At 66.3% G+C, this 113,413-nt stretch carries 110 protein-coding genes, 1 tRNA gene and 1 pseudogene (2 of these 112 only partly in view); 53 read left to right on the plus strand and 59 right to left on the minus strand.

All coding sequences use genetic code 11. The annotated features are described in order from the left end of the window. The 22 genes and pseudogenes from AC5Y4C_RS00300 to nuoN form a co-directional block, all read left to right on the plus strand. On the plus strand, positions 1 to 608 hold the 3' portion of the coding sequence (locus tag AC5Y4C_RS00300) for a hydroxymethylglutaryl-CoA lyase (protein WP_499948089.1). The gene continues 304 nt to the left of window position 1, outside the view; the window shows 608 of its 912 coding nt (coding positions 305-912); its start codon lies off the left edge, out of view; the stop codon is at positions 606 to 608. A 2-nt stretch (positions 609 to 610) separates the two neighbouring features. Beyond that, positions 611 to 1,219, plus strand: a complete 609-nt coding sequence (locus tag AC5Y4C_RS00305; RefSeq protein WP_499948442.1) for a TetR/AcrR family transcriptional regulator — start codon at positions 611 to 613, stop codon at positions 1,217 to 1,219. 48 nt (positions 1,220 to 1,267) lie between these two features. Continuing rightward, positions 1,268 to 2,509 (plus strand): acyl-CoA dehydrogenase family protein, encoded by a 1,242-nt coding sequence (locus AC5Y4C_RS00310; RefSeq protein ID WP_499907832.1) that lies wholly within the window; start codon positions 1,268 to 1,270, stop codon positions 2,507 to 2,509. A gap of 46 nt (positions 2,510 to 2,555) precedes the next feature. After that, positions 2,556 to 3,500, plus strand: coding sequence for a phosphotransferase family protein (locus AC5Y4C_RS00315; RefSeq protein WP_499962301.1), 945 nt, complete (start codon positions 2,556 to 2,558; stop codon positions 3,498 to 3,500). Further along, positions 3,497 to 3,802 (plus strand): annotated as a pseudogene (locus AC5Y4C_RS00320) (DUF6285 domain-containing protein); the annotation flags it as partial. The gene AC5Y4C_RS00315 and the pseudogene AC5Y4C_RS00320, both read left to right, overlap by 4 nt. 12 nt (positions 3,803 to 3,814) lie before the next feature. Further along, positions 3,815 to 4,180, plus strand: coding sequence for a nuclear transport factor 2 family protein (locus AC5Y4C_RS00325; protein ID WP_499962373.1), 366 nt, complete (start codon positions 3,815 to 3,817; stop codon positions 4,178 to 4,180). A 9-nt stretch (positions 4,181 to 4,189) separates the two neighbouring features. Then, positions 4,190 to 4,726, plus strand: a complete 537-nt coding sequence (locus AC5Y4C_RS00330) for a YceI family protein (protein ID WP_499962300.1) — start codon at positions 4,190 to 4,192, stop codon at positions 4,724 to 4,726. A gap of 10 nt (positions 4,727 to 4,736) precedes the next feature. Continuing rightward, on the plus strand, positions 4,737 to 5,132 hold the full coding sequence (locus AC5Y4C_RS00335; RefSeq protein ID WP_499907829.1) for an Rv3143 family two-component system response regulator: 396 nt from the start codon (positions 4,737 to 4,739) through the stop codon (positions 5,130 to 5,132). A 113-nt stretch (positions 5,133 to 5,245) separates the two neighbouring features. Beyond that, positions 5,246 to 5,623 carry an NADH-quinone oxidoreductase subunit A gene (locus AC5Y4C_RS00340; RefSeq protein WP_499907828.1) on the plus strand — a complete coding sequence of 126 codons (378 nt, stop codon included), beginning with the start codon at positions 5,246 to 5,248 and terminating at the stop codon, positions 5,621 to 5,623. A 9-nt stretch (positions 5,624 to 5,632) separates the two neighbouring features. Continuing rightward, positions 5,633 to 6,199, plus strand: a complete 567-nt coding sequence (locus tag AC5Y4C_RS00345; protein WP_499907827.1) for a NuoB/complex I 20 kDa subunit family protein — start codon at positions 5,633 to 5,635, stop codon at positions 6,197 to 6,199. Continuing rightward, entirely contained in the window at positions 6,196 to 6,909 is a 714-nt protein-coding gene (locus AC5Y4C_RS00350; protein ID WP_499907826.1) for an NADH-quinone oxidoreductase subunit C, read from the plus strand. Before AC5Y4C_RS00345 ends, AC5Y4C_RS00350 begins: the two co-directional genes overlap by 4 nt. Continuing rightward, the gene (gene nuoD, locus AC5Y4C_RS00355; protein WP_499907825.1) at positions 6,909 to 8,201 is read left to right on the plus strand and encodes an NADH dehydrogenase (quinone) subunit D; all 1,293 of its coding nucleotides are present in this window, start codon (positions 6,909 to 6,911) and stop codon (positions 8,199 to 8,201) included. The genes AC5Y4C_RS00350 and nuoD overlap by 1 nt, the downstream gene beginning before the upstream one ends. Further along, on the plus strand, positions 8,198 to 8,917 hold the full coding sequence (gene nuoE, locus AC5Y4C_RS00360; protein WP_499907824.1) for an NADH-quinone oxidoreductase subunit NuoE: 720 nt from the start codon (positions 8,198 to 8,200) through the stop codon (positions 8,915 to 8,917). The genes nuoD and nuoE overlap by 4 nt, the downstream gene beginning before the upstream one ends. Position 8,918: 1 nt before the next feature. After that, positions 8,919 to 10,247 carry an NADH-quinone oxidoreductase subunit NuoF gene (gene nuoF / locus AC5Y4C_RS00365; RefSeq protein ID WP_499962297.1) on the plus strand — a complete coding sequence of 443 codons (1,329 nt, stop codon included), beginning with the start codon at positions 8,919 to 8,921 and terminating at the stop codon, positions 10,245 to 10,247. A gap of 88 nt (positions 10,248 to 10,335) precedes the next feature. Beyond that, the gene (locus tag AC5Y4C_RS00370) at positions 10,336 to 12,729 is read left to right on the plus strand and encodes an NADH-quinone oxidoreductase subunit G (RefSeq protein ID WP_499962295.1); all 2,394 of its coding nucleotides are present in this window, start codon (positions 10,336 to 10,338) and stop codon (positions 12,727 to 12,729) included. Beyond that, positions 12,726 to 13,937 carry an NADH-quinone oxidoreductase subunit NuoH gene (gene nuoH, locus AC5Y4C_RS00375; RefSeq protein WP_499907821.1) on the plus strand — a complete coding sequence of 404 codons (1,212 nt, stop codon included), beginning with the start codon at positions 12,726 to 12,728 and terminating at the stop codon, positions 13,935 to 13,937. The genes AC5Y4C_RS00370 and nuoH overlap by 4 nt, the downstream gene beginning before the upstream one ends. After that, on the plus strand, positions 13,930 to 14,457 hold the full coding sequence (gene nuoI / locus AC5Y4C_RS00380) for an NADH-quinone oxidoreductase subunit NuoI (protein WP_499907820.1): 528 nt from the start codon (positions 13,930 to 13,932) through the stop codon (positions 14,455 to 14,457). The genes nuoH and nuoI overlap by 8 nt, the downstream gene beginning before the upstream one ends. Next, positions 14,454 to 15,212, plus strand: a complete 759-nt coding sequence (locus AC5Y4C_RS00385) for an NADH-quinone oxidoreductase subunit J (RefSeq protein WP_499962293.1) — start codon at positions 14,454 to 14,456, stop codon at positions 15,210 to 15,212. Before nuoI ends, AC5Y4C_RS00385 begins: the two co-directional genes overlap by 4 nt. Then, entirely contained in the window at positions 15,209 to 15,508 is a 300-nt protein-coding gene (gene nuoK / locus AC5Y4C_RS00390) for an NADH-quinone oxidoreductase subunit NuoK (RefSeq protein ID WP_499907818.1), read from the plus strand. The genes AC5Y4C_RS00385 and nuoK overlap by 4 nt, the downstream gene beginning before the upstream one ends. Position 15,509: 1 nt before the next feature. After that, positions 15,510 to 17,393, plus strand: a complete 1,884-nt coding sequence (gene nuoL / locus AC5Y4C_RS00395) for an NADH-quinone oxidoreductase subunit L (RefSeq protein WP_499962291.1) — start codon at positions 15,510 to 15,512, stop codon at positions 17,391 to 17,393. Continuing rightward, entirely contained in the window at positions 17,390 to 18,949 is a 1,560-nt protein-coding gene (locus tag AC5Y4C_RS00400) for an NADH-quinone oxidoreductase subunit M (RefSeq protein ID WP_499962290.1), read from the plus strand. The genes nuoL and AC5Y4C_RS00400 overlap by 4 nt, the downstream gene beginning before the upstream one ends. Then, a complete protein-coding gene (gene nuoN / locus AC5Y4C_RS00405) occupies positions 18,946 to 20,529 on the plus strand; it encodes an NADH-quinone oxidoreductase subunit NuoN (RefSeq protein WP_499962288.1) in 1,584 nt (527 codons plus the stop codon). The genes AC5Y4C_RS00400 and nuoN overlap by 4 nt, the downstream gene beginning before the upstream one ends. A gap of 19 nt (positions 20,530 to 20,548) precedes the next feature. Here nuoN and AC5Y4C_RS00410 read toward each other — a convergent pair whose 3' ends face one another. Both AC5Y4C_RS00410 and AC5Y4C_RS00415 read right to left on the minus strand, forming a co-directional pair. Next, complete coding sequence (locus tag AC5Y4C_RS00410; RefSeq protein WP_499962286.1) at positions 20,549 to 21,211, minus strand: PIG-L deacetylase family protein; 663 nt, start codon at positions 21,209 to 21,211, stop codon at positions 20,549 to 20,551. Further along, entirely contained in the window at positions 21,208 to 21,804 is a 597-nt protein-coding gene (locus tag AC5Y4C_RS00415) for a TetR/AcrR family transcriptional regulator (RefSeq protein ID WP_499962284.1), read from the minus strand. Before AC5Y4C_RS00415 ends, AC5Y4C_RS00410 begins: the two co-directional genes overlap by 4 nt. 33 nt (positions 21,805 to 21,837) lie before the next feature. On the opposite strand from AC5Y4C_RS00415, the gene AC5Y4C_RS00420 reads away from it, so the two are divergent. Next, complete coding sequence (locus AC5Y4C_RS00420) at positions 21,838 to 22,965, plus strand: phosphotransferase family protein (protein WP_499962282.1); 1,128 nt, start codon at positions 21,838 to 21,840, stop codon at positions 22,963 to 22,965. After that, positions 22,965 to 24,080 (plus strand): Rv3169 family protein, encoded by a 1,116-nt coding sequence (locus AC5Y4C_RS00425; RefSeq protein ID WP_499962280.1) that lies wholly within the window; start codon positions 22,965 to 22,967, stop codon positions 24,078 to 24,080. Before AC5Y4C_RS00420 ends, AC5Y4C_RS00425 begins: the two co-directional genes overlap by 1 nt. On the opposite strand, the gene AC5Y4C_RS00430 is transcribed toward AC5Y4C_RS00425, so the two are convergent. After that, complete coding sequence (locus AC5Y4C_RS00430; RefSeq protein ID WP_499907810.1) at positions 24,077 to 25,552, minus strand: flavin-containing monooxygenase; 1,476 nt, start codon at positions 25,550 to 25,552, stop codon at positions 24,077 to 24,079. The two genes, AC5Y4C_RS00425 and AC5Y4C_RS00430, sit on opposite strands and share 4 nt — an antisense overlap. A gap of 47 nt (positions 25,553 to 25,599) precedes the next feature. Between AC5Y4C_RS00430 and AC5Y4C_RS00435 the strand changes: the two genes are divergently transcribed. Next, positions 25,600 to 26,949: a flavin monoamine oxidase family protein gene (locus tag AC5Y4C_RS00435; RefSeq protein ID WP_499962278.1), complete on the plus strand. Its 1,350-nt coding sequence runs from the start codon at positions 25,600 to 25,602 to the stop codon at positions 26,947 to 26,949. Here the strand turns inward: AC5Y4C_RS00435 and AC5Y4C_RS00440 are convergent. Beyond that, positions 26,946 to 27,914: an alpha/beta fold hydrolase gene (locus tag AC5Y4C_RS00440; RefSeq protein WP_499907808.1), complete on the minus strand. Its 969-nt coding sequence runs from the start codon at positions 27,912 to 27,914 to the stop codon at positions 26,946 to 26,948. The two genes, AC5Y4C_RS00435 and AC5Y4C_RS00440, sit on opposite strands and share 4 nt — an antisense overlap. Positions 27,915 to 28,158: 244 nt before the next feature. On the opposite strand from AC5Y4C_RS00440, the gene AC5Y4C_RS00445 reads away from it, so the two are divergent. Beyond that, positions 28,159 to 28,638 carry a hypothetical protein gene (locus AC5Y4C_RS00445; protein ID WP_499907807.1) on the plus strand — a complete coding sequence of 160 codons (480 nt, stop codon included), beginning with the start codon at positions 28,159 to 28,161 and terminating at the stop codon, positions 28,636 to 28,638. A gap of 43 nt (positions 28,639 to 28,681) precedes the next feature. On the opposite strand, the gene AC5Y4C_RS00450 is transcribed toward AC5Y4C_RS00445, so the two are convergent. The 10 genes from AC5Y4C_RS00450 to AC5Y4C_RS00495 all read right to left on the minus strand — a co-directional run bounded on the left by AC5Y4C_RS00450 (position 28,682) and on the right by AC5Y4C_RS00495 (position 41,737). Beyond that, positions 28,682 to 29,470: a cutinase family protein gene (locus AC5Y4C_RS00450; protein ID WP_499962276.1), complete on the minus strand. Its 789-nt coding sequence runs from the start codon at positions 29,468 to 29,470 to the stop codon at positions 28,682 to 28,684. A gap of 127 nt (positions 29,471 to 29,597) precedes the next feature. Then, the gene (locus AC5Y4C_RS00455) at positions 29,598 to 30,017 is read right to left on the minus strand and encodes a PIN domain nuclease (protein WP_499962274.1); all 420 of its coding nucleotides are present in this window, start codon (positions 30,015 to 30,017) and stop codon (positions 29,598 to 29,600) included. Further along, complete coding sequence (locus AC5Y4C_RS00460; protein ID WP_499962272.1) at positions 30,017 to 30,271, minus strand: hypothetical protein; 255 nt, start codon at positions 30,269 to 30,271, stop codon at positions 30,017 to 30,019. The genes AC5Y4C_RS00455 and AC5Y4C_RS00460 overlap by 1 nt, the downstream gene beginning before the upstream one ends. 402 nt (positions 30,272 to 30,673) lie before the next feature. Next, a complete protein-coding gene (locus AC5Y4C_RS00465) occupies positions 30,674 to 31,837 on the minus strand; it encodes a Wadjet anti-phage system protein JetD domain-containing protein (protein WP_499962270.1) in 1,164 nt (387 codons plus the stop codon). Further along, positions 31,834 to 35,232 (minus strand): ATP-binding protein, encoded by a 3,399-nt coding sequence (locus AC5Y4C_RS00470; protein WP_499962268.1) that lies wholly within the window; start codon positions 35,230 to 35,232, stop codon positions 31,834 to 31,836. Before AC5Y4C_RS00470 ends, AC5Y4C_RS00465 begins: the two co-directional genes overlap by 4 nt. Next, complete coding sequence (locus AC5Y4C_RS00475) at positions 35,225 to 35,800, minus strand: DUF4194 domain-containing protein (RefSeq protein ID WP_499962266.1); 576 nt, start codon at positions 35,798 to 35,800, stop codon at positions 35,225 to 35,227. The genes AC5Y4C_RS00470 and AC5Y4C_RS00475 overlap by 8 nt, the downstream gene beginning before the upstream one ends. Next, entirely contained in the window at positions 35,797 to 37,239 is a 1,443-nt protein-coding gene (locus tag AC5Y4C_RS00480) for a DUF3375 domain-containing protein (protein WP_499962264.1), read from the minus strand. Before AC5Y4C_RS00480 ends, AC5Y4C_RS00475 begins: the two co-directional genes overlap by 4 nt. Before the next feature lie 166 nt (positions 37,240 to 37,405). Then, a tRNA-Met gene (locus tag AC5Y4C_RS00485) sits at positions 37,406 to 37,482 on the minus strand. A gap of 133 nt (positions 37,483 to 37,615) precedes the next feature. Next, complete coding sequence (locus AC5Y4C_RS00490; RefSeq protein ID WP_499962263.1) at positions 37,616 to 40,615, minus strand: UPF0182 family protein; 3,000 nt, start codon at positions 40,613 to 40,615, stop codon at positions 37,616 to 37,618. 99 nt (positions 40,616 to 40,714) lie between these two features. Next, on the minus strand, positions 40,715 to 41,737 hold the full coding sequence (locus tag AC5Y4C_RS00495; RefSeq protein WP_499962261.1) for a YlbL family protein: 1,023 nt from the start codon (positions 41,735 to 41,737) through the stop codon (positions 40,715 to 40,717). 77 nt (positions 41,738 to 41,814) lie between these two features. On the opposite strand from AC5Y4C_RS00495, the gene AC5Y4C_RS00500 reads away from it, so the two are divergent. The 3 genes from AC5Y4C_RS00500 to AC5Y4C_RS00510 are packed head-to-tail and all read left to right on the plus strand — an operon-like array spanning position 41,815 to position 45,427. Next, on the plus strand, positions 41,815 to 43,164 hold the full coding sequence (locus tag AC5Y4C_RS00500; RefSeq protein WP_499907803.1) for a zinc-dependent metalloprotease: 1,350 nt from the start codon (positions 41,815 to 41,817) through the stop codon (positions 43,162 to 43,164). A 54-nt stretch (positions 43,165 to 43,218) separates the two neighbouring features. Further along, positions 43,219 to 44,049 (plus strand): cyclodehydratase, encoded by an 831-nt coding sequence (locus AC5Y4C_RS00505; RefSeq protein WP_499907802.1) that lies wholly within the window; start codon positions 43,219 to 43,221, stop codon positions 44,047 to 44,049. A gap of 16 nt (positions 44,050 to 44,065) precedes the next feature. Then, complete coding sequence (locus AC5Y4C_RS00510; protein ID WP_499908067.1) at positions 44,066 to 45,427, plus strand: macrolide-binding ATPase MABP-1; 1,362 nt, start codon at positions 44,066 to 44,068, stop codon at positions 45,425 to 45,427. 16 nt (positions 45,428 to 45,443) lie between these two features. Here AC5Y4C_RS00510 and AC5Y4C_RS00515 read toward each other — a convergent pair whose 3' ends face one another. From AC5Y4C_RS00515 to AC5Y4C_RS00525, 3 genes are all read right to left on the minus strand, one after another. Further along, positions 45,444 to 45,710, minus strand: a complete 267-nt coding sequence (locus AC5Y4C_RS00515) for a WhiB family transcriptional regulator (RefSeq protein WP_499907801.1) — start codon at positions 45,708 to 45,710, stop codon at positions 45,444 to 45,446. A 129-nt stretch (positions 45,711 to 45,839) separates the two neighbouring features. Further along, a complete protein-coding gene (locus AC5Y4C_RS00520) occupies positions 45,840 to 46,013 on the minus strand; it encodes a hypothetical protein (RefSeq protein WP_499907800.1) in 174 nt (57 codons plus the stop codon). 111 nt (positions 46,014 to 46,124) lie between these two features. Further along, a complete protein-coding gene (locus AC5Y4C_RS00525; protein WP_499962259.1) occupies positions 46,125 to 48,305 on the minus strand; it encodes an ATP-dependent DNA helicase UvrD2 in 2,181 nt (726 codons plus the stop codon). Positions 48,306 to 48,380: 75 nt separating this feature from the next. On the opposite strand from AC5Y4C_RS00525, the gene AC5Y4C_RS00530 reads away from it, so the two are divergent. Further along, complete coding sequence (locus tag AC5Y4C_RS00530) at positions 48,381 to 48,635, plus strand: mycoredoxin (RefSeq protein WP_499907798.1); 255 nt, start codon at positions 48,381 to 48,383, stop codon at positions 48,633 to 48,635. Here the strand turns inward: AC5Y4C_RS00530 and nudC are convergent. Both nudC and AC5Y4C_RS00540 read right to left on the minus strand, forming a co-directional pair. After that, positions 48,632 to 49,543: an NAD(+) diphosphatase gene (gene nudC / locus AC5Y4C_RS00535; RefSeq protein ID WP_499962257.1), complete on the minus strand. Its 912-nt coding sequence runs from the start codon at positions 49,541 to 49,543 to the stop codon at positions 48,632 to 48,634. The two genes, AC5Y4C_RS00530 and nudC, sit on opposite strands and share 4 nt — an antisense overlap. Before the next feature lie 2 nt (positions 49,544 to 49,545). After that, positions 49,546 to 50,607, minus strand: a complete 1,062-nt coding sequence (locus AC5Y4C_RS00540; RefSeq protein ID WP_499908066.1) for a potassium channel family protein — start codon at positions 50,605 to 50,607, stop codon at positions 49,546 to 49,548. 73 nt (positions 50,608 to 50,680) lie between these two features. On the opposite strand from AC5Y4C_RS00540, the gene AC5Y4C_RS00545 reads away from it, so the two are divergent. Beyond that, positions 50,681 to 51,067 (plus strand): DoxX family protein, encoded by a 387-nt coding sequence (locus AC5Y4C_RS00545; RefSeq protein WP_499962255.1) that lies wholly within the window; start codon positions 50,681 to 50,683, stop codon positions 51,065 to 51,067. Here AC5Y4C_RS00545 and AC5Y4C_RS00550 read toward each other — a convergent pair. Next, a complete protein-coding gene (locus AC5Y4C_RS00550) occupies positions 51,034 to 54,309 on the minus strand; it encodes an ATP-dependent helicase (protein WP_499962254.1) in 3,276 nt (1,091 codons plus the stop codon). The genes AC5Y4C_RS00545 and AC5Y4C_RS00550 overlap by 34 nt on opposite strands. Next, the gene (locus tag AC5Y4C_RS00555; RefSeq protein ID WP_499962252.1) at positions 54,306 to 57,392 is read right to left on the minus strand and encodes an ATP-dependent helicase; all 3,087 of its coding nucleotides are present in this window, start codon (positions 57,390 to 57,392) and stop codon (positions 54,306 to 54,308) included. Before AC5Y4C_RS00555 ends, AC5Y4C_RS00550 begins: the two co-directional genes overlap by 4 nt. Before the next feature lie 53 nt (positions 57,393 to 57,445). Here AC5Y4C_RS00555 and AC5Y4C_RS00560 point away from each other — a divergent pair, with 53 nt between their 5' ends. Continuing rightward, on the plus strand, positions 57,446 to 58,222 hold the full coding sequence (locus tag AC5Y4C_RS00560; protein ID WP_499962250.1) for an alpha/beta fold hydrolase: 777 nt from the start codon (positions 57,446 to 57,448) through the stop codon (positions 58,220 to 58,222). Beyond that, complete coding sequence (locus AC5Y4C_RS00565) at positions 58,219 to 58,515, plus strand: MGMT family protein (protein WP_499907792.1); 297 nt, start codon at positions 58,219 to 58,221, stop codon at positions 58,513 to 58,515. The genes AC5Y4C_RS00560 and AC5Y4C_RS00565 overlap by 4 nt, the downstream gene beginning before the upstream one ends. On the opposite strand, the gene AC5Y4C_RS00570 is transcribed toward AC5Y4C_RS00565, so the two are convergent. The 8 genes from AC5Y4C_RS00570 to AC5Y4C_RS00605 form a co-directional block, all read right to left on the minus strand. Beyond that, complete coding sequence (locus tag AC5Y4C_RS00570) at positions 58,489 to 59,217, minus strand: sirohydrochlorin chelatase (protein WP_499962248.1); 729 nt, start codon at positions 59,215 to 59,217, stop codon at positions 58,489 to 58,491. The genes AC5Y4C_RS00565 and AC5Y4C_RS00570 overlap by 27 nt on opposite strands. Next, complete coding sequence (locus tag AC5Y4C_RS00575) at positions 59,211 to 60,356, minus strand: uroporphyrinogen-III synthase (protein WP_499907790.1); 1,146 nt, start codon at positions 60,354 to 60,356, stop codon at positions 59,211 to 59,213. The genes AC5Y4C_RS00570 and AC5Y4C_RS00575 overlap by 7 nt, the downstream gene beginning before the upstream one ends. Next, positions 60,328 to 60,699, minus strand: a complete 372-nt coding sequence (gene nirD / locus AC5Y4C_RS00580) for a nitrite reductase small subunit NirD (protein WP_499907789.1) — start codon at positions 60,697 to 60,699, stop codon at positions 60,328 to 60,330. The genes AC5Y4C_RS00575 and nirD overlap by 29 nt, the downstream gene beginning before the upstream one ends. 63 nt (positions 60,700 to 60,762) lie before the next feature. After that, entirely contained in the window at positions 60,763 to 63,270 is a 2,508-nt protein-coding gene (nirB, locus tag AC5Y4C_RS00585; RefSeq protein WP_499962246.1) for a nitrite reductase large subunit NirB, read from the minus strand. Then, positions 63,267 to 64,742, minus strand: a complete 1,476-nt coding sequence (locus AC5Y4C_RS00590; RefSeq protein WP_499908065.1) for a nitrate/nitrite transporter — start codon at positions 64,740 to 64,742, stop codon at positions 63,267 to 63,269. Before AC5Y4C_RS00590 ends, nirB begins: the two co-directional genes overlap by 4 nt. A 48-nt stretch (positions 64,743 to 64,790) precedes the next feature. Beyond that, the gene (locus AC5Y4C_RS00595) at positions 64,791 to 65,645 is read right to left on the minus strand and encodes a TIGR02569 family protein (protein WP_499907787.1); all 855 of its coding nucleotides are present in this window, start codon (positions 65,643 to 65,645) and stop codon (positions 64,791 to 64,793) included. 142 nt (positions 65,646 to 65,787) lie between these two features. Beyond that, positions 65,788 to 66,966, minus strand: coding sequence for an adenylyltransferase/sulfurtransferase MoeZ (gene moeZ / locus AC5Y4C_RS00600; RefSeq protein WP_499962244.1), 1,179 nt, complete (start codon positions 66,964 to 66,966; stop codon positions 65,788 to 65,790). 194 nt (positions 66,967 to 67,160) lie between these two features. Beyond that, on the minus strand, positions 67,161 to 68,186 hold the full coding sequence (locus tag AC5Y4C_RS00605; RefSeq protein ID WP_499962242.1) for a DUF3152 domain-containing protein: 1,026 nt from the start codon (positions 68,184 to 68,186) through the stop codon (positions 67,161 to 67,163). A 102-nt stretch (positions 68,187 to 68,288) separates the two neighbouring features. Here AC5Y4C_RS00605 and fasR point away from each other — a divergent pair, with 102 nt between their 5' ends. Next, positions 68,289 to 68,975, plus strand: a complete 687-nt coding sequence (gene fasR, locus AC5Y4C_RS00610) for an HTH-type transcriptional activator FasR (protein WP_499962240.1) — start codon at positions 68,289 to 68,291, stop codon at positions 68,973 to 68,975. A gap of 31 nt (positions 68,976 to 69,006) precedes the next feature. Here the strand turns inward: fasR and AC5Y4C_RS00615 are convergent, their stop codons facing one another. After that, positions 69,007 to 69,234: a DUF3107 domain-containing protein gene (locus AC5Y4C_RS00615; RefSeq protein ID WP_499907783.1), complete on the minus strand. Its 228-nt coding sequence runs from the start codon at positions 69,232 to 69,234 to the stop codon at positions 69,007 to 69,009. A gap of 179 nt (positions 69,235 to 69,413) precedes the next feature. On the opposite strand from AC5Y4C_RS00615, the gene AC5Y4C_RS00620 reads away from it, so the two are divergent. After that, entirely contained in the window at positions 69,414 to 70,058 is a 645-nt protein-coding gene (locus AC5Y4C_RS00620) for an MmpS family transport accessory protein (RefSeq protein ID WP_499907782.1), read from the plus strand. 5 nt (positions 70,059 to 70,063) lie between these two features. Here AC5Y4C_RS00620 and AC5Y4C_RS00625 read toward each other — a convergent pair whose 3' ends face one another. After that, the gene (locus AC5Y4C_RS00625) at positions 70,064 to 70,768 is read right to left on the minus strand and encodes a ferritin-like fold-containing protein (RefSeq protein ID WP_499907781.1); all 705 of its coding nucleotides are present in this window, start codon (positions 70,766 to 70,768) and stop codon (positions 70,064 to 70,066) included. Positions 70,769 to 70,988: 220 nt separating this feature from the next. Between AC5Y4C_RS00625 and AC5Y4C_RS00630 the strand changes: the two genes are divergently transcribed. Both AC5Y4C_RS00630 and AC5Y4C_RS00635 read left to right on the plus strand, forming a co-directional pair. After that, positions 70,989 to 72,491 carry a DEAD/DEAH box helicase gene (locus AC5Y4C_RS00630; protein ID WP_499962238.1) on the plus strand — a complete coding sequence of 501 codons (1,503 nt, stop codon included), beginning with the start codon at positions 70,989 to 70,991 and terminating at the stop codon, positions 72,489 to 72,491. Positions 72,492 to 72,500: 9 nt separating this feature from the next. After that, a complete protein-coding gene (locus AC5Y4C_RS00635) occupies positions 72,501 to 73,715 on the plus strand; it encodes an Rv3212 family protein (protein WP_499962236.1) in 1,215 nt (404 codons plus the stop codon). On the opposite strand, the gene AC5Y4C_RS00640 is transcribed toward AC5Y4C_RS00635, so the two are convergent. Next, a complete protein-coding gene (locus AC5Y4C_RS00640; protein WP_499962234.1) occupies positions 73,712 to 74,509 on the minus strand; it encodes a ParA family protein in 798 nt (265 codons plus the stop codon). The genes AC5Y4C_RS00635 and AC5Y4C_RS00640 overlap by 4 nt on opposite strands. 57 nt (positions 74,510 to 74,566) lie before the next feature. On the opposite strand from AC5Y4C_RS00640, the gene AC5Y4C_RS00645 reads away from it, so the two are divergent. The 3 genes from AC5Y4C_RS00645 to AC5Y4C_RS00655 are packed head-to-tail and all read left to right on the plus strand — an operon-like array spanning position 74,567 to position 76,742. Next, on the plus strand, positions 74,567 to 75,175 hold the full coding sequence (locus AC5Y4C_RS00645) for an acid phosphatase (protein WP_499962232.1): 609 nt from the start codon (positions 74,567 to 74,569) through the stop codon (positions 75,173 to 75,175). Next, positions 75,172 to 76,263 (plus strand): isochorismate synthase, encoded by a 1,092-nt coding sequence (locus tag AC5Y4C_RS00650; protein WP_499962231.1) that lies wholly within the window; start codon positions 75,172 to 75,174, stop codon positions 76,261 to 76,263. The genes AC5Y4C_RS00645 and AC5Y4C_RS00650 overlap by 4 nt, the downstream gene beginning before the upstream one ends. Next, positions 76,260 to 76,742 carry a GNAT family N-acetyltransferase gene (locus AC5Y4C_RS00655; RefSeq protein WP_499962229.1) on the plus strand — a complete coding sequence of 161 codons (483 nt, stop codon included), beginning with the start codon at positions 76,260 to 76,262 and terminating at the stop codon, positions 76,740 to 76,742. Before AC5Y4C_RS00650 ends, AC5Y4C_RS00655 begins: the two co-directional genes overlap by 4 nt. Here AC5Y4C_RS00655 and AC5Y4C_RS00660 read toward each other — a convergent pair. Next, a complete protein-coding gene (locus AC5Y4C_RS00660; protein ID WP_499962227.1) occupies positions 76,694 to 77,143 on the minus strand; it encodes a hypothetical protein in 450 nt (149 codons plus the stop codon). The two genes, AC5Y4C_RS00655 and AC5Y4C_RS00660, sit on opposite strands and share 49 nt — an antisense overlap. A 5-nt stretch (positions 77,144 to 77,148) precedes the next feature. On the opposite strand from AC5Y4C_RS00660, the gene AC5Y4C_RS00665 reads away from it, so the two are divergent. Further along, positions 77,149 to 78,108, plus strand: a complete 960-nt coding sequence (locus AC5Y4C_RS00665; protein ID WP_499962225.1) for a diacylglycerol/lipid kinase family protein — start codon at positions 77,149 to 77,151, stop codon at positions 78,106 to 78,108. A 232-nt stretch (positions 78,109 to 78,340) separates the two neighbouring features. Continuing rightward, positions 78,341 to 78,595, plus strand: a complete 255-nt coding sequence (locus AC5Y4C_RS00670) for a WhiB family transcriptional regulator (protein WP_499907772.1) — start codon at positions 78,341 to 78,343, stop codon at positions 78,593 to 78,595. Between the two features lie 117 nt (positions 78,596 to 78,712). Here AC5Y4C_RS00670 and AC5Y4C_RS00675 read toward each other — a convergent pair whose 3' ends face one another. Beyond that, positions 78,713 to 80,179 carry a sensor histidine kinase gene (locus AC5Y4C_RS00675; RefSeq protein ID WP_499907771.1) on the minus strand — a complete coding sequence of 489 codons (1,467 nt, stop codon included), beginning with the start codon at positions 80,177 to 80,179 and terminating at the stop codon, positions 78,713 to 78,715. 9 nt (positions 80,180 to 80,188) lie between these two features. Beyond that, positions 80,189 to 80,404 (minus strand): biotin/lipoyl-binding carrier protein, encoded by a 216-nt coding sequence (locus tag AC5Y4C_RS00680; protein WP_499907770.1) that lies wholly within the window; start codon positions 80,402 to 80,404, stop codon positions 80,189 to 80,191. A 259-nt stretch (positions 80,405 to 80,663) separates the two neighbouring features. Between AC5Y4C_RS00680 and AC5Y4C_RS00685 the strand changes: the two genes are divergently transcribed. Then, complete coding sequence (locus AC5Y4C_RS00685) at positions 80,664 to 80,750, plus strand: 50S ribosomal protein bL37 (RefSeq protein WP_499908064.1); 87 nt, start codon at positions 80,664 to 80,666, stop codon at positions 80,748 to 80,750. Between the two features lie 14 nt (positions 80,751 to 80,764). Here AC5Y4C_RS00685 and rsrA read toward each other — a convergent pair whose 3' ends face one another. From rsrA to AC5Y4C_RS00700, 3 genes are all read right to left on the minus strand, one after another. Next, entirely contained in the window at positions 80,765 to 81,028 is a 264-nt protein-coding gene (gene rsrA, locus AC5Y4C_RS00690; protein WP_499908063.1) for a mycothiol system anti-sigma-R factor, read from the minus strand. A gap of 113 nt (positions 81,029 to 81,141) precedes the next feature. After that, on the minus strand, positions 81,142 to 81,807 hold the full coding sequence (locus AC5Y4C_RS00695) for a sigma-70 family RNA polymerase sigma factor (protein ID WP_499962223.1): 666 nt from the start codon (positions 81,805 to 81,807) through the stop codon (positions 81,142 to 81,144). A gap of 170 nt (positions 81,808 to 81,977) precedes the next feature. Further along, on the minus strand, positions 81,978 to 82,160 hold the full coding sequence (locus tag AC5Y4C_RS00700) for a hypothetical protein (protein WP_499907768.1): 183 nt from the start codon (positions 82,158 to 82,160) through the stop codon (positions 81,978 to 81,980). A gap of 245 nt (positions 82,161 to 82,405) precedes the next feature. On the opposite strand from AC5Y4C_RS00700, the gene AC5Y4C_RS00705 reads away from it, so the two are divergent. Continuing rightward, positions 82,406 to 83,251 (plus strand): SDR family oxidoreductase, encoded by an 846-nt coding sequence (locus AC5Y4C_RS00705; RefSeq protein ID WP_499962221.1) that lies wholly within the window; start codon positions 82,406 to 82,408, stop codon positions 83,249 to 83,251. Positions 83,252 to 83,258: 7 nt separating this feature from the next. Here the strand turns inward: AC5Y4C_RS00705 and AC5Y4C_RS00710 are convergent, their stop codons facing one another. The 4 genes from AC5Y4C_RS00710 to AC5Y4C_RS00725 all read right to left on the minus strand — a co-directional run bounded on the left by AC5Y4C_RS00710 (position 83,259) and on the right by AC5Y4C_RS00725 (position 85,506). Next, positions 83,259 to 83,507 carry a hypothetical protein gene (locus AC5Y4C_RS00710; protein ID WP_499907766.1) on the minus strand — a complete coding sequence of 83 codons (249 nt, stop codon included), beginning with the start codon at positions 83,505 to 83,507 and terminating at the stop codon, positions 83,259 to 83,261. After that, complete coding sequence (locus AC5Y4C_RS00715; RefSeq protein WP_499907765.1) at positions 83,504 to 84,376, minus strand: oxygenase MpaB family protein; 873 nt, start codon at positions 84,374 to 84,376, stop codon at positions 83,504 to 83,506. The genes AC5Y4C_RS00710 and AC5Y4C_RS00715 overlap by 4 nt, the downstream gene beginning before the upstream one ends. A gap of 29 nt (positions 84,377 to 84,405) precedes the next feature. Then, complete coding sequence (locus AC5Y4C_RS00720) at positions 84,406 to 84,657, minus strand: hypothetical protein (RefSeq protein ID WP_499962219.1); 252 nt, start codon at positions 84,655 to 84,657, stop codon at positions 84,406 to 84,408. A gap of 84 nt (positions 84,658 to 84,741) precedes the next feature. After that, the gene (locus AC5Y4C_RS00725; RefSeq protein WP_499962217.1) at positions 84,742 to 85,506 is read right to left on the minus strand and encodes an SOS response-associated peptidase; all 765 of its coding nucleotides are present in this window, start codon (positions 85,504 to 85,506) and stop codon (positions 84,742 to 84,744) included. 43 nt (positions 85,507 to 85,549) lie between these two features. On the opposite strand from AC5Y4C_RS00725, the gene aroA reads away from it, so the two are divergent. From aroA to AC5Y4C_RS00740, 3 genes are all read left to right on the plus strand, one after another. Then, positions 85,550 to 86,839 (plus strand): 3-phosphoshikimate 1-carboxyvinyltransferase, encoded by a 1,290-nt coding sequence (gene aroA, locus AC5Y4C_RS00730; RefSeq protein WP_499962215.1) that lies wholly within the window; start codon positions 85,550 to 85,552, stop codon positions 86,837 to 86,839. Then, entirely contained in the window at positions 86,836 to 87,816 is a 981-nt protein-coding gene (gene rsgA / locus AC5Y4C_RS00735; RefSeq protein ID WP_499962213.1) for a ribosome small subunit-dependent GTPase A, read from the plus strand. Before aroA ends, rsgA begins: the two co-directional genes overlap by 4 nt. Before the next feature lie 149 nt (positions 87,817 to 87,965). Then, complete coding sequence (locus tag AC5Y4C_RS00740) at positions 87,966 to 88,730, plus strand: fasciclin domain-containing protein (RefSeq protein WP_499962212.1); 765 nt, start codon at positions 87,966 to 87,968, stop codon at positions 88,728 to 88,730. A 2-nt stretch (positions 88,731 to 88,732) separates the two neighbouring features. On the opposite strand, the gene AC5Y4C_RS00745 is transcribed toward AC5Y4C_RS00740, so the two are convergent. The 5 genes from AC5Y4C_RS00745 to AC5Y4C_RS00765 form a co-directional block, all read right to left on the minus strand. Continuing rightward, positions 88,733 to 89,998 (minus strand): fatty acid desaturase family protein, encoded by a 1,266-nt coding sequence (locus tag AC5Y4C_RS00745; RefSeq protein ID WP_499907759.1) that lies wholly within the window; start codon positions 89,996 to 89,998, stop codon positions 88,733 to 88,735. 77 nt (positions 89,999 to 90,075) lie between these two features. Further along, complete coding sequence (locus tag AC5Y4C_RS00750) at positions 90,076 to 91,221, minus strand: ferredoxin reductase (protein WP_499962210.1); 1,146 nt, start codon at positions 91,219 to 91,221, stop codon at positions 90,076 to 90,078. A gap of 68 nt (positions 91,222 to 91,289) precedes the next feature. After that, positions 91,290 to 91,793, minus strand: coding sequence for a DUF6912 family protein (locus AC5Y4C_RS00755; protein ID WP_499907757.1), 504 nt, complete (start codon positions 91,791 to 91,793; stop codon positions 91,290 to 91,292). Further along, positions 91,790 to 92,659 carry a polyphosphate kinase 2 gene (gene ppk2 / locus AC5Y4C_RS00760; RefSeq protein ID WP_499907756.1) on the minus strand — a complete coding sequence of 290 codons (870 nt, stop codon included), beginning with the start codon at positions 92,657 to 92,659 and terminating at the stop codon, positions 91,790 to 91,792. Before ppk2 ends, AC5Y4C_RS00755 begins: the two co-directional genes overlap by 4 nt. A gap of 23 nt (positions 92,660 to 92,682) precedes the next feature. Then, positions 92,683 to 94,095, minus strand: coding sequence for a WS/DGAT/MGAT family O-acyltransferase (locus AC5Y4C_RS00765; RefSeq protein ID WP_499908062.1), 1,413 nt, complete (start codon positions 94,093 to 94,095; stop codon positions 92,683 to 92,685). 197 nt (positions 94,096 to 94,292) lie between these two features. Between AC5Y4C_RS00765 and AC5Y4C_RS00770 the strand changes: the two genes are divergently transcribed. Further along, complete coding sequence (locus AC5Y4C_RS00770; RefSeq protein ID WP_499907755.1) at positions 94,293 to 94,757, plus strand: Rv3235 family protein; 465 nt, start codon at positions 94,293 to 94,295, stop codon at positions 94,755 to 94,757. A 9-nt stretch (positions 94,758 to 94,766) separates the two neighbouring features. Further along, positions 94,767 to 95,231: an SRPBCC family protein gene (locus AC5Y4C_RS00775; protein ID WP_499907754.1), complete on the plus strand. Its 465-nt coding sequence runs from the start codon at positions 94,767 to 94,769 to the stop codon at positions 95,229 to 95,231. A 76-nt stretch (positions 95,232 to 95,307) separates the two neighbouring features. On the opposite strand, the gene AC5Y4C_RS00780 is transcribed toward AC5Y4C_RS00775, so the two are convergent. From AC5Y4C_RS00780 to AC5Y4C_RS00795, 4 genes are all read right to left on the minus strand, one after another. Then, a complete protein-coding gene (locus AC5Y4C_RS00780) occupies positions 95,308 to 95,649 on the minus strand; it encodes a hypothetical protein (protein ID WP_499907753.1) in 342 nt (113 codons plus the stop codon). Positions 95,650 to 95,720: 71 nt separating this feature from the next. Continuing rightward, the gene (secA, locus tag AC5Y4C_RS00785) at positions 95,721 to 98,531 is read right to left on the minus strand and encodes a preprotein translocase subunit SecA (RefSeq protein WP_499962208.1); all 2,811 of its coding nucleotides are present in this window, start codon (positions 98,529 to 98,531) and stop codon (positions 95,721 to 95,723) included. A 102-nt stretch (positions 98,532 to 98,633) separates the two neighbouring features. After that, a complete protein-coding gene (hpf, locus tag AC5Y4C_RS00790) occupies positions 98,634 to 99,326 on the minus strand; it encodes a ribosome hibernation-promoting factor, HPF/YfiA family (RefSeq protein ID WP_499962206.1) in 693 nt (230 codons plus the stop codon). A 256-nt stretch (positions 99,327 to 99,582) separates the two neighbouring features. Beyond that, complete coding sequence (locus AC5Y4C_RS00795; RefSeq protein ID WP_499962204.1) at positions 99,583 to 100,212, minus strand: ComF family protein; 630 nt, start codon at positions 100,210 to 100,212, stop codon at positions 99,583 to 99,585. 9 nt (positions 100,213 to 100,221) lie between these two features. On the opposite strand from AC5Y4C_RS00795, the gene AC5Y4C_RS00800 reads away from it, so the two are divergent. Then, positions 100,222 to 100,467: a hypothetical protein gene (locus tag AC5Y4C_RS00800; RefSeq protein WP_499940497.1), complete on the plus strand. Its 246-nt coding sequence runs from the start codon at positions 100,222 to 100,224 to the stop codon at positions 100,465 to 100,467. Between the two features lie 369 nt (positions 100,468 to 100,836). Here the strand turns inward: AC5Y4C_RS00800 and AC5Y4C_RS00805 are convergent, their stop codons facing one another. The 6 genes from AC5Y4C_RS00805 to AC5Y4C_RS00830 form a co-directional block, all read right to left on the minus strand. Next, entirely contained in the window at positions 100,837 to 101,445 is a 609-nt protein-coding gene (locus tag AC5Y4C_RS00805; protein WP_500007911.1) for a hypothetical protein, read from the minus strand. 180 nt (positions 101,446 to 101,625) lie between these two features. Then, positions 101,626 to 101,985 (minus strand): hypothetical protein, encoded by a 360-nt coding sequence (locus tag AC5Y4C_RS00810; RefSeq protein WP_499962200.1) that lies wholly within the window; start codon positions 101,983 to 101,985, stop codon positions 101,626 to 101,628. Positions 101,986 to 102,828: 843 nt separating this feature from the next. After that, entirely contained in the window at positions 102,829 to 103,341 is a 513-nt protein-coding gene (locus AC5Y4C_RS00815; protein ID WP_499907746.1) for an Imm61 family immunity protein, read from the minus strand. Further along, positions 103,331 to 105,895, minus strand: a complete 2,565-nt coding sequence (locus AC5Y4C_RS00820) for a glycohydrolase toxin TNT-related protein (RefSeq protein ID WP_499962198.1) — start codon at positions 105,893 to 105,895, stop codon at positions 103,331 to 103,333. The genes AC5Y4C_RS00815 and AC5Y4C_RS00820 overlap by 11 nt, the downstream gene beginning before the upstream one ends. A 9-nt stretch (positions 105,896 to 105,904) precedes the next feature. Next, on the minus strand, positions 105,905 to 106,195 hold the full coding sequence (locus AC5Y4C_RS00825; RefSeq protein WP_499907744.1) for a WXG100 family type VII secretion target: 291 nt from the start codon (positions 106,193 to 106,195) through the stop codon (positions 105,905 to 105,907). Further along, a complete protein-coding gene (locus AC5Y4C_RS00830) occupies positions 106,192 to 106,500 on the minus strand; it encodes a WXG100 family type VII secretion target (RefSeq protein WP_499962196.1) in 309 nt (102 codons plus the stop codon). Before AC5Y4C_RS00830 ends, AC5Y4C_RS00825 begins: the two co-directional genes overlap by 4 nt. Before the next feature lie 206 nt (positions 106,501 to 106,706). On the opposite strand from AC5Y4C_RS00830, the gene AC5Y4C_RS00835 reads away from it, so the two are divergent. The 3 genes from AC5Y4C_RS00835 to AC5Y4C_RS00845 are packed head-to-tail and all read left to right on the plus strand — an operon-like array spanning position 106,707 to position 110,442. Then, on the plus strand, positions 106,707 to 109,040 hold the full coding sequence (locus AC5Y4C_RS00835; protein ID WP_499962194.1) for a nitric-oxide reductase large subunit: 2,334 nt from the start codon (positions 106,707 to 106,709) through the stop codon (positions 109,038 to 109,040). Next, on the plus strand, positions 109,037 to 109,672 hold the full coding sequence (locus AC5Y4C_RS00840) for a hypothetical protein (RefSeq protein WP_499962192.1): 636 nt from the start codon (positions 109,037 to 109,039) through the stop codon (positions 109,670 to 109,672). The genes AC5Y4C_RS00835 and AC5Y4C_RS00840 overlap by 4 nt, the downstream gene beginning before the upstream one ends. After that, positions 109,669 to 110,442, plus strand: coding sequence for a slipin family protein (locus AC5Y4C_RS00845; protein ID WP_499962190.1), 774 nt, complete (start codon positions 109,669 to 109,671; stop codon positions 110,440 to 110,442). The genes AC5Y4C_RS00840 and AC5Y4C_RS00845 overlap by 4 nt, the downstream gene beginning before the upstream one ends. A 29-nt stretch (positions 110,443 to 110,471) precedes the next feature. On the opposite strand, the gene lpqB is transcribed toward AC5Y4C_RS00845, so the two are convergent. Then, positions 110,472 to 112,244, minus strand: coding sequence for an MtrAB system accessory lipoprotein LpqB (lpqB, locus tag AC5Y4C_RS00850; RefSeq protein WP_499962188.1), 1,773 nt, complete (start codon positions 112,242 to 112,244; stop codon positions 110,472 to 110,474). Next, positions 112,241 to 113,413 carry the 3' portion of an MtrAB system histidine kinase MtrB gene (gene mtrB / locus AC5Y4C_RS00855; RefSeq protein ID WP_499907738.1) on the minus strand. Its footprint extends 471 nt past the window's final position, so the window shows 1,173 of its 1,644 coding nt (coding positions 472-1,644); its start codon lies beyond the right edge, outside the window — the gene reads right to left on this strand; the stop codon is at positions 112,241 to 112,243. Before mtrB ends, lpqB begins: the two co-directional genes overlap by 4 nt.

Raw genomic sequence — 113,413 nt, forward strand, 5'->3', positions numbered from 1 at the left:
AGTACGTGGTGTCGGCGTCCGACGGGCACAGCCGTGCCAACGTCGGCCGGCTCAGCGCCGAAGCGACCGCCGCCATCTCCGACATCGTCTCCGTCGCGCACGACAGTGGGGCGTCGGTGGAAGTGATCGTCGCCTGCGCATGGGACTGCCCGTTCGACGGCCCCACTCCCCCGCGCCGCGTGCTCGACATCGTCGAGAAGGCATGCGACGACGGAGTCGACCGCCTGGCGCTGGCCGACACGATCGGCACCACCACGCCGCGCCGCACCGCCGACCTGTTCGCCGACGTACGTGCCGTCCTCGGCGACATTCCGCTCGGCGCGCACTTCCACAACACCCGCGGCGCGGGGCTCGCCAGCGCATACGCGGCGGTGCAAGCCGGTGTCACTCGTCTCGACGCCTCGGTCGGCGGGCTGGGCGGATGCCCGTTCGCGCCGGGCGCCAGCGGCAACATCGCCACCGAGGACCTTGTGTACTTGTTGCGCGACAGCGGAATTTCCGTGGACGTCGACCTCCTGGCCGCGATCGCCGCGGCGCGCGTCGCTTCACGTGTGGTCGGCCATGAGTTGCCGAGCGCGCTGTTGCGGGCCGGTGACCGGCTGCTGTGACGATGGCTGTCCAGACGCTGAGCTCGAAAGGGCGCCAGACGCGGGAGGCCCTGGCGCAGGCAGCGCGAAAGTTGTTCGCGGAGCGCGGCTTTCACGGGACTACGCTGGCTGACATCACGTCGGCGGCGGGGAAGTCGCCCGCGGTGTTCTACCGCTATTTCGACGACAAGGAAGACCTGCTGGCCGCTCTGGCGGAGTCTTTTCTACACGACGTGGTGCAGCCGTCGGGATTGTCCGTCTCGTTGCCGGAATCTCCGGACGACACCGAGTTCTTCACCACGGTCGTCACCGGCTACTGGAACATGTTCAAGCAGAACATCGGAATCATGATCGCGGTTGCCCAACTGGCCGCTACTCAGCAGCGGTTTGCCCACGTGCAGAACGAATTCCGCCGCTTCGGCATGGAGATCGTCGCCGCCTCCGTTCTGCGGGCGCAAGAACAGGGTTACGGTCGCGAGTTGAACGCGCAGTACGTCGCCGCAGCGATCGCGCTGCTGTTCGAGAACTTCACGACGGTGTTCGTCGCGTCGTCGGGTCTGGGGCAGATCAGCGACGCGGACGCGATCGCAACCCTGTCGACGATCTGGAAGAAGACGCTGTATGGCTTCTAGGCCGGCGGATCCGTCAACGACCGTAGTCTCGGCGCGAAAGGGGACATAGTGGATTTTGCTCTGCCCGAGCATCTTCCGGGGGTGCTCGACGAGATCGACGCGTTCATCGAGCGTGAAATCAAGCCGCTCGAGCGTGAGCACATGCAGTACTTCGACCAGCGCCGCGAATACGCCCGCACCGACTGGGAAAACGGCGGCATCCCGGCGCGGGCCTGGGAGGATCTGCTCGGCGAGATGCGACGGCGCGCCGATAAGGCCGGGTGGCTGCGCTACGGATTGCCGTCGTCGCTGGGTGGTCGTGACGGCAGCAACCTCGACATGGCGGTCATCCGAGAACATCTGGCGGCCAAGGGCCTTGGGCTGCACAACGACCTGCAGGACGAGTCGTCGATCGTCGGCAACTTCCCACAAGTGATCATGATGGAGCGGTTCGGCACCGACACGCAGCGCAAGCAGTGGTCGGAGGCGCTGATCACCGGCGAGCGCAGCTTCGCGTTCGGGCTCACCGAACCGGGACACGGCTCAGACGCCACCTGGCTGGAAACCCGGGCCGAACGCAGCGGCGACGGCTGGGTCATCAACGGCGCCAAGCGGTTCAACACCGGGGTGCACCGGGCGACACACGACCTGGTGTTCGCTCGCACATCGGGTGAACCAGGGCAGGCGGTGGGCATCACCGCGTTTCTCGTGCCGTGCGATGCGCCGGGCTTCGAGGTGCCGTACTACTGGTGGACGTTCAACATGCCGTCCGACCACGGCGAGGTCGAGCTGCATGACGTCCACGTCCCCGACGACGCGGTGCTCGGCGAGGTCGACCGCGGACTGGAGGTGGCGCAGACCTTCCTGCACGAGAACAGGATTCGCCAAGCCGCCAGCAGTCTGGGCGCTGCGCACTTCTGCATCGACCGGGCCGTCGAGTACGCCAAAGAACGCATGGTGTTCGGCAAGCCGCTGTCGGTGAACCAGGCGGTGCAGTGGCCCCTGGTCGAGTTGGCCACCGAGGCGCAGATGGTGCGGCTGCTGGTGTACTACGCGGCCTGGCACCTGGACCGCAATCACCATCTCGAGGTGTCGGACAAGGTGTCGATGGCCAACTACCGCGCGAACCGGCTGGTGTGCGAGGCCGCCGACCGGGCCATGCAGGTGTTCGGCGGTGTCGGCTACACCAGACACCAGCCGTTCGAGCACATCTATCGGCATCATCGCCGCTACCGCATCACCGAGGGATCCGAGGAAATCCAGATCCGCCGGGTGGCGCAGCGGCTGTTCAAGTTCGGCAAGCGCTCGTGACGCCGAGTGTGCGAATTCGTACCTGCAACTCGGCGGCGGGTCGCGTATGAAACCGCACACTCACGGGGTCGCTGACTGGTTGTCGGCCGTCCTCGAGCCAGTGCTCGGCGAGCCCGTCGTCGTCAGCAATCTGCGCGCGTTGACCGGCGGCGCCAGCCGGTCCACCTGGGCGTTCGAGGCCAACGGCCGGCGACTGATCCTGCGAACCGGTCCGCCGGACCATGTGCACGTCTCGATGGACACCGAAGCCCGGGTGCAACGGCTGGCCGCCGCGCAGGGCGCGCCGGTGCCGCACGTGCTGGTCGCCGACGCGACGTCGCTGGTCTGCGACTTCATCGACGGGGAGACGATCGCGCCGCGAATCCTGCGAAAGCTCGACGACGCCGCCCGATCACGGCTGCTGGAGCAATGCGCGCACGCGCTGGCCGCGATCCACCGCGTCGACCCGGCCAGCGTCGAGCTGCGCCGCGACGACCAGATGGCGCTGTGGCGGGCCCAGCTCGACGAGATGGGCGACACCACCGCCACTTTCGAGTGGACGCTGCGCTGGCTTTCCGCCAACCGCCCGCCGCCCTCGCCGCCGGTGATGGTGCACGGTGACTTCCGCATGGGCAACGTGATCGTCGACGACGACGGGCTGGCAGCGGTGCTCGACTGGGAGCTGGTCCACATCGGCGAAATCTATGAAGACCTCGCCTGGTTCTGCATTCGCGCCTGGCGGTTCGGAGCACCGCAGAGCCGCGCTGCCGGCGGCCTGGGCAGCGTGGAACGGTTCCTTTCCGCCTACGAGCGGGCGGGCGGGACTACCGTCGACCGCGTGGCGATGCGCTGGTGGCTGATCCGGGCCACGCTGTCGTGGGGCATCATCTGCCGATATCAGGCCGAGCGGCACCTGTCCGGGCAGACCCGGTCGGTCGAGCTGGCCGCGATCGGCCGGCGGGTCTGCGAAACCGAGTGGGATCTGCTCGACTTGTTGGAGGCCACGGCATGAGCAGTGGCGCGACCACCCCGTTCGGCCGACCGACCGCGCCCGAGCTTCTCGCCGCGGTCGCCGATTTTCTCGACACCGACGTACGACGCGCAACCGACGGACCGGTCAACTTCCACGCCCGCGTCGCGGCGAACGTGGTGCGGATCGTCGAACGTGAACTCGGCAACGAAATCACTGGTGTCGACGAGCAGCAGCTCATCGACGCGATTCGCGCCGGTGAGTTCGACGAGCGGCCCGACGAGGTCGTCGCCGCTCTGCGCACCCTGGTCTTCAACCGGCTCGAGGTAGCCCACCCCGGTTACCCGCTCGCTTCGGTGGCCGACCGGTTGTTCTCGGCGATCGAGGCCGGCGACGTCGACGCGGTCGCGGCGCTGTGGTCCGACGACGTGACCGTATGGCATGCCGGCGACACCAGCCGCAGCGACAAGAAGCGCGGCGTGCGGGTGATCGACTGGTTCGTGGCCGCCACCGCCGAGCGGCATTACGACGTGCTCGACCGCCAGTTCTTCCCGGGCGGTTTCGTGCAGCAGCACGTGCTGCACGGCACCACACGCGCCGGCGCGCCCTACTCGCTGCGCGTCGGCATCATCTTCCGGGTCGGCCGCGACGGGCTGATCACCCGCATCGACGAGTACTTCGACCCGGCGGACCTTGCGCCGCTGCTGAACGAATCCGGGTAGGGAGGCGAAATGTCAACTGTCACAGAGCTATTGACGAGCCCAAAGGCCGTCGGCAGCTGGGAGCTCGACCAGAGCAGGTCGTCGTTCTCGTTCACGAACAAGACCCTCTGGGGTCTGGCCAAGGTCAACGGCAGGTTCACCGACTTCAGCGGCGAAGGCCGCGTCGACGCCGACGGAAACGTCTCCGGCCGGGTCACGATCAAGGCCGCGTCCGTCGTCACCGGAATCAAACGACGCGACAACCACCTGCGCTCGGCCGACTTCTTCGACGCCGAGCACCACCCGGACATCACCGTCACCGTCAGCGGTGTCGACCCCGCCGGCGACGACCAATTCGACGTACACGCGGAGCTGTCGATTCGCGGCAACACCGTCGCGCTTCCGCTGCGGGTGCGAGCTGAGCGCCTCGACGACGGCGCCGTCCGGCTGAGGACCACCACCACGGTCGAGCGAACGCAGCTCGGTGTCAGCGGCAACATGCTCGGCATGATGCCCGATACCACCACGCTGTCGGCTGACGCGGTGTTCCGGAGCGCCGGAAGCTAGCATCCCCGTCGTGCCACTCGACTCGAATGCTCGCGTCCGCGTCTTGGTCTACAGCGACGACGCCAATGTGCGCGAACAGGTCAAGCTTGCGCTGGGCAAGCGCATCCACCCGGAGCTGCCGGAGTTGACCTACGTCGACGTGGCGACCGGTCCGATGGTCATCCGCCACATCGAAAACGGCGACATCGACCTGGCCATTCTCGACGGCGAAGCCACCCCGACTGGCGGAATGGGCATTGCCAAGCAGCTCAAAGACGAGGTCGACAATTGTCCGCCGATCGTTGTGCTGACCGGACGCCGCGACGACGCCTGGCTGGCCAAGTGGTCGCGCGCCGAGGCGGCGGTGCCACTGCCTATCGATCCCATTCAGCTGGCCGACGCGGTCGTGGGACTGCTCCGGGCCTGACGCTCTTACCCCTACTCGGCGGCCCCGCTGGCGCATGTTTAGGCTGTGGGGGAGGTCACTGACGGGCTCACAATCGGGCTACGTCACATGGCTGCGACGCATCAGGGAGCGAGTTGAACGTCTACGTCCCGATCTTGGTGTTGGGAGGGATCGCCGCCGCGTTCGCGGTGTTCTCGGTCTTCGTTGCGGTGCTGGCGGGGCCGCGCCGCTTCAACCGGGCCAAGTTGGCCGCTTACGAGTGCGGGATCGAGCCGACTCAGAAGTCGGTCAGCGGCCCGAATGCCGCGCCGGGTCAGCGGTTCCCGATCAAGTACTACCTGACCGCGATGCTGTTCATCATCTTCGACATCGAGATCGTGTTCTTGTACCCGTGGGCGGTGTCGTTCGACGCGCTGGGGGTGTTCGCGTTGGTGGAGATGGCGCTGTTCATGGCCACAGTGTTCGTGGCGTACGCCTACGTGTGGCGGCGCGGCGGGCTGACTTGGGAATAGGGGTCGTCGGTGGGTCTTGAAGAAAAGCTTCCCGGCGGAATTCTGCTGTCCACGGTGGAGAAGGTCGCCGGCTACGTGCGAGCCGGGTCGTTGTGGCCGGCGACGTTCGGGCTGGCGTGCTGCGCGATCGAGATGATGGCCACGGCCGGCCCGCGTTTCGACATCGCCAGATTCGGCATGGAGCGGTTCTCGGCCACACCGCGGCAGGCGGATCTGATGATCGTGGCCGGGCGGGTGAGCCAGAAGATGGCCCCGGTGCTGCGGCAGGTCTACGACCAGATGGCCGAGCCGAAATGGGTGCTGGCGATGGGGGTGTGCGCGTCGTCGGGCGGAATGTTCAACAACTACGCGATCGTCCAGGGCGTCGATCACGTGGTGCCGGTGGACATCTACCTCCCCGGCTGCCCGCCGCGCCCCGAGATGCTGTTGCACGCAATTCTCAAGCTGCACGCCAAGATCCAAGAGATGCCGCTGGGCGTACACCGCGAGGAAGCCATTCGCGAGGCAGAGGCCGCCGCACTGGCAGCAGCCAACCCGGCGCCCACCATGCTGCAGATCGGCGGGCTGCGCCGATGACCGACACCACGCCGACGCACACGTCCTCGGACGGTCCGCCGTTGACGTCGGGTGACCGTGAGGTCATCGAGGTGCGCCGGGGCATGTTCGGCATCAAAGGCACTGGCGACACGTCCGGGTATGGGCGGCTGGTGCGCGAGGTGGCGCTGCCGGGCAGCTCGCCGCGGCCCTACGGTGGCTACTTCGACGAGGTGGTCGACGCGCTGATCGAGGCGCTGGGCGACGAGACCTTCACCGCGGCCGTGGAGCGCGTTGTCGTGTATCGCAACGAGTTGACGCTGCACGTGCGCCGCGACCATCTGGTGGCGGTGGCGCAGACCCTGCGTGACGACCCCGCACTGCGCTTCGAGATGTGTCTGGGGGTATCCGGCGTGCACTATCCCGAGGAAGCCGGCCGTGAGTTGCATGCGGTGTATCCGCTGATGTCGATCACCCATGGCCGCAGGATCCGGGTGGAAGTGGCCGTGCCCGACGCGAATCCCCACGTGCCGTCGCTGTTTTCGGTGTATCCGACCACCGACTGGCACGAACGGGAGACCTACGACTTCTTCGGGATCATCTTCGACGGTCATCCGTCGCTGACCCGCATCGAGATGCCCGACGACTGGGAAGGGCATCCGCAGCGCAAGGACTATCCCCTGGGCGGGGTGCCCGTCGAATACCACGGCGCCGAGATACCCCCTCCCGACGAGAGGAGGGCCTACAACTGATGAGCGACACCGTGGTCATGGTCGGCGGTCAAGACTGGGACGAAGTCGTCGCTGCCGCAAAGGAATCCGCTGCCGGCGAGCGGATCGTGGTCAACATGGGACCGCAGCACCCCTCCACTCACGGGGTGTTGCGGCTGGTGCTCGAGATCGAGGGCGAGACGATCACCGAAGCCCGTTGCGGCATCGGCTATCTGCACACCGGCATCGAGAAGAACCTCGAGTACCGCAACTGGACCCAGGGCGTCACGTTCGTCACCCGGATGGACTATTTGTCGCCGTTCTTCAACGAGACGGCGTACTGCCTGGGTGTGGAGAAGCTGCTCGGCATCACGGACGAGATCCCGGAACGCGCCAGCGTGATTCGGGTGATGCTGATGGAACTCAACCGCATCTCGTCGCATCTGGTTGCGCTGGCCACGGGCGGTATGGAGCTGGGCGCGATGTCGGCGATGTTCTACGGGTTCCGCGAACGCGAAGAAATACTGAAGGTGTTCGAGCTGATCACCGGCCTGCGAATGAACCATGCATTCATCCGGCCCGGCGGCTTGGCCGCGGACCTTCCCGACGATGCGATGCCCGCGCTGCGCAACCTGGTCAAATTGCTGCCAAAACGGTTGCGCGACATGGAGAATCTGCTCAAGGAGAACTACATCTGGAAGGCCCGCTGCCAGGGCGTCGGCTACCTCGACCTGACCGGGTGCATCGCACTGGGGATCACCGGGCCGGTGTTGCGTTCCACCGGGCTGCCGCACGACCTGCGTCGTTCCGACCCCTACTGCGGTTACGAGAACTACGAATTCGACGTGATCACCGACGACGGGTGTGATGCGTACGGCCGGTTTTTGATCCGCGTCAAGGAGATGACCGAGTCGATCAAGATCGTCGAGCAGTGCCTGGACAAACTCAAGCCAGGGCCAGTGATGATCGGCGACAAGAAGCTCGCGTGGCCCGCGGACCTCGAGCTGGGCCCCGACGGTCTGGGCAACTCCCCCGAGCACATCGCCAAGATCATGGGTAGCTCGATGGAGGCGCTGATCCACCACTTCAAGATCGTCACCGAAGGCATCCGCGTGCCGGCCGGCCAGGTGTACGTCGCGGTCGAATCGCCGCGCGGCGAGTTGGGGGTGCACATGGTTTCCGACGGCGGCACCCGCCCCTATCGCGTGCACTACCGCGACCCGTCGTTCACGAATCTGCAAGCGGTCGCGGCGATGTGCGAGGGTGGCATGGTGGCCGACGCGATATCGGCGGTGGCGTCGATCGACCCGGTCATGGGCGGGGTGGATAGGTGACGGTGTTCGTATCGCTGGGCCCCAAACCTGAAGAGCCGAGCCATCTTCGCGGCCGCGAGAACTACCCCGACGACGTGCGCGAGAGGTTGGCCGCCGACGCGGCGCAGATCATCGCGCGTTATCCGGTGCCGCGCTCAGCGCTGTTGCCGCTGCTGCATCTGGTACAGGCGGAGGACGGCTGCCTCACCCCCGCGGGTGTCGAATTCTGCGCCGGGCAACTGGGTTTGACGGGCGCCGAGGTGACGGCCGTCGCCACGTTCTACTCGATGTACCGGCGCGACCCGACCGGCGACTACCTCGTCGGAGTCTGCACCAACACCCTGTGCGCGATCATGGGCGGTGACGCGATATTCGATGCCGTGCGTGAGCATTTGGACATCGGCAACGACCAGACAACCGGCGACGGCAAGATCACGCTGCAGCACATCGAATGCAACGCGGCCTGCGACTACGCCCCCGTCGTGATGGTCAACTGGGAATTCTTCGACAACCAGACGCCGGAGTCCGCGATCGAACTCGTCGACAAGCTGCGCGCCGGAGAGACCGTCACACCCAGTCGCGGTCTGCCACTGTGCACGTTCCGCGAAACGTCGCGTCTCCTTGCGGGTTTCAGCGACGACCGTCCCGACGACGGTCAGGGCGGCCCAGGCGCGGCGACGCTGGCCGGTCTGCGGGTCGCACACGAGATCGGCGCCGTCGATCGGGAGGACAGCTGAGATGGCCGGCGGCACACCGTTGACCCCTGTGCTGAGCCGATTCTGGGACCACCCCAAGTCCTGGACGCTGGAGACGTATCTCGACAACGACGGGTACAAGGCACTGGCCGCCGCGCTGAAGATGAGCCCGGAGGAAGTGTTGCAGACCGTCAAGGATTCCGGGCTGCGCGGCCGCGGGGGCGCCGGGTTCGGCACCGGCATGAAGTGGGGCTTCATCCCGCAGGATTCGACCGGCGCCGGCGCGAAGCCGCACTACCTGGTGATCAATGCCGACGAGTCGGAACCTGGGACGTGCAAGGACATCCCGCTGATGTTCACGACTCCGCACTTCCTGGTGGAGGGTGCTGTCATCGCCGCGTACGCCATCCGCGCGTCGCATGCGTTCATCTACGTTCGCGGCGAAGTCGTTCCAGCGCTGCGCCGGTTGCGCGCGGCCGTCGCAGAGGCATATCAGGCCGGCTATGTGGGCCGCGACATCCTGGGCTCGGGCTTCGATGTGGAAATCGTCGTGCACGCCGGGGCCGGCGCATACATCTGCGGTGAGGAGACCGCACTGCTCGACTCGCTGGAGGGCCGTCGCGGCCAGCCCCGGCTGCGTCCGCCATTCCCGGCCGTGTCGGGCTTGTACGCGTGCCCGACCGTGGTCAACAACGTCGAATCGATCGCCAGTGTGCCGCCGATCATCCTCAACGGCGTCGACTGGTTCCGCTCGATGGGCAGCGACAAATCGCCTGGCTTCACGCTGTATTCACTGTCCGGGCATGTGACGCGCCCAGGCCAGTACGAGGCGCCGCTGGGCATCACGCTGCGCGAGCTGCTCGACTATGCGGGTGGTGTGCGCGCCGGTCACGAGCTGAAGTTCTGGACGCCGGGCGGCTCGTCGACACCGATCCTCACCGCCGAGCATCTGGACGTGCCACTGGATTACGAGGGCGTGGGCGCCGCGGGCTCGATGCTGGGCACCAAGGCATTGCAGATCTTCGACGAGACCACCTGTGTGGTGCGCGCGGTGCGTCGCTGGACACAGTTCTACGAGCACGAGTCCTGCGGCAAGTGCACGCCGTGCCGCGAGGGCACCTACTGGCTGGCGCAGATCTACGAGCGGCTGGAAACCGGAGCAGGCACCGCGGCCGATATCGAGAAGCTGCTGGACATTTCGGACACCATCTTCGGAAAGTCGTTCTGCGCGTTGGGCGATGGTGCGGCCAGTCCGATCACCTCGTCGATCAAGTACTTCCGTGACGAGTACGTCGCGCACGTTCAGCAGCAGGGGTGTCCGTTCGATCCGCGCGACTCCATGCTCGTCGCGCCGGAAGGGGCAGCGGTATGACGGCCAGCGGGTCGAGAGTGCGTTTTCGCACGGGTCGCACGGCGAGTCGGGTACGAAACGGCACTGTCGCGGCACGAGGGGGATCTCGATGACGGCGACGGCTGACCATGGTGCAGCCACCGAAACCGAAATGGTGACGCTGACCATCGACGACGTCGAGTTGTCAGTTCCCAAGGGAACGTTGGTGATTCGGGCCGCCGAGCTGATCGGCGTGTCGATTCCCCGGTTCTGCGACCATCCCCTCCTCGACCCGGTCGGCGCCTGCCGGCAGTGTTTGGTGGAGGTCGAGGGCCAGCGCAAACCGATGGCGTCGTGTACCACCGTGGCCACCGACGGCATGGTGGTGCGCACCCAGTTCACCTCGGAGGCCGCCGATAAGGCGCAACGCGGGGTGATGGAGCTGTTGCTGATCAACCACCCTCTGGACTGCCCGGTGTGCGACAAGGGCGGCGAGTGCCCGCTGCAGAACCAGGCGATGTCCAACGGCCGCGCCGACTCCCGCTTCGAGGACGTCAAGCGAACGTTCCCCAAACCGATCAACATCAGCAGCCAGGTGCTGCTGGACCGTGAACGCTGCGTACTGTGCGCTCGCTGCACCCGGTTCTCCAACCAGATCGCCGGCGATCCGTTCATCGAGCTGCTCGAGCGCGGCGCACTGCAGCAGGTCGGCATCTACACGAAAGAGCCGTTCGATTCGTATTTCTCGGGTAACACCGTGCAGATCTGCCCGGTCGGCGCGCTGACCGGAACTGCCTACCGGTTCCGCGCCCGCCCGTTCGACCTGGTCTCCAGCCCGAGCGTCTGCGAGCACTGCACCTCGGGTTGCGCTCAGCGCACCGACCACCGCCGCGGTGTGGTGCTGCGCCGGCTGGCCGGTGACGACCCGCACGTCAACGAAGAGTGGAACTGCGACAAGGGCCGCTGGGCGTTCACCTACGCCACCCAGCCGGATCGGATCACCACGCCGCTGATCCGCGGCGAGGACGGCACATTAGCGACGGCGTCGTGGTCCGAAGCGCTGACTGTGGCCGCGAAAGGATTGTCGGCGGCCTACGGCAACGCCGGCGTGCTGGTGGGCGGCCGGGTGTCGCTGGAGGACGCCTACGCATACGGCAAGTTCGCGCGTCTTGTGTTGGGCAGCAACGACATCGACTTCCGGGCCCGGGCGCATTCGGCCGAGGAGGCCGACTTTCTCACCGCACGCGTCGCCGGGCAGCCGATGGCGGTGACGTACGCCGACCTCGAAGCGGCGCCGATTGTGCTGCTCGCCGGGTTCGAGCCGGAAGAGGAATCTCCGATCGTGTTCCTGCGGCTGCGTAAGGCGGCCCGCAAGAACCGCACCAAGGTGTACTCGCTGGCACCGTTCGCCACTCGCGGGCTCACCAAGATGAACGGCACGCTGTTGCCGGCCGCACCCGGTGGTGAGGCGACGGCGCTGGAGGCGCTGCGCACCGGAGAGCTCGGCGAAATCCTCGGCATGCCGGGCGCAGTGATCATGGCCGGCGAACGGCTGGCGGACTGCCCCGGCGCACTGTCCGCCGTCGTGCGCTTGGCCGACGCGACCGGTGCGCGACTGGCGTGGGTGCCGCGACGCGCCGGCGAGCGCGGCGCCGTGGAGGCGGGCGCACTGTTTTCGCTGCTGCCCGGCGGGCGCCCGGTTGCCGATCCCGACGCCCGGGCGGAAGTCAGCTCGGCGTGGAACGTGACGAGCCTGCCCACGGCAGCCGGTCGGGATACACACGGAATCCTCAGCGCCGCAGATTCTTTCGGCGCTCTGGTCATCGGCGGGGTGGAATTGGCCGACCTGCCCGATCCGGTCGCTGCGGCTGCGGCGCTGGACGCTGCGCCGTTCGTGGTCAGCCTGGAGGTGCGGCACAGCGCGGTCACCGAACGCGCTGACGTCGTGTTCCCGGTCGCCCCGGTGGTGGAGAAGGCGGGCACATTCGTCAACTGGGAAGGGCGCCGGCGTCCGTTCGAGCCGTCGCTGCGCCACACCGGCGTGGTCCCCGACGTGCGGGTGCTGCACATGATCGCCGACGAGATGGGGGTGGAATTCGGGCTGCCGCATCCGGCGGCGGCGTACGCCGAGCTGGCCCAGCTTGGGCTCTGGCAAGGCACTCGGCCGCAACCGCCGACCGTTTCCGCCGGCAACGCGCCGCAGCCCGGTGCGGGCGAGGCGGTGCTGGCGAGCTGGCGAATGCTGTTGGACGCCGGGCGGCTGCAGGACGGCGAGCCGTATCTGGCCGGCACCGCACGCCGCCCCGTGGTGCGCCTGTCGGCGGCAACTGCTGCAGAAATCGGGGCATCCGAAGGTGATTCGGTGAGGGTCAGCAACGAGAACGGGTCGATCACGCTGCCGCTGGTCGTCACTGAGATGCCCGACAGGGTGGTCTGGGTGCCGATGAACTCCGCCACCTCAGCGGTGCACCAGAAGTTGCGGACGACAGTGGGTGCGGTGGTGCGCGTCGAGGCGGTGTCATGACCGAGTTCGGGCACGATCCCTGGTGGTTGGTGGTCGGCAAGGCCGTCGCGATCTTCGGCTTCCTGGTGCTGACGGTGCTGGCGGCGATCCTGATCGAGCGGAAAGTGCTGGGCCGCATGCAAATGCGATTCGGGCCGAACCGCGTCGGCCCCTTCGGCTTGCTGCAGAGCCTGGTCGACGGGCTCAAACTCGGGCTCAAGGAAGGGATTATTCCGGCAGGCGTCGACAAGCCGGTCTACCTGCTGGCCCCGGTCATCTCGGTGATCCCGGCTTTCATGGCGTTCGCGGTGATCCCCTTCGGCCCGCAGGTGTCGGTGTTCGGGCACACCACGCCGCTGCAGTTGACCGACTTGCCGGTGGCGGTGCTCTACGTGCTCGCGGTGACCTCGGTGGGCGTGTACGGAATCGTGTTGGCGGGCTGGGCATCCGGCTCGACCTACCCGCTGCTGGGTGGGCTGCGTTCCAGCGCGCAGGTGATCTCCTACGAAATCGCGATGGCGCTGTCGTTTGCGGCCGTGTTCCTGTATTCGGGCACAATGTCGACCTCCGGCATCGTCGCCGCCCAGGACCGGCTGTGGTTCGTGTTCCTGCTGCTGCCATCGTTTCTCATCTACGTCACCAGCATGGTCGGCGAGACCAACCGCGCGCCGTTCGACCTGCCCGAGGCCGAGGGCGAGCTGGTCGGTGGCTTCCACACCGAATACTCGTCGCTGAAGTTCGCGATGTTCATGCTCGCCGAATACGTGAACATGACGACCGTGTCGGCGTTGGCCACCACGCTGTTCCTCGGCGGCTGGCATGCGCCGTGGCCGTTCAACATGATCGACGGCGCCAACAGCGGATGGTGGCCGCTGCTGTGGTTCGTCGGCAAGGTGTGGGGCTTCTTGTTCCTGTTCATCTGGCTGCGCGCCACTCTGCCCAGGCTGCGCTATGACCAGTTCATGGCATTGGGTTGGAAGATCTTGATTCCGATCTCGCTGGTGTGGGTGATGATCGTCGCCACGGTGCGCACGCTGCGCGCCGAGGGATACCACGGCTGGGCGGCGGCGCTGATCGTCGCGAGCGTGCTCGGCGCCGTCGCATTGCTTGCATCGTTCCGAATGGTGTGGCGCCAAAAGACACAACCGATGCCATCGGCCGCTGCGCCGTCGTCGTACAGCGACTTCCCGGTTCCTCCCCTCCCCGAGAAGAAAGCCGCAGATGCCTAAGTTCCTCGACGCGATCGCCGGATTCGGCGTGACGCTGTCCACGATGTTCAAAAAGCCGATCACCGAACAGTATCCGGAGAAACCCGGGCCGGTGGCACCGCGCTATCACGGGCGGCACCAACTCAACCGGTACCCGGACGGGCTGGAGAAGTGCATCGGATGTGAGCTCTGCGCGTGGGCCTGCCCGGCCGATGCCATCTACGTCGAAGGCGCGGACAACACCGAAGAGGAACGCTATTCGCCGGGCGAGCGCTACGGCCGGGTGTATCAGATCAACTATCTGCGCTGCATCGGGTGCGGGCTGTGCATCGAAGCGTGCCCCACCCGGGCGTTGACGATGACCAACGACTACGAGATGGCCGACGACAACCGTGCCGACATGATCTACGGCAAGGACCGACTGCTCGCGCCGCTGCAGCCCGGCATGGTCGCCCCGCCGCATCCGATGGCGCCGGGGGCTACCGACGAGGACTACTACCGCGGCAACATCAAGCCCGCGATCAGTGAGCCGGTGCAATGACCACCGTGCTGGCGGAGGCGCTGACGCACACGGGAACCGGTGAGGCCGTGCTGTTCTGGGTGCTGGGCACGGTCGCGGTGATCGGTGCCGTCGGGATGGTGACGGCGTCCAAGGCGGTGTACTCGGCGATCTTTCTGGCGATGACGATGATCGTGCTCGCGGTGTTCTACATCGCGCAGGACGCGTTGTTTCTGGGGGTGGTGCAGGTGGTGGTCTACACCGGCGCGGTGATGATGTTGTTCCTGTTCGTGCTGATGCTGATCGGCGTCGACACCGCGGAGTCCTTGGTGGAAACCATTCGGGGACAACGCATTGCCGCGATGCTTGCCGGGCTGGGCTTCGGCGTTCTGCTGATCGCGGGCCTGGGCGCCGGCACGACGTCGTTCACCGGGCTGGCACAGGCGAATTCGGCCGGCAACGTCCAGGGTTTGGCGGTGCTGATCTTCACGCGGTACCTGTGGGCGTTCGAGGTCACCAGCGCGCTGCTGATCACCGCCGCGATCGGCGCGATGGTGCTGGCGCACCGAGAACGCTTCGACCGCCGCAAGACTCAGCGCGAACTGTCCCAGGAGCGCTTCGCCCGCGGCGCACGCCCGACCCCGCTGCCCGGTCCAGGGGTGTACGCCCGCCACAACGCCGTCGACGTCCCGGCGAAGCTGCCCGACGGCTCCTACGCGGAGGTGTCGGTGCCGAAGGTTCTCACTCCGCGACCAGTCGACGTGCTCGACGGGGCTCCCGAGAGGAACGGCCAGTGAATCCGCTGAACTACCTGTACCTGTCGGCGTTGTTGTTCACGATCGGAGCGGCCGGAGTCTTGTTGCGCCGCAACGCGATCGTGATGTTCATGTGTGTGGAGCTGATGCTCAACGCCGCCAACCTGGCGTTCGTCACGTTCGCCCGGATGCACGGCCACCTCGACGGCCAAGTCGTGGCGTTCTTCACGATGGTGGTGGCGGCCTGTGAAGTGGTCGTCGGGCTGGCCATCATCATGACGATCTTCCGCACCCGCCGCTCCGCCTCGGTCGACGACGCCAACCTGCTGCGGCACTGACATGGGTGAGCTGAGCTGGTTGTTGTTGACGCTGCCCGCTTTTGGCGCGGCGGTGTTGCTGTTGGCCGGTCGGCGCAGTGACCGCTGGGGGCACCTGCTGGGATGTGCGACGGTGCTGGGCGCATTCGCTGTCGGTGTGGTGCTGCTGACCGAGCTGCTCGGTCGCCACGGCGAAGACCGCGCGATCCATCTCGACGGGTTCTCCTGGGTGCCCGTGGGCGGCCTCCAGGTGAACTTCGGCCTGCTGGTCGATCCGCTGTCGATGTGCTTCGTGCTGTTGATCACCGGCGTGGGCGCGCTGATCCACATCTACTCCATCGGCTACATGGCCGAAGACCCCGACCGGCGACGGTTTTTCGCGTATCTCAATCTATTCGTCGCGGCGATGCTGCTGTTGGTGCTCGCCGACAACTACCTCGGCCTGTACGTCGGGTGGGAGGGCGTCGGTCTGGCCTCGTACCTGCTGATCGGGTTCTGGTATCACAAACCGTCGGCTGCCACCGCGGCCAAGAAGGCGTTCGTGGTCAACCGCGTCGGCGACATCGGGCTGGCCGTGGCGATGATGGTGATGTTCGCGACGTTCGGGACGATCTCGTTTTCTGGGGTGTTCGGCGCGACCGAACGCACCAGCGAGGGGGTGCTGACCGCGATCGGGCTGCTGCTGCTATTGGCCGCTTGCGGCAAGTCCGCGCAGGTGCCGCTGCAGTCCTGGCTCGGCGACGCGATGGAAGGCCCCACACCGGTTTCCGCGCTGATTCACGCGGCCACCATGGTGACCGCCGGGGTGTATCTGATCGTGCGGTCGCACCCGATCTACAACCTGGCCCCCGGCGCACAGGCCGGCGTCGCGGCCGTCGGCGCGGTCACGTTGCTGTTCGGGGCGATCATCGGCTGCGCGAAGGATGACATCAAGAAGGCGCTCGCTGCCTCCACGATGAGCCAGATCGGATACATGGTGCTCGCCGCCGGACTGGGACCGGCCGGATACGCGTTCGCGATCCTGCACCTGTTGACCCACGGGTTCTTCAAGGCCGGCCTGTTTTTGGGCGCCGGGTCGGTGATGCACGCGATGGACGACGACGTCGACATGCGCCGCTTCGGCGCGCTGCGCAAAGCGCTGCCCATCACCTACGTGACGTTCGGGCTCGGCTATCTCGCGATCATCGGCGTTCCGCCGCTGGCCGGGTTCTTCTCCAAGGACGCGATCATCGAAACAGCTTTGGCGGCAGGCGGATTCAAGGGCGCGGTGCTGGGCGGAGCCGCACTGCTGGGCGCAGGCATCACCGCGTTTTACATGACGCGGGTGATGCTGATGACGTTCTTCGGGCAGAAGCGTTGGGCCGAGAATGTGCATCCGCACGAGGCGCCGAAAGTGATGACGTGGCCGATGATCGTGCTGGCCGTCGGCTCGGTGGCCTCCGGTGCACTGCTCGCGATCGGCGGCACGTTGCAGCATTGGCTGGAGCCCGTCGTCGGCGCCCACGAAGAGGTGACCCATGCGGTGCCGGTGTGGGTGACCACCGCGATCACGCTGGCCGTCGTTGCGGTCGGGATCGCGATCGCCTACCGGCTCTACGGAACACGTCCGGTGCCCGCCGTCGCACCCGCCGGTTCGGTGCTCACCGTCGCGGCACGCAAAGACCTCTACGGCGACGCGTTCAACGAAGAGGTGTTCATGCGGCCCGGCGCTGACCTGACCCGAACGCTGGTGCGCGTCGACGACAAGGGCATCGACGGCACCGTCACCGAACTCGCAGGTGCAATCGGCCGACTGTCAGGCGCACTGCGTTCCGCCCAAACGGGTTTCGCGCGGTCCTATGCGCTGTCCATGTTCGCCGGCGCCGCACTGGTGGTCGCCGCAATCCTGGCGGTGAAACTGTGGTGAACCACATTCCCTTGTTGTCGATTCTGTGGCTGCTGCCGGTGGCCGGCACGGTGCTGATCATGCTTTTGCCGCCGGCACAACGGGCGCTGGCGAAGTGGGCGGGACTCGTCGTATCGCTGGGCGTGCTGGCCGTCGCCGTGGTGCTCGCAGTCTCTTTCGACACCTCCGGTGCGCAGTACCAGTTCGTCGAAAAGCACCAGTGGATACCGGCTTTCGGCACCGGTTACACGCTCGGACTCGACGGCATCGCACTGGCGCTGGTGGTGCTCACGGCTGTGCTGGTGCCGCTTCTCTTGGTGGCCGCCTGGAACGACGCCGGCGACCGCAAACGCGCCGTGCACACCTATGTGGCGTTGATCCTCGCGGTCGAGGCGATGGTTCTGATTTCCCTAGTGGCGCTTGACGTCCTGCTGTTTTACGTGTTCTTCGAGGCCATGCTGATCCCGATGTACTTCCTCATCGGCGGGTTCGGCGGCGAACATCGATCACGCGCGGCCGTCAAGTTCTTGCTGTACAACCTGTTCGGCGGGTTGATCATGCTCGCCGCGGTGATCGGCCTGTACGTGGTGACAGCCCCCAACGGCGGCGGCACGTTCGATTTCCGCGAGATCGTGACGATGGCGTCCACGGGCCAGCTCGGCGCCAGCCCGCTGGTGCTCAACGCGCTGTTCCTCGGTTTCATGTTCGCGTTCGCGGTCAAGGCGCCGCTGTGGCCGTTTCACGCCTGGCTACCTGACGCCGCGGTGCAGGCTACACCGGCGACCGCGGTGCTGATGATGGCGGTGGTGGACAAGGTCGGCACCTTCGGCATGCTGCGCTTCTGCTTACAGCTGTTCCCGGATGCATCGAGAACCTTCGCGCCGCTGGTGATCACGCTCGCCGTGGTCGGCATTGTCTACGGCGCGATCGTGGCGATCGGTCAGACCGACGTGATGCGCCTGATCGCCTACACATCGATCAGCCACTTCGGGTTCATCATCCTCGGCATCTTCGTGATGACGAGCCAGGGTCAGACCGGGTCCACGCTGTACATGGTCAACCACGGCATCTCCACCGCCGCGCTGTTCCTGATCGCCGGGTTCCTGACGTCGCGGCGCGGCAGCCGCGCGATCGCCTCGTTCGGCGGCGTGCAGAAGGTGGCACCTGTGCTGGCCGGCACGTTCCTGGTTGCGGGCCTGGCCACGCTCTCACTGCCTGGACTGGCGCCGTTCATCAGTGAATTCCTTGTCCTCATCGGCACATTCACCCGCTATCAGGCCGCCGCCGTCGTGGCCGCCACCGCACTGGTGCTCTCTGCGGTCTACGTGCTGTGGATGTACCAGCGGATGATGACCGGTCCCGTGAAGGACGGCAACGAGCGGCTGCGCGACCTGCTGCCGCGTGAGGCCGTGGTCGTCGCACCGTTGATCGCACTGCTTCTGGTGCTGGGGATCTATCCCAAGCCCGCCCTCGACGTCATCAACCCCGCCGTTGGCCACACCTTGACCACCATCGGCCAGCGCGATCCGGCGCCGTCGGCGCCGCCGTCGAAAATCGCAGAGGGACAGCCGAAATGAGCATTCCCGCCCCCAGCGTCGAATACGCCCTCGCCTCCCCCATGCTGATCGTCTTCGGCGCCGCCGTCGCGGGCGTGCTGGTGGAAGCGTTCGCGCCACGGCGGATGCGCTATCCGGCTCAGCTGGTCCTCAGCCTCGGCGCATCGGTGGCCGCGCTGGTCGCGGTGGTGCTGGTGGCGTCGGGCGTGCGGCTGCCCGGCCAGGTCGCCGTCGCGGGATCTGTCGCGATCGACGGGCCGGCGCTGCTGTTGCAGGGGACGCTGTTGGTGGTCGGCATCTTGGCTCTGATGCTCATCGCCGAGCGCCGCCTGAGCGTCGAAATGCCTGCGTTGGAGGCCGTTTCGGTCGCACCGGCCGGCTTCGACGCGTTCACGCCGCAAGCGTCCACCGTGCCCGGCAGCACCGCTGAGCGGGAGGCCGACCGGACCGGCATGAGCCAAACGGAAGTGTTTCCGTTGGTGTTGTTCGCGCTCGCCGGGATGCTGCTGTTTCCCGCGGCCAACGACCTGCTGACCATGTTCGTGGCACTGGAGGTGCTGTCACTGCCGCTGTACCTGCTGTGTGGCCTGGCCCGCCGACGCCGGTTGTTGTCTCAGGAAGCGGCACTGAAATACTTTCTGCTGGGGGCGTTTTCGTCGGCGTTCTTCTTGTACGGCATCGCCTTGCTGTACGGGTATGCCGGCACACTGACACTCGGCGGAATCAGCGACGTCATCAGTGGCCAGCGGGACCAGACGATGGCGTTGATCGGTGTCGCGTTGCTGTCGGTGGGGTTTCTGTTCAAAGTCGGTGCGGTGCCGTTCCATTCGTGGATCCCCGACGTGTATCAGGGCGCGCCGACGCCGATCACCGGGTTCATGGCCGCCGCCACGAAGATCGCCGCGTTCGGTGCGATGCTGCGGGTGTTCTACGTCGCACTGCCGCACATGCAGACGCAATGGCGCCCGGTGATGTGGGCGATCGCGATCCTGACGATGGCCGTCGGCACGATCAGCGCGGTGACGCAGTCCGACGCCAAACGGATGCTCGCGTATTCGTCGGTGGCGCACGCCGGGTTCATCCTCACCGGCGTGATCGCCGCGAACAAAGCGGGACTGTCGTCCACGATGTTCTATCTGGTGGCCTACGGGTTCAGCACGCTCGGGGCGTTCGCCGTGGTGTCGTTGGTGCGCAACCGAGAGGGCGACGAAGACACCGATATGTCGCGCTGGGCGGGCCTGGGCCGGGAGCGGCCGCTCGTCGGCGCGATGTTCTCCGGGTTCCTTCTGGCGTTCGCCGGTATCCCGTTGACAAGTGGCTTCGTCGCGAAGTTCGCGGTGTTCAAGGCCGCTGTCGAAGGCGGGGCCGCGCCGCTGGTGATCGTCGGCGTGGTGGCCAGCGGTGTCGCCGCGTACTTCTACGTCCGCGTGATCGTGCTGATGTTCTTCACCGAACCAGCTGCCGAGCCGCCGCAGGTGGTGGTGCCCAGCACGCTGAGCAAGATCGCGATCGCGATCTCGGCGGCCGCGACGATCGTGCTCGGCATCATGCCGCAGCCGCTGCTCGACTTGTGCGACCGCGCAGCGGAATTCGTGCGCTGACGCTCGGCCATGATCGTGGTCAGTTCTCGAGGATGAACTCGACGACGCGGTGCCCGCCGAAGTCGGGATGCGCCGGCGTCGTCATCTCGACTTGCTTGCGTGCCTGCTCGACCACCGGCGTATCCGGGTCGAGCACCGACAGATACTTCTCATGCGCGGCCAGGGACTGCACCGCGACGTCGACGAACTCGTCGACAATCTCCGCGTGTGTTCCGTTGGGGCCGTTGCTGAACAGCCGGCGATCGGTGCAGACTGCGCGCACGGCGGCGGCAAACTCCATGTGATCACGCTGGTTCGGCGCGCCGGGCGCCCATTGCGGTCCACCGAAAATCGTCACGACGATGTCGGGCTGTGCGTCGCGGATGACGTCGGCGATCTTCGCGCGCAGTTCGTCACAGTCGCGGATCTGACTGTCCGGGAAATCCCAGAAGTCGACGCTCGACACGCCGACGATGGCGGCGGAGCGCCGTTCTTCGGCTTCGCGGACCGCTGCCGTCTCTTCCGGCGCCATGCCGGCGATGCCCGCCTCGCCGCGCGTCGCCATCACGTATCGCACGGTCTTGCCTGCGGAGGTCCACTTCGCGACGGCCGCCGCCATGCCGTATTCGGGGTCGTCGGGGTGGGGCATCAGCACCAGCATCGACTGCCAGTCGCTGGGAAATGGTTGCAGCACGCCTGTCATGCCACCACACCGTCGAGCACGATTGCGCTGGTTTGCGCGGCCCAGTTGTCGTCGAGGTCCTCCCCCGGATGCAGCAACATCCTCAACATGGTCGCACCGCCGATCACCTCCACCAGCCGGTCGGGGTCGGTTTCCGGCCGGGCATCGCCCTCGTCGATCGCCCGTCGCACGCGGTCGCGCACCGCCGCGAACAGCCCCGTAAAACGTTGCATCACACGGCTGTTCAGCTCCGGATCGCCTGCCATGTCGGCAACCAGGCCGGGTAGCGCGGCGCGAACCACCGGCGTGGTGAACACGTCACGGGTGGCTTCGACCATCGCGCGCACGTCGTCGGCGAAGCTGTTCGACGGTGTGACCAGCGCGGTCGGCGCCGCGGGAAACACCGCCTCGTGAATTAGTTCGGCCTTGCTCGACCACCGCCGGTACAGCGCCGTCTTGGTGGTACCGGCCCGCTCGGCCACGGCGGCCATGGTCAGGTTCGGATATCCGATCTCCGTGAGCAATTCGGTTGCGGCGCGCAGGATCGACGCGTCGATGCGGGGGTCGCGCGGCCGTCCCGGGGTCTTGTCAACGGTCGACGGATCTGCTTTCATATCGCTACCAACAGTATCGTAATTGGAGCGAATGTGGCGGGAGAACCGGCTGTCGACGACGTCAGCCGACTACAGCGATCCAGCCGTGACACCAGCACGCTGCCGGATGTGATGTCGCAGTGGCTGTCTACCGTGCTGCCGGGCAACCCGGTTCCGGAAGTGACCGTGGAAAGTGGCGTCGACGCGACCGGGATGTCGTCGGAGACGATCATTCTCACGGCGCGCTGGGTAGACGGCGGTACGCCGACCGAGCAACGATTCGTCGCACGCGTCGCCCCCGGCGCCCAAGACGTTCCGGTGTTTCCGTCGTACCGGCTCGACCATCAATTCGAGGTGATACGGCTGGTCGGTGAACTCACTGATGTTCCCGTGCCGCGGGTGCGGTGGCTCGAGCCAACCGGGTCAGTGCTCGGTTCCCCGTTCTTCCTGATGGATTACGTCGACGGTGTGGTACCGCCCGATGTGATGCCATATACGTTCGGGAGCAACTGGTTTCACGACGCACCGATGCAATCGAAGCGACTGTTGCAGAACTCGACCATTGAGGTGCTGGCGAAGCTGCATGCCATTCCGGATCCGACGTCGACGTTCGGGTTCCTGGGCACCGGCGGCAATGCGCTGGAGCGTCACTTCGCGTGGGTGCGGTCCTGGTATGACTTCGCGGTACCCGACATCGGCCGCTCTGGGTTGTTGGAGCGGACATTCGACTGGCTGCAAGCCAACTGGCCGGCCGAGGTAGCCGCCGCCGACCCGGTGCTGCTGTGGGGTGACGCGCGGATCGGCAACGTGCTCTACCGCGACTTCCGGCCCGTCGCCGTGCTCGACTGGGAGATGACGACGCTGGGGCCACGCGAACTCGATGTCGCGTGGCTGATCTTCGCGCACATGGTGTTTCAAGAACTCGCGGGGCTGGCAGGGCTGCCGGGACTGCCCGACGTGCTGCGGGAAGACGACGTCCGGGCGACATATCGCGAGTTGACCGGGGTGGAACTCGGCGACCTGCACTGGTTCTACGCGTACTCGGGAGTGATGTGGGCGTGTGTGTTCATGCGCACTGGCGCGCGACGCGTGCACTTCGGCGAGGTCGAGCGGCCGCAGGACGTGGAATCGCTGTTCTACCATGCCGCATTGATGAAGCGGCTGATCGGAGAAGAGGCCTGATGATCGGTCCCGTCGACGAATTCCCCGTCCACCAGGTTCCGCAGCCGATCGCCTGGGCCGGCTCCAGCGACCGCAACTTCTACGACCGCTCGTACTTCAACGCCCACGACCGCACCGGAGACATCTTCCTGATCAGTGGGATCGGCTACTACCCGAACCTCGGCGTGAAGGACGCTTTCGTGCTGGTGCGCAGAGGCGATGTGCAGACCGCCGTTCATCTGTCCGATGCAATCGACCAGGACCGCCTGCGGCAGAACGTGATCGGCTACCGGGTGGAGGTCGTCGAGCCGTTGCACGAATTGCGGATTGTCCTCGAGCAAACCGAAGGTATTTCCGTCGACCTCACGTGGAACGGCTTGTTCGACGCTGTGCAGGAACAGCGCCATGTGCTGCGCAGTGGTAACCGAATTACGTTGGACGCGCAGCGATTTGCGCAGCTGGGCACCTGGAGCGGCCGCATCGCTATCGACGGCGACGAGATCGCCGTCGACCCCGACACCTGGATCGGCTCCCGGGACAGGTCGTGGGGCATCCGACCGATCGGTGAACCGGAACCGGCCGGCCGGCCGGCCGATCCGCCGTTCGAGGGCATGTGGTGGCTGTACGTGCCGATGGCGTTCGACGACTTCGGCATCGTGCTGATCATCCAAGAGGAGCCCGACGGGTTCCGTTCGCTCAACGACTGCACGCGGATCTGGCGCGACGGGCGCGTCGAGCAACTCGGCTGGCCGCGGGTGAAGATCCACTACCGATCCGGCACGCGGATCCCCACCGGCGCGACCATCGACGCCACCGCCGCCGACGGCACACCGGTGCGGTTCGACGTCGAATCCAAGCTGCCGGTACCGATTCACATCGGTGGCGGCTACGGCGGCGACGCCGATTGGCTGCACGGCATGTGGAAGGGCGAGAAGTTCACCGAGCGGCTGACCTACGACATGACGGACCCGGCGATCGTCGGGCGGGCGGGCTTCGGTGTGATCGACCACGTGGGCCGGGCGCTGTGCCGCGACGGCGACGGCGAGCCCGCCGAGGGCTGGGGTCTGTTCGAGCACGGCGCCCTGGGCCGGCACGACCCGTCCGGCTTCGCGGACTGGCTGTCGGTGGCGCCCTAAGCGGCGCGGGCCTGTTCTGCGCGGCCGAACACCATCGACTCCTCGAGGCGGTCGAACCGGTGGTCGAGCGCGTCGAGCAGGTAGTTGTGCCGCATGTTCCACGGGCGGTGCACGCTCGACTTCGGCAACACGTCCAGCGCACGCATGACGTAGCCGGCCTGGAGATCCCACGTCAGCTTCTCCGGCAGGTTCTTGTCCTCCAGATGCGGATAGGCGTGGGTGTAGCCATGAGATCGCATGTACGCCAACAACTTCGCGATCGACTCCGCATTCATGTCGGCGCGCAGCGTCCACGACGCGTTGGTGTAGCCGATACACCACGCCAAGTTGGGCACGTCATCGAGCATGTAGCCCTTGTAGACGAACCGGTCGTGCATGTTGATCTTCTCGCCGTCGACGCTCACCGTGATGCCGCCCAGCGCCTGCAGCTGCAGGCCGGTAGCGGTGACGACGATGTCCGCGTCGATGTGCCGACCGGAGGCCAGCGCAATACCGGTCTCGTCGAAGTGGTCGATGTGGTCGGTGACCACTTCGGTGCGGCCCTCGGCGATGGTCTTGTAGACATCTGCGTCGAGAATGAGGCAAAGGCGCTGATCCCACGGGTTGTAACGCGGCTTGAAGTGGGTGTCGATGTCGTAGCCCTTGGGCAGGTTGCTGACAGCCATCCGCCGCAAGAACCTCTTCATCAACCCGGGTGCCTTCTTGGCGAACTGGTAGGTGAACACGTAGAAGAGTGCAAACCGCCAACGGATCAACCAGTAAGCGACCTTGGGCGGCAACAGCTTTCGGAACCAGTTGGACAGCGGGTCCACCTGCTTGGACGAATACAGGTATGTGGGTGAGCGCTGCAGCATGGTCACCCGCCCGGCCTTTTCCGCCAGCGCGGGAATGAGGCTGATCGCCGTCGCGCCGCTGCCTATCACCACGACGTGCTTGCCGGTGTAGTCGAGCGACTCCGGCCAGTGCTGGGGGTGGACCACCTCCCCCTGGAAGTCCTCGATGCCCTGGAAGTCAGGTAGATACGGGTGGTCGTAGTCGTAATAGCCAGTGGCGCAATACAAGAACCCGCATTGATAGGTCTTCTCGGTGCCATCCTGTTCGGCACGGACGGTCCACGTATCAGTGCTGGAATCCCAGTCGGCCGACCGGACGAACGTGTTGAACCGGATGTGTTCGGTGATGTGGTACTTGTCAGCGGTGTCGGCGAGATACTGCCAGATGTGTGCACCATCGGCGATCGCTTCCTCGCGGCGCCACGGCTCGAACGGGAAGCTCAGTGTGAAGATGTCGCTGTCGGACCGCACGCCGGGATAGCGGAACAGGTCCCAGGTGCCGCCCAACCGGTCACGTCGCTCCAGCACCGCATACCGAATGTCGGGGTTCTTCTCACGAATGCGGTACGCCGCATCGATTCCGGAGATTCCGGCACCGATGATCAACACATCGAAGTATTCGTCCGCGCTGACGTTCATGTCTCCCACGATAGGCATGTATCGCCGCGCCGAACAGGAGTTGACTGATGCCCGTGACTGAGACCAACACCGACGTCGTGGTCGTGGGCGCAGGCTTCGCAGGGTTGACCGCAGCGCGGGAACTGGTCCACCGTGGCCACGATGTCGTCGTCCTCGAGGGCAGAGAGCGCGTCGGCGGGCGATCGTGCACCGGCACCGTCGCCGGCGTGCCCGTCGACCTCGGCGCCACGTTCGTCGGTCCCACCCAGGATGAAGTGCTCAAAGTGGCGGCCGACTTGGGATGTCAGACAGTGCCCACCTACGCCGACGGCCTCAACCTGATCCACTGGCGCGGGCGCGTCAGGGCGTATCGCGGCACCATTCCGAAGCTGTCCATCCGGGAACTGTTGGATCTGGCGCGGGTGCGCTGGCAGCTCGCCCGTCTGGGTCGCCGGGTGTCGATCACCGAACCGTGGACGGCCGATGCGTCGCTGGATGCGATGTCGTTGGCGGAGTGGCTCGGATCGATCCGCGCCTCGGAGGCGGTGCGGGTGCTGCTGGCGTTGATCAGCCGCGTGACGTGGGGTGCGGAGCCCGACGAAGTGTCGCTCTTGCACGTGGTGCGCTACGTCAATGCCGCCGGAGGGCTGGACCGGATGCTCGACACCCGCGGCGGTGCGCAGCAGGACCGGTTCCCCGGCGGGACGCAGCAGATTGCGCTGCGAATCGCCGACGAGCTCGGATCCCGGCTGCGCCTCGACGCCCGCGTGCGGCGCATCGCATGGCGCGACTTCGACGGGGTGACCGTGTCCCACGACGGACACGAGGTGCACGCGCGGTTCGCGATCGTCGCGATCGCGCCCGAACATCGCGACGGCATCGAGTTCGCGCCAGAGCTGCCGCTGGAGTATCGCCACCTTGCCGAACGCTGGCCGCAAGGCAAGCTCAGCAAGGCCTACGTCGCCTACGAGACACCGTTCTGGCGCACCAAAGGCCAGACCGGACAAGCGCTTTCGGATGAGGGGCCGGTGTTCATCACGTTCGACGTCAGCCCGTCGGAGCGCGGCCCGGGCATCCTGCTCGGCTTTGCCGACGCTCGCACGTTCGACCCGCTGCCGCCTAGTCGTCGTCGCGATGTCGCAGTTGGCTGCTTCGCTGACATCTTCGGGGACGCCGCACTGGATCCCATCGACTACCTCGACCACTGCTGGAGTCAGGAACCGTTCGCACCCGGCGGCCCGACGGCGGCGGTCCCGCCTGGGTCGTGGAGCCGGTTCGGTCCGTGGCTGCGGCGGCCCGTCGGCCCTGTCCACTGGGCGGGTACTGAAACCGCCGACGAGTGGACCGGATTCATGGACGGGGCGGTGCGGTCGGGCCGGCGCGCCGCGGCTGAGGTGGCGAAGCGGCTGCGCGGCTAGGAGGTCGCTCGCTGGGGCCGGGTCACCGACGCCACCAAGTCGCGCAGGTGCTGGTTCACCTTGTCGGGGTGCTCGAGGATGGCGCAGTGCCCGCCGGGCAGTTCGACGAAGCCGGCGAGATTCGGGACAGCGTCGGCGATCTTTCGTGACTGCCCGATCGGCAGCAGGCGGTCTTTCGTGCTGCCGATCACCAACGCCGGCACGGTCAGACCGTCCAAGGGCAGGTGTTCAGGGCCGAGCGCGTCGGCAAGCATTCGCGCACATCCGCCGCGAGCGACCGGTGAGGTGCCCATGAACAGTTCGTAGACCAGATCGGTGACCGACGGGTGAGCGTCCGCACCCACCGCCAGTGCCGTGATGAATCGACGGCTGGTCCACTTGGCGCCGGCCGGGACGGGCAGCGGCCCGATAGCCCGAATAACCTGTTCCGCCACTCGAATTCGGGCCGCAGCCAGAAGACCCGGCACGTTGAGCAGACGTAGCTCGCGCAGCAGGTCGCCGGTGGCGGTGTTGATCAGCGCGACCGCGTCGGCGCGGTGTGGCACCGAGTCGCGGTACCGATGGGACCAGGCGCTGATGGTCATGCCGCCCATCGAGTGTCCAGCGATCACCGCCCGCTCCCCCGGTCGCAACGTCGCGTCGAGGACGGCGTTCAGGTCAGCGGCGAGATAGTCGAGGGTGTAGTGGCGCCGATGGCGTGGAATTTCGCTGCGGCCGTGGCCGCGGTGGTCGAAGGCGATGACGCGGTGGTCGGTAGCGAGATCGGCGATCTGGTGTTTCCATACGCGAAGCGCACAGGTGATGCCGTGGCTCAACACGATCGGATAGCCGTCGTCGGGCCCGAAGACCTCGGTGTGCAAGCGGGTGCCGTCCGACGATCGGACCATGAGGGCGCGGGCGGGAGATAACTCGGCAAGGCCGTTAGTTGATCTAGCTGCGCGGCCGCGCTGGATCTGGTGAGCCATGACCACTCCGATCGGCGGCGACGATGCCGCGTGGGCAAAGCCTACCCAGTATCTGAACCCGTTATGCCGCATTCCGGTGGCGTGCCGTGCGGTTCTCTGTGGGCGGAAAAGTGACCTATTTCACGACGTGTCGAATTCGTTATCGAGGTTTATCTCAACTGTCACATGGGTAACTTTGGTAACAGCGGTTGGTCAGGCACCAGCCCATCACCACCACCGAGAAAGAGTCGAATGGAACATCTGAATGAACACTGTCCTTTACTTCAGCCCCAATGGCGTCGCTTATGAAACCCGGGCCTACAGCAAGGCCGACATCGCAGATCTGATCAACAACTGTGGGCTGGAGAGCTTGACCAGCACCGACAGGCAGTTCGACTTCTGGTTCACTCCCTCGACCCGGCGGTGCCAGCGCCGTCCCAACCGCAGGGCTACCGAACTACTCTTGGCCACTACGAATTTCACCGCGAAAACGGTGCCGCTGTTGCGCGGCGGAGTGGTTGTGGCCACGCATGACTCCGACGGCGACCTAGACGGACTCAGCTGGCAGCAGCTGGATCTGCTGGTTGAACGGAGTCGGTCACTGACCAAGCGCGACGACCGGGTGCTTACCCGTCGGATCAACCGCGAGATTCGTCGCCTGCGGCGCAACGCCGAAGCGGCTCAGGCCGCGAATGCGCGGCGGGTCAAGCGGCACGCCCCCAGCCAGCTGGAAGCGGCCCGATAGTCACGCGGTTCCACGCCATTACCGCACCGTTCTAAGCATTACCTCACCGTGCGCGTGCCAGCTGCGAGACCTGAGGCGACGGCCCGAGCAATTGATAGACCGGAGCGGTCCAGGCGTATCCGCCGCTGGTGTTGAGCGCGTAGCTCGTGTGGATGGCCACGCCAGCGGCGGTCGTCGGGCCGGAAACGGCGTCACAGACGGCGTCGCCGCGATCGCAGACGCTGATCGTGCGGCTGCCAATGGTGTCGGGGAGCTTGCCTGGAGCGTGCGCCAAGATCGGCCAGTCCTGCGCCACGCCTTTGCCTTTGGCGGGCGACGCAGTGGCCGAACCGATGGTGATCACGGTGTCGCCGGGTAGCCGGTCGCCGTCGGCGACCAGCAGCGCCGCCGCGATGTTGGGGCTGTCGGCCAGCGGCTGCAGGTTGCGGTGCACCACCATTGCCCCCTGCGAGTAACCGGCCAGCACGACTTTGCTTGCGGGGCAACGTGTTGCGAATGTCGCGTACTGGGTGCGCAATGCGGCGGTGCCGGCGTCGACGCTGCTCATGAAGCCGGCCCAGCCGAGCAGGTCGCCGTCGGCGGGCACTGCCTTGGCGGGATAGTCGACTGCTTCGGCCGTGATCACCCGGCCGTCTCGCTGCACTTGCTGGGCGAGATCGCGGTATGACTGGTAGACCACTCGGCCCATTCCGCCGTTCGCGGTCGGATCGTCGCGCTCGCCGGAGCCGGCGGCGCCGATCCAATGGACGTCAGGACAACTCGACTCTGCGTTTGCAACGCCAGCGGTCACACCGATCAGTGCTGCGCCTGCCACCGCGACGGCAACAGCCACCGCACCAATGCGTCGTACCACCCGACCCCCTGCCCTGCGCCCAAGTCCGTCGCAAGATCATCGGCGCCGCGGTCACCTGCGTTACAGCAACGGCTTCGAGGGTCTAGAACGTGCATCGAACCCGCGGTTACAGCGAGCCCTTGGCTGCCACCCACTCTGTGGCCTGGCCAGTCACGGCGGCGATACGGTCGTAATCGCCGTCGTAATGTAGGACGGTCGCCCCGTTGACTTCCGCTGTCGCAGCGATGATCAGGTCGGGTAGCCGGAAGTGGCGGTGCTGGCTGGTCTTGGCGAGTTCTCGGTGCACATCCAACGCCCGGTTCATGGCTTCCGACGTCACGTTCATCCAACGATGTCCATGCAGGGCGCCCCAGACGATCTCATAGCCCTTCGGATCCGGGGCGCCGTTGAGGTACTCCAAAGCCGACATCTGGCATCCTGCGAGTCGCCCCTCTGCCAGCAGCGTTTCGAATCGGCGGCGCACGACGTCGTGGCGACCCTGCAAGACGTAGACCGTCGTGTCTGCCAGGTAAACAACACCGGCCATCAGAGCGCTTGCGATTCCTGGGCCTCTTGTTCGAGTCGAGTGAGGTCGCGGCCGGCACCGTAACGCCACGAGGAATTGGAATCCGTGAAATCCATGGGAACGCTGTTGAGAGCGGCGACGATCTTGCCGGCTTGTGTGCGCAGCGCGAAAGAGCGCAGCGCTGCATTGATAGTGGCGACCTTGGTGTCGGTTCCAAGGACCTCTTTCGCGGCGTTGAGCCACTCGTCGTTCACGTCGACCGTGATGCGTGTCACGGATAACAAGGGTACATCAACATGATAAGCATCTATACACCAACAACATGGGAAGTGATACACCACTAGCTCCTTAGAGCGTGCATATTGCCCGACCGGGTTTCAATGCTCCAGGGGGTAGGGCGAAACAGGGCACTTTTTCACGACTTTCGTGGACGCTTCAATCCTTCGTGGCTAAATAGCTCCGCTGTGCACGCGCCATCGATGGGGTATCGAGGATGTCCTCTGGTGCAAGCGGTTGGCGCAGTTTCGTTCAAACCTTCGCCGAGACGAACAACGATGCGCGTGTATAGCAGTGCGGCCGAACCCAACGGCGCTACGCCATGACCTCTTTCTACGCGTCGGTAATAGCCGCGAAGTCGCCAAAAAGGCGGCTGCCCAACCGACTAGGTCGATAACCAATCAAGTCAATGTGCTGATGGCTGCCGCTAGGCATTGCTCGACCCAAAGCCAGTCGATTCGCTCTTGTTCGAGGCGCACGCGCTCACCCAACCCGTCATCGACCAGTTCCGAATAGAGTGCCTGCTCGTCAGGCGTCAGACGCGAGAGGACCGCCGTGGCCGGACGGTTTTCGGTCACCCAACGCTCGCGGTGGGCGAGCAGCGTGTCCCGGTCCATCAGCACAGATCGTGCCTGCGGTAGCCACGCTCGCAGACGGTCAAGTATCACGAATCCATGCGTATCGATGTCTCCCCAGTAGTGGACGTCGGCTTCGGCCAGCCACCGCAGCCGGCCAACGCTATCGATGTCGAAGCCCCTCCCCCAGATCACGACACCGTCATCGGGGACGTGCATGCTTAGATAGGTGATCTCGTTCTCGACAATCACTGCGACCCGTGGTTCAAGGTTGAGCTGTGTCAATTCCTCGCAACGCACCGCTACCTCTGTTAACGGAGCCACCAAGCCCAGCGACGGTGCCGGCCGCAACCGAACCAGTCCGGGCTTCGATTTGAGGCCGAGACCGGCCAGGAATCCCGAGGCCGTCGACGAAACGCCAAGCATCTCTGCCAGAACCGGTCGGTGTCTCTCGGCGAATTTGGTGTCAACTCCGGGTGCACTGATCTCGCGCAGATAGCGATGTGAATGCCGGTGATGGTCGAGCCAAATGTAGGCAGCGATCAGCTGCGGCATTTCGGGTGCTAGTTCCAGCGCACGATGCGGGTGGGCGACGACCCACCTTCGAACCCGCGGATGTTGCTGCGCGAGAACCAACAGTTCGTCGAACCGGCGAAGCAACGCGGTCACACCCAAGAGCGCACAGGCCTGCTCCATAGAGGACACCACTGCCCGTACGGGCAACTGGTTACGGCCGATCTGTCTGCCGCCGATCGATTGCCATTGCAGCGTGTAACGACGGTCGTCGCGGCGGCCGGCGTCGAGGGCCGCTACCCACCGGCGCGCGCCGGCAAGGTCATCGCCCACCTCTGACGGCCTTGGGCCACGAATCGGTACTTCGATCGGGCCGAAGGGATCGCTGTTGGCATAAGCCCGCAGCAGCGATCCGTCGTCCCACCGGCGTCTGACCTTGGCGGCAATATCCTCGGGGGTTGTCCATCCGGCACTCACTGCTGCCGACCGTTGCGTCTTGCCCGGTACTCCTCGATCGTCATCGTCTGGAGCCGAGAGAAGGTTCCTGTCGGATTGTCGACGAATCCAATTGCCTTGACGTACGGCTCGATAACGTGGACCTTTTGCAAAGGCGTGACAATCAGAAGTTGCAGCCCGAGCGTTGCGAAGAGCTTCAGCGCGTAGCGCGTCGAGATATCTGAGCCGCGGCCGAACGCTTCGTCGATGACCGCGAACCGGAAGTCTCGTGACCGCCGCGCTCCCCACTCGAGGCCGAATTGGTAAGCGAGCGACGCCGCCAGGATCGTGTACGCCAGCTTCTCTTTCTGGCCGCCTGACTTGCCGTCGGAGTCGCTGTAGTGCTCCCATTCGAGGTCGGTCTCGACATCACGCTCGGAGGCTGAGAAGACGAACCAGTTGCGCACATCGGTAACACGTCGCGTCCATGTCTTGTCGGACTCGGCGTACCCGTCGCGACCGCGGAAGCGTTCGATGATCCGCTTGACGTCGAGAAACCGCTGTTCGGAGTACTGGTCCCCGTCGACTGCGAGGCTGTCGTTGGTCAAGTTGCGCAGATCGGCTCGGAACTGGGCGACGTCCTGGTTGGTGGTCGGCTCCTTCTCCAGCCGGATGAAGCGACCCGGGTTGTAGGGCACCGCCCCGAGCGCCCCGTTAATGCGGTCGATGCGTTCGTCGATGGCCGACGCCTGCCGGTTGAGCCAGTTGTTGAACCCCGCGAGCTCCTGGATGGCGTTCTTGTTGAGCTGTTCTTTGAACTCACTTTCGAAGCGCGGGAGATCGTCCGTCGCGACGCGGTCACGAAACGCCAGAAAGTCTTGGCGCGCCTCGACATTGGCGTCCATGTCCGCCCGAAGCTCGGGCCAACGGCGCAAGACCTCAGCCATGTACTGGCCCAAACTCTGTCCGTAGCCGCCGAGCTCCCGGGTGAGTTTCTCGATTCGTCGATGGAGGGTGGCGGACAGGGTGGTCTCGGTCTCGGCGCAGTCCGCTGCGCGCGTCGGACGGTTGTTCCCGAGGCGTTCGTCGAGGGCAGCGTAGGACTCTCGGGCGGCTGCCAGTTCCTGCCGGGGATGTGCTTCGATGAAATCGTCGTCGCGCTTTTTGTCGTGTTCCGCTTGCTTTGCCTTGGCCGCCGTGGTGGCGAGTTCGCCGGTGAGCTTCTTGATCAACTCGGCGACGGCACTTGCTTCCTGCGCATTGCGGTCCAACACGCGGGCGATTTCCTCCAGGCGCGACGAGCCGGCCTGCAGCCGAATACGTTCAGCCTCATGACTTTTCGCGCGCCTCTCGGCCTCGTCGACGTCGAGGTCGATCCAGGAGCGAAAGCCCTCGATCCGAAGAAGGGCGTCCAGCCTTTCCTGCCGCGCCTCCCGCTGGGCGCTGAGCGCGGCCACCTCGGCGGTGACCGCCTCACGCTCGGCCTCCAGCTGAGCAATTTCGGCGCGCAGCGCGGCGATCTTGCGTTCGTTGGCCCAGCCCAGGACCCATCGACGGGGATCGTCGACGCGATGCCGGTCGTCCTTCTCGTGTCGGTCGCCCGAACGCACCTGACCCTCGCGGGTGACCGCACGCCGTTGGGCTTGGAACTCGGGTACGCTTGCGGCACAGCGGAAGTCGGCACGCTTCGTGAGTTCGTTGGCCAGATAGTCCCGGAACGGCCCGTCTTTGATGTCGATGCAGTCGGCGAGCCGCAGGCCGTCGTGGCCAGCCGGTTGCAGCCGGACCTGTTGGCGGGGAACCCTCTCGTAGACCAGCTTCGCCCCGGTCACTTTGCCATCACGGCCGTGGAACGTGAGCCGTCGCCCGTTCACCCACCCGGCGACGGCATCGTAGTGCTGCTGCGGCACCAGCAGCGAGAGCGCGAACCCGCGCAGCACGCGTTCGGCGGCGCCTCGCCAATCGGCGTGCTCGTCGAACACGTCGAGGAGCTCACCCGCGTACGGAAGGTCCTCCGGCGTCAACCCCATGGCCGCGCACATCTCGGCGCGTACCGCGATCTGCTCGACGGGCAGGTTGCTGGTACGTTGCTCCAGGCTGGTGACCTCGTCGGTGACGAGCTCGCACTTGCGTTGCAGCTCTCGCTCGCGCCCGATCGCGTCGGCGGTGGCTGCGTCGAGGTCTCGTTTCTCGGCAGCTAGCCGTGGACGTTCCGCGCAGACCAACGCGGACAAGGCCTGGAACTCCGCGTCTCCGGTGACGGCTTCCAGCCCGGCATCGGCGACGGCGGCGTCGAACAACGCCCTTGTGCCACGGCGGATTTCGGCCTGAGCCCGCGCCTCGCTTGTGAGTCGCTCCAGCTCTCCGATGCGGTCCCCACCCGCCCTGGCGCGCTCCTCGATCAGAGATTCGCGCTCATGCTTGAGCCGTTGCTGTGTCGTTTCGGCGGCTCCCAGTTCCTCCGACCGGGCAGCGCAGGCAGCTTCCAGCCGGACGATCTCGCCAGCCAGCAGTCCGGAGCGAAGCTCCGCGATGAACAGCCGCACGGCCGATCGCTCCTGCTCCAGCGCGTCGCGGTCGGTGAGCGCTGCGTCGTACTTAGTCGCGGTCTGCACAATCGGCTCGAGCGCTTCGAGTTGCTCTCGCGCCCGTTTGACGGCGTCGTGTGCCTTGGTCAGATCCTCGAAGTGGGCGATGATGTCGCGGACCCGCTCGGTCGAGTCGCTCGGCTCGAGCATGTGGTCGCGTACGAAATCGTTCAAATTGCCAACGGATTTCATCGACACCGTCTGGTGGAACAGCTCGAGTGCCTGCTCGGATCGGATGCCGAGCAGCCGGCGCAACGAGGTGGCGTACTTCGGGAACTCGTCAAAGATCTCGGCCCCCGACGCCCGCAGCCTCTTGCGCAGGTCGCGAAGGTCCGACCCGAAGTCGGCGAAGTCTGTCGCGATCGACAGTTGTTTGGTCGCGGTGACGAAAAAGCGGTAGGGCTGGCCGGTGCTCTCACGCTGCTGGAAGACCTGGGCCAGGGTGACCGTCTCGTCATAGCCGTGATTGGTGAACACGCCAAGGATCACCGAGTACGTCCGCCGGTGTTCACGCAGTCCCTTGGCGCGGGACTTGCCGGTCGCCTCGTTTCGCTCAGACCTGTAGTGGCCTTCAACGTACGAGCGCAGCGTGCGTTCCTTGGCGTCGGCGCCGGCGGCCTTGTTGTAGGCCGCTTTGTGCGACGGCACCAGCAAGGTGGTGATCGCGTCGACGATCGTCGACTTGCCTGAGCCGATGTCACCGGTCAGCAGCGCGGTATCGGTACCCGGGCTGAACCGCCAGACCTGTCTGTCGAAGGTCCCCCAGTTCAAGAGCTCCGCGTGCTGCAGCCGGTACCCGGCCCCAAGGTGTTCAGCGAGTTCGGCGGTGGCAGTGCAGGTTTCACTCATGGCCGGCCACCGTCCCGGCATACTCGCGCAGTTTGGCCGCGAAGTCCGACAGGGTCTCGGCATCGACGTAGGCCTTCAGGATGCGCCGCACCTCCCACTGGTCGCGCTGACCCCGCAATTGGCGCAGGAAGCCGAGCTCAGCAGCCTTCTTGATCGTCGCCTCCGCCTGATCCACGACTCGTGCGTCGTTCGTAGATTCGGCCTGGAAGAGCCGCAGCATATCGACGATCTGATCTTTGCTGATTACCAATCGGCCTTCACCGCCGCTGGTTTCGAACTCGACGAGCCTCTTGCGTAGAAGCACCAGCAGCAGACTGACGTTGTACGTCAGTGCGCGCCTGCGGACCAGGCGCGGCAGCGCCTCGTCGCCGTCGTCGGGTCGGGACCGGAGGTAGGCGTAGCCCTCCGCGTCGTCGACCACCACGTCGACGCCGATCGTGGCGAAATGGTCTCGGACACCGGCGCCCAACCGTTCCAGCGTCAGCCAGGTGTCCTCGTCTGATTCACGGTAGACGACGCCCTGCATCAACCGGATGATGGCGCCGGCGACCGCGCGCTCGTTGCTCATCGCCGCCGCACCGTCACTTTCGGCAGCCTCGCCCGCTTGGTGACCTCCGGGTCGGCAGGGTCGGTGTATTCGAGGAGCGTCTCGTCGGCTTCGTCCATGTCGACCGTCACATCTTCGTCGTCGAGCGCAAGGTAGCCGACGATTTCCGCGGCTCCTTGCTCGATCGGGTGCACGGCGACGACGTCGGACAGCAGAGCCGAGGAGTTTTCGGGCAGAACGGCGCGGATGATCTCGGCCAGGCGTGCTTGGTCGACGTAGGTTTGGGTGAATAGCAGGTCGGTGTCGACCTCCTCAGTCGCCGCGGAGATGTCACTTTCCACCGCGACCGCCACCGGTGCTTGATATAGCGGCCGCTCGAACGGCAGGGTGATTTCGATGCCCAACTGGTCCACCTCGAGCCCGAAGGGCGGCGGTGCGCCGCGCAGCTCGAGGGCGACGCTCTCCACCGCCCGGACCAGGTCCACAACACGCCGATTCTCCAGCCAGATCTGGTCGTCGAGAAAGCGGCGCAGTTGCTCCGATATCTGGCGGACGGTGCGCTGGGCCCGTTCAGCCGCTTCCGACCAATCGTGGTGGATACCGCGGATTCTCTGAACCTGGTGGATCGTGTCCAGCGTGGAAACTTTGGCCAGCAGCTCTGCAAGCTCGGCCTGGCGCGCCTCGGAGAGCAGGAAATCGTAGAACGCCTGGAAGCTGCGGCCCTGGTCCGAGCCGGCGATCTCAGAGCGAGTGCCGACCAACTCGGCGAGTAGTTCACCCTTGGAGCCGTCCCAGGCGGCGATCTTCTCTCGCGCGGCCCGGTCGAGGAGCCGGAAATTCTCTTCAACCTCGCGAAAATCTGAGAGCAGCTCGAGTGCGGTGGCAGCGAGCTGTTGGTAGCGGTCGCGGACCGCTGTCACGTCGAGCACCTGGACGATGCCAGCCTCGACGGCCGTGATCTCGGCGTCGAGTTCGTCACGACGACGGCGCAACTGGGCCAGCCGGACGTCGGCTTCGGCTTCGGTTCCATATACGATCTGTCGCAACAGCTCGACCACCGTGTGCAGCCGCGATTCAGTTCCCACGAAGGACCTGCCCTTGAGGGTCGTGACCCAGGCATAGGCCTTCTCAAATGCCGGTGTCACTTCATAGTGCACCTCGTCGTCGCCGGCCGGGTAGAACCGTCGCAGATACGCAGCGTCGGTGGCCGCCCAGTCCTCCAGATAGGACCAAGCATCCTTTGGAAATCGTTCCTGGCCGTTCTCGGCGGGAATCTCGGCGTTTAGTGCGAACAGGTGGTCGTCCAACGCCGCCGCGACCTGGCTCGATGGGCACGCGCCCCGGTTGCCCTCAACGAAAAACGCGCCGAGGAAGGAAAGGATCAGCGCCGAGTTGCCGGCACGAAGCAGTCGCCACGCAGGGTGCCGCTCCCGCAATGCGTCGATCGCCTCGTACTCCACAGCCAGAGCCTAAGCAAGGGCACCGACATTCGGCGATGCGGCGCGGCCGGCGCTCTCCTTAACCTTGACCAACCCCGAGCTCGGCAGGCGCTTTCGCTACGCCGCTCCAGGCGCCGGCTAGCGGCTGGAAACGGCCCCCGGAGATCGCTCCGGAGGCCGTTCTACTTGGTAGCGGGGACAGGATTTGAACCTGCGACCTCTGGGTTATGAGCCCAGCGAGCTACCGAGCTGCTCCACCCCGCGTCGGTGAACGCAAGGTTACCGAAGCCACGGCCAGTGGCCAAATCGCGCGCTCGACGGCCGCGAGCGTGCACCGCCGTACGCCCAGAGCGGCGTGTCGCTGAGCAGACACGCACCCTCGCGCGAAGGGACGGGGCTACTTGGCGTTGTTGTACTTCGTCATCGCGTCGTTGAGGCGCTGCAGCGCGTTGCCGTAATCGGCGAAGTTGCCGCTTCGCTGCGCCTGCTGCACCGCGTCCAGCGCGGACTGCACCTCCTGCAAGGCCGCGGCCTTTTGCGTCGACAACTGCACCGGCCCTCCCGGCGGCACCGCAGCAGGTGCGGGCGTAGCAGCAGGAGGAGGCGAATTGCCGTCGGGCGCAGCCGTCGGTACCGGTGTGGACGGCGCCCCTGCGGGTGGCGTGCCCTCCGGCGCCGGTGCCGGGCCTGTCGCGGTGGCGCCCGCGCCTGGGCCGAACAGCTGCTCGAGAGCGTCACGCACCGTCGGCCCGAAGCTGACCCGGTCGTTGTACATCATCGCCACCCGAATGAGCCTTGGGTACGACGATGCCACGTCGCTGGTGCCGGGCGAGGCGTACACGGGTTCGACGTAGAGCAGCCCGCCCTGGCCGATCGGCAGCGTCAACAAATTGCCCCACCGGATGCGGTTCTGGTTGTCGCGCCCGATCACACCGAGGTATTGCGACACCGCCGTGTCTGTGGTGATCGCGTTGTTGGCCAGCTTGGGACCGTTGACCTGCCCCGGAATCGTCAGCACCGTGATCCTGCCGTATGTCGCCGGGTCGGAGCTGGCGCTGATGTAGGCGGCCAAGAAGTCGCGCTTGAACCGGTTCATTGCGCTGGTCAGCTGGAACGACGACGAGTTGTCATTGCGCGCAAGGTCTTTGGCGACGATGTAGTACGGCGGCTGATAACTGCTGGCTGTCGGGTTCGGGTCGAGCGGCACGTCCCAGAAGTCGGAGGTGGAAAAGAACGTCACCGGATCGTTGACGTGGTACTTGCCCAGCAGCATTCGCTGGACCTTGAACAAGTCCTCCGGATAGCGAAGGTGCGCAGCAAGATCCGGCGATATCGCGCTCTTCGGCTTCACCGTGCCGGGGAACACCTTCGTCCACGCCTGCAAGACCGGATCGCTCTCATCCTGGGCGTACAGCGTCACGGTGCCGTCATAGGCGTCGACGGTGGCCTTCACCGAATTTCGGATGTAGGACACCTGCTTGTCCGGTGCCAGCCGGTTCACCGCCACCTCGTTGGAGTCGGCCGTCGCAGACGACAGTGACGTCAACTCCGAGTACGGATAGTTGTCCAGCGTGGTGTAGCCGTCGACGATCCACACCAGCCGCTTGTTCACCACCGCCGGATACACCGAGCTGTCGGTGGTCAGCCACGGCGCCACGGCCTCTACCCGCTGCGCCGGGTCCCGGTTGAACAAGATCTTGCTGTTGTCGCCGATCACGTTGGAGAACAGGAAGTTTCGCTCGGCGAACTTCGCGGCGAACACCGTACGGGCGAACCAGTTACCCAGGGGCACACCGCCGGTGCCGGTGTAGGTGTAGTTCTTGGTCTCGGTGTTGGTCTCGTAGTCGTACTCGCGGTCGGCGCCGGTCTTGCCGACGATCGCGTAATCGGCTGCCGCGCTCGCGATCACCGGTCCAAAGTAGATTCGCGGCTGGTCCAGCGGGGCGGGCCCGTCCGAACGCACCGTGCCGTTGGCGCCGACGACATTGACGAGGAACTCGGGGTAGCCGCCATTCTGGTTGGGGTCATTGGCGATTCCGCGCACCGTGTTGGCCGGCGATGCGATGAAACCGTTGCCGTGCGTGTAGACGGTGTGCCGGTTGATCCAGTCGCGCTGGTTGTCGATCAGCCTGTCCGGGTTGAGTTCTCGGGCTGCGACTACGAAATCCCGCAGGTTTCCGTCGGGCCCCTGATAGCGGTCGATCGACAACTGGTCGGGAAAGTAGTAGAAGTTCTTGCCCTGCTGAAACTGCGTGAATGCCGGGCTGACGATCGTGGGGTCGAGCACCCTGATGTTCGATGTGGTGGCCCGATCGGCGGCCACCTGCTGGGCGGTCGCGGTGGAGTTGCCGCTGTAGTCGCGGTACGTCACCACGTTGTCGGTCAGCCCGTAGGCCTGCCGCGTCGCGGTGATGCTGCGGCTGATGTACTCACCTTCCTTCTGTGCCGCGTTCGGTTTGACGCTGAACTGCTCGACGATCAGCGGCCAGCCCGCCCCGATGATCAACGACGACAGCAACAACAGCACCAGACCGATGGCCGGAATTCGCAAGTCGCGCAACACGATCGCGGAGAACACGGCGACCGCGCAGATCAGCGCGATGGCGAGCAGGATCATCTTCGCCGGCAGCACCGCGTTGATGTCGGTGTAGCCGGCCCCGGTGAACGGCTTGCCGCCGCGGGTGTGCGACAGCAGCTCGTAGCGGTCCAGCCAGTACGCAACGGCCTTGAGCACCACCAGAATTCCGACCAGCACCACCAGCTGGATGCGGGCCGAACGACTCAGCGCACCGGTGCGGCCCGATAGCCGGATTCCGCCGAAGATGTAGTGGCTGACGAGGTTCGCCAGAAACGCCAGGAACACCGCGACGAACAGATAGCTCAGCACCAACCGGTAGAACGGCAGGTCGAACGCGTAGAAGCCCAGATCCTTACCGAATTGCGGGTCCGCGACGCCGAAGTCACCGCCGTGCAGGAAGAGCTGGACCCGCGCCCAGTAGCTCTGCGCGATGATCCCGGCCAGCACGCCCACCACCGCCGGGATACCGATGCCGAACAACCGCAGCCGGGTCAGCACCGCGGTGCGGTACCGCGCGACGGGGTCGTTGGGGCCGTTGGCCGGCACGAACACCGGACGCGAACGATAAGCCAGCGCCAGCCCGGCGTACACGATTGCGCCGACCAACAGGGCCGTGACCAAAAACACCACCAAGCGCGTCACCACCACGGTGTTGAACACCGAGCGGTAGCCGAGTTCTCCGAACCACAGCCAGTCGACGTACGCGTCCACGAACCGCGGGCCCACCAGCAGCAACGCCACGACGGCGAGCGCTACGCCGATTAGTATCCGGCTTCGCCGAGTCAGCTTGGGCATCCTGGCGGACGGCCGCATTCCCACGTCTCAACTCCTGCTTGGTGCTAGTTACCCGCTCGGACAAGCCTCGCGCGGTTCGGCGGTGGTGACCCAACTGTACGCATCAGCGGTGAGGCGGGATTGTCAGCAGCGAGGAGGTTCGCCGCCGGCTGAAAGCTGGTGCAATGCGTCGACCGCCTGACCCAACGAGTCGACCTTGACCAGCTCGAGGCCGTCGTCGTCGGCGCCGCGCGCCTCGGCGCAGTTGTCGGCGGGCACCAGGAACACCGTCGCGCCGGCTTCGTGGGCGGCGAGCATCTTGTGGGTGATCCCGCCGATCGGCCCGACTTTGCCGTCGCTGTCGATGGTGCCGGTGCCGGCGACGAACTTCGACGCGGTCAAATCTCCGGTGGTGAGCTTGTCAACCACCGCCAGCGCGAACATCAACCCGGCCGACGGTCCGCCGATATTGGCCAGATTGAACGTGATTTTGAACGGCGCCCACGGCGCCTCGCGCACGCTGACACCGAGAAAACCGTAATCGCGGTCCTTGTTCTTGCCGAGTCTGATCGTCGTCGAGCCCGGCGGCGCGTTCTTGCGGCGGAAGTCGACGACGATCTGCTGGTCCGGTTTGGTCTGCTTCAGCAGCGACTGGAACTGGTCGAGGCTGGTGATCGCAGTGCCGTTGACCTTGTCTATCGCGTCACCGGGTTGCAGCTTGTCGTGCGACGGGCCGTCGTCGTTGACCACCTCGACCGTCACCGCCGGCGCGTAGTGAAGGAAGCCCAGAGCTGCATATTTGGCCTTGTCTTCTGAGGCCTCGAAGTCTTCGGTGTTCTCCTTGGTGACCTCGTCGCGCGATTTGTCGGGTGGATAGACCAGGCTGCGCGGCACCAGCTGCTCGCGGCCCGACATCCACAGCACGACCGCCTGACCGAGCGTCAGCTGGTCGCGCTGCGCCACCGTGGTCATGTTCAAATGGCCCGACGCCGGAAACACCGTGGTGCCCTCGATGTCGACGACCTCCTTGCCGTCGACCTCGCCGAGCGTGTTGAAAGTCGGGCCCGGGCCGAGCGACACATACGGCACCGTCACCACCCCGAGCAGCACACCGAACGCGACGATCGGCGCCAGTGCCACGACCAGCGTCAGAATCCGCCTGTTCACGCCAGACACAGTACGGAACCGAAAACCAAACCCGTTCACGGAGAGCGTGACGCCGAGCCGCCCCGAGTTCCGTGGCGGTGAGTACCGTTGGGGTTATGGCTGACCTGCCTTTCGGCTTTTCCGCCGGTGACGATCCCGACCGCGACAAGCGGAAGAAGGATGCCGATTCCGGCGACGAGTCCGCCATGGGCTTCGACGTCACCGACCTCGGCAAGCTGTTCACCCAACTCGGCCAGATGTTCAGCGGCGCGGGCAGCGCGATGGCTTCGGGCAAGGCGTCGGGACCGGTGAACTACGACCTCGCGCGAAAGCTGGCGTCCAGTTCGATCGGTTTCGTCAAACCGGTTCCCGCCACGACGTCGTCGGCCATCGCCGACGCTGTGCACCTCGCGGAGACGTGGCTGGACGGGGCGACCGCACTGCCCGCCGGCACGGTCAAGGCGGTCGGGTGGACGCCGCAGGACTGGGTGGACAACACGCTGGACACCTGGAAGCGGCTGTGCGACCCGATGGCACAACAGATTTCGACGGTGTGGGCGGCGGCGTTGCCGGAGGAGGCCAAGGCGATGGCCGGCCCGCTGATGTCGATGATGACGCAGATGGGTGGGATGGCGTTCGGCTCGCAGCTGGGCCAGGCGCTGGGCACGCTGTCGAAGGAGGTGCTCACCTCCACCGACATCGGACTTCCGCTGGGGCCGAAGGGCGTGGGCGCGCTGATGCCCGACGCGATCGAAGAGTTGTCGACGGGGCTGGAGCAGCCGCGCAGCGAGATCCTGACGTTCCTGGCGGCTCGCGAAGCCGCGCACCACCGCCTGTTCAGCCACGTGCCCTGGCTGGCCAGTCAGCTGCTGAATGCGGTCGAGTCGTATGCGCGCGGAATGAAGATCGACATGAGCGGCATCGAAGAGGCGGCGCGCGGCTTCAACCCGATGGCGCTGGGCGACCCGGCGGCGATGGAGCAGTTGCTCACGCAGGGCGTGTTCGAGCCCAAGGCCACTCCCGAGCAGACCGCGGCTCTCGAGCGCCTGGAGACGTTGCTCGCGTTGATCGAGGGCTGGGTGCAGACGGTGGTGACCGCCGCGCTGGGTGACCGCATCCCCGGCACGGCGGCGTTGAGCGAGATGCTGCGGCGGCGACGGGCCACGGGCGGGCCTGCGGAACAGACCTTCGGCACGCTGGTCGGCCTGGAGCTGCGGCCCCGCAAAATGCGCGAGGCCGCCGCGTTGTGGGAGCGGCTGACCGAGGCAGCGGGTATCGACGGGCGCGACGCCGTCTGGCAACACCCCGACCTGCTGCCTGATTCCGACGACCTCGACGAGCCGGCCGGGTTCATCGACCGGGTGATCGGCGGCGACACCAGCGGCATCGACGAAGTGATCGCCCAATTCGAAACCGACGAGCGCACCGAGGACGACGGCGAGGACTAACCGCCCCCTGTGGATAACCCCTGAGTGCGACTGCGCGCATGGCACAGTCAAGCCATGGGGGTCGTCACACTCGAGCCGTCGATGCCTGTGCTGCTACGCCCCGACGGGTTCGTCCAAGTGGGATGGGATCCACGCCGGGCGGTGCTGGTGCGCCCACCCTTGGGCCTGACGGCCGACGCCTTGGCGGTTCTGCTGCGCAGAATGCAGTCGCGGGTACCGACGGCCGACCTGCTGGCAAGCGCAGTCGAGCTCGGGCTCGCCGACCCACAGGAGTTCGCGGAGGTGGTCAGGCAGCTTCTGTGTGCGAATGTGGCTACGCGCCAACGTCTTTCGCGGACCACGCGGTCCATCAACGTCCGGGTGCACGGCAGCGGCCCGCTGTCCGACGTCGTCGTCAACGCGATTCGCTGCTCAGGGGCGCGCGTGCGGCACACCAACCAGCGCGGCGCCACCGCGGCCGACGCGGACCTCGTCGTGTTGACCGACTACCTCGTCGTCGACCCGGGTCTTGTGCGGGCACTGCATGCGGCCGCGACACCACACCTTCTGGTCCGGGTGCGCGACGGCACCGGCCTGGTCGGGCCGATGGTGGTGCCGGGTGTGACCAGCTGTCTGCGCTGCGCCGACCTTCACCGCAGCGATCACGATGCTGCTTGGCCGGCGGTGGCGGCGCAGCTGCGCGACACCGTGGGCACGGCGGACCGGGCGACGGTGCTGGCCACCGCTGCGCTGGCGGTCAACCAGGTCGACCGGATACTGCGGGCCATCCAGTCCGGCAGCACCCCGGCCCCGCCGCCGACGCTGGACACCACGCTGGAATTCGACGTCGGCGCCAGCTCGATCGTCGCGCGGCGGTGGGCGCGCCATCCCCGGTGTTCCTGCTGACAACCCGTGTTGCCACATCGGTGCGACCGCCGACCCGTTCGTCGGGGATGATGGTGGAGTGGCAGACATCAAACGTGGTCGGGCGGCTCGCAACGCGAAGCTTGCCTCCCTGCCCGTCGGCATCGCCGGCAGGGCCGCACTGGGCTTCGGCAAGAGGCTGACCGGCAAGTCGAAAGACGAGGTCAACGCCGAGCTGATGGACAAGGCCGCCCAGCAGTTGTTCACCGTGCTCGGTGAACTCAAGGGCGGGGCGATGAAGGTCGGCCAGGCGCTGTCGGTAATGGAGGCCGCGATCCCCGAGCAGTACGGCAAGCCGTACCGCGAGGCGCTGACCAAGCTGCAAAAAGACGCCCCGCCGTTGCCGGCGGCCAAGGTGCACCGGGTGCTCGACGCGCAGCTGGGCACCAAGTGGCGTGAGCGGTTCATGTCGTTCGACGACACCCCGGTGGCTTCCGCGAGCATCGGCCAGGTGCACAAGGCGGTGTGGCACGACGGCCGGCAGGTCGCGGTGAAGATCCAGTACCCCGGTGCCGACGAAGCGCTGCGGGCCGACCTGAAGACCATGCAGCGGATGGTCGGCGTGCTCAAGCAGCTCTCCCCTGGCGCCGACGTCGATGCGGTGGTCGACGAGCTGATCGAACGCACCGAGATGGAGCTCGACTACCGGCTCGAGGCCGAGAACCAGCGGGCATTCGCCAAGGCGTACGAGGGTGATCCGAAGTTCGTGATACCTCATATCGTCGCGAGCGCCCCGAAAGTGCTTGTGGCGGAATGGATCGACGGCATTCCGATGTCGCAGATCATCCGCAGCGGCACCGTCGAGCAGCGGGACCGGATGGGCACCCTGCTGGCCGAGCTGACCTACAGCGCGCCACAGCGTCTGGAGATGATGCACGGCGACGCGCATCCCGGAAATTTCATGCTGATGGCTGATCAGAAGATGGGCGTCATCGACTTCGGGGCGGTCGCGCCGCTGCCGGGCGGGCTACCGATCGAGCTGGGCCACATGCTGCGGTATGCGATCGACGGGGACTACGACAACCTGATCGCGACGATGGAGGTGATCGGGTTCATCCAGCCCGGCGAGAAGGTGTCGGCGCGCGAAATCGACGACATGCTGCGCCAGTACATCGAACCCGTCCAAACGGAGGTGTTCCATTACACCCGCAAGTGGTTGCAGCGGATGACCGCGGTGCAGATGGAACGCTCGGTGGCGCAGATCAAGACGGTGCGACAGCTCGACGTGCCGCCGAAGCTCGCGATCCCGATGCGCGTGATCGCCTCCAACGTCGCAATCGCCTGTCAGCTGGACGCCCATGTGCCGATGAGATCCATTGTGATGCAATACCTTCCAGGTTTCGCCGACGCGGACGGCTAGCTCGTCGTCGAAGGTGTCACGCCGCCTCGGCATCCTTTCGCGGCCGTCCGCGCGGGCGCTTGCGGGCGATGATGGTGCCCCGCTCGAAGATTTGGCCGCCCCACACACCCCACGGCTCTTCTCGCTCCAGCGCCGCCTGTAGGCACTGACGACGGATCGGGCAGCCGGCACACAGCTGCTTGGCGCGTTCGAGGTCGGCGGGGTTGTCGGCGAACCACAGGTCGGGATCGCCTGCATGACAAGGCAGTTCGGGCCTTCTCTCCCGACACGTCGAGAGCGACATGTCCAATTCCTGCTTCCTGGTCGTAGTCCGTCGTTGTCTGCTGGCGGATCTGTGACCAGGTGCCCGTAAAAACGAGAAGGCCACGGATCCTTGCTGTCTGCGGGTCCGTGGCCTTGGGTGTGGGAGCTGCTAGATGGTGCTCCCGTCCACGAACCCGGCAGTCGCGGCGGTGCGGCGCTTGCGCGCGGGCGCCGCCGCCGCATGCGCCGACGCGGCGGCGTGCGCGGTCCAGGTGCCGGCCGGAAGATCCCGAACAGCGCCGACAACGCGCATGCCTACCGCGAACGCATTGATGCTCAACATGATCGGGCTCCTCCTCTCGTCATCAGCTACGGATGAATCGTGGGCGCCACACGCCCGCGTTTGAGGGTAAAGGGTAGCAGTATCCGTCGACAACCAATTTTTGACCTGCGGTTATGCGCTGCGGGCGCGGACCAGCGCGAGCACGTCGGGCCCGAATTGTTCGAGCTTGCGCGCGCCGATGCCCGGGATCGCCACCAAGGCGTGGTCATCGGCGGGCAGCTGTTCGGCGATCGCGATCAGCGTGTTGTCGGTGAACACCACGAACGCCGGCACATCCATCGCGGTGGCGGTGCGCAGCCGCCATTCTTTGAGCTGCTTGAGCAGTTCTTCGTCGATGTCGGCGGGACATTTCTCGCAGCGGCGCAACATGATCGCGGTGGGTGCCGACAGCGCGGCGTTGCAGATTCGACAGCGTGGCGCCGACCCGCGTGCACGCCGCGGCTTGCGGGCCGCTGTGTCGGACGGTGTCTGCGGCGCAATGCCGGCCAGAAACCGTGACGGCCGCCGGGTCTGCCGACCGCCGGCGGTGCGCGAAAGCGCCCAGCTCAGCTCCAAATGCGTTCGCGCCCTTGTAATTCCGACATAAAGCAGTCGGCGTTCCTCTTCGACGGCCTCGCTGTCGGGGCCGTGGGCGAGGGCATGCGAAATGGGCAGTGTGCCGTCGGCCAGCCCGACCAAGAACACCGCATCCCACTCCAGCCCCTTGGCGGCATGCAGCGACGCGAGCGTCACCCCTTGGACCACGGGGGGATGGCGGGCGTCGGCGCGTATGCGCAACTCGGCCAGCAGCCCGGGCAGGTCCAGGTCGGGTCGGCGGGCGACCTCGTCGTCGACGAGTTCGGCGAGCGCGCCGAGCGCCTCCCAACGCTCCCGCGCCCGAGCGCCGGCCGGCGGGGTGGCGGTCAGACCGAGCGGCTCGAGCAGCGCCCGCACCAGCGGGCCGAGCTCGCCGGTGGCGCCGCGCTCGGCGACGCGATGCAGCGCCACGAGTGCCTGCCGGATTTCCTGGCGGGTGAAGAACCCTTCGCCGCCACGGACTTGGAACGGAACGCCGGCCTCGGTGAGCGCCTCTTCGTACACCTCGGACTGGGCGTTGATGCGGTACAGCACCGCGATTTCTGACGGGGGGGTGCCGGCCTGGATCAGCGCTTTGATTTTCGACGCGACGGCAGCCGCCTCGGCGACCTCGTCGGAATGTTCGGAGAACGACGGCACCGGCCCGGGGGCGCGTTGCCCGATCAGGTGCAGCTTGCTGCCTGCGACCCGGCCACGCGCGGCTGCGATCACCCGGTTGGCGAGCGATACGACTTGCGGGGTGGACCGGTAGTCGCGCTCGAGACGGACCACGGTGGCGTCCGGAAAGCGGCGGGAGAACTCGAGAAGGAAGCGTGGCGTGGCGCCGGTGAACGAGTAGATGGTCTGGTTCGCGTCGCCGACCACCGTCAGGTCGTCGCGCTCCCCCAGCCAGGCGGCAAGCACACGTTGCTGCAGCGGAGTGACGTCCTGGTACTCGTCGACGACGAAGCAGCGGTACCGGTCGCGGAACTCCTGCGCGACAGCGGCGTCGTTCTCGATGGCCGCGGCGGTGTGCAGCAGCAGGTCGTCGAAGTCGAGCAGCATCACGCCGTCGCGGCGGGTCTTGGCTGCTTCGTAGCCGGCGTACACCGCGGCGACCTTGCCGGCGTCCATCGGGGTGTCCCGTCCGATGTCGGCGACCGCGTCCGCGTATCCCTCCGGAGTGATCAGCGATGCCTTCGCCCATTCGATCTCGCCGGCGAGATCGCGCACGTCGTCAGCGGAGACCTGCAGCCCCATCCGGGAGGCGGCGTGCGCCACGACAGAGAACTTGCTGTCCATCAGCTCCCAGCGGGCATCGCCGACCACGCGTGGCCAGAAGTAGTTCAGCTGGCGGCGGGCCGCGGCGTGGAAGGTGACGGCCTGCACCGAGCCGGTGCCCACCCCGTCGTCGAGCTCGCGCAGCCGGTTGCGCATCTCCCCTGCGGCGCGCTGGGTGAATGTCACAGCCAGGACCTGCCCGGGTGCGACGTGTCCGGCCGCGACCAGGTGCGCGATGCGGCGGGTAATGGTGCGGGTCTTGCCGGTGCCGGCACCGGCAAGTACGCACAGCGGTCCGCGCGGCGCCAGGACGGCTTCGCGCTGCTCGTCGTCGAGGTCGGCAGCGATGAGCCTCTCGGGCGAAGAGCCACTGACACCGATGAGCCTCTCGGGCGAAGAGCCACTGGCACCGATGAGCCTCTCGGGCGAAGAGCCACTGGTCCGGACCGTCGGCATGGTGCCCATCATGGCAGCACGCCCCGACACCATGGCGCGGGAATCGCCGCGTGTGACGATTGGTTAGATCTGGCTATGACATCTGTGCCGTTGACCATGTACACCACCAGCTGGTGCGGCTATTGCGTGCGGTTGAAGACGATGCTGAAGGCCGACGGGATCGCCTACGAGGAGATCAACATCGAAGAGGACCCGGTTGCTGCGCAGTTCGTCAGCTCGGTGAACGGCGGCAACCGCACGGTGCCCACCGTGAAGTTCGCCGACGGCTCCACGATGACCAATCCGAGTGCGGCGCAGGTCAAACAGAAGCTGGCGCAGCTGGCGAATTAGTCTGCGTAGGCCCAGGATTCGATGATCTCGCGGGCGATCGAAATCGATCCGGGCAGAAGCAGCCGTGAATGGGAGCTGCTGGTCCAGTCGCCGTGGTCGAGCGCGTCGCGGACCTCGGCGCGGCTGAACCAGCCGGCTTCGGCGATTTCGCCGTCGTTGAAGGCGAACTGCTCGTCGGGGTCGGCGATCGCGTGGAAGCCGACCATCAACGACCGCGGGAACGGCCAGGGCTGGCTGCCCAGGTAGCGCACGTCGCGCACATGCAATCCGATCTCTTCGGCGATCTCGCGGACCACACACGACTCGAACGACTCACCGGCTTCGACGAATCCGGCCAGCAGCGAGAAGAACCTCTCGGGCCAGACGGTTTGGCGGGCCAGCACCGCGCGGTCAGCGCCGTCGTGCACCAGACAGATCACCGCCGGGTCGATCCGGGGGTATTCCTCGTGGCCGGTGACCGGGTCGACGCGCGCCCAGCCGGCCTTGACGGCTTTGGTGGGGGCGCCGTCGACCGGGCTGAACCGAGCGTTGTCATGCCAGTTCAGCAGCGCGGTCGCGGTGGCGACGAGTTGGGCGCTGACGTCGTCGAAGAGGTGTCCGCCGCGGCGCAGATCGACGACCTCGGCGCCGTCGTGATCGTCGTGGGCCAGCGGCGCGCGGATGCCCCACACGTGCCGGCCGTCCGGCAGCCGGCCGAGGAACACCGCCTCCTGCGGCGGCCTGTCACCGAATCCGAGAGCGCTGTCGAACACCACCTGGTCCTCGGAGACCAGCACCTGGTTGCGCGAATCCACCCGCAGCACAGCGGCATTCGGCCACCCGGCCACCGCAGCGTCGACATCCGTGCGAACAGCGTCGGCTCGGTCGGCGCCGACGCGGGCGAGCAAGGGGACGTTGCGTAGCTTCAAGATCAGCTGCGTTCCACACTGCGCACGTACAGCAGCCGGTCCCCCGGCTCGAGCGCATCGACTTCCGGCGAGTCGACGCGCAGCAGCGTGCCGTTGCGGACCACGCCGAGCACGATGTCGGACAGGTGCCGCGGCGAGCCGCCGACCTCCTTACGCTCCACCTCGCGCTCGGCGATCGCGAACCCTTCCTCAGGGGTGAGCAGGTCTTCCATCATCTCCACGACACTCGGGGTGGACGTCGCGATACCGAGCAGCCGGCCGGCGGTGTCAGACGACACCACCACCGAGTCGGCGCCGGATTGCCGCAGCAGATGGCGGTTTTCGGCTTCTCGCACCGCCGCGACGATCTTGGCCTTGGGGGCGAGTTCGCGGGCGGTGAGCGTGACGAGGACCGCGGTGTCGTCGCGGTTGGTGGCGACGACGATCGCGGCGGCGTGCTGAGCGCCGGCGAGCCGGAGCACGTCGGACTTGCTGGCGTTGCCGTGAACGGTGACGAGCCCGTTGGTGGCGGCCTGTTCCAACACGGATTGGTCGGTGTCGACGACCACGATCTCGCCGGCCGGAGTGCCGTCGCCGATCATCGCGTCGACCGCTGTCCTGCCCTTCGTGCCGTAGCCGATCACGATGGTGTGGTTACGCACTCTTTTCCTCCATCGCTGGATCTTGAGGGCCTGGCGGGACTGCGTGGTGAGCGTCTCAACGGTGGTGCCGATCAGCACGATCAGGAAGGCCACCCGCAGCGGGGTGATCACCAGGACATTGACCAGTCGGGCGGATTCGGTGACCGGGGTGATGTCGCCGTAACCGGTGGTCGAAAGCGACACCGTCGCGTAGTAGAAGCAGTCGAGGAACGACAGCGGGTTGCCTTGTCCGCCGTCCCGATAGCCGTCGCGGTCCAGATACACGATCAGCACCGCCGCGAACAACGCCAGCGCCGCGTACACCACCCGCCGGAAGATCCGCTGACCCGGGCTGACGAACTTCTCCGGGATGCGCAGCACGTCGACCAATGCGGCATCCGGTCGTGAAGTGAGGGCGTCGTCGGCGCTGGCCAAGCGCCTCAACTTACTGCTGGCCACGCTGACCCGTCATGATTCGGTTCCCGTCTGGGCCGGTCCGCACGGGCACAATGCTCTCATGACACGGACCGACGACAACCCTGCCGCCACGCGTGCGACGCGGATGGGCTCGATGCTGCTCGGCATGGGCACCCTGCACTTCGTCGCGCCGAAACCGTTCGACTCGATCGTGCCGGCCGAGCTGCCCGGCTCGGCCCGGTTCTACACCTACGCCTCGGGGGTGGCGGAGTTGGCGACGGGCGCGCTGCTGCTGGTGCCCCGCACGCGCAGGGCGGGCGGGCTGGTGGCCGCAGCGCTGTTCGTGTCGGTGTTTCCCGCCAACGTCAACATGGTCCGGCTCTGGTGGAGCAAGCCGTGGCCGATGCGGGCGGTGGCGATCGCCCGGCTGCCGCTGCAGATTCCGATGATCGTTCAGGCGCTCAAAGTCTGGCGTTCGCCGTCGTGAGCATGCACCAGAATCGCGTTGAGCTCCGCGGCCCCGGGCAGGGTGTCGGGGCGGATGGTGCGGCCCGAGCGCACGTAATGGAACGCGGCGCGCACTCGGTGTTGCGGGCAGCCGCGTAACGCCGCCCACGCCAACCGGTAAACCGCCAGCTGCACGGCTGCCTGCGCAAGCTCGGCCTCGGTGCTCGGCGGCTCGCCGGTCTTCCAATCCACCACGGTCTCTGTTCCGTCGGCATCGGCGAACACCGCGTCGATGCGGCCGCGCACGACGGTCTGACCGACGGTCATCTCGAACGGCACTTCGACATCGAGCGGTGAGCGCGACGCCCACGGCGACGCGATGAACGCGTCCTGCAGCTCGGTCAGCTTCTCCGCATCGGCTGCTGCAGCGTCGACCGCACCTGGTAGGTCGTCGAGGTCGAAAAGCCGCTCGGCGCCGTAGAAACGCTGCACCCATTCGTGGAAAGCGGTGCCCAGCAATGCATTCGGATCGGGCCGCTTGGGCAGCCGGCGAAGCAACTGCTGGGCCGCAGTGACCGGGTCGCGGCCCATCTCGACGAGGCTGCTCACGGAGATTTCGGGGGGCAGGACGGCTTTCGGCGGCGCTTCGATGCGGGCTCGCTCGGCGAGCAGCGCGTCCACATCGGCCGCCCACCCCTCCGGGTCGGTGCTGGATTCCGTCGGTGTGTCGATAGCCGCGGACACCAGCGCGGCACCGCGTTCGACGTCTGCGCGTCGCCCTCCGAGAGGGTCGGCGGGCCAGACGGCCTCGATCACAGCCTCGCGCAATGGATTTGGGTCGCCGTCGGCCGGGGACGGCGCCCAGTGTTCGATCACGCCGCACGGCTCGCCGTCGGCTGCGGACTTCTCAATGATGTCTTTGAGCTCGGTGAGGAACTCCGACGGTCCGGCAGGCTTGGCGGCCGACGGGCCCCAGTGGTAGCCGGACAACAGCAGGGTGTCCTCCGCGCGGGTGATCGCCACGTACAGTAGTCGGCGTTCTTCGTCGACCCGGCGCTGCTCGAGTTGGCGGCGATGCGCATTGATGGTGTCCGACAGCTGCTTTCGATCGGTCACGGCGCCCGTATCGAGGACCGGCACGCCGAGCACGCCGTCGGCCGAGCGGTCGCCGCGCAGCAGCGGCGGCAGATCCGCGGCGTCGGTCAGCCAGGTACGCGCGGAGGCCGTCGACGGGAAGACGCGTGCGCTGAGATGCGGGACCGCCACGATCTGCCATTCGAGCCCTTTGGCGGCATGCACGGTCATCACCTGCACGCGGTCACGAGAAACTGCGACATCGGCTGGCGCTAAACCGTTTTCGACGGCCGCGGCGGCGTCGAGGTAGGACAGGAGCCCGGGCACCGACGCGTTGGGCCGGTCGGCGTAGTCGGCGACCACGTCGGCGAACGCGTCAAGATGCTCGCTGCCCGACCAGCCGGCGTCGACGCTGCGCGCTGCCCTGGCTTCGACGTCGACACCGAGCGTCCGGCGGACCTCAGCGACGAGATCGGGCAGCGGGTAGTCGAGTTTGCTTCGTAACGCGGTCAGTTCGCGGCCGAGTGCGACGACGCGTCGATAGCCTTCCGGCGAGTAGCCGTTCGGCGGACCGGGGTCGCAGATCGCGTCGGCGAGGCAGGCGGTGTCCGCATCCGGCGCGGCCTGTGCGACGAGCTGTTCGAGTGACACCGGCGCAGCCTGACCGTCGAGCTCTGTAGCTCGGCGCCACAGCGCCGCGATGTCTTTACCGCCGAGCCGCCAGCGCGGACCCGTCAGCACGTGCATGGCCGCCGGGCCGGCGGCGGGATCGGCAACCAGCCGCAGCATCGCGACGACGTCGGCAACCTCAGGCACGCCGAGCAACCCGCCCAGTCCCACCACCTCGACGGGCACGCCGCGTGCGGTGAGGGCCTCGGCCATCGGGGCGGCGTCGGCGTTGCGCCGTACCAGCACTGCGGCCGTGGGAGGCTGGGCCGCAACCGCTTTCGCTTCGTGATAGCGGGCGGCGAGGTGCTCGGCCACCCAGTTACGTTCGGCGTGCACAGTGTCCCAAAGTGCACACCGAACCGTGCCGGCAGGCGCGTCCGGGCGCGCCCGCAGTGTGCGTACCGCCACCGAGCGGCGCCGCGCGTCGGCCGACACCGCATTGGCCAGATGCAGTGTCCGCGGTGGATTGCGCCAGCTGGTGCGCAGTTCCAATGTGGGCGCCGGCGTGCCGTCGGCGCGCGGGAAGTCCGTGGCGAACCGCGGCAGGTTGGTGGCCGACGCGCCGCGCCAGCCGTAGATCGACTGGATCGGATCACCCACGGCAGTCAGGGCGAGGTCGTCGTCGACCCCTGCGCCGAACAATGACGACAACGCGATGCGCTGGGCGTGACCCGTGTCTTGGTATTCGTCGAGCAGCACGACGCGAAACCGGCGCCGCAACTGCTCGCCGACTTCGGGATGTGCCACCGCCAGCCGTGCGGCAGCAGCCATCTGCTGGCCGAAGTCCATAACCTTCTCGGCGCGCATGCGGGCGTGCAACGCATCGACGAGCGGCACGAGTTGGGTGCGTTCGTGCTGCACGGCGAGCATGCGCAACAGCCATTGGCTGGGACCGCGGTCACGTTGGTAAGGCCCTGCCGGCAGCGTGTGCACGAGCCGTTCGAGTTCGACGTGCGTGTCGCGCAGCTGGTCGGTGTCGACGAGGTGTTCGGCCAGCGCCGAGGACAGTCTGAGCACCATCGCGGTGACCGCGGCCGGGGTCTTGTCGGTGTCGAGGTCGCCCGGATAGTCGCAGACGACCCGAAAGGCCAATTGCCACAACTCCGTTTCACTGATCAGCCGGGTATCGGGTTCGAGCGGAAGCAGCAACCCGTGGTCGCGCAGCAGGGCGCCGGCGAAGGCGTGGTAGGTGCTGACGGTCGGCGGCTCCGCGTCCGCGGCGGCTCGCGTGCGTGCGACCGGTGTCCCCACTGCCAGACCTGCGCCCGCCAGGCGCGACAGCCGTGAGCGGACCCTGCGCAGCAGTTGCGCGGCGGCCTTGCGGGTGAACGTCAACCCCAGCACCTGACCGGGGTCGGCGAAGCCGTTGGCGACCAGCCACACCACGCGGGCGGCCATGGTTTCGGTTTTGCCGGCGCCGGCGCCGGCGATCACCACCAGGGGGCCTGGCGGCGCGGCGATGACCGCGGCCTGCTCGTCGGTAGGTGTCGGCAAGCCCAGTGCGTGTGCGAGTTCGGCAGGGCTGTGCTGCGGCGTCATCCGATCCGTCCTTTGTTCGCGGGCGATGCGCCCAGGGCCGGGCAGCTGGAGCGGACGGGACAGTGGCCGCAGCTGTCGTTGACTCGGGCGAGAAATGTGGGGCCGGTGGTTGCAGCCGCCGCTTGGTGCACGGCGCGTCGCCACTGCTGCTGCGTGTCCGGGGTCAGCGGGTCCTGGTCGCGTTCGACGACGCCCGGTTTGCCGAGGTAAACGAGCCTGCCGCCGCCGGGCTGCCCCTCTGCTGGCATGAGGCCTTCGGCGACCGCGAGCTGGTATGTCGCCAGCTGCGGATGCCGTTGGGCGTCGTCCTTGCAAACGGGGCGTTTTGCGGTCTTAATGTCGACGATCACCAGCCGGCCGGCCGCATCGTGCTCCAGGCGGTCGACGCGGCCGCGCACCCGGACGTCGGGCAGGTCCGGGTGCGGGCTGGCCAGCACGCCGTCGACCTCGACTTCGGTGGCGACGACCGTCAACTCGCGTCGGCTCTGTGCGCGCCACTGGCAAAAGGCCGACAGCATTGCGCGGTGGCGAGCGAGCTCGTTGCGGGAATGCCACTGCGACTCGAATGGCACAGCGTCCCAGATGTTCTCGAGCTCGCTGACGAGTTGCGCCTCGGACTTGCCCTCGGCGGCGATCAGCGTGTGCACCACAGAGCCGAGCACCGACCGCGCGTCGTGGCTGTTGGCGCCGCCGTGACGCTCCAGCAGCCACCGCAGCGGGCAGTCGGTGAGCGTCTGGACGGTCGACGGCGACACGGTGACGGGGTGGCCGTCGGGGTCGACGACCGGTTGATCAGTGCTGACGGATGTCCGCCCGTACCAGGTCGACGGGTCGGCACCTGGCACCCCGGCGGCGGCGAGCCGCGCCAATTGGGTTGCGGCGTAACGCCGGCGCCCATGGTCCACTGTGCCCTCGGGTGCGCAGACCACCGCACGTAACCTGCCCACGAGCGCCGCCGGTGCGAGCAATCGGGGAGCGATGGCGGCCCGTTGGTCGTCGACGTCGACGAGTTGCTCGAGTTCGTCGACGAACGTCGACGGCACGCTGGCGTCGTCACCGTCGCTGTCGACGGCCGTGATCAGCAGCCGCCTCCGCGCCCGGCCCAGCGCGGATATCAGCAGGCGACGCTCGTCCGCCAGCACCGGCGCCCGGGCCGACGCCGTGCCGGCGACACCATCGAGGACGTCGAGGAGTTGCTGCGTGCGCAGGACACCGCCACGCGGAATAGCGTTGGGCCACAAGCCTTCCTGAAGGCCTGCGATCACCACGAATTCCCACTCGCGCCCCAGGGCCGCGTGTGCGCTGACGATTGCGACGCTCTCGGGCTCACTGAGCGGTTCCCGCTCCGGAGGAGCAAGTGCCAACGTGTTGACGTGGTCGACGAGCCCCCGCACCGTCGCGCCCGGGGTGTTGGCGACGTAGCCGTCGGCGATGTCGAAAAGTGTGGTGACAGCGTCGAGGTCGCGGTCAGCCTGCGCTGCCGTGGTGCCGCCGCGTGTTCTGGCTTGCAACCATCGTCTCTGCAGGCCTGACCGGCTCCATGCCTGCCAGAGCGCGTAGCGAGGATCCTGCCCAGCGGCACGGGATGCGGCGTCCACGACGCCCCGTACCCGGCGCAGCGCCGGCGCATATGCCGCGGGCAGGTGTGCCGGATCACCAGTCAGAGCGTCGGCCAGCAGTTCCTCGAATCGCGTTGAGCCGACGGGGTTTTCGTGACGGCGCAGGCAGCGTCTCAATGCCCGCAGCGACACCGGGTCGATTCGGCCGATCGGGCCGGTGACCAGCGCAAGCGCCTGCTCGCCGGTGAGCCCGTCGACAGCTGCGCTCAGTGCAGTGAGCAACGCACGCACTGCGGAGTGATCAGCTGGTGACGTGGTGGGCGCCGGGGGACGCACCGGCACACCGGCCGCGGCGAGCGCACGGGCCAGCACCGACGCCGCATGCGGCAACGACCGCACGATCACCGCCATCTGTGACCACGGCACGCCGTCGACCAGGTGTGCGCGCCGCAGGGCATCGGCGATCACCGCCGCCTCGGCATGCGCCGACGACGCCAGCCGCACCACGACCGACCCGGGATCGTCGCCGCTCCCCTCGATGACGCGGGCCGGCGCGCTGCCAGGCAACCGGGCCGCGATCGCGCTCACCGCTCGGGCGATCGCGGGTGCACAGCGGTACGACTGCGTCAGCGTCACGGTCTGGCCGTCCTCGCCGGAAAGCAGCGCCGGATCTGCGCCGCGGAAGCCGAATACGGTTTGGTTGGGGTCTCCCGCGACAACGGTCACCGCCGCGCCTTGCGCGATGACACGCACCAACCGCGCGGCTTGCGGATCGAGGTGCTGCGCATCGTCGACAAGCAGCACGCGGATCCGGCTGCGTTCGGCGGCCAACAGGCCCGGGTCGGTGGCCAACGCCTCTAGTGTGGCGCCGACGAGCTCAGCCGCCCCGAGTGCCGGAACCGTGGCGTGCGGTGCGGCCCGGCCCGCTGCGGCCCGCAGCAGCATGACCTGCTCGTACTGCTGGGCGAACTGCCCGGCCGCCACCCACTCCGGGCGCCCCGAGGCCTTTCCGAGCCGCTGCAGCTGCGGTCCGTCGACACCTCGTTCGGCGCAGCGTGCCAACAGGTCTCGCAGTTCGGTGGCGAATCCCGCGGTGGTGAGCGCGGGCCGCAGCGGCTCGGGCCACGCCACCATGGCGTCTGGCCCGTCGGCGAGGTCACCGGCCAGCAGTTCTCGGATTATGCCGTCCTGTTCGGTGCCGGTGACCAGGCGTGGCGGCGGGTCACCGGCGCGTTGTGCGGCCAGCCGCAGAATCGCGAATGCGTAGGAATGCAGCGTGCGCACCAGCGGCTCCCGGATCACCATGGGCCCCTGCCCCGTCAGCGCCGCGGCCAGCGCGCGACGCGCCCTGATGGCCGCCCGCGCCGTAGGGCACAGCAGCAGAACGGATTCGGGCTCCAGGCCGGACGCGATGTGCTGGGCCGCGGCGTCGACAAGTCGGCTGGTCTTCCCCGTGCCAGGACCCCCGACGAGGCGAACGAGGCCCCGAGTTTCGGGGTGGATGATCGGCTGCGGTGAGGCCATGTCGGCATGACACCACGGGGGTCTGACAAGTTGCGGTTTGGCAGGATCGAGCCATGTCTGATCTGCACGTCTACCGATACGGACCCGACGGGCCGATCAGGGTGCTGGCGATCCACGGGCTGACCGGACACGGCAAGCGCTGGCAGAGGTTGGCCATCCAGCACCTCGCCGACGTCACCGTCGCCGCGCCGGACCTGTTGGGGCACGGGCGCTCGTCGTGGAACGCGCCGTGGACCATCGACGCGAACGTCGCCGCGTTGGCAGCCGTGCTCGATGCCGACGGCGGCCATCCTGTGGTGGCGGTCGGGCATTCGTTCGGCGGGGCGATCGCACTGAGCCTGGCTGCACAGCGGCCCGATCTGATCGACGCGCTGGTGCTGCTCGACCCCGCGGCCGGTCTCGATGGCGGCCGCATGCGCCAAATCGCCGTCGAGATGCTGGCATCCCCCGACTACGCCGACCGCGATGAGGCCCGCGCCGACAAGCTGTCCGGATCGTGGCACGAGGTCCCCGAGGAGGACCTCGAAGCCGAGCTGGACGAGCACCTGGTGCCCTGGCCCGGTGGCCGGGTGGGGTGGCGGATCAGCCTACCGGCGATGATGTCCTACTGGAGTGAGCTGGCCCGGCCAATTGTCCTGCCCCGCAGTGGTATTCCGACGACACTGATGCGTGCCACCAAGACGCAGCCGCCGTATGTCACAGACGCGCTGGTGCACGGGTTGTACGACAGCCTCGGCCCTGACTTCACCCTCGTCGACGTCGACTGCGACCACATGCTGCCGCTGGCCCGGCCCGGCGACACCGCGGCGGCAGTGCGGCACCGGCTATGACGGCTGTCAGCGATGCCGACGTCGAACGGGTACGCGCGCTGGTCTCGGCCATACCGCCGGGAAAGGTGGCGACATACGGCGACATCGCCAGTGCTGCAGGGCTTTCCAGTCCACGAATTGTCGGCTGGATCATGCGCACCGACTCCGCTGACCTACCGTGGCACCGCGTGATCCGCGCCGACGGCCGTCCCGCACCGCACCTGCGGACCCGGCAACTGGCGTCGCTGCGCGCCGAAGGAGTGCTGGCCGTCGACGGCAGAGTGCCGCTACGCGACGTCCGCCACACGTTCTGACTGCACCGTCGAGACCCGCGCCAGCGCGGCGTTCGATAGTGCGATACCGTCGCGGCATTCGAAGCGGGCCGCCACGAGGTCGACGAGTGCGGGGTGCAAACCCAGCGGGGCGGTCACCGCGGTCGCGCCACAGTCGGCCAGCCGATCGTGAAAGAGGCCAGGGGCCAACAGATACGACGCGACGAACACTCTGCGTCGCCCCGCGGCCCTCAGCTCATTGACGACGTCACCCACCCGTGGTGCGCCCGTGGCCACGAAGCCGATCGCTACCCGGCCGACGTGGTGCTCCAATAACTTTGCGGCACAGCGCAAGTCGCGATCAGCTCGGGGGTCTGACGATCCGGCGGCTGCCATCACGACCGCATCGCCAGGATGCCAACCCGCCTCGCGCAGGCGGTCACGCATCACCACCGCCAGCGCGGGGTCGGGCCCGATCGGCGGCCGCACCGACACGCCGGTGCAACCACTTTCGGCAACCCGCGCAGGCAGGTCGGTGTGGACGTGATAGCCGCCAGCCAGAAACGCGGGAACGACGATCGCGGGACCTCGGCTGAGCGCAAGCACCTCAGCGGGATTCGGTCCGAGCACGTCGACGAACGCGGTGTGCACCGCGCCGACACGGCGTGCTACCGCGGCACTCAGCTCGAAGACCGATTGCACACCGGCGCTGCTGCGGGTGCCGTGCGCGACGAGGATCAGCATTCGGCCGGATCGATCGCCAGCCGGTAGCCGCGCTTGACGACGGTCTGGATTGCACCCGGCGCACCGAGTGCCGAACGCAGCCGGGCCATCGCGGTTTCCACTGCGTGCGTGTCTGCTCCGCCGCCGGGCAGCTGGGCGAGCAACTGCTCGCGCGACACCACCAATCCAGGATTGGCCATCAGCCGGCGCAACAATGTCATTGCGGCAGGCGGCAGAGTTCGGATTTCGCCGTCGACAGCGACTGTCGAGCTGCGCACGCTGATGCGATGACCGCCTGCCGTGAAATGGGAAGCACGCCTTGGTACTTCGTCGCTGATGAGCCGAGCGAGCGCGCCCAGGCGATAGCGTTGCGGGTAGGTTGCCGGCACTCCGAGCCGGCGCAGGGGCGCGGCGGTGACCGGGCCGACGCAGATCGCTGCGACGTGCTCGCGCAGCGCCTCGACGAGCTCGCTCACGCATCCAAGGGCCTTGGCTCGCTGCAACATCGACGCAGCCGCAGGCGCACTGGTGAAGCTCACGGCGTCCACGTCGGCGTTGATGATCATGCCGATCAGCTGGTCCATCGGACGGCTGTCCTCCGGTGATTCCCAGCGGTAGACGGGTACTTTCACGACGTCTGCACCCGCCATGGTCAGCGCATCGCAGATGTCGGCGTTGGGTTCCCACTCCGACGCTGCGCCGTGTAACTGCACCGCGACGCGCAATCCGGCGGCGCCGTCGGCGAGCAGCCGGTCGAGAACCTCAGCTGACGCCTCCGAGTCCGGGCTCCATTCCTCGCACAGGCCGGCTTGACGAACAGCGCCGCGCGCCTTCGGCCCGCGCGCGAGGATGCGTGTCGAGCCGAGCGCTTCGGCAAGCTCGTCCGCCACGTCCCAGCCGTGCGCGGCCTCGATCCACCCGCGGAACCCGATGCCCGTCGTCACCACGACGACATCGGGTGGTTGCGCGATGAGAAGCTCTGTGACGCGGCGTAATTCGGTGTCGTCGATCAGCGGTATGATCCGGATCGCCGGTGCATGTACGACCGTCGCGCCGCGGCGCTCGAGAAGGGTGATGAGCTCTTCGGATCGTCGCGCCGCGGTCACGCCGATCGTGAACCCTCTCAGCGGTTCATTCGCAGGCGATTTCAACGATTCCATCAGTCACTCGCACGTCGTAGACCTTCAGCGCGCGCGACTCGTCATCGAGGCAGCGTCCATCCCGAAGAGAGAAAACTTGTTTGAGCAGAGGCGACGCCACCGTCGGCTCACCATGCCGATCGCCGGTGATGCCGCGCGACATCACCGCGGCCCGGCCGAACGGGTCGATGTTGCTGACTGCTGCCAATGTGCCGTCGGCCAGCAAAAACAATGCCGCTTGTTGCCCGTCGGCAAGCAACACCGCGACACCCCGGCCGGGCAGTAGCTCATCGAGGCGGCAGGCCGCGGTCCACGTGCGGGTGGTTAGGTCGGCGGTCCGGGGGCCGTCAACGAGAACGGTCATGAGTGCCCACTCCTTGCTGAAGTTGTTGTGAACCCATTGCAGTCAAGTCGTGTTTCGAAGCCATTAACTCGACCTTTCGCGCGTGTCACCGAATCGCGGTGTGCCCAACAACACAGGCACCTTGCGCGGGCCGCTGTCGTCGAAGACGACGGTCGGATCGGCTCGGTCGGGTGCGTTGACGAACGACACGAACCTCGACAGCTTTGCGGGATCGGCCAGTACACCGGCCCATTCGTCGGAATAGCCGGCGACATGGCGCGCCATCGCGGCCTCGAGATCGGCGGCGATTCCGAGCGAGTCCTCGCACACGACGGCGCGGATGTGATCGAGGCCACCATCGATCGTTTCCTGCCAGACGGCGGTGCGCTGCAGCCGGTCGGCCGTGCGGATGTAGAACATCAGATAGCGGTCGATGTAGCGGACCAGCGTCTCCGAGTCCAGATCGCCGGCGAGCAGCTGTGCATGCTTCGGAGTGGCGCCGCCGTTGCCGCCGACGTAGAGGTTCCAACCCTTTTCGGTCGCGATGACGCCGACGTCCTTGCTGCGTGCCTCTGCGCATTCCCGTTGGCAGCCCGACACGCCCATCTTGATCTTGTGTGGCGAGCGCAGCCCGCGGTACCGCAGCTCCAGTTCGACGGCCATGGCCACGGAGTCCTGCACGCCGTAGCGGCACCACGTCGAACCCACACAGCTCTTCACCGTCCGCAGGGCTTTGCCGTACGCGTGGCCGGATTCCATGCCGGCGTCGATGAGCCGTTTCCAAATCGCCGGAAGTTGTTCGACGCGAGCGCCGAACAGGTCGATGCGCTGGCCACCGGTGATCTTCGTATACAAGCCGAAATCGCGGGCCACCTCGCCGATGGCGATCAGTTTTTCCGGGGTGATCTCGCCCCCCGGCAGACGCGGCACCACCGAATAGGTGCCGTTGCGCTGCAAATTGGCCAGGAAGTGGTCGTTGGTGTCCTGTAACGCGGCGGCCTCGCCGTCGAGGATGTGGTCCGACGACGTCGACGCGAGGATCGACGCAACCACCGGTTTGCAGATGTCGCAACCGGTTCCGCTGCCGTACTTACCGATCAGCGCGGAGAACGTGCGAATGCCGGTAGCGGCGACGATCTGGAACAGCTCCGCGCGGGATTGACTGAAGTGTTCGCACAACGCCTTGGACTGTTCGACACCCTGTGCCTCCAACAGCCGCTTGAGCATCGGAACACAGCTGCCGCAAGATGTCCCGGCCGCGGTGCAGCTCTTGATGGCGGGCACATCGCAGGCGCCCTCTGAAATCGCCGAGCAGATAGCACCTTTGGTGACCGCGTTGCACGAGCAGATCTGCGCCTCGTCGGGCAGCGCGCCCACTCCGACCTCGGCGCCGGCCGGGGCAATCAGCGACGCCGGGTCGGCGGGCAGTGGGCGCCCGACGAGCGGACGCAGCGTGCCGTATGCGGTCGCGTCGCCGACCAGGATGCCACCCAATAGCGTCGAAGCATCATCAGAGACAACGAGTTTCGCGTAGGTCCCTTTTGTCGGATCGTTGAGCACCACTTCCAGCGCGCCGTCAGTGGTGGCGTGCGCGTCACCGAAGCTGGCCACGTCGACACCGAGGAGCTTGAGCTTGGTCGACATGTCCGCGCCGGGGAACTCCGCGGTGCCGCCCAGCAGCCGGTCGGCCACCACCTCGGCGGTGGCGTATCCCGGTGCCACCAAGCCGTAGCAGCGGCCTTCGATCGCCGCGACCTCGCCGACCGCGTAGATGAACGGATCACTTGTGCGACAGGTGATATCGGTCAACACTCCACCGCGTTCGGCGATGGCCAGTCCGCATGAGCGGGCCAGTTCGTCGCGGGGGCGGATACCGGCGGCGAAGATCAGCAGCCCGGCATCGATCACCGAACCGTCTGACAGCGCGGCCGTCAGCCCGTCGTCGCGCGGTTCGATCGCGGTGGTGGAAACACCGGTGTGTACTGTCAGGCCCAGCTTCGTCACCAGACCGGCAAGCACAGCGCCACCGCCGTCGTCGACCTGTGCCGGCATCAGTCGGTTACCGAACTCGACGACATGCGGCCTCATGCCCAGCAGGCGCAAGGCATTTGCGGCCTCCAAACCCAGCAGCCCGCCGCCGACGACCACACCGTCAGCGCCCGGGGTCACCGCCGCGCGGATCGCGTCGAGATCGTCGAGGGTGCGGTAGACGAAGCAACGCTGGCTGTCGCCGCCGGGCACGGGAGGCACAAACGGATACGAACCGGTGGCCAGCACCAGCGCGTCGTAGCCGAGCTCGTCGCCGGTCGACGTGGTGACCACCTGTGCGTGGCGATCGATCGAAACCGCCCGCGTCCCGGTGCGCAGGTCGACGAATTCGTCGCTGCCGTAATCGCTTCCGGGAAGGGCGAGTGCGGCGCGATCCCAGGTGCCAACGTATGACGACAGCGCTACCCGGTCATAGGCGGGCGTGGGTTCCTCGCAGAGCACCGTGATCCGCCAGCGCCGGTCGGCGTCGCGGTCGCGCAACGCTTCGACGAACCGGTGGCCCACCATGCCGTGGCCCACCACCACAACGTGTTTCGTGGTCATGCCGGCACCACCTCCGGTGTCGCGAGCGAGGAAACAGTGGCGGGACGGCGCACGTAGGCCAACCACGTGATCGTCGCGCACACCACGTAGCAGGCCAGAAAAATCCAGAACGCCATCGTCGCCGAGTGCGCCGCGGACAGATAGGAGGCCCGTAACACGAGGTTGATGCCCACCCCGCCGAGTGCGCCGATGGCGCCGGCGATACCGATCAGCGCGCCGGACATGCTCCGCGACCATGCAGTCTTTTCTGCCGCGCTCAGGTCGTCGCGGCTTTGGGCCTTCGCGGCGAAGATCGACGGAATCATCTTGTATACCGAGCCGTTGCCGATCCCGGACAGTAAAAACAGCGCCACGAACCCGATCACGTAGGCGGTCATGATGCCGCCGGAAGGCGCACCGGGTGTGGCGTCGTCCAGCCGTCCGGCGACCACCAGCCAGCCCGCCGCAGCGATCATCGCCACGAACGTGTACAGCGTCACCTTGCCACCACCGATCCGGTCGGACAGCCAGCCGCCGGGCGGCCGCGACAACGAGCCCAGAAGCGGCCCGATGAAGGCGATTTGAGCGGCGTGCAGCGACGCCTGGGCGGTCATCGCGGCGGTGGCCGGGCCACCGTGAGCGAGGCTGGCCAGGAAGTTCATCTGCAGCACCTGGCCGAACGCGAATGAAAATCCGATGAACGACCCGAACGTTCCGATGTAGAGCAGTGCGATCAGCCAGGAGTCGCGGAATGCCATCACTTCGACCATCGAGCGCACATTGGTCTTCTGGTGCTTGAGGTTGTCCATGAACAACGCCGCACCCACTGCCGCGAACGCGATCAGCACCAGGTAAACCGCGCACACCCAGTGCGGGGACCGGTTACCGACGGTCGCGATGACCAACAGGCCGACCACCTGGATCACCGGGACACCGATGTTGCCGCCGCCCGCGTTGAGGCCCAGCGCCCAGCCCTTGTGCCGCTGTGGGTAGAACGCGTTGATGTTGGTCATCGACGAGGCGAAATTGCCGCCACCGACGCCCGCGAGTGCCGCCACCAGCATGAAGGTGGTGTACGACGTGCCGGGGTGCGCCATGAAATACAGGGTCATCAGCGTCGGGATCAACAACAGCGACGCGGAGAAGACCGTCCAATTGCGGCCGCCGAAGCGGGTGACGGCGAACGTGTACGGGATGCGCATGATCGCACCCACCAGCGTGGGGACCGCGACGAGGAAGAACTTGCCCGCGGGGTCGATGTGGTAGACGGCCTGGGGCATGAACAGCACCATCACCGACCAGATGGACCACACCGAGAAGCCGACGTGCTCGGCGATGACGGACCAGATCAGGTTGCGGCGGGCGATTCTCGCGCCGCCGTTGTTCCAGGCGTCGAGGTCTTCGGGGTCCCAGTTGTCGATGTCGTGTCTGCGTGTCCGGGTGAGCATGCGGCCACGGTAGGAAAACCGTGTTGCGGCAACGCTGCAGGCGATGACCTGCTTGATACATCCTTCTCACATGCCCGCGGCCGGGCCGGTGAGCTAGAGAATCAGCCGGACCAGCGCGGCGGTTCGGGCCAAACCGGGAAATGCGGCCGCCGTGGAGCGCGGGTGCAGAGCATGTACGGCAAGACGAAACATCAACGCGCGCAACAACATTTGCGGCCATTCCGGTAGCGACGCCCACCGCTCGATGAGTCCGTCGTCGGCGTCGCCCCAGGACAGCGCGTCCACCACGGCCACGCCCGCCGCCCACGACGCGGGTCGCCAGTACGGCGTGATGTCGGTGATGCCGGGAGCGGCAGTGCCTGCGAAAAGCACTGTGCCGTAAAGATCGCCGTGAACCAGCTGACTGGGACTCTTCGTCGGCTTACGCAGCCCGGCGAGTTGGTTGATCAAGTCGAGCGAACGCTGCCCGTCCGGAGATCCGGGTGACACCCGGGCACCTGACGGCCAGGAGTGCAGGGGGCGCTCCTCCCACGCGGCACGGTCCGCGGCGACGAACACGTCGACGTCGCCCCACGGCGCCACCGGCGGCTGCGTCAGAAACCGCGGCCGTTCCAGCTTCGCGGTGGCCTCGTGCAGGCGCACCCCGGCCGACACCACCTCGTCGTGCCGCGGCTCCGGGGTTCCGGCGACGAAAGTGTCGGCGCGCCAGCCGGATACCACGTAGCGGCCGTCGGTGGAGCGCACCGGCCGGGCCAGCCGCACGCCGTCGACGAACAACGTTTCACGCACCTTCGCCGACCAGGCGGCACGGGCGTGGTCGGCGATCATCGACAGCACGACCTCGCCGCAGCGGAAACCGCCTTCCCACCCGGCCCCCAGCGGTACCGGACGAAATCCGCTCAGCCCGAACGCCGCCTGCACATGCTCCGGCGGACGCTCGACGATCATGGCGTCAGGTTACCTGCGCAAACGACTGCGGCCCGCGGGTGACCGAGCCGTGTCGGACGCGTCGTTACGCCGTTGAGACTGCGCGGAGATCGTGATGTGCGCCGGTTTCGCGATCTGCACGCAGTATCGACGAGAACGGTCGTCAGTACATCACCATGTCGGGTTCGAGCTGACGTGCCCAGGCCACGATGCCGCCCTGCAGATGTTTTGCGTCGGCGAAGCCGGCCTTCTTCACCGCGGCCAGTGCCTCCGCGGAACGCACGCCGGTCTTGCAGTACAACACCGGCATCCGGTCCTGCGGCAGCATGGCCAGGCCCTCGCCCGACTCGATCGTCGACTTGGGTACCAACTGTGCGCCGTCGATGTGGTTGATGTCCCACTCGACCGGCTCGCGCACGTCGATCAGCGCCACTTTCTTGCCCGAGTCCAACAGCTCACGCAGTTCGCGGGGCGTCAGCGACGAGTCCGCAGTGGCCTGGGCGGCATCCTCGGAAACCACACCGCAGAAGTCCTCGTAGTCGATCAGCTCGGTGATCTTGACGGTCTCGGGATCCTTGCGGATCTTGATCGTGCGATAGCTCATCTCGAGAGCGTCGTAGACCATCAGCCGACCGAGCAGCGGTTCACCGATTCCGGTGATCAGCTTGATGGCCTCAGTGCCCATCACCGACGCGATCGACGCACACAAAATCCCCAGCACCCCACCTTCAGCGCACGACGGCACCATGCCCGGCGGCGGAGGTTCGGGATACAGGTCGCGGTAGTTCAGGCCGAGGCCGTTGGGCGCGTCCTCCCAGAACACCGACACCTGGCCCTCGAAGCGGTAGATCGAACCCCAGACGTAGGGCTTGCCGGCCAGCACGGCGGCGTCGTTGACCAAATACCGGGTGGCGAAGTTGTCGGTGCCGTCGAGGATGAGGTCGTACTGCTCGAACAGCTCCACCGCGTTGGACGGCTCGAGCCGGAACTCGTGGAGGCGGACGTCGACGAGCGGGTTGATCTCGTGGATCGAGTCGCGGGCGCTTTGGGCTTTGGACCGGCCGATGTCGGACTGGCCGTGGATGATCTGGCGCTGCAGGTTGGATTCGTCGACGACGTCGAAGTCGACGATCCCCAGGGTGCCCACGCCTGCGGCTGCCAGATACAGCAGCGCGGGCGAACCCAGGCCACCGGCCCCGATCACCAGCACGCGCGCGTTCTTCAGGCGTTTCTGCCCCGCGACGCCGAAGTCGGGAATGATGAGATGACGGCTGTAGCGCGCGACCTCGTCACGCGTCAGCTCGGCCGCGGGCTCCACCAGCGGCGGCAGGGTTGTCGACACCCGAGTTCTCCTTGATCAGCGGTTCCACCCACAGAATCCACCCACAGAATAGGCACCCCGAGCAACGACGAATGCCGGTCAGAGCTTCCCGGCGACGAACCCGTCGCGCACGGTCGTCGGGCGCCGGCGTGCGTCGTCGTACAGAGATCTCGGCGTGTCGGTGCACAGACGCGCACGCTGGCGCAGACGAGGGGTCAGGCGATCGGGTAAGGCCACGGGTTGAAGCGGCACACCTTGCCGTCGGGCTTGACGGTGTCGGGGTCGAACTTGGCGGCGTCGTTGTCGTCGGTGGAGAACGTCTGCTGCATCATCACCGGGGCCAGCCCGCCGTTGTCGGCGCACGGCTCGTGGTGCTGATAGCCGATCGCGTGGCCCACCTCGTGGTTGATCAGGTACTGCCGGTACGAGCCGATGTCGCCCTGGAACGGCACCGCGCCCCGCACCCAGCGCGCCTCGTTGATGAACACCCGATGCTGCGTGTCAGCGCCGTACGCCGGGTTGTAGCAGGACGCCTCCAGCGGAATCTCGTACCCGCAACCCTCCCGGGTGGTCATCGGCGACGTCAGCGACACCCGGAAGTCGGGCTTGCCGGGCACCGAAGCGTCGACCCGGCGAAACCCGAACTGGGGATTGTGCGTCCAGCTCTTCGGGTTGGCCAGTGTCTGGCTGACCATCCGGGCGAAGCCTTCGTCACCGCCGTACGTGGCGGTGTCGAGGCCGTCTTCCACCTCTACGGTGTAGGTGAACGCCTTGGTGGTGCCCTGACCGACCTGTTGCTCGACGCCGGGTACGACGTGCCACGTCTTGGCCCCCGCCTCGGTGTAGGGGCCGCCGTCCGGCAGGACACCGGTGGGCAGGCTTGCGTCGAATTGGGTGAGCCCCTTCGGTGGTGCGCCGACGATCGCGGTGCCGACGGGGCTGATGGTCTGCGCCGGACCCTCACGCGGCGGCGCGGCCGACTTGTTGTCGCCGTCGAGCACCTGCACGATCGCCAGCACCGTCACCACCGCGAGCACCGGCAGCGCATACGCCCGCCAGCCATACGTCGACACGAACCGGCCCAGCCACGTTCGCTTGCGCCAGCGTTGTCTGCCATCGCGATTCGACCGGATCCGCCCGTAGTCGGCCCCCACCGGGTCGCGCTGGGCCCGCAACGGCTCCCGCCACTCGTTGCGCAGCACCGGCACGCGACCGCCACGGCGCCCCGGGTCGTAGGTCACGAAACACAGAATGTCACAGCCCAAGCAGGTGGCACTTCCGCCGCACCGCAGGCGGCGGTAGTAGTGTCAGACTCCTGAACCAGCGGTCGAATGAGGATGGGGATGAGCGAACTCGCCAACACCGCCGAAAGGCGCGGGAACGCGTTCGCCACAGGCGACGACGTCACCGGAAACGCCCATAGCGGCAACCGGCGCGGCAACCGGCTCCCCCGCGACGAACGCCGCGGTCAGTTACTTGCCGCTGCCAGTGAGGTTTTCGTCGACCGCGGCTTCCACGCGGCGGGCATGGACGAGATCGCCGACCGAGCCGGGGTCAGCAAACCTGTTCTGTATCAACATTTCTCGAGCAAACTCGAACTGTACCTGGCGGTGCTGGAGCGCCACGTCGACAAGCTGGTATCGGGCGTGCGGCAGGCCCTGCGCACCACGACCGACAACCGCCAGCGGTTGCGCGCAGCGGTGCAGGCGTTCTTCGACTTCATCGAGCACGACAGCCAGGGCTACCGACTGATCTTCGAAAACGACTACGTCACCGAGCCGCAAGTGGCCGCACAGGTGCGGGTCGCCACCGAAAGCTGCACCGATGCCGTGGCCGACCTGATCAGCCGCGACTCCGGATTGGAAGCTCATCGCGCCCGGATGATCGCGGTGGGGCTGGTGGGCATCAGCGTGGACTGCGCCCGGTATTGGGTGGGCGCCGACCGGCCGATCTCCAAAGAGGACGCCGTCGAAGGGACCGTTCAGTTCGCCTGGGGCGGGCTGTCACACGTGCCGCTGACGCGCTCCTGAGTAGCGGCTTGCCGCGCGTTCACGCAAGCGCTCAAGCGCCGCCAAAGCCCACCCGGCGCACGTCGGCGATCCCAATCTCCACATAAGACACCTTCGACGTCTGCACCAGCACTTTGCGGCCGCGCTCGTCGGTCAGCTCGAGCACCGGCGAACCGCTCTCCAACGCGGCGCGGACTTGCTCCTCGACCTCCGCGGGCGTCTGCGAGCTGTTGAGCACGAGCTCGCGCGGGCTTTCCGCAATGCCGATCTTGACCTCCACGCTGCACCCTTTCGTCGCTCTCCGTTCCCGACAGCAGGCTAGTTGAACCCTTCGGCGGTATGCGAAGACGGCATCAACCTGTAACCGGACGTGTACCGCAAGCGCGTCGAAGGGCCGGCGTCCGTCACTACCATCGGGCCGATCCAGCGCCAAGGCCGACGGGGAAGAACACGCACGCGATGACTTGGGACACGACGACGAAGCAGCTCGACGAGCGCGCCGGCGATGTCGACGAGATCGTCTACTACGAGGATTCGTCGCGGTGGCGCTGGGCGGGCGTGCTGGCCGTCGTGGTGGTGGTGCTGGCGGTGATCGGCGCGATCGGGATCGTGCGCGGCGGTGACACCGCGTCCACGTCGGCAACGATCCAGCCGTCGCGCACACCGGCGGCTCCGTCGGCGGCCGCACCGTCGCCGACGCCGCCCCCGATGACGACGACGCCACCGCGGGCCTCGGCGCCGCCCACCACCTCGCTACCCCGAGAGACTTTCACCACGCTGACACCGACGGCCGCCTCCACGGCGACGCCGACCCCTGCCGTCCCGCAGACCGATCCGCGCACCATCACCTACACCGTGTCGGGCACGCGTCAGCCCGGCGACATCGTCACGGTCACTTATCTCGACGAAACAGGCCTTCCCCGAACGGAATTCAACGTCACGCTGCCCTGGACGAAGACGGTCGTCTCGGGGGGCAACATGTTGCTGAACTCGGTGACCGCCGTGAGCGTCGCCAGCCACCTCAACTGTGCGATCGCCGACGCCAACGGCCAGACCATCGCGGCGCAGGACTACAACACGATCGCGGCGACCTGCAACCGCTGAGCCAGCTAGGCCAGGCCCAGTTCGGCCATCCGCTCGGCGTGCGTGCGCTGCAACCGCTCGAAGAACGTGGTGATCTCGCCCAATCCGCCGGTACCCGACACCACCAGGTCGGCCAGGTCGTCGTGCTCGGCCAACACGTACTGCGCCTGCGTGATCGCCTCGCCGAGCAGCCGGCGCGCCCACAGCGTGAGCCGGTTGCGCTGCTTGCCGCTGGCCGCCACTGCGGCGCGCACCTCGGCCACCACGAACTGCGAATGCTCGGTCTCGGCGAGCACGCCGCGTACCACGTCCGCGACCTCGTCTGGCAGCACGTCGGCGATCTCGCGGTAGAAGTCGGCGGCCAGGGCGTCGCCGATGTAGGTCTTGACCAATGCCTCCAGCCACGTGCTGGGCGTGGTCAGCCGGTGATAGTTCTCCAACGCGGACACGTAGCGCGTCATCGCCTGCTCGACGTCGATTCCACGGGCCGCCAACGCGTCGCGAAGCAACTCGTAGTGGCGCATCTCGGCGGCCGCCATGCTGGCCATCGCGATCCGGCCGCGCAGGCTCGGCGACATCCGGGCTTCGTCGGTGAGCCGGTAGAACGCGGCGACCTCGCCGTAGGCCAGCAGCGCAAACAGCTTGTCGACGCCCGGATGGTCGGCGGGAATTCGCGACGCGGGCCGGTCCGCGAGCTGTTCGGCGGCAGCGGCGGGCTGCGTGAAACTCATGGCCGACAGCCTAGCCCGGTATGATGGCAGCAGGCGGCCGCGTAAGCCGCCGCTCCGATATGTGCGTGCACGCAGTTGGCCCGCCTTCCGATAAGCGCAGGGCCATCGGAGTCGGCACCGATTTGGTGCCGGCCAGACGTGAACATTCGAACTCGTGCGCGCGTGGCGACAACGATTGCCGGCCCCGCTGGCGCGGAGAACGAATGACACGAAAGGCCACATGACCGCCCTCAACCCCACATTTGCCAAGCTCGGCGTTCGCGACGAAATCGTGCGCGCACTGGCCGAGAACGGAATCGAACACCCTTTTGCCATCCAAGAACTGACGCTGCCGCTGGCGCTGGCCGGCGAGGATCTGATCGGCCAGGCGCGCACCGGCATGGGCAAGACGTTCGCCTTCGGTGTACCGCTGTTGCACCGAATCACCACCGACGACGAACGCCCGCTTGCCGGAGCGCCCCGCGCGCTGGTCGTGGTGCCCACCCGCGAGTTGTGCCTGCAGGTCTTCGGCGACCTGTCCAGCGCCGCGAAATACCTGACGGCCGAGAACGGTAGGCCACTGTCGGTGGTGTCCATCTACGGCGGCCGCCCGTACGAACCGCAGATCGAGGCGCTGCAGAAGGGGGCCGACGTCGTCGTCGGTACTCCCGGCCGCCTCCTGGACCTGGCACAGCAGGGCCATCTGCAGCTGGGCGGGCTGTCGGTGCTGGTGCTCGACGAGGCTGACGAGATGCTGGACCTGGGCTTCTTGCCCGACATCGAGCGCATCTTGCGGCAGATTCCCGACAACCGGCAGGCGATGCTCTTCTCGGCGACCATGCCGGACCCGATCATCACCCTGGCCCGTACGTTCATGAACCGGCCCACCCACATCCGCGCCGAGGCGCCGCACTCCTCCGCCGTGCACGCCACCACCGAGCAGTTCGTCTACCGTGCGCACGCGCTGGACAAGCTCGAGCTGGTCAGCCGCATCCTGCAGGCCCGCGGCCGCGGCGCGACGATGATCTTCACCCGCACCAAGCGCACCGCGCAGAAGGTGGCCGACGAGCTCGCCGAGCGCGGCTTCAAGGTGGGCGCGGTGCACGGCGACCTCGGCCAGATCGCCCGCGAGAAGGCGTTGAAGGCGTTTCGCGGTGGCGACATCGACGTGCTGGTGGCCACCGACGTGGCCGCGCGCGGCATCGACATCGACGACGTCACCCACGTCATCAACTACCAGTGCCCTGAAGACGAGCAGGCATACGTGCACCGCATCGGCCGCACCGGCCGCGCCGGCAAAGCCGGCGTCGCGGTCACGCTGGTGGACTGGGACGAGCTGGCCCGCTGGTCGCTGATCGACAAGGCCCTCGACCTGGGCTGTCCCGATCCGCCGGAGACTTACTCCAACTCGCCGCATCTGTACACCGAACTGGACATCCCCACCGACGCCGGTGGCCGCGTGGGTCCCGCGAAGAAAGCCGCAGCTTCGGGCGGACGATCGAATGGCTCATCGCCGCGGCGCAACGGCGACGAGCAGCCTGCCCGCCGAAGCCGCTCGCGGCGACGCACCCGCGCGGGTGAACCGGTCACCGGCCACGTCGAAGCCCAAGCCGACACGGCAGAGGCCGACCAGCAGACCGCTGAGTCCGGTTCCGCCGGCCGGCGGCGTCGGCGGCGGCGTCGTCCGCGGCAAGCCGTGTCCTCAGGCGCAACCGCCAGCGGCGCGTCGCCATCTGCCGGCTGATCCACCCCGTTGGTCAAACCCGAGCGCCGCACTAAAGGCGACATCCTGGCGGCCGCAGCCATCGTGCTGGTCATCGCGGTGGCGGGGGCGCTGATCTGGTGGCACAGCGACGCCCGCGCGACGATCAGCCGACCGGCCGCCGCACCGGCGCCGCCGATCAACCAGGCCCGTGCCGTTCCGGCGAATCTGCGTCAGCTGTGGAGCGCGCCGAGTCCGGTGACCACCGAGCCGGTGATCGTGACCAGCACTGTGGTGACCGGGGAAGGTCACGAGCTGGTGGGTCGGGACCCGAAGACCGGCTCGCAGCGGTGGAGCTTCGCCCGAGACCGCGACATCTGCGCGGCCACATGGGTCTACGACCTGGCAGTTGCCGCCTATCCCGACAGCCGCGGCTGCGGTCAGATCAGCACTGTCCAGGCGCGCACAGGCGAGCGCGGACCCACCCGTACGTCGTACGCCGACAAGCAGGTCAGGCTGTCCACCGACGGCACCACCGTGCTGTCCGCCGGACGCACCCGCTTGGAGATGTGGCGCTCGGACATGGTTCGCACGCTCGCCTACGGCGACATCGACGCACCGGTCAATCCACCTGTGCCGCCGAAGCCGCCGTGCCAGTTCTTGTCGACGGCGGCGAGTACGTCGGCCGCGGCAGTCCTGGAAACCTGCAGCAGCTTTCCGGATGTGCGGCTGACGCTGCTCAAAGTTTCCAAGGAGGACGTCGAGCCCGACGAGAAGTACGTGCAGCAGCCCGGGCTCAAGCCGGACGCTGGCGCGAAGGTCCTGGCGGTGTCGGACCTGCGGACGGCGGTGTACCTGCCGACGCCGCAGCCACGCGTCGTGGTGTACGACGAGACCGGTCAGGAGACCGGCAACACGCTGCTGCCCCGCCGACCCGGGCCGCAGATCGCCGTGTCGCACGCCGGTGACCTGGTCACGGTATGGCTTGGCGACAGCGTCGCAGTGCTGGACGGCTCTAGTCTGGCCCTTCGCTACACCATCGCCTCGGGCAGCGCAGCGCCGTTGGGGCCGGGCAAGATGATGGCCGATCGGCTGCTGATCCCGGTCACCGGCGGCATCGGGGTGTATGAACCCAAAACCGGAGCATTCGAGCGGCTGATTCCCGTCGACCGCGGCATCGTCGCGGGTCCGATCATGCTCGGTGTCGTCGGCACCACCGTGGTCGAACAGCGTGGCGCCACGGTGGTCGCGCTCGGCGAGGCCTAGTTGACCTCCGGCGTGAAGCTCGCCAGCGGCTTGCCCGACTTCCAATGCTTGAGCAACGAGGCCGCCAGATCGCGGTAGGCCGCAGAGCCCTTGTTCTTACGCCCGGCCAGCACCGAGCAGCCCGAGGCGCTGGCCTCCGCGAACCGCACAGTACGCGGGATGGGCGGGGCCAGCACCGGCAGGTCGTAGCGGTCGGCAACGTCGAGGAGCACGTCGCGGCTGTGAGTGGTGCGCGAGTCGTACAGCGTCGGGAGCGCGCCCAGCAGCTTGAGGTCTGCGTTGGTGATCTGCTGCACGTCGGCGACCGTGCGCAAGAACTGGCCGACGCCGCGGTGCGCCAAGGTTTCGCACTGCAGCGGCACGATCACCTCGTCGGCGGCGGTCAGCCCGTTCAGCGTCAGCACCCCCAGCGACGGCGGGCAGTCGACGATGACCACGTCGAATTCGTCTTTGACCTTGGCCAGCGCGCGTTTGAGCGCGTACTCGCGGCCGGCGCGCATCAGCAGCATCGCCTCGGCACCGGCAAGGTCGATGTTGGCCGGCAGCAGTGTCATGCCCTCCTCGGTGTCCACCAGCGCCGCCGACGGCTCGACCTCACCGAGCAGGACTTCATGCACCGACACCGGCAGCTTGTCCGGATCATGGCCGAGAGAGAAGGTCAGACATCCTTGCGGGTCCAGGTCGACCAGCAGCACCCGCCGGCCCTGCTCCACCATCGCCGCCCCCAACGACGCGACCGTCGTGGTCTTGGCGACCCCGCCTTTCTGGTTGGCCACTGCCAATACTCGCGTCACGCTGCCATCCAAGCACGCAGTCGGGTCGGTGTGGGTTAGTGCGGCAGAATCGGCAGGGTGGGTCTGCACCAGCACCGGCTGCTGCTACTTCGGCATGGTGAGACGGAGTGGTCGCGGAGCGGAAAACACACCAGCCGCACCGAATTGGACCTCACGGAGACGGGCCGCACACAGGCGAAATCCGCCGGCGAGACGCTGGCCCAGCTAGGTCTTAACAACTCGTTCGTGGTGTGCAGCCCGCGCAAGCGCGCGATCGTCACCGCCGAGCTCGCAGGGCTGCGCGTGGACGACGTGACACCGCTGATCAGCGAATGGGACTACGGCGACTACGAAGGCACCACCACCGAGGAGATCCGCAAAGCCGTACCGGACTGGTTGGTGTGGACGCATGGCTGCCCCGGCGGCGAAACCGTCGCCCAGGTTCGCGACCGTGCCGACCAGGCGATCGCGCTGGCCCTGCAGCACATGGAATCGCGTGACGTGCTGTTCGTCGGCCACGGTCACTTCTCCCGTGCGGTCTTGACCCGCTGGATCGAACAACCGCTCTACGAAGGCATCCGGTTCTCCATGGTGGCGGCAACGATCGCGGTGTGCGGGTTCGAACACAACGTCCGCCAAATCAGCCAACTCGGCGTCACCGGTTACCCGCGCCCGCTTTACCGATGACCCCATCGTTCGTGTTGAGTGGCCCCGGCGGCACCCTGGTGGCCCACGGTGCCGCCGCCGCATACTCTGACATCTCCGCCGCGCAGGCCGGCCTGCGATCCGGGCAGACCCCAATTGTTCTGGGCGCGTTGCCATTTGACGTCCGCATGCCCGCGGCGTTGACGGCTCCACAATCCTACGCATTCGGCGACCGGCTGCCGTTCGGGCCGCCGCGCACGGAACCGGCGCCCCGGATCGTGGCCAGCGTTCCCACGGCCGACGAGCACGGCGAGCGGATCCGGCGCGCGCTCGCGGTGTTGCGCGACCCCAGTGGCGGGCTGCGCAAGGTGGTGCTGGCGCGGGCGCTAGAGTTGGTGTCCGAGACGCCGTTGGAGGTTTTGGGCATTCTTCACCGGCTGACCCAAGCCGATCCGCATGCCTACACCTACTTGGTCGACCTGTCGGCGGCCGGCGCCGACTACGACGGACGCGCACTGGTGGGCGCGAGCCCCGAGCTTCTGGTGGACCGCCGCGGGGACCTGGTGATCTGTCAGCCGTTCGCGGGCTCCGCGCCACGCTCCCCGGACCCGGACGTCGACCGCGCCAACGGCGTCGCGCTTGCCGCCTCGGCCAAGAACCGCGTAGAGCATGAGCTGGTGGTCGACGCGATGCGCAAAGCGCTGGACCCGTTGTGCGTCGACTTACAGGTCGCGCCCACACCTCAGCTCAGCCGCACCGCGGCGCTGTGGCACCTGAGCACGACCATCACCGCGCGGCTGCGCGACTCGTGCACTACTGCACTGGATTTAGCGCTGGCCCTACACCCCACACCGGCAGTCGGCGGAGTGCCCGCCGATATCGCCGCGGACATGATCGCCGAACTGGAAGGCGACCGCGGCTTCTACGCCGGCGCAACCGGCTGGTGCGACAGCCGCGGCGACGGTCGCTGGGTGGTGTCGATCCGCTGCGCGGTGCTGTCGGCGGACCGGCGCAGCGCGCGCGCCTACTCGGGCGGCGGGATCGTCGCCGATTCGCAGGTCGACGACGAAATCGACGAGACCACAACGAAATTCAGAACGATCCTTTCGGCGCTGGGGGTGACGCCGTGACGGCTGCGATCCGCCGCGCCCGACCCGGCGACGAGGCAGAGCTGACCGCGATGATCCACGAGCTGGCGGAGTTCGAGCGGGCCGCCGACCAGTGTTCGGTGACCGAAACACAGTTGCGCACAGCGCTTTTCGGGGCTGAGCCGACCGTGCGCGGACATGTGGCAGAAGTAGACGGCGAGATTGCGGCCGCGGCGCTGTGGTTCCTCAATTTCTCCACCTGGGACGGTACCGCGGGCACCTATCTGGAGGATCTCTACGTTCGGCCCGTGTTTCGTCGCCGCGGGCTGGCCCGCGCACTGCTGCGCGAGTTGGCACGCGAATGCGTCGCCGCCGGGTATACCAGGCTGACGTGGGCAGTGCTGGACTGGAACGTCGATGCGATCGGCCTATACGAGGCCGTCGGCGCACGACCTTTGACCGAGTGGATCACCTACCGGCTGTCCGGCCCCGGGTTGTCTGAGCTAGCCGAATCAGACTGAGCTGCCGCCCATTTCAGCGCCGGCGGACTGAACAGCAAAGCCAGCGTCATCAGCGCCACCAGGCCCAGTGGCGCACCGAGCTCGGGCCGGTGCGAACCGGCCAGCATGTAATACGCCACCGGCAGCAACAACAGCTGAGCGAACACCGCCAGGCCTCGGCCCCAGCGTCGTCCCCGCCACAGCGCCCACCCCGCCGCCGACACCGCGGCGGCGACGATCAGTAGCAGCCCGGCGGTGCCGTACGCCACTCGAGCGTCGGCACCCCGAAGTCCGGCGATCGCGATCGCAAGCGCATAGAGCAATCCGGTGAATCCTTCGAGCAGCACGAGCACGCCGGTCCCGCGAACGACAGGAGGAACAGCACCGGTCACGGACCTCAGCGTAAACACCCTTAGGCTCATGGCTCGTGCGCGCGGTGCTGATCGTCAACCCGAACGCGACGTCGACCACGCCGGCGGCGCGCGACCTGCTGGCCCACGCGCTGGAAAGCCGCACGCAGCTGACCGTTGAGCACACCGATCACCGCGGACACGCGATCGAGATCGCCCGGGCCGCCGCCGACGACGGGGTGGACGTGGTGATCGTCCACGGTGGCGACGGAACGGTCAACGAGGTGGTCAACGGCATCCTCGGGCCGCCGGCCGACCGGCGGACCGCCCACGCGCCAGCGGTCGGGGTGGTGCCGGGTGGATCGGCCAATGTGTTCGCCCGTTCGCTCGGCATCAGCCCGGACCCGGTGGAGGCCACGAACCAGCTCGTCGACCTGCTCGGCGTGCACCGCGACGACCGCAGCTGGCGGCGGATCGGCCTGATGGATTGCGGGGAACGCTGGGGCGTGTTCACCGCGGGCATGGGCCTCGACGGGGAGGTGGTGGCGGCGGTCGAGGCGCAGCGGGACAAGGGCCGCAAGGTGACGGCGTGGCGCTACATCCGCACCACTGTGCCGCTGGCGCTGCGCAGCGCCCGCCGAGAACCGGTGCTCAGCCTGCAGCTGCCTGGCCGGGAGCCGATCGACGGTGTGCACTTCGTGTTCGTCTCCAACGCCAGCCCGTGGACCTACGCCAACAACCGGCCGGTGTGGACCAACACGACCACCACCTACGAGACCGGCATCGGCGTGTTCGCCACCACAGGCATGAACGTGTTCTCGAATTTGCGGCTCGTGCGCCAGATGCTGTCCAAACGCCCCCGGATTCACGCGAAGCACCTGGTCCGTGACGACGACGTCGCCTGGGTGCGCGTGACTTCGACCACACCGGTGGCGACCCAGATCGATGGCGACTACGTGGGGCCCCGCGACGCGATGACATTCACCGCTGTTCCCGATGCCCTAGCGGTGGTCGCGCCGCCCCAGGAATCAGGCTGACCAGCTCCGACCTGATTACACACTCGAAGCAGGGCCGAAAGTGTAGTACAAACGGATAGGGAATCCGGGAACAGATTCTGATAGTGAGATTGCCCACGAGTTACCGCAGAGTGTTGACATCTGTTGAGCCTGTGAAACGATCGGTTGCAACAGTGCGGAAACAATTCGTGCGCACGCATTAAGAGCCGAAGACAACCGTGCGTCGTTGCACGCACGCTGCAAGGAGATTTACATGGATTGGCGCCACAAGGCGGTCTGTCGGGACGAGGATCCGGAACTGTTCTTCCCCGTCGGCAACAGCGGTCCCGCACTCGCCCAGATCGCAGAAGCGAAGCTGGTGTGCAACCGCTGCCCGGTAACCACCGAGTGCCTGACGTGGGCACTGGACTCCGGCCAGGACGCCGGCGTTTGGGGTGGCATGAGTGAAGACGAGCGGCGTGCGCTGAAGCGCCGCAACGCCCGGACCCGAGCACGCAGTTCGGTCTGACGTTCTCAGCACGTATTTAGTAGGGCGCGGAAAATTCCGCGCCCTACTTTGCTGAGCTAACAAGCGTTTATCGGATTCAACCTTTACGAGCTACTACTCCTATTGCCCGCTCCAGCCTTACTGCGGGCTCCGCCCGCTCCGGCGGCCGATCGGCACCCTCAACACCACATCCGTCCCTCCGCCCGGGGCGTCGTGCATGCCGAGCGAGCCGTCCAGCTCCGTCGCCACGAGCGTTCGCACGATCTGCAGGCCCAACCGATCCGAGTTCTCCAGACTGAAACCGGGCGGCAGCCCGCGGCCATCGTCGTGCACCACCACGTCGAGCCACCGCGACGAGCGCTCGGCGCGAATGGTCACGCTGCCGTCGGACCCTGACGGGTCGTAGGCGTGCTCGATCGCGTTCTGTACCAACTCGGTGATCACCATGATCAGCGCCGTCGCACGGTCTGAATCGAGCACACCCAGCGTCCCCGCGCGCTCGACCCGGACGCGAGAGTCGACACCGGCGAGATCACCCATGATCGGCAAGATCCGGTCGACCACCTCGTCGAGGTTCACTTCCTCGTCCACCGACATCGACAGCGCGTCGTGCACCAAGGCAATCGACGAGACCCGCCGCACCGACTCGATCAGCGCCTCGCGGCCCTCCGGATTCGTGGTCCGGCGCGCCTGCAGCCGCAGCAGCGCCGCGACCGTCTGCAAGTTGTTCTTCACCCGGTGATGGATTTCGCGGATCGTTGCGTCCTTGGACAACAGGGCGCGATCGCGCCGCTTGATCTCGGTGACGTCGCGGATCAGAACCGCAGCGCCGACGGACTCGCCCCGCACCACCAGCGGCAGCGTGCGCAGCAGCACGGCCGCGCCACCAGCGTCGACCTCGAGCCGCATGCTGGAACCGCCGGCCAGCGAGTCGAGCACATGATCGGCCAGCTCCTGCGCCTCGAACGGATCCGAGATCAGCGGCCGGGTCACGCGCACGAGGTTGTGGCCCTCCAGCTCGGAAGCCAGCCCCATGCGGTGGTACGCCGAAATCGCGTTGGGGCTGGCGAACACCACGTCACCGTTGACGTCCAGGCGGATGAACCCGTCGCCCACCCGCGGGCTGGACCGCGACACCGGCAGATCACCGACATTGGGAAACGTCCCCTCGGCCAGCATCTGCAGCAGGTCGTTGGCGCAGTCCAAGTAGGCGACTTCCAGCGGACTGGACTTGCGTCGCGTAGCCACCGCCGTCTGCTGCGTCAGCACCGCCACCACGTCATCGCTGTGACGGACCGGCACCGCTTCCATACCGGTGCCGTCGTCGCCGATCGTGCCGGATGCGAACGCGGCCGCAACCTGCGGTAAGTCCTCACTGCGAGCGATGGTTCCGACCGCGTCGGTCAGCAGCACTGTGGGCGCTGTGTTGGGCCGGCACTGCGCCACGCACACCAGCGCACCGTCGTCGCGGCGCACCCACATCAGGTAATCGGCGAAGGAGAGGTCGGCCAGCAGCTGCCACTCCCCCACGACCGCGTGCAGGTAATCGACCGCCTCGCCTGGCAGGACGGTGTGCTCGGCGAGCAGTTCACCGAGGGTGGACATGGCTCCTAGCTAATCGATGACGGCTATCAAATCGCCGGCGCGGATGACGTCACCCACAGCCACCTTGACCTGCGTGATCCGCCCCGCCGTTTCGGCGTGCACGGGGATCTCCATCTTCATCGACTCCAGCAGCACCAGGGTGTCGCCCTCACCGACTTGATCGCCTTCTTTGACCATGACCTCCAGCACGCTGGCCACGATTTCCGCGCGAACGTCTTCGGCCATTCACTACCCCGTTCTCTGCACCGCAGGCCGGAGCCGCCCGGGCGGCGACATCGATCGCCGGAGCCGCGCGGCGGCGACATGAATCTTCGCCTTAATCGAACCACAGCGATGAGCGCTTGCGCGAAGAGCCAGCACACAGCGATGAGCGCTTGCGCGAAGAGGCAGCACACGCGATGAGCGCTTGCGCGAAGAGCCGAGCACTCGAGCCGCATGAGAGGATGGACGGCCAGTAGAAATGAAGTGACCGAAGGAGAAGACGATGGCCAAGCGTGGCCGCAAGAAGCGTGACCGCAAGCACAACAAGGCAAACCACGGCAAACGGCCCAACGCCGGCGCCAAGAAGTAACAGCAGACCCGCGGTCAGTACTTGATGATCGTGGTGCGGCTGATTTCCATCATCAGGCGCTGACGCAGCCGATCCGGCGCCTTTTCCCCGCTGCACTTGGCTGCGATCAGCCGCTTGATGCGCTCTTCGACGCCGTACTGACGCAGGCAGCCGGGGCACTCCTCGAGGTGGTGGCGCAGCTTGTCGCGGGTTTCAGGTGTGCACTCGCCGTCAAGTAGTGTCCACACCTCGGCCATCACGGCCGCGCAATCGGGATGCTCCGGGTCAATCGGGCCTATCGGCGGCTTGAATACGTTCTGCTCTTCGCGCGAGCGCTCATCGGTGCTGCTTTGCTCTTCGCGCGAGCGCTCATCGGTGCTGCTCCGCTCTTCGCGCGAGCGCTCATCGCCACTCACGATGACACCTCCTCGTGTCCCCGCACGAATCCGCGATCTCTCGCCACATCGGCGAGCAAGCTGCGCAGTTGCCGCCGGCCGCGATGCAGCCGCGACATCACCGTCCCGATCGGAGTATCCATGATCTCGGCGATCTCCTTGTACGGGAAGCCTTCGACGTCGGCGTAGTACACCGCCATCCGGAAATCCTCCGGCAGTGCCTGCAGCGCCTCCTTGATCTCGTTGTCCGGCAGCGTCTCGAGCGCCTCGACCTCGGCCGACCGCAACCCGGTGGACGAATGCTCGGCGTTGGCCGCCAATTGCCAGTCGGTGATTTCCTCAGTGGGATATTCAGCCGGTTGGCGTTGCTTTTTGCGATAGCTGTTGATGTAGGTGTTGGTCAGAATCCGGTACAGCCACGCTTTGAGGTTGGTGCCTTCCTTGAAGGAGCGGAAGCCGGCGTAAGCCTTGACCATGGTCTCTTGCAGCAGGTCTTCGGCGTCCGCGGGATTGCGCGTCATTCGCAACGCGCCGCCGTAGAGCTGGTCGAGCAGCGGGATCGCATCGCGTTCGAAGCGTGCGGTCAGCTCAGCATCGGTCTCGGTCCGCCCACTATCAGTCTGCGTCTCCGGCGGTCCGGCCTCGTCCGACGGTGCGGCGCCCGCACCATCGACGTCGGTCATGTCGATCCCTTTCGTTGGGGTGTCATCGACGCCGCCCACCCACACTGGGCGCTCCAGGCACGCCGTCAACACCAGACAACCCCTTCTTCAATCCTAGAACCGCAAGCCGCTCGACCCTTGACTGCACCCATCAACACCAGTCAGGACCTGCGTTGTTCCCGGTGCAGCTGTTACCGCGGTATGAACCGCACAAATGGGATCCGCCGCCCTACCGCGCGGAAGTCCTCCTCGGAGCCGTCGACTTCGAATCCCATCAACCGAGGCAGCAGGTGCATCGCCAGCACACGATGTCGGGTGGCGTAGCGGGTTAAGATCTCGACGCCCTGCTCAGCCGACAGCCCCTCGGCGGTCACCGGGATCGTCGTGCGGCCGCAGCAGCAGCAACCGCTGGCTGAACAACCAGCCGAGCCTGGCGTGGTACAGCTGGATGGTTATACGAAATAGCAAGGGGCGCAACCCCTTTGGCGGCTGGATCGATCTGACGACTTTCACCCACTGAGCCTCCCGTCATCGCGGGCTGGTTGTCCGACGGCACAGACGCCTTACCCGTCCCACGAGCACGCCATCCAGCCCAGAAGCGCCCGGTTAAGGTCGACAGATGTCCCTTTCCGGCAAGACCATGTTCATCTCTGGTGCCAGCCGCGGCATCGGCCTGGCGATCGCCAAGCGGGCCGCCGCGGACGGCGCCAACATCGCACTCGTCGCGAAGACGGCCGAACCCCACCCCAAGCTGCCCGGCACCGTCTATACCGCGGCCAAGGAGATCGAGGAGGCCGGCGGTCAAGCTCTGCCGATCGTCGGCGACATCCGCGACGGCGACATGGTGGTCGCCGCGGTGGCCAAGGCGGTGCAGCAGTTCGGCGGCATCGACATGTGCGTCAACAACGCCTCGGCGATCAACCTCGGTTCGATCACCGAGGTGCCGCTGAAGCGCTTCGACCTGATGAACGGCATTCAGGTGCGAGGCACCTATGCGGTGTCGCAGGCCTGCATCCCGCACATGAGAGGCCGGGAGAACCCGCACATCCTGACGCTGTCTCCCCCGATCCGCCTCGAACCCAAGTGGCTCAAGCCGACCCCCTACATGATGGCCAAATTCGGAATGACCCTGTGCGCGTTGGGAATTGCCGAAGAGATGCGCGATGAGGGCATCGCCTCCAACACGCTGTGGCCGCGCACGATGGTCGCCACCGCGGCGGTGCAGAATCTGCTCGGCGGCGACGAGGCGATGGCCCGGTCGCGCAAACCGGAGGTCTATGCCGACGCCGCGTATGCCATCCTCAACAAACCCGCCCGCGAGTACACCGGCAAGACCCTGCTGTGCGAGGACGTGCTCGTCGAATCCGGCGTCACCGACCTGTCGGTGTACGACTGCGTGCCCGGCGCAACCCTGGGCGTCGACTTCTGGGTGGACTCGCCCAACCCGCCGGGTTACGAGGCCTGATCCGGCCTTACACCACGGAGATATGCGCGCCCACAAGCAGCCACGGCCACAGCGCCGCCGTGGTCACGAACGACACCATCTCCGATCCCGCCGGCATCCGAGTGCGCAGATCGCCCTCGAGCAGCTGCACCTGCTCGGCGTCGAAGAACGCCCACACCAGTCCGACAACGATGTAGGGAACCGCAAGCCAGAAGGCCACTTCGATCATCGCTTCGACGCTGACCCGTCTGCTCAGCAGCCGGCGCAGTGCCCTCATACCAGCGCCCGATTGTCGCGGACCCGCAGTCTGACGTCAGCCAGCAACACGTAGCTGCCGCCTTGGCGGATGAACACCGGAATGAACCGGTTGACGAAAGCGACCGTCAGGAAAAGCCATTCGAACAGACCCTGCTTGACGTTGCTCCACCGCAGGCCCATGGCGTCGCGGAACACCGGCGCCAGAAAGCCGGTGGTCAGAAATTTCAGCAGCGGCCGGAAAGGCAGCCGCAGAACGGGATTGATCATCCGCAGATTGATCAGGTCCAACAGGTACTGACGGACCGTTTCGTCGATCTGCACCCGACGGCACGCGTCGACCCAGTACGCATCGAACTCCGCGCGGGTGGGTGGCCACTGGTCCTCGGTGACTTGCAGCGTGGTTCCCAGCGTCCACGCGGATCGGTAGAACTGTTCGGCCTGCGCCGGCGTCATCTCGCCGCGCAACAATTGGTAGACATCTTCCAAACCGACGAAAAGGCAAGCGGCAACCCACATTTGGAGGTCGCGGTCGAAGGCGTTGTACCGCACCGGACTGTCCGGGCCGGACTTGACCTGCCGGTGCGAGCCGTCCACGGCCTTGCGGAACGCCGCACGGTCCGCCGGCGTGCCCAGGACCGCGACGGCCAGATACTGGAGCGTGGTGCGTGCCCGCTTCCACGGATGCTTGAGGATGTTGCCGGAGTCGACCTTGCTCTCGACGACTCCGTAACCGACTTCGGGCCACGACAGCTGCATGATCACGTTGGCTGCGCCGGCCGCGAACCCCCAGAAATCCATGGCCTCGGCTGCGGTAACCGCACCGTCATCCCAACGGGCGGTGCGTCTGCGAATCCGGATCCGGCAGTCATCGGGCGAGAACTCGCGCATGCGTCTCCTTTCGGTCGCCTCCACTCGCATCACGTCAGGCAGACGTTGAACAGCACGAGAACGGGCCACGACAGCGCGGACCCGGCAATCACCACCACACGGTGCGAACCGTGGGTCTGGCTGAGCTGATCAGTGTGGGTGACCAACCACAGAGCGCCGACGAGCAGGTACGGGACGCCCAGCAGGGCCGCAGTCCCAATCCACTCAGCGACGGTCATCTGAAAGCTCAGGATCTTCCGCACCGCGCTGAGCATGCCGTCCCCGTCCGTTGCGCTGGCCACAGCCTTGCCCGTCGATGTTAACGACGGTTCGGGCACCGGTGCGGTGTTATTGCCGGATACGGCGGCGAACGTGAATGCCGGTTCCTAGAGCAGGGTCGGCTGCTTGGCCTCCGGCTCGGCGGGCTCGATGAGCTCGGGGCCGTTGTTGCGCACGTTGTTGACCAACGTCGACACTTCGCGGATCTCCAGGTGCGACAGGTCGGCGCGCACCGTGAGCAGCTCGGGGTCGAGCGGACTGTCCGGGTCCAGCCATCGGTCCCAGTCGCGCTCGTCGATCATCAGCGGCATCCTGTCGTGGACCTGCGCGAGCGGGCCGACCGCATCCGTGGTGATGATCGTGCAACTCAGCAGCGGCTCAGCGTCCTTGGCCGGCTTCCAGACCGACCACAGCCCGGCCATGCAGATCAACTGGTCGTCGCCGGGCGTCATGAAATACGGGGTCTTGCGCGGCTTCTTGCCCGACGGCGCGTCCGAATTGGCCTTCCACTCGTACCACCCCGTCATCGGCACCAGGCAGCGTTTGCTCTTCGCCGACGACCGAAACGCCGGCGACGTGGTGACCTTGTCGGCGCGGGCGTTGATCAACAGCGGCCCCTTGCCCTCGGGCGCCCCGTCGGGGCCGGCCTTGGCCCACGGCGGCACCAGTCCCCACCGCATCAGCCGCAGCCGTCGCGTCGGATCGTCTTCGGGTTCGCTGTGTCTGCTCACCACGGTCGCGATCGTGTTCGTCGGCGCGACGTTGTAGTTGGGTCCTGAGCCGGCTTTCGCAGCCGACGTGGCCTCGTCGATCGCGTGGATCTTCTCCGCCAGCAGCTTCGGATCGGTGGTCACCGCAAAACGCCCGCACATGCCTCCATCGTGGCACCGGTTGCCGACACGCCAGAATTGAGGCGTGAGCATCTGGCAGGCCCCCACCGCGCCCGCCCCTGTGCACGCCACCGTCGCCGTTCCCGGCTCCAAGTCGCAGACCAACCGTGCGCTGGTGCTCGCGGCACTGGGCGCCAGCGACGACGAGTCGGTGTCGGTGACCGGTGCGCTGCGCAGCCGCGACACCGACCTGATGATCGGCGCGCTGCGCACGCTGGGCTTCGGCGTCGACGTTCACGGCAGCGACGTCACCGTGTCGGGCCGGGTCGAACCGGGTGAGGGCGCGTCCGTGGATTGCGGGCTGGCCGGAACCGTGCTGCGGTTCGTTCCGCCACTGGCCGCCCTCGGTGCCACGGCGGTCACGTTCGACGGCGACGAACAGGCCCGTAGCCGGCCGATCGCCCCGCTGCTCGACGCGCTGCGCACGCTGGGGGTGTCCGTAGACGGCACCGGGCTGCCCTTCGTGGTGCGGGGCACGGGTGCGGTGCGCGGGGGCAAGGTCGAGATCGACGCGTCAGCGTCGTCACAGTTCGTGTCCGGACTGCTGCTGTCGGGAGCGGCCTTCGACGAGGGGCTGACCGTCGTGCACACCGGAGCTACCCTCCCATCCACCCCGCACATCGCGATGACGGTGGCGATGCTGCGCGAGGCCGGCGTAGACGTCGACGACTCGGCGCCGCGGCGCTGGCACGTGGCACCCGGCCCGGTCACAGCGCGGACCTGGCGTGTCGAGCCCGACTTGAGCAACGCGGTGCCGTTCCTGGCTGCGGCGGTGGTGACGGGCGGCGCCGTGCGCATCGCGGGCTGGCCGCTGGTCAGCGTCCAACCCGCCGACCACATCCTCAGCCTGCTGCGCAAGCTGAAATGCACTGTGCTGCAAGCTAATTCGCATCTCGACGTGCAGGGGCCCAGTAGCTACGAAGGAATCGACGCAGACCTGGGCGACGTGGGCGAGCTGACCCCCGCGGTCGCCGCGCTGGCCGCCCTTGCGCAGCCCGGCTCGGTGTCGCGGTTGACCGGCATCGCTCATCTGCGCGGTCATGAAACCGACCGGCTGGCCGCACTTGCCACCGAGATCAACAAGCTCGGCGGCGACTGCGAGGAGACCGACGACGGCCTGGTGATCACCGCGACGCCGCTGCACGGGGGTACCTGGCATTCGTACGCCGATCACCGGATGGCGATGGCCGGCGCCATCGTGGGCCTGGCAGTGTCCGGGGTCGCCGTCGACGACGTGGAGACCACCGCCAAGACGCTGCCGGAATTCCCGCAGCTGTGGGCGGACATGCTGGCGGGCCAGGATCCCGCCCGGTGAGACCGGGCGACTTCGACGAATCCGACGTCAAAGTGCGCTCGGGCCGAGGCTCGCGGCCGCGGACCAAGACGCGCCCCGAACACGCCGACGCGCGTCCGGCGATGGTGGTGACCGTGGACCGTGGCCGCTGGGGGTGCGTGCTGGATCGCGACCCCGCGCAGCGGGTCACCGCCATGCGGGCCCGTGAACTCGGCCGCACTCCGATCGTCGTCGGCGACGACGTGGACCTGGTCGGCGATTTGTCGGGCCGCCCCGACACGCTGGCGCGCATCGTGCGCCGCGGCCCGCGGCGAACCGTGCTGCGACGTACCGCCGACGACACCGACCCCACCGAGCGGGTGGTGGTGGCCAACGCCGACCAGCTGCTGATCGTGGTTGCCCTGGCCGACCCACCGCCGCGCACCGGGCTGGTGGACCGGGCGCTGATCGCGGCGTACGCGGGCGGTCTTCGGCCGATCCTGTGCCTGACCAAAAGCGATCTGGCCCCGGCCGAACCCTTCGCCGAGCAGTTCGCCGACCTCGACCTGACGGTGACCACCGCCGGGCGCGACGATCCGCTCGACGCGGTGGCCCCGCTGCTGACCGGCAAAGTCACTGTGCTGCTTGGCCATTCGGGCGTAGGCAAATCGACGTTGGTGAACCGCCTTGTGCCGCAGGCCGATCGGGCGATCGGCGAGGTGACCGGCGTGGGCAAGGGCCGGCACACGTCCACGCAGTCCGTCGCCCTGCCGCTGCCGGACTCCGGGTGGGTGATCGACACACCGGGAATCCGGTCGTTCGGGCTCGCGCACATCGAACCCGACGACGTGCTGATGGCATTTTCCGACCTGGCCGACGCCGTCGAGGACTGCCCGCGCGGATGCGGGCACCTGGGTCCGCCGGCCGACCCGGAATGCGCGCTGGACGCGCTGAGCGGCCCGGCGGCGCGGCGCGTCAGTGCGGCGCGACGGCTGTTGCGGGCGCTCACCGAAACGTAGCCTCACCAGGGCCGTTTGGGCGGACCTGAGGGGCGCCCTTACCATTCCACCGAGTGTTTCAGCGGCGTAGCGGCACAGGCGATCCTTCGCCGACCGCGGTTGGGGGCAAGCAGATGGCCGCTGAACGAAGACCGAGAGGACCCGAAGTTATGACTCACGCCGGTAAGCACGCCGGTAAGGTGGCTGGCCTCGTCGCGGCCGGCACCGCGATCGCGTTGTCGTTGGGACTGTCGGTGACGGCGCACGGCGACCCCCCGTCGGAGCCGACGCCAAGCAGCAGCCCGACGAGCCCGACCTTGCAGCCGCCCGACCCCCAGGGTTCCGGCTGCGACAACTACAAGAAGCAGGTCCCGTCGGGTAAGGGGTCGTTCGCGGGCATGGCGAGCGAGTCGATCACCGACGCCGTGGCCAACAACCCGATGCTGACGACGCTGAACGCCGCGCTGACCGGGCAGCTGAATCCGAACGTCAACCTGGTCTCGGCGCTGAACTCCGGGCAGCACATCCTGTTCGCGCCGGTCGACGACGCGTTCGCGCAGCTGCCGCCGGAGCAGCTGAATGCGCTTAAGGCCGATCCGGCCGCGCTGAGCAATCTGCTCAGCTACCACGTGGTGCTCGGCCTGCTGTATCCGGAGGACGTGCACGGCAAGTTGACGACGTTGCAGGGTAACCAGGTCACCGTCACCGGCAAGGGCGGCGACGTGAAGGTCGACGACACGGCGAAAGTGGTCTGCGGCGGCATCACGACCACCAACGGCGTCATCTACATGATCGACACCGTGCTGAACCCGGCCGGCTCGACGGCCTCGAGCAGCAGCTCCACGACGCCGACCACACCGTCGTCGACACCTTCGTCGACGTCGGCGTCGCCGACCCCGACCGCGCCGAACGCCGCCGAGGCGCCCGGGCGCTGAGATCAGGCAGCGGCGCGGCGGGCTTCGCGGCGGTTCTGGCGCCAGCCGCGAACCGTCGCGATCGCGGTCTTGAGCCCGCGTCGACGGCCGGTGTTGGGATCGGTGCCTGCGAATCCCGGCTCCAGCTCCGCGAACATCTTTTCGCTGCGCGTTTCCGGTGCGTCATCTGCGGTGGCACTGAGGTATTTGTCAGGCAGCGACAGCTTGGCGATCGTGCGCCACGCCTTGCCGTACTGCGCCAAGAACGACCCGGTGGTGTAGGGCAGGTCGTACTTGTCGCACACCTGGCGCACCCGCACAGAAATCTCGGCCAGTCGATTGCTGGGCAGGTCCGGGTACAGGTGGTGCTCGATCTGGTACGACAGGTTGCCGGTCATGAACGCCATCACCGGCCCGGCATCGATGTTGGCCGAACCGAGCATCTGGCGCAGGTACCACTGGCCCTTCGATTCGCCTTCCATGTCGGTCTTGGTGAACTTCTCTGCGCCGTCGGGGAAATGGCCGCAGAAGATCACCGCGTTGGCCCACACATTGCGGATGACGTTGGCCATGAAATTCGCGGTCGCCGTGGACTTGAAGGTCGCGGCCGGTGAGGCCGACGTCAACGCCGGGAACGCGACGTAGTCCTTGAACACCTGCTTGCCGGCCTTGGTCGACACCTCACGCAGCCGTACTTTGGTGGCCTCGCGATTGGCCCGCCCCTTGAACAGCTTGCCGATCTCCAAGTGCTGCAACGCAACTCCCCACTCGAAGCCGAGCGCAAGAATCGTGTTCCACAGCAGGTTGAAGGCGTTGTACTTCTTCCAGCGCTGGTCACGCGTGACGCGCAGCATGCCGTAGCCGACGTCGTCGTCCATGCCCAGGATGTTGGTGTACTTGTGGTGCTGGAAGTTGTGGGTGAAGCGCCAGTGCTTGGCGGCGCCGCCCATGTCCCACTCCCACGTCGAGGAGTGGATCTCGGGATCGTTCATCCAATCCCACTGGCCGTGCATGACGTTGTGGCCGATCTCCATGTTCTCGATGATCTTGGCCAGGCCCAGCGTCGCTGCTCCGGCCCACCAGGCCGACCGCTTGGAGCTGGCCGCCAGCATCACCCGGCCGGCCACCTCGAGAGTGCGTTGCGCGGCGATGGTGCGACGGATATAGCGCGCGTCGCGCTCGCCGCGTGAGTCCTCGATGTCTTGGCGTATCGCGTCCAGTTCGACCGCGAGGCTTTCGATGTCCGCGTCCGTGAGGTGCGCGAACGCGGGGACGTCCGAGATAGCCAACGCATGCTCCTTCCGCCGTCGTGTCGCTACCTACGCTAGCGTAACCTACGACGTCGTAGGTTACCAGTGGGTAATCATCAGACGTCGAGCACGCAATCTCCCGACGCCGCCGAGATGCAGGTCTGCACCCGAGTACCCGGTTCGTGTTCCACACCGGTGCGCAAGTCGCGCACATGGCCGTCGACCAAGCCCACCACGCATGACTGGCAGATACCCATTCGGCAGCCGAAAGGCATCTGCACGCCAACGTTTTCGCCGGCGTCCATCAGTGAGGTGGCGGCGTCGACGGTCGCCGACTTGCCGCTGCGGGCGAAAGTCACAGTGCCGCCGGCGCCATGCGTGCCAGCCCTGCTCACCGCGAACCTCTCGAGGTGGAGCTTGCCGGTGAGTCCGGCGTCAGCCCACACCCGTTCTGCCGCCTCGAGCATCCCCAGCGGGCCGCACGCCCAGGTTTCACGCTCGCGCCAATCCGGCACTTCTTCGGCCAGCCGGTTCAGATCGAGGCGGCCCTGCGTGCGGGTGAACCGCAGATTCAGCCGGTAACCGGGATGCTCGCGCGCCAACTCGGCCAGTTCGCCGCCGAACATCACATCAGATTTCGTTGGCGCGGAATGGATGTGCACGATGTCCGTGATTTGTTCTCGACGCGCCAGCGTGCGCAGCATCGACATCACCGGCGTGATGCCCGAGCCTCCGGTGAGAAACAGCACCGACGCCGGCGCCGGATCAGGCATGACGAAGTTGCCCTGCGGGGCAGCCAGCCGCACGATTGTGCCCGGCGCGACTCCACCGACCAGATGCGTCGACAGAAATCCCTCGGGCATCGCCTTGACCGTGATCGTGATCGTGCGCGCCGAGCGTGAGGTCACCGGGCTCGAGGTCAGCGAATACGAACGCCACCGCCAGCGCCCGTCGACCAGCAGGCCGATGCCGATGTATTGGCCCGGCTCGTAGTCGAATTCAAAACCCCACCCCGGTTTGATCACCAGGGTCGCGGAGTCGGTGGTTTCCCGACGGACGTCGAGCACACGGCCGCGCAATTCCCGGGCGGACCACAGCGGGTTGGCCAGTTGCAGGTAATCGTCGGGCAAAAGCGGCGTGGTGATCCGGCTCGCTACCGCGCGCAGTGTCCGCCACACCGGATGCTTGGCTGCGGCGCCTGAAACGGTCGGCCGTTGAGTATCGGCGACGACCGCGGTGGGCTTCGAGATCTTCGAACCCATGCCTCACTCCCGTCGGTCAATCCGTCCTACCTACGGTACCGTAACCTACGGTGGCGTAACAACTCCGGTCAGAGCAGGTCGAGGAGGAATGCCAATTCCTGCGGCGCGTACCAGGCCAAATCGTGGTCCTGGGCGTCGCCGACCCGAAGCTCGGCATCCTCGTCCCCGAGGTCGGCAGCGTCAATCGCTTCCACCGCCGCGACCACCGCCTCCTCGGCCGCCGCGTTGTCGACGTGCGCGCAGACCACCTGGTCAAAACGCACTGGGCCGCTGAGCCGCACAACGGCATCATCGAGCAGCGGAAGCGGCTGCGCGTGATCCACGTCTGCGACCAGCACCGCGCGCCGAGGCGGCAGCCCGGACGAGTCGTCCTCGGTAGTGAGCAGCCGCAGCGACGCCAGCGCGGCATCGCGCAACGCCACCTCGGCGAGCTCGTCGTCGTCACCTTCGGCGTACGCCTCCCGAAGCGCAGGTGTCACGGCAAATGCCGTGCCATTCACCGGGTCGAGCTGGCCGTCGGCCACCAGCCGTTGCAGCATCGCCAGCGTGGCGGGGATGTAGACCCGTGTCACGATGCCGGCTCCGCTTGGCCGAGCAAGCGGGCGACGTGGTCGGGCACGTAGTGGTAGTGGCGCCGCGGCGGACGCTGGTAGCTGTCGGAGTGAACAGGCTTGGCCGGCAGTTGCACCGCCGGCCTCGGCGTCTCGTGGTATTCCAAAGTGGACAGCAGATGGGCCATCATGTTCAGTCGCGCAGCCTTCTTCGAATCGGATTCGACGACGTACCAAGGGCTTTTGGGAGTGTCAGTAACGGCCATCATCTCGTCGCGAGCACGCGAGTAGTCCTCCCACCGATAGATCGATTCCAGGTCCATCGGGCTGAGCTTCCACTGCCGCACCGGGTCGGTCAGCCGCGACCGGAACCGGCGCAATTGCTCTTTGTCCGAGACCGAGAACCAGTACTTGCGCAGTACCACACCGTCGTCGATGAGCATGTCCTCGAAAATTGGTGCCTGCTTGAGAAACAACGAATGCTCTTGCGGCGTGCAGAAATTCATCACCTTCTCGACGCCGGCCCGGTTGTACCATGACCGGTCGAACAGCACGATCTCCCCGCGCGCCGGCAACTGCGCAACGTAGCGCTGGAAATACCACTGGCCACGCTCTCGGTCAGATGGCACCGGCAATGCGGCAATGCGCACCACCCGAGGGCTGAGGTGCTCGGTAATCCGCTTGATCGTGCCGCCTTTGCCAGCGGCGTCACGGCCTTCGAACACCACCACTATGCGCGCGCCGGAATGGCGGGTCCACTCCTGCAGCTTCACGAATTCCGTTTGGAGACGGAACAATTCAGCTTCATAGACCTTCGGCGGGATCTTGCGTCGCTTGGGCTTCGCCGCCGGCGACGCCGACGCGTCATCCGCCTTGTTGCCGCTCATCGCCGAATGGTATCGCCGCAGACCTACTGCGCGGCTTCGATCAGCTCGTCGAGAGATTCTTGAAGCAGGGTCGGCAGCATGTCGACGTCGCTCATCGCGTCACGGTCGGCGTTGATGCCGAAATAGAGCATCCCGCAATAAGACGTCACCCCGATCGCCAGCACCTGGTTGCGCAGCAGCGGCGGCACCGCGTAGGTCTCCAGCAGCTTGGCGCCCGCGACGTACATCTGCGACTGAGGGCCGGGCACATTCGTCATCAGCAGATTGAACACCCGAGCCGAGTAGCTGGTGGCCACGCGAATGCCCATCGCGTGCAACGTCGGTGGGGGGAAGCCGGACAGCGTCACGATCGTGCGCGCGTCCACCAGGCTCGAGGCCGTCGGGTGGCTTTCGGTGGCGTGCGCGATCTGCGAGAGACGCACCACCGGATTGCCCTCGCCGACGGGCAGATCCACCAGGAACGGCGACACTTCGCTGATCGCCTGTCCCGGGCCGGCGTTCGTCTCCAGATCGGCTTCGGGGTACACCGACATCGGCGCCATCGCGCGCACCGTCGACGTCGTCGTCACCGGCTCTCCCCGCGACAACAGCCAATTGCGCAACGCGCCGGCCACCACGGCCAGCACCACGTCGTTGACGTCGCAGTCGTAGCGGGCCCGCAGCTTGCGATAGTCGTCCAACCGACCGGTGGCCACGGTGAATCGGCGGTTACGCGACACCTGCGTGTTGAGCGGACTGTCCGGCGCGGTCCCTCGCAACAGGGTGCGGACGGTATGGGTGAGCTGACGGCCCATGTCGGCCAGGTAGCCCGCGTTGGTGACCATGTCGGTGGCCGCGGTGCGCATCGACTCCAGCTGGGTGGTGGGTCGCGTCACCCAGTCGCCGACAGCCCCCATCACCAGCTCGAAGTTCGACGGCTCGTGGGCGGGAATCCAGATGTCCTCGCCGAACTCGGGCTGGCGTTGGGTGCGGTCAGCGATCACGTGGCCGATCTCCAGGGCCGTCATGCCGTTCACCAGGGCCTGGTGGGACTTGGTGTAGATCGCCAGCCGGTTCTTCGCCAGGCCCTCGACCAGATACATCTCCCACAGCGGCCGTGAGCGGTCCAGCGGCCGCGATGCCAGCCGGGCAACGAGCTCGTGCAGTTGCTCGTCGCTGCCCGGAGAGGGCAGCGCCGAGCGACGGATGTGGTAGGTGATGTCAAAGTCGGGATCGTCGACCCATACCGGCCTGGCCAGGCCGAACGTCACTTCGCGCACCTTCTGGCGATAGCGCGGGATCTGCGGCAGCCGCTGCTCGACGGTGCGCAGCAGCGTTTCGTACGACAGGCCCCCCTTCGGCCGCCGCAGAATCGACAGAGACCCGACGTACATCGGCGTCGACGTGTCCTCCTGGTGGTAGAACGACGCGTCGGACGCCGACAAGCGGGTCACCACGCGGGCCATACCCTCCCCTCACCGAACTCAGCCGCAGCTTGCGCCCACCGTATCCGGCGACGAGGGAGTTCCGCATTGTCGGGCCGGAACGAAAATTCGGCGCTGGGACGCCGTGCTCGCCATGGGATCATTTGTGAGTACACGTCTGCGTCTCTCCAGCAGGCAGGTCGACATCGTCACCGCTGGAGGCTGCGCGCATGAACCGCCATTTGACCGTCGTTCCCGTCGTCGACTATGAGCCGCCGATCGGCCAGCCCCGCCCACCGACGCCTGGTCTTCGCCGGAGCCGCCGGCTGGTTGCGGTGCCGCCTGCGCCGGAGCAACCGTCGGCACAGGCTGCGGCGGTGTTCGCCGAGGCGGCGTTGCGCGGTGTGCTGGAAGTGATCGACGGACGCCGCCCGTTCGCGCAGCTGCAGCCGATGCTCGGCGATTGCGTGGCCGATACGGTGATCGCTTTGGCCCGCGCGCCGCGAGGCGCCGGCCGGACAGCGGCTCAGCTGCGCCGGGTCCGGCTGCGCATCGTGGACAGCGAGGGCGAGATCGCGGAGGTGTCTGCGACGTATTGCCGCGGCGAGCGGCTCCGCGCGATCGCGGGGCGGGTGGAGCACACGGTGGTCCGCGGCCGTCGAAGATGGCGACTCGTGGCGCTTCAGATCGGCTAGCGTGGGTCCATGGCCAGCGTGGAAAACGACAGAGTGAGCGTTGAACGAGTGATCGACGCACCGGCGAGTGCGATCTTCGAGTTACTTGCCGACGCCGGCAAGCACGCCAGCTTCGACGGCTCCGGCACCGTGCAGCATGCCGAACACGAATCGATACCACTGTCGAAGGGTTCCAAGTTCGGTATGTCGATGCGGATGGGATTGCCGTACCGGACCACCAATACCGTCATCGAATTCGAACCTGACCGCCGAATCGCTTGGCAGACAACCATGCTGGGCGGTCTCGTGGGCGGCCGGATCTGGCGCTACGAGCTCGAGCCCACCAATGGCGGCGGCACGCGGGTGCGGGAGACATGGGACATCTCCCAGGACAAGCAGAAGTGGCTGCTGCGATCCAGCGGCATGCCGAAGCAGGCCGAGAACGGCATGCGCGAGACGTTGGAACGGATAGCCAAGCTCGTCGAAAGGCGTTGAGCCAGCGCCGAGACTACGAATGGTGATGGCTGCCAAGCGATTTCGGTGATCGTCCGTAGCTTCGGCGCGTTAGCGGTTACGGCGCCGGGCTGGCTACCGTGGGCCGCGGCGCTTGCGGAACTTGCGGCTCTGCCGTGCGGGCGGGCGGCTCGGCGTCGCAGGAGGATTTCTTGGCGTTCCAATATCCGCCGGACCTGGCGCAGCAGAACTTGTATTCGTCGTCGTGGGTCTGGGAGTCGGTCTCGCCCCTGAGCCAGCGCCCGTCCGCAGCCCTGGCGCAGTTGTCGAAGCTCTTCTTGTCGAACGTCGCGTTCCCAATGGCGGGATTGGCAACGCTCAGCAGCGCACCGACGGTGACTGCACCGGCAGCGACGATCATTCGGATTCGGATGGGCTGGTTGGTGTGTGCATTGTTCATGCGCCGATGCTCGCTCGGCGCATAACCGCCTCACATGGGGCAATTGCCCCCAAATCCCGGTCGCTCGAAACTCAGCGCCGGCGGCCGGACTTCGCTTGCTTGGCCTGACGCCGTGCGGCTTCTCGCCGCTCGCGCCGGGTGCCTCCAGCTGACACACCGGCGGGCTCGCCGCCGTTGCGCCGCTGTATCGCCGCAGAGCCGTCCTCCGACGGTCCGGTGTAGGTGAGCTGCTGCTCTCCGTCGTCAATTCCCTTGGCGCGCAACGGAGCTGGGGCAGCGCTCTCGCGTTGCTTGGTCGCCACGCCGCCCTCAGGCTCTGCCCCGGAGGAGGCCGTCTGCGTGAGTCCTTCCGGGCTGGGCATCGGCGCCACTGTCGGAGCTGGCGCGGCTTCCACCGCGACGTTGAACAGGAAGCCGACGGACTCCTCTTTGAGCCCTTCGAGCATGCCCATGAACATGTCGTAGCCCTCGCGCTGGTATTCCACCAGCGGGTCGCGCTGGGCCATCGCGCGCAGCCCGATGCCTTCCTTGAGGTAGTCCATCTCGTAGAGGTGCTCCCGCCACTTGCGGTCCAGCACCGAGAGCAGCACGGTGCGCTCGAGCTGACGCATTGCGCCTTCGCCGGCCAGCGCGTCGATCTCGGCCTCCCGCTTGGCGTAGGCCTGCTCGGCATCGGCAAGTACCGCGTCGAGCAGCTCCTCGCGCGTGAGGTCGTCGACCTCGTCGTGGCGGTGGGTCAGCTGCTTGTAGTCGATGCCCACCGGATACAGCTGCTTCAGCGCCGTCCACAGCTGCTCGAGATCCCAGTCCTCGGCGTAGCCCTCCGCGGTGGCGCCGTTGACGTACGCGGTGACCACGTCGCGGATCATCTTCAGCGCTTGGTCTTTGAGGTTTTCGCCCTCGAGGATGCGGCGGCGCTCGGCGTAGATCACCTTGCGCTGCTGGTTCATCACCTCGTCGTACTTGAGGACGTTCTTGCGGACCTCGAAGTTCTGCTGTTCGACCTGGGTCTGGGCGCTCTTGATGGCGCGGGTGACCATCTTGGCCTCGATCGGCACGTCGTCGGGCAGGTTCAGCCGCGTCAGCAGTGACTCCAGCGTCGCGCCGTTGAACCGCCGCATCAGCTCGTCGCCAAGCGACAGGTAGAACCGCGACTCCCCGGGATCGCCCTGCCGACCCGACCGGCCGCGCAGCTGGTTGTCGATGCGCCGCGACTCGTGCCGCTCGGTCCCCAACACGTAAAGCCCGCCGGCGTCGATCACCTCTTTGGCTTCGGCCGCCGCCTCCGCTTTGACCTTCGCGAGCTCGTCGTGCCATGCCTGCTCGTAGTCCTCAGGCGTTTCCACCGGGTCGAGGCCGCGTTCGCGCAGCCGCTTGTCGGTGAGGAAGTCGACGTTGCCGCCCAACACGATGTCGGTGCCGCGGCCGGCCATGTTGGTGGCGACGGTGACCGCGCCGCGACGGCCGGCCTCGGCGATGATGCCGGCTTCCTGCTCGTGGTACTTGGCGTTGAGTACGTTATGCGGAATGCGCCGCTTCTGGAATTGCCGAGACAGGTATTCCGAGCGTTCGACGCTGGTGGTGCCGATCAGCACCGGCTGACCTTTCTGATACCGCTCGGCAACGTCGTCGACCACCGCGAGGAACTTGGCTTCCTCGGTCTTGTAGATGAGGTCGGGCTTGTCCTCGCGAATCATCGGCTTGTTGGTGGGGATCGACACCACGCCGAGCTTGTAGATCTCGTGGAACTCCGACGCCTCGGTCTGGGCGGTGCCGGTCATGCCGGCGAGCTTGTCGTAGAGGCGGAAGTAGTTCTGCAGCGTGATCGTGGCCAGCGTCTGGTTCTCGGCCTTGATCTCCACGCCTTCCTTGGCCTCGATGGCCTGGTGCATGCCCTCGTTGTAGCGGCGGCCGATCAGCACGCGGCCGGTGAATTCGTCGACGATCAGTACCTCGCCGTCGCGGACGATGTAGTCCTTGTCGCGGTGGAACAGCTCCTTGGCCTTCAGCGCGTTGTTGAGGTAGCTGACCAGCGGCGAGTTGGCCGCTTCGTAGAGGTTGTCGATGCCCAGCTGGTCTTCGACGAACTCGACGCCGAGCTCGGTCACACCAACGGTGCGCTTGCGGATGTCCACCTCGTAGTGGACGTCTTTTTCCATCAGCGGGGCAAGGCGGGCGAACTCGGTGTACCAGTTCGACGCGCCCTCGGCCGGCCCGGAGATGATCAGCGGCGTGCGGGCCTCGTCGATGAGGATCGAGTCCACCTCGTCGACGATCGCGTAGTTGTGGCCGCGCTGCACCAGGTCCTCGAGCCGATGGGCCATGTTGTCGCGCAGGTAGTCGAACCCGAACTCGTTGTTGGTGCCGTAGGTGATGTCGGCGTTGTAGGCCACCCGCCTCTCGTCGGGTGTCATGCCGGCCAGGATCACGCCGACGTCCAGCCCCAGGAAGCGGTGCACGCGCCCCATCCACTCGCTGTCGCGTTTGGCCAGGTAGTCGTTGACCGTGACGATGTGCACGCCCTTACCGGCGATCGCGTTGAGATAGGCGGGCAACACGCAGGTCAGCGTCTTGCCCTCACCGGTCTTCATCTCGGCGATGTTGCCGAAATGCAGCGCCGCCGCGCCCATCACCTGCACGTCGAACGGCCGTTGGTCCAGCACGCGCCAGGCGGCCTCGCGGGCGACGGCGAACGCCTCGGGCAGCAGGTCGTCGAGGTCTTCCCCGGACGCGTAGCGCTTCTTGAACTCCTCGGTCTTGGCCCGCAGTTCGGCGTCGCTGAGCTTCTCTACGTCATCGGACAAGCTGCCGACATAGTCTGCGACGCCCTTGAGGCGTTTGACCATGCGACCTTCACCGAGGCGCAGCAATTTCGACAGCACAGATATCCCCTATGGGTTGACGTCTTCGGCGTACCCCATGGTAGGCGAGAGTGCGACAGGCCAGTCAGAGCTCGCCGCGGGGGGTTCAGGCTGTCACGGCGGTTACGCCAGCCGGATCAACCCGTAGTCGTAGGCGTGCCGTCGGTACACGACAGAGGGCTTGTCGGTCTCTTTGTCGTGGAAAAGGAAGAAGTCGTGGCCGACGAGCTCCATCTCGTAGAGCGCGTCATCGACGGTCATCGGCGTCGAGGGGTGCTCCTTGACGCGCACGATGCGCCCGGGCTCGTGGTCGTCGACCGCAATGCCGTCGACCGATGGTGCCTCGGCAGCCTGGTTGTCCGATGGCGGTACCGCAGCGGCGGTGGCTTCCGCCAGGGAGACCGGGGTCTTCTCGCCGTAGTGGACCTTGCGTCGGTCTTTGCTGCGGCGCAGCCGGTTCTCCAGCTTGTTGACCGCCGACTCGAAAGCGGCATAGAAGCTGTCGGCGCACGCCTCGCCGCGGACTACGGGGCCACGGCCACGGGCGGTGAGCTCCACGTGCTGACAGTTCTTGCGCTGGCGGCGGTTCTTCTCGTGGTAGAGCTCTACGTCGAACAGGTAGATCGTGCGGTCGAACCGCTCGAGGCGGGCCAACTTCTGCGACACGTACACGCGGAAGTGGTCGGGTATCTCGACGTTGCGCCCCTTCACCACGACCTCAGCGCGCGGCGTGGTTTCAGCATCGTCGGTATCGGCCAGGACTCCCTCGCGAGCGGGAGATGTCCCCAAATCGGATTCCACGGATCGGCTTGGCATGCTTGACAACTCGTTTCTGTCGCGGAGTCGCACGCGGTCCGGCGTGCCGGGTTCTGTGAACAAAACCGGTGGATCGCGACCTACACCTTCGCCACCCACCGGCACAAGAGGTCGAAAGACTCACCTCCTACCGCTGTCGGTAAGTGGCGCCCCGGTGGTTCGAGGCGGCCGAGTCACTGTTGCTTGGTCCCGACGGTAATGGTGTTCACCGCCGCGTGCCACCCCTTTCTCTCACCCGTTGCCTGTTCTTCACCAGTCATGCGTGGGCGATGGCGAGCACCGCCGCCACGCGGGCTCCTGCGGCATTCAGGATGCGGACCGATTCGGTGGCAGTGCTGCCGGTGGTGACGATGTCGTCGACGAGAACGACCTCGCCGTGGGTGCTTCGGCGCAGCACGATGCGGCCGCGCACGTTGCGTTGTCGCGCGCTTGTCGAGAGGCCGACTGAATCGCGTGTGCCTGCCCGCATGCCCAGCGCGGCGACGACGTCCACGCCGTCACGGGTGTCGGCGACGGCACGCGCGATGCGGGTGACGGGGTCACCGCCGCGGCGCCGCGCGGCGGACCGGCGAGTGGGCGCCGGCACCAGCGTCAGCGGCAGGTCGACGATCCCCCAGCCGACCAGCCGGTCCAGTCCTTGGCCCGTTGCCTGCGACAGTGGTGTCAGCAAGTCGGTGCGGCCGTGTTCCTTGGCGGCGACGATCGCGGCCCGGCGGGCGCCGGCGTAGCGACCGAGCGAGAACACCGGCACCTCTGAGTCCACGCGTGGGGTGACCAGTCGAGGGTCATCTTCCGTAAGCGTCAGCTCCCGCGCGCAGGCGTCACACCATCGTGTCGACGGCATACCGCAGCCGCCGCACTCCAGCGGCAGGACAAGGTCAAGCATGGCGCCAGTGTGGCGAGAGGCACCGACATGGCGGCGGCAATGCTGCCGGGCTCCAACGCAAGTGAGTCGACGATGTCACTCGTTCTGAACCGGTTCGTCGGCGAGGGCATCGATGAAGCCAACGGCGACATAGTCGACCTTGCTCATATCCAGCCGCTGATCACGTCCAAGCGTGTTGTCGATGACAAAGGATATTCACAGGAAAGGCCTCCATACCGGGATGCAGTTGCGTGCCGACGAATCGGCTACATATGACCAACATATAGATCCACACAAACGGTCCATTACCGTCGTGAGCACGGAACTCGGGTTGTGTACGCTCCCACACGAAATCAGCTGGTGGGTGATACTTGATTGGGCGGTCAAGTAATGCGGTTATGTAATCATCCCTGTCTGGACCTGGTATCCACCGCCGGAGGCTTGCCGTCAGCGGGATCTGCGCCTCCAAGTCGGGTGGTCCAAAATCGATGTTTCGCAGTTCGATTCTCGCCAATTCGATCCTCTGGTCAGTGCCGTCATCAGCATTCTGTTCCCCCTTGCATGTGATCCCCGCTCGGCAACGGCAATCCTTAGATTATGGCGCTGCTCAGGGCCACTGCCGAATCGCTCATATACGTCGGAAAGTCACGTTAACCCTTCGGTTAAGAGGTTTTCTAGGTCATCATAAGTCATTGTCAATACTCGACTCCTCAACTCGTCTGAGGTGGTCATGATCGCGTATACCTCGGGTTCATCCTTAAGCCAATATTTGCGAACAAATGCGCGGGATCTCTCGACGGGGATCTGTTCGAGCTCGGAGATCATGTTGAGGATCTCTTCACCAGGCAACCCTTTCGCAATTCGTTCATCGAGGCTGGTGTCCGACCATCGCCATGAGACTGGATCGATTCCTCGCGAGATTCTCAAGTAGTCTCCCAAGTTCCAGAGCAGAAACTTGCCGGCATCCTCCATCCGCGAGAAGAGCGCCTTGACGGTGATATGTGGTGTGGCTCGTCGTTCGGTGGTCGCATTGAAGACAATGATGCCGTCTTCGCTGAGCCGGACCGCATATCCGCTCCAGTCAGGCTTGGGATAGCCACTGCATAACCACAGATCGTCACCTGACCACCTCGGTGGATCCCACTGCGACCGACCTTCCAGACGACGCCACCGGACGAGCCAGCGCTCGTATCGTGCCAGGAACTCTGCTACCTCGTCGTTGGCCGATGTGTCAGAGCCGCCGGAATTTTTCATGGTCCCAAGCCGATCTCTCGAAGAACCCGCGCATCAATCAACCGCTGGACGGCGACGGTATCGCCTGTGCGGATATCTATGACGACCATTTTCCTCCCCACCCCCGGGTTGTCCAAACGCGGGCCGGGCCATGTACTAGCCTCGATTCTGGCTTCTTTGCCTCCGAGCTCGATGACGCTCTCATCTCGATTCTGGCAAGCCCTCGGCGAGCAACTCGTGCAGTTCCTCATAAGAATTGGTCAACACATGACTCATCGGCTCCTCCCAACTATGCAAGACGGCGTAAATGTCAGGGTGCTGCCTGATCACATAGCGATGCATAAATCGCCGCTTCCCAGGTTCGACGTTATCGATACGGTTGATTGCAGCGAGAAATCGCGGATCCGGGAGGCCTTTCTCTATGCGGTCATCGAGGCCCGCATCTCTCCATCGCCAGAAGACCGGATCAGCGCGGCACTCGGTCCTGAGAGAATCGCCCATCTGCGCGATGACGTATTTTCCCGCATCTTCCATCTGCGAGAAGACCGCGGCCACGGTCACGAACGGAGTGGATCGCCGTTCGGTAGTCGAAGCGAGAACGAAGAAGGCGTCTGCCTCTTGCCGTATGACATAGCCGGTCCAGTCCGGGAACGGGTACCCCCTGCGGAGCGAGAGGCCGCTTCCAATCCAGGCCGGCGAGTTCCAAGGAGTGCGGCCCTTCGTCTTTCGCCATAGGTTGCGCGACTGCTCGTACTGCCGAAGGAAGTTATCGACGGAACCTCCTTCGCCAGTGGGCCGCATACCGTTCTGTTCAAACCTCATTAAGTGACCTCTCGAAGAAAACCGAGCTCGGTCACAGTTTCAACCGCATCCCGTACTTCGAAAAACTGCTACGTAATATCTTATTCCGACATTGTTGAACACGTGACATAGCTTATCTAACCGTCCTCTGCCTTTTGCTCCTTTGCATACGAGATGAGCTCATCCAGTGCCGCTATTAGTCTGCGTCGGCGCTCAGGGTCGCTAAGATTTTCCAAATGCACTGGAAGATCGTCGGCAATAATGTCAACTAATTCCGAGTGTCTGGCCTCTCGCAAATCGAGGATAGGCACATTCGCGGCTTCCAGTTCTGATAGATGCCTACTTACGTTCGGGTCCGATGCTTTCTTCGCAAGATAGTCAAATACGTAAAAGATGAGCTGCGCACTCTCGGCCCAATGATGCTTGCGGAAGAATATACTTCCCGCCATTAACGACCCCTCGCTGTGAAGACGTTATCCGTGCCGAATGCCCCCGACGCCCAATAGATTGTGTGCCCTTGGAAGTCGTTAATGGAGATTGAAGGCCACAAGTCAACGAACATTTCACTAATCTGCTCGATCGTTTGGGAGAAGATGAGATATCTCAACCATGATTAGGGAATTCGTCGCCGACTTGGAACATCGACATAATTTCATCGCAGGCTTTTGGAAGCAAGTGTGATAGTTCTACCAACCTAGCCGTGCCGGTGGAGCTGTTCTTTGCCGCAGCGACTCTGCTCCCGGACGAATCAACAAGCCACTGGAGGGCGTGATTGTCGGGTATCAATGAATAACCTTCGCAAACTTCCTCAGCCTTGAAGGGCAGATTGACAAGCGCTATTCGTCGGCTGGCGCGAACACCTTGCCCGAAAAGCGCGAGGAAATACCGATCGAGCACCCGATGATCGGCAGCTGCCAATTCGAATTTCTCAGCGCCAGAACGGTTGGCCTTGGTCACGGTGTACCAACCCTGCGGCTCGCGTCGGATGTAGAAGACTATCTCTCCGCCATTGTTAACCAGACATGTGGCGTCCCCGCCGACTTTGTGCTCCTTGAAGCCGGCCGCCACCGCCAATGCGGCAACATCAGCGGACAGCTCGTAGCGGTTATTGCTCACCCAGGACTCCACGCTCTAATAATTGCAATACTGACATCGCGTCGCCTCCATCATCGATGATCTTCACTTGCAAACCCCCACCGTCGCGACCGAAACCGGGAGCTACCTCAGATATCTCAATCGCCCAGCCTTCTGGAAGGCTACCACTGAAACTGTATCGATAATACTGGCTGTTAAGTGAACTAATTGGGAGGCTACGTTCTTCGAAAGAGGCGGGCACCCCGTTTTCCATTACGGCGAAGTATTCGCCGTACGGACTGCCTACTCTGTCTATCTGACTGCCAAAATCATGGATGAAGGCCTCCACCGAATTGTAAGCCACTCTGGTGCCCGGCACAGCACCCTCATTAGGTGGGTACCTATTCAAGGACTCGCCGTCAGGCCCCACTTGGGTATAGCGCTCGTCGTACTGCTCTTTGGTGAGCGGGTTGCCGTTTTCATCGTGGCCGTATGGTTCCTCGGGATGTCGAACGAGATCCCAAGTTGCCTGGTTTTGCGCAGTTGGCGTCGGATACGGGCCTGAGTCGCCGGCATCGGGCATTGGCTGCCCGTAGCTAGGGTCTGCCGGCCCGTCATCGAGGCGGTGCCAGTGCGGACCGGTTGGATCGTCAGACTTCAGCACTGACCTACCGTCAGCGGGCGCTGCACTCGCGCCATCGATCAACTCCCGGCTCGGTTCGACGTGTGTGGCCGTCGCCGGCGAACCGTTGTCCGCGCGTGCGGCGCTGTGAGAACCATGCGATGGGTGGTCCAGTCCGCTGGGCTCATGCCAGGGTGGCATCCCGGTTGGACCGGACAGCGTCGGATGGGGCGGCTCTATCCGTTCGGGCGCAGACAAAGCCGACGGAGTCATCTGGCCCGGATGGGTAACACCGTTCAGGCCCGCACTGCCCGACGAGCGAGCAGAAGATTCTCCGGAAGACGAACCGACCGGCGATGCCGGCCCTCGCTCAGCCTGAGGTAGCGCATCCGCCGCTGCGGTCGCGAGCGGGCGCCCGGGCGCCGCTAGCACTTTCGCGTCCGCGGCCGACTGACCAGGCGTGGGTGTCGGCGTTTCATGCGCCACCGGTGGCGCCTTCGGAACTTCGGCCGGCGGCTTCGGCACCTCGGCCGGCGGCTTGGGAATCTCAGCTGGCGGCTTGGGCACCTCGCCAGGTTTCGGAAGCTCGCCCGGCTTCGGCAGCTCGGACGGCTTGGCCAGCGGCAGGCTCTCCAGCGGGCGTTCGACGCGTGCAGCGTCCGCTGCCGCATCGGCCGCACGAACGGTGGTGCGCAATCCCGTCGCCTCTTCGCCAACTCCGGGAATGAACAATGTGGCAATGTCGGTGACACTGCGGCCGGCCGCCTCCGCCGGATTTGTACTCCACAAATCCCAGTGGACTGCTTCCTTGCCGAATTGCTTCCATGCCTCGCCAACTCCGGGTGCGTTCGGTCCGCCGAGACCAACCAGCGGCGCCAAGCCGTGGGCCAGGTTCTCGATGTCGCGGTGGTAGCCCTCCGGGTCGATCGCTTCACGCTCTGGCGAGTACGTCCAAAAGACGTCTTTCAGCATGCCGCCGGCTTCTTCTAAAACGCCCTTACCGAACTGCCCGATCTGATCCAGCACCCGGCCCGCGAGGTTCTCGTGTAAAAAGTGATCCCACTCCTTGTGCGCGTAGTGGCCCATGGTGGTGGCAATCGTGTTGGCTTCAGCCGCGAGACCGGCAATCTGGTGGCCCAATGCCGTCGCTTCAGCCTTGAAGTTGTCGATGACCGTGCGGATCTCGTTGGCGATGCGTTTGATTTCGTTCTCGTCGTCGCCGCTGAGAAGGTCCCAGACGATTTTGATGCCGGTCAGCGGGTCCGCGATCTGTGACAGCAAGTCCAACACCGCGGCATGCACCTCGTCGACATGTGCCGCATAGGTGTTGAGAGTGCTGGCGATAGTTCCACACTGCTGAAAAACTTGGCTTCCGCCTCGCGCTGCTGTCGCGAAAGCCACGCCGATCGCGTCGGCCTCCGGAATCTTCTGCGCCCCAACGATCGCCAGTGGTGCGGCCGCACCGACTTCGGTCGCAAGAAACTGCGTTCCCGCGGCCGTCCAGGCGGCGGCCGCAGTACGTAGGCGCCCCGAATCCGCTGTAGGCCAGATCATTCCGATGAACGGCGCGACCCAACCCCATCCCGCCGGTGCGGGCGTACCGCTACCGACACCGGACGGTACCGACCCGGGATTGATCATCTCAGTTGGGGTTGGCCTGGGAAGCGGCTCGGTACTGCCTGCGATGTTGGATGCCGCCTCGGCGACCGAGTAGTTCGTCGCCGATACGCGGATTCCATCGCCGATGCGAACCAACCCGTTGCGCACCTGGGTCATCGCTTCTACTAGCGCTTTGGCAGAGCTGTCGTACTGGCGCGCCAACGCGGCACCGGCCGGGTCGTCGCCACACATTCCGCCGGTCCCGCTCAGCGCGCTCGTCAGGGTCGAAATCGCCGACCCAAGGTCCTTCCCAACCGATACGACGGACGTGCCGGCACCGTCAAGCGCCGGCGGATCGACGTCAAGCGCACCCATTGCCGAATGTCATGCCCACATGCGCTGGTTGGTCGCTGCCGCCCCCGTGTAGTTGTGATGGGCGACTTTGCCCGCAGCCTGCAGCTTCCCCAGAGCGTCTCGCATCATCGCTGCACCCTCGGCCCACTGTCGATGCGCTTCGGCGTGCGCGGCCGCGGCAGTCCCGCTCCACTCCACGTGAAGTCCGGCGACCAGCGCGTCGATTTCCTGCAGCAGCGACTCGACGTAGCGTTCGAAGCCTGCCATCCGCGAGACTGCGTCAAGCAGCGCTTCGGGGTCGACCGCAAATGCGTTACTCAAGGTGCCACATTCCGCAGCGATTCCCACGATGCGACTTCCTGCCCCTGATAGTCGCCGCCGGCACGGCCCAATGCCGATGCCATCAACGACAACCCGGACTGAATGCGCGCTGCCCCTTCGTGCCACTCACGCCATGCTTCGCCGTAAACACCCCCGGAATCGCCGCGCCAGCCGTCGAGCATGCTCGACACCTCCGAATCCACGTCGGCCAGGCCGGCGCGGAAGTCGTCGGCTCCGCGCGCCAGCAACTCCGCCACCCGCCCGATTTCGCCGGGATTGCCGCGCAACACAGATGAATCACTCACCTGTAAGAGCCTAAATGCCTGCCACAGCATCGAACGCGGCAGATCACCAGCCGCCGCGCCAGCGAACCCGGCGCGTGTGATAACCCGCAGCGACCACCCCGAAGTGGGGCGAACGACCACAGAATGCCAGGCGGAATAGGTCCCTTCTGCTGTCCGCGGGTGATAAATACGTAGGACGCGGGGCAGCTAGCGGGCAGGAGCATCGCATGGCCATTGATTCAGCGCAGTCGTCGTCAGCACCAGAAACCGATCAACCGTCTGCGGAACGTCTGATCGGAAAAGGCTGGGTCCAAGGCGTCGCGTTGGTGATGATCTTCGGCTTCTTCGTCATGGGCATCCTGGCCTATCGCGCGTATACGGCGGCAATGCCGTTGCCCGACAAGGTCATAACTCAATCGGGCCGGGTGCTCTTCACCAAGGCGCAGATTACCCGCGGCCAAGAACTGTTCCAGGCGCGCGGCCTGCAGGAGTACGGGTCGGTGCTGGGCCACGGCGCATACCTGGGACCCGATTACACCGCGGAATACCTACGCAAGGCCGCCGACAACGTCGCTGACCAATTCCGCGCCGAGGGTAATCCCGATCCGCACAACCGCGTCGTCGCCGAATTCCGCACCAACCGCTACGACCCCGACACCAAGACTCTGGTGTTCACCGACCGTCAGGTCAAGGCGTTCGAGAACATCCGCGCACAGTACGCCGACTACTGGGGCAAGGACTCCACCAAGCGCGGACTGCTACCGGATTTCATCACCAATCCGAACGACGTCAACGACCTGACCGCATTCTTCGCGTGGACCGCGTGGGCGGCGTCCGCCGAACGGCCCGGCCACAATTACACCTACACCAACAACTGGCCCGCCGAACCCCGCGTCGACAACGGCCCGACCGGTCAGGTGGTGGTCTGGTCGGTGCTGTCATTAGTGGCGCTGCTGGGCGGGACCGGGATCTTGCTTTTCGTGTACGGCCGCTGGAGCCAGAAGATCGGCTGGCAGAGCGCCGAGGCGCCGACGCTGGTCTACCGGCAGCCGGGCGAAGTGACGCTGACGCCGTCGCAGCGTGCGACGGTCTGGTTCTTCGCGATCGTGTCGGTGCTGTTCTTGGCGCAGACCCTGGTTGGTGCGGCCGCGCAGCACTATCGCGCTGACTTGTCGACGTTCTTCGGCCTCGATCTGGCCCGTCTACTTCCGTACAACCTCGCCCGGACGTGGCATGTGCAGCTCGCGTTGTTCTGGACCGCGGCGGCCTTCTTGGCCGGCGGAATCTTCCTCACGCCGTTCATCGCTCGCCGTGAGCCGCGGCGGCAGAGCTGGCTTGCCTACGGGTTGCTGGTCGCCGTGGCGGTGGTGGTGTTCGGCTCGCTGATCACCGAAGCGCTGTCCATTTACGGTGTGGTTCCCGAGGGTTCGCTGCTCTCGCAGCAGTGGGAGTACCTGGATTTGCCTCGGCTGTTCCAGATCCTGCTCGTGGTCGGCATGTTCTTGTGGATCGCAATTGTCTGGCGCGGCATGCGGTCGCGGCTCAAAGGCGAGTCGAAGCTGAACATGCCGTGGCTGTTCTTGTTCGCCGGCTTGGCGATCCCGGCTTTCTACGCGGTCGGTCTGCTCGCGAGCAGCGACACCCACTACACCGTCGCGGACTTCTGGCGGTTCTGGGTGGTGCACCTGTGGGTCGAAGACTTCCTCGAACTGTTCACCACGGTGATGGTGGCCTACATCTTCGTGTTGCTCGGCGTCGTGCGACAGCGAATTGCGTTGGGCATCATCTTTCTTGACGTCATCTTGTACTCCGCCGGCGGCGTCATCGGCACGATGCACCACTTGTACTTCTCCGGGACGCCCGTCGAGCACATGGCACTGGGCGCGTTCTTCTCCGCCGCAGAAGTCATCCCGCTGACTTTCCTGACCGTCGAGGCGTGGGCGTTCCTGCAACTCGGCTCACGACAGCAGGCCGGCAGCGACCACCCCTTCCCTCACCGTTGGGCGGTCATGTTCCTTGTCGCCGTTGGCTTCTGGAATTTCGTGGGTGCGGGCATCTTCGGATTCCTCATCAACCTGCCGATCGTGTCGTACTACCAGATCGGCACCGCACTGACCGCCAACCACGGCCATGCGGCGATGATGGGCGTTTACGGCATGCTCGCCGTCGCACTGGCCATGTTCGCGTTCCGCTACGCCATACCAGCCGACAAATGGCCGGAAAAGGCTGCGCGTCTGTCCTTCTGGTCGATGAACATCGGTTTGGCCTGGATGGTGTTCGCCACCCTGCTTCCGCTTGGCGTGCTGCAGCTGTACCACTCGGTCAACAACGGCTACGTCGACGCTCGTTCCCTTGGCTATCTCACCCAACCCGGCAATGCGCTGCTGGAGTGGCTGCGGCTGCCCGGTGACGTGATCCTGATCGTGGGCGGCGTGCTGCCGTTCATCTGGATCGCATGGCAAGCGGTGCGCCACTGGCGTTCTGGGCCCACTGCCGAGGAGCTGCCCGATCACCCGCTCTACACCGAAGCCGGCGCAGAAACGGCGGCAGCCAAAGAATGACCGTCAGTGCGTCGGTGTGGCTGGTCGCGGGCTACGCGCTGGTGCTCGTCGCGATCGCATGGGCCATCGACCTCATGGCACGGCGATCATCACTGCGGGCCGCTCGTTGGCGCACAGGCAGTTTCGTCTACCACGCCGACCACGACGCGTGGGTGTGCCCGCAAGATCAGTGGCTGTGGCCCACGTCGTTCGACCCGCAGCATCGGGTGATGCGCTACCGCGGGTTGCCGACGGTGTGCAACAGCTGTCCGGTGAAGTCGACGTGCACGACGTCCGACCACGGCCGTGAGGTGACCCGAGAAGTGGACCCGTGGCCGCATTCGGAGGCCGGTCGCTTCCACCGCGGTATCGCATGCGCGGTCGCCGCGATGGGGCTGGTCATGCCGTTGGGAATGTTGGTCGGCAACCACTCCGCGGCAGACCTGGTGGTTCTGCTCGGTGCGTCGGCACTAGTGGTCATCACGGGAGTGCCGCTGGCGCAACACTTCTGGAACACGCCGTCGAATGCGCCGGCGCACCTGCCGCATCGCAGCGGCGAGGAGGATGCGGTAGCCGCTGCCATCGACCGGTACTCCACGCGGTGGGGCGGCGGCTGGGCCGACAAGGACGCCGACAAGAAAGACGCCGGATGACTGCAGAGGTGATCGCCATCGTCGTCGTCGCCGCCATCGTGCTCGTTGCGCTCGGCGTCGTCTCGCTGGCGGTGTTGCGCGAATACGAACGCGGCGTGGTCTTCCGGATGGGCCACGTCCGTCCGCTCTATCAACCGGGCCTCAGGTTTCTGATTCCCTTGGTCGACAAAATGGTGCGGGTGGACCAGCGCGTAGTGACGCTGACGATCCCGCCCCAAGAGGTGATCACCCGCGACAACGTGCCCGCGCGGGTGAATGCCGTCGTGATGTTTCAGGTCACCGATCCGTTGAAAGCCATTCTGGCCGTGGAGAACTATGCGATCGCGACGTCGCAGATCGCGCAGACCACGCTGCGCTCATTGCTCGGTCGCGCCGACCTGGACACGCTGCTCGCCCACCGCGAGGACCTCAACAGCGACCTGCGCACGATCATCGAGAAGCAGACCGAGTCCTGGGGCGTCGAGGTCCGGGTGGTCGAGATCAAGGACGTGGAGATTCCCGAATCCATGCAACGGGCGATGGCGCGCGAGGCAGAGGCCGAGCGGGAGCGGCGCGCGAAAGTGATCAACGCCCGCGGTGAACTGCAGGCCTCCGAGGAGCTGCGCCAGGCGGCCGATACGCTCTCCAAGAGCCCGGCGTCGCTGCAATTGCGTTACCTGCAAACACTTTTGGAGTTGGGCGCTGACCAGAACTCCACGGTGGTGTTCCCGCTGCCGGTCGACATCATCACCCCGTTCCTGCAGCACGTCGCGGGGATTTCGGCACGCTAAACGACGCTCAGCGTCGCAAAGCGTCGAAATCACCCCGGCAGCACCGGCACAGCACCGGCAATCATCAACGCCCGCACCTCGATCCACCGCTGCTCGTTTTCGGCAGCAGCGCTCGACAACTGCAGCACGCCGCGCTGGTCTGCGACGTACACGGTCGACGGGTTGGCCACCACCGTCGACACCGGGATCGTGATGTTGCGCGAGGGCGCATCGGAATTCACGCCGTCGAGGTTCACATACGACACGGGATGCTGAGGGTCGGTGCGGCTGACGACGATGTCGTCCCCCGTACGCCACGACAGCGACACCACCGACGCGCCGAGACCGAAGCCCAGCCGGCGCGGATACGTCAACGCGTATTCACCGCCAGGTGTCTGTTCGACGGTCGCGAGAACCACTTGCCCGTTGATCACCATGGCCGCCCGGGTCCCGTCCCGCGACAGCTGCAACTCCGTGACCGGACCGGGAAAGCGCGTCGTCACCGCCGTCGCATTGACCGGAATGCGGGCGGGCTGGCCCGACGCGGCCTCCTGAATCACCCGCACCACGTTGACGCCGTCGACCACCACCCACACCGCATTGTCCAGCGACCAGCTAGGACGGGTAATGGTGTGCCCGTCTGTAGCCTCCACCGCGACACCGCCGCTGGGCCCGATCCACAGCGACGCCGCCGCGTCCGGCTGTCCGCTGCGCAGCACCACCACCGACGCAACGTCGCGGCCGGTGCGCGACAGCATCGCCGCCTTCTGCTCCGGCATCTGGCCGAACGAGCCGGGCATCCGCGGTGCATTGTCGTTCTCCACCGACACCAGCGACCCGCCCACCAGCGCGTGCAGACCGGCCGACGCGCCGTCGTCGGCGCCCGGGTCCGTCGATGCGACGTCTGTGGCCTCCCACCCGTTGGCGAACCGGTCGTCCAGCGCGGCGCCGTCGGCGTTGATCACGTACGGCCCCGCGATGCCGGAGCGCGCGAACGTCCAAATGATCTGCGCCGCAACGAGTTGCCGGCTGTGCGGATCGGTGGTCGACAATCCCTCCAACTCCACGCGGGCGCCGCCGTAGCCGCGGCCGATGCCGGTCTTGCCGCCGTCGGCCCGGGTCACCGGCCCACGCAATTTCAACGGAGGAGCCAGCATGTTGCGCACCGAGTGAGCCATCTCCGGTCGCGGGCCCGCGATCAGTTTGCTGACCAGTTCGGTGGGCAGCTGGTCGGGATCGGCCACTGCGACGTAGCGCGGATCGGGTACGACGGTCTTGCCGGTCGGGTCGGCGAAATAGAGGTTGTGACGCTTGTAGGTGGCCTGGAACTGCTGCCAGTCAAGGAACACTCCGTTGGGCAGGCGGTCGATGCGCCAGCCGCCGCTGGTTTTCACCAGTTCGATCGGCCCGGGGTCGGGCAGCGCCCCCTCCCCCGTCTCGAACACCCCCATGTCCGACAGCGAGCCGAGGATGTCGGCTCGCATGTTCACCGAAACCCGGTCCGCACTTCGGGTTTCGAGGAACACGACGTTGTCGATCAGTAGCGAGCTGCCCGCGTCGTCCCAGCCACGCGACGCCGACTCCGTCAGGAATTGGCGGGCCGCCAGGTGCCGGTTGGCGGGATCCGCTGTGGCCTTGAGGAACTCGCGCAGCAGCACGTCGGGGTCCATGCCGGGAGTGGGTTTGGGCAGGCTCGGCGCCGGCGAACGCTCCACCGTCCCGATCGCTTGAGGCGCCGACGACGACGGCACCCCGGCGCAGCCGGACACGGCCACCACAATGACGGCCGCCAGCGCGACGACCACGGCCGGCAGGCGTCTCATACCTTCTCCGCAGCCTCGCGCTGTCGCGGCGCGCGTGGATTTGGCTGCGGCGCAACGGGTTTGAGCGGCAGCGGGCTCGTCGTCACCTTGTGGCCGCGCACCAGAGGCAGCGTCAACCGGAAGCAGGCGCCCTTGCCGGGCTCGCCCCACGCCTCGAGTCGGCCTTGGTGCAGCCGGGCGTCCTCGATGCTGATCGCCAGGCCCAGCCCGGTGCCGCCGGAGCGGCGCACCCGCGACGGGTCGGAGCGCCAGAACCGGCTGAACACCAGCTTCTCCTCGCCTGGGCGCAGGCCGACGCCGAAGTCGCGGACGGTGACGGCGACGGTGTCCTCGTCGGCCGCCATCCGGATCTGTACCGGTTTGTTCTCGGCATGGTCGATCGCGTTGGCGATCAGGTTGCGCAGGATCCGTTCGACACGGCGCGGGTCGACCTCAGCGATCACCTCGTGATCGGGCAGGTCCAGTTCGAGTTCGACGCCGGCGTCGTCGGCGAGGTGGCCGACGTTCTCCAGCGCGTTGCGCACGGTCGTGCGCAGATCGAGCTGCTCGACGGACAGTTCGGCCACGCCGGCGTCGTGACGAGAGATCTCGAGCAGGTCGTTGAGCAGGGTCTCGAAGCGGTCGAGTTCGCTGACCATCAGCTCGGTGGACCGGCGCAGCGACGGGTCGAGTTCTTCGCTGTGGTCGTAGATCAGGTCGGCGGCCATCCGCACGGTGGTGAGCGGCGTGCGAAGCTCGTGGCTGACGTCAGAGGTAAAGCGCCGCTGCAGATTTCCGAACTCTTCGAGCTGGGTGATCTGGCGCGACAGGCTTTCGGCCATGTCGTTGAACGACACCGCGAGACGCGCCATGTCGTCCTCGCCGCGCACCGGCATGCGTTCGGTCAGGTGGCCTTCGGCGAACCGCTCTGCGATCCGCGACGCCGACCGCACCGGTTGCACCACCTGCCGTGACACCAGCAGAGCGATCGCGGCCAGCAGCACAAGCAGCACCAGGCCGCCGGTCAGCATGGTGCCGCGAACCAGCGCGATCGTGCTTTCCTCGCTGGACAGCGGATAGATCAGGTACAGCTCGAGGTTGGACACCGGCCCGGTGGTGGGGCTGCCGACGATCAGCGCCCGGCCGGTGAACCCCTCGGTGTGCACGGTCGCGTACTGGTAGCTGACTTG

It is taken from the genome of Mycobacterium sp. NGS35 (genome assembly GCF_059812855.1).

Bases quoted from the DNA above. Each gene is read 5' to 3' on its own strand.
- AC5Y4C_RS00305 (WP_499948442.1), top strand. From the start codon at position 611: ATGGCTGTCCAGACGCTGAGCTCGAAAGGGCGCCAGACGCGGGAGGCC.
- AC5Y4C_RS00315 (WP_499962301.1), top strand. From the start codon at position 2,556: ATGAAACCGCACACTCACGGGGTCGCTGACTGGTTGTCGGCCGTCCTC.
- AC5Y4C_RS00330 (WP_499962300.1), top strand. From the start codon at position 4,190: ATGTCAACTGTCACAGAGCTATTGACGAGCCCAAAGGCCGTCGGCAGC.
- AC5Y4C_RS00350 (WP_499907826.1), top strand. From the start codon at position 6,196: ATGACCGACACCACGCCGACGCACACGTCCTCGGACGGTCCGCCGTTG.
- nuoD (WP_499907825.1), top strand. From the start codon at position 6,909: ATGAGCGACACCGTGGTCATGGTCGGCGGTCAAGACTGGGACGAAGTC.
- nuoF (WP_499962297.1), top strand. From the start codon at position 8,919: ATGGCCGGCGGCACACCGTTGACCCCTGTGCTGAGCCGATTCTGGGAC.
- AC5Y4C_RS00370 (WP_499962295.1), top strand. From the start codon at position 10,336: ATGACGGCGACGGCTGACCATGGTGCAGCCACCGAAACCGAAATGGTG.
- nuoH (WP_499907821.1), top strand. From the start codon at position 12,726: ATGACCGAGTTCGGGCACGATCCCTGGTGGTTGGTGGTCGGCAAGGCC.
- nuoI (WP_499907820.1), top strand. From the start codon at position 13,930: ATGCCTAAGTTCCTCGACGCGATCGCCGGATTCGGCGTGACGCTGTCC.
- AC5Y4C_RS00385 (WP_499962293.1), top strand. From the start codon at position 14,454: ATGACCACCGTGCTGGCGGAGGCGCTGACGCACACGGGAACCGGTGAG.
- nuoL (WP_499962291.1), top strand. From the start codon at position 15,510: ATGGGTGAGCTGAGCTGGTTGTTGTTGACGCTGCCCGCTTTTGGCGCG.
- nuoN (WP_499962288.1), top strand. From the start codon at position 18,946: ATGAGCATTCCCGCCCCCAGCGTCGAATACGCCCTCGCCTCCCCCATG.
- AC5Y4C_RS00410 (WP_499962286.1), bottom strand. From the start codon at position 21,211: ATGACAGGCGTGCTGCAACCATTTCCCAGCGACTGGCAGTCGATGCTG.
- AC5Y4C_RS00415 (WP_499962284.1), bottom strand. From the start codon at position 21,804: ATGAAAGCAGATCCGTCGACCGTTGACAAGACCCCGGGACGGCCGCGC.
- AC5Y4C_RS00425 (WP_499962280.1), top strand. From the start codon at position 22,965: ATGATCGGTCCCGTCGACGAATTCCCCGTCCACCAGGTTCCGCAGCCG.
- AC5Y4C_RS00430 (WP_499907810.1), bottom strand. From the start codon at position 25,552: ATGAACGTCAGCGCGGACGAATACTTCGATGTGTTGATCATCGGTGCC.
- AC5Y4C_RS00435 (WP_499962278.1), top strand. From the start codon at position 25,600: ATGCCCGTGACTGAGACCAACACCGACGTCGTGGTCGTGGGCGCAGGC.
- AC5Y4C_RS00440 (WP_499907808.1), bottom strand. From the start codon at position 27,914: ATGGCTCACCAGATCCAGCGCGGCCGCGCAGCTAGATCAACTAACGGC.
- AC5Y4C_RS00445 (WP_499907807.1), top strand. From the start codon at position 28,159: ATGAACACTGTCCTTTACTTCAGCCCCAATGGCGTCGCTTATGAAACC.
- AC5Y4C_RS00455 (WP_499962274.1), bottom strand. From the start codon at position 30,017: ATGGCCGGTGTTGTTTACCTGGCAGACACGACGGTCTACGTCTTGCAG.
- AC5Y4C_RS00470 (WP_499962268.1), bottom strand. From the start codon at position 35,232: ATGAGTGAAACCTGCACTGCCACCGCCGAACTCGCTGAACACCTTGGG.
- AC5Y4C_RS00475 (WP_499962266.1), bottom strand. From the start codon at position 35,800: ATGAGCAACGAGCGCGCGGTCGCCGGCGCCATCATCCGGTTGATGCAG.
- AC5Y4C_RS00505 (WP_499907802.1), top strand. From the start codon at position 43,219: ATGGGGGTCGTCACACTCGAGCCGTCGATGCCTGTGCTGCTACGCCCC.
- AC5Y4C_RS00515 (WP_499907801.1), bottom strand. From the start codon at position 45,710: ATGTCGCTCTCGACGTGTCGGGAGAGAAGGCCCGAACTGCCTTGTCAT.
- AC5Y4C_RS00520 (WP_499907800.1), bottom strand. From the start codon at position 46,013: ATGTTGAGCATCAATGCGTTCGCGGTAGGCATGCGCGTTGTCGGCGCT.
- AC5Y4C_RS00525 (WP_499962259.1), bottom strand. From the start codon at position 48,305: ATGCCGACGGTCCGGACCAGTGGCTCTTCGCCCGAGAGGCTCATCGGT.
- AC5Y4C_RS00530 (WP_499907798.1), top strand. From the start codon at position 48,381: ATGACATCTGTGCCGTTGACCATGTACACCACCAGCTGGTGCGGCTAT.
- AC5Y4C_RS00545 (WP_499962255.1), top strand. From the start codon at position 50,681: ATGACACGGACCGACGACAACCCTGCCGCCACGCGTGCGACGCGGATG.
- AC5Y4C_RS00550 (WP_499962254.1), bottom strand. From the start codon at position 54,309: ATGACGCCGCAGCACAGCCCTGCCGAACTCGCACACGCACTGGGCTTG.
- AC5Y4C_RS00555 (WP_499962252.1), bottom strand. From the start codon at position 57,392: ATGGCCTCACCGCAGCCGATCATCCACCCCGAAACTCGGGGCCTCGTT.
- AC5Y4C_RS00560 (WP_499962250.1), top strand. From the start codon at position 57,446: ATGTCTGATCTGCACGTCTACCGATACGGACCCGACGGGCCGATCAGG.
- AC5Y4C_RS00565 (WP_499907792.1), top strand. From the start codon at position 58,219: ATGACGGCTGTCAGCGATGCCGACGTCGAACGGGTACGCGCGCTGGTC.
- AC5Y4C_RS00570 (WP_499962248.1), bottom strand. From the start codon at position 59,217: ATGCTGATCCTCGTCGCGCACGGCACCCGCAGCAGCGCCGGTGTGCAA.
- AC5Y4C_RS00575 (WP_499907790.1), bottom strand. From the start codon at position 60,356: ATGGAATCGTTGAAATCGCCTGCGAATGAACCGCTGAGAGGGTTCACG.
- nirD (WP_499907789.1), bottom strand. From the start codon at position 60,699: ATGACCGTTCTCGTTGACGGCCCCCGGACCGCCGACCTAACCACCCGC.
- nirB (WP_499962246.1), bottom strand. From the start codon at position 63,270: ATGACCACGAAACACGTTGTGGTGGTGGGCCACGGCATGGTGGGCCAC.
- AC5Y4C_RS00595 (WP_499907787.1), bottom strand. From the start codon at position 65,645: ATGATCGTCGAGCGTCCGCCGGAGCATGTGCAGGCGGCGTTCGGGCTG.
- fasR (WP_499962240.1), top strand. From the start codon at position 68,289: ATGAGCGAACTCGCCAACACCGCCGAAAGGCGCGGGAACGCGTTCGCC.
- AC5Y4C_RS00620 (WP_499907782.1), top strand. From the start codon at position 69,414: ATGACTTGGGACACGACGACGAAGCAGCTCGACGAGCGCGCCGGCGAT.
- AC5Y4C_RS00625 (WP_499907781.1), bottom strand. From the start codon at position 70,768: ATGAGTTTCACGCAGCCCGCCGCTGCCGCCGAACAGCTCGCGGACCGG.
- AC5Y4C_RS00630 (WP_499962238.1), top strand. From the start codon at position 70,989: ATGACCGCCCTCAACCCCACATTTGCCAAGCTCGGCGTTCGCGACGAA.
- AC5Y4C_RS00650 (WP_499962231.1), top strand. From the start codon at position 75,172: ATGACCCCATCGTTCGTGTTGAGTGGCCCCGGCGGCACCCTGGTGGCC.
- AC5Y4C_RS00660 (WP_499962227.1), bottom strand. From the start codon at position 77,143: ATGAGCCTAAGGGTGTTTACGCTGAGGTCCGTGACCGGTGCTGTTCCT.
- AC5Y4C_RS00670 (WP_499907772.1), top strand. From the start codon at position 78,341: ATGGATTGGCGCCACAAGGCGGTCTGTCGGGACGAGGATCCGGAACTG.
- AC5Y4C_RS00675 (WP_499907771.1), bottom strand. From the start codon at position 80,179: ATGTCCACCCTCGGTGAACTGCTCGCCGAGCACACCGTCCTGCCAGGC.
- AC5Y4C_RS00680 (WP_499907770.1), bottom strand. From the start codon at position 80,404: ATGGCCGAAGACGTTCGCGCGGAAATCGTGGCCAGCGTGCTGGAGGTC.
- AC5Y4C_RS00685 (WP_499908064.1), top strand. From the start codon at position 80,664: ATGGCCAAGCGTGGCCGCAAGAAGCGTGACCGCAAGCACAACAAGGCA.
- AC5Y4C_RS00695 (WP_499962223.1), bottom strand. From the start codon at position 81,807: ATGACCGACGTCGATGGTGCGGGCGCCGCACCGTCGGACGAGGCCGGA.
- AC5Y4C_RS00705 (WP_499962221.1), top strand. From the start codon at position 82,406: ATGTCCCTTTCCGGCAAGACCATGTTCATCTCTGGTGCCAGCCGCGGC.
- AC5Y4C_RS00710 (WP_499907766.1), bottom strand. From the start codon at position 83,507: ATGAGGGCACTGCGCCGGCTGCTGAGCAGACGGGTCAGCGTCGAAGCG.
- AC5Y4C_RS00715 (WP_499907765.1), bottom strand. From the start codon at position 84,376: ATGCGCGAGTTCTCGCCCGATGACTGCCGGATCCGGATTCGCAGACGC.
- AC5Y4C_RS00725 (WP_499962217.1), bottom strand. From the start codon at position 85,506: ATGTGCGGGCGTTTTGCGGTGACCACCGATCCGAAGCTGCTGGCGGAG.
- AC5Y4C_RS00740 (WP_499962212.1), top strand. From the start codon at position 87,966: ATGACTCACGCCGGTAAGCACGCCGGTAAGGTGGCTGGCCTCGTCGCG.
- AC5Y4C_RS00750 (WP_499962210.1), bottom strand. From the start codon at position 91,221: ATGGGTTCGAAGATCTCGAAGCCCACCGCGGTCGTCGCCGATACTCAA.
- ppk2 (WP_499907756.1), bottom strand. From the start codon at position 92,659: ATGAGCGGCAACAAGGCGGATGACGCGTCGGCGTCGCCGGCGGCGAAG.
- AC5Y4C_RS00770 (WP_499907755.1), top strand. From the start codon at position 94,293: ATGAACCGCCATTTGACCGTCGTTCCCGTCGTCGACTATGAGCCGCCG.
- AC5Y4C_RS00775 (WP_499907754.1), top strand. From the start codon at position 94,767: ATGGCCAGCGTGGAAAACGACAGAGTGAGCGTTGAACGAGTGATCGAC.
- AC5Y4C_RS00780 (WP_499907753.1), bottom strand. From the start codon at position 95,649: ATGAACAATGCACACACCAACCAGCCCATCCGAATCCGAATGATCGTC.
- hpf (WP_499962206.1), bottom strand. From the start codon at position 99,326: ATGCCAAGCCGATCCGTGGAATCCGATTTGGGGACATCTCCCGCTCGC.
- AC5Y4C_RS00795 (WP_499962204.1), bottom strand. From the start codon at position 100,212: ATGCTTGACCTTGTCCTGCCGCTGGAGTGCGGCGGCTGCGGTATGCCG.
- AC5Y4C_RS00805 (WP_500007911.1), bottom strand. From the start codon at position 101,445: ATGAAAAATTCCGGCGGCTCTGACACATCGGCCAACGACGAGGTAGCA.
- AC5Y4C_RS00820 (WP_499962198.1), bottom strand. From the start codon at position 105,895: ATGGGTGCGCTTGACGTCGATCCGCCGGCGCTTGACGGTGCCGGCACG.
- AC5Y4C_RS00835 (WP_499962194.1), top strand. From the start codon at position 106,707: ATGGCCATTGATTCAGCGCAGTCGTCGTCAGCACCAGAAACCGATCAA.
- AC5Y4C_RS00840 (WP_499962192.1), top strand. From the start codon at position 109,037: ATGACCGTCAGTGCGTCGGTGTGGCTGGTCGCGGGCTACGCGCTGGTG.
- AC5Y4C_RS00845 (WP_499962190.1), top strand. From the start codon at position 109,669: ATGACTGCAGAGGTGATCGCCATCGTCGTCGTCGCCGCCATCGTGCTC.
- lpqB (WP_499962188.1), bottom strand. From the start codon at position 112,244: ATGAGACGCCTGCCGGCCGTGGTCGTCGCGCTGGCGGCCGTCATTGTG.